94 protein-coding genes and 3 pseudogenes are annotated in these 106,541 nt (G+C 74.5%); 44 read left to right on the top strand and 53 right to left on the bottom strand.

Annotated features, from left to right (window positions below):
- Positions 1–407 (top strand): superoxide dismutase (locus tag B086_RS0121385; RefSeq protein ID WP_018568468.1); only part of this gene is annotated, 407 nt, incomplete at its 5' end.
- A 119-nt stretch (positions 408–526) separates the two neighbouring features.
- Positions 527–1,051: pseudogene (locus B086_RS0121390) on the top strand (GNAT family N-acetyltransferase); the annotation flags it as partial.
- A gap of 172 nt (positions 1,052–1,223) precedes the next feature.
- Here the strand turns inward: B086_RS0121390 and B086_RS0121395 are convergent.
- Positions 1,224–2,291: a YncE family protein gene (locus B086_RS0121395; RefSeq protein ID WP_018568470.1), complete on the bottom strand. Its 1,068-nt coding sequence runs from the start codon at positions 2,289–2,291 to the stop codon at positions 1,224–1,226.
- A gap of 204 nt (positions 2,292–2,495) precedes the next feature.
- On the opposite strand from B086_RS0121395, the gene fes reads away from it, so the two are divergent.
- Positions 2,496–3,755 (top strand): enterochelin esterase, encoded by a 1,260-nt coding sequence (gene fes, locus B086_RS0121400; protein ID WP_018568471.1) that lies wholly within the window; start codon positions 2,496–2,498, stop codon positions 3,753–3,755.
- A 580-nt stretch (positions 3,756–4,335) separates the two neighbouring features.
- Here the strand turns inward: fes and B086_RS40485 are convergent.
- The 8 genes from B086_RS40485 to B086_RS0121440 are packed head-to-tail and all read right to left on the bottom strand — an operon-like array spanning position 4,336 to position 14,683.
- Positions 4,336–5,127: a 4'-phosphopantetheinyl transferase family protein gene (locus B086_RS40485; protein WP_018568472.1), complete on the bottom strand. Its 792-nt coding sequence runs from the start codon at positions 5,125–5,127 to the stop codon at positions 4,336–4,338.
- Positions 5,128–5,155: 28 nt separating this feature from the next.
- Entirely contained in the window at positions 5,156–9,124 is a 3,969-nt protein-coding gene (locus tag B086_RS0121410; RefSeq protein WP_018568473.1) for a non-ribosomal peptide synthetase, read from the bottom strand.
- Positions 9,121–9,348 carry a phosphopantetheine-binding protein gene (locus B086_RS0121415; RefSeq protein ID WP_018568474.1) on the bottom strand — a complete coding sequence of 76 codons (228 nt, stop codon included), beginning with the start codon at positions 9,346–9,348 and terminating at the stop codon, positions 9,121–9,123. The genes B086_RS0121410 and B086_RS0121415 overlap by 4 nt, the downstream gene beginning before the upstream one ends.
- A gap of 5 nt (positions 9,349–9,353) precedes the next feature.
- Complete coding sequence (locus B086_RS0121420; protein WP_018568475.1) at positions 9,354–9,986, bottom strand: isochorismatase family protein; 633 nt, start codon at positions 9,984–9,986, stop codon at positions 9,354–9,356.
- A gap of 12 nt (positions 9,987–9,998) precedes the next feature.
- Positions 9,999–11,636, bottom strand: a complete 1,638-nt coding sequence (locus tag B086_RS0121425; RefSeq protein WP_018568476.1) for a (2,3-dihydroxybenzoyl)adenylate synthase — start codon at positions 11,634–11,636, stop codon at positions 9,999–10,001.
- Complete coding sequence (locus tag B086_RS0121430; RefSeq protein WP_018568477.1) at positions 11,633–12,847, bottom strand: isochorismate synthase; 1,215 nt, start codon at positions 12,845–12,847, stop codon at positions 11,633–11,635. Before B086_RS0121430 ends, B086_RS0121425 begins: the two co-directional genes overlap by 4 nt.
- Positions 12,848–12,899: 52 nt before the next feature.
- On the bottom strand, positions 12,900–13,694 hold the full coding sequence (locus tag B086_RS0121435; RefSeq protein ID WP_018568478.1) for a 2,3-dihydro-2,3-dihydroxybenzoate dehydrogenase: 795 nt from the start codon (positions 13,692–13,694) through the stop codon (positions 12,900–12,902).
- The gene (locus tag B086_RS0121440) at positions 13,691–14,683 is read right to left on the bottom strand and encodes an ABC transporter substrate-binding protein (protein ID WP_018568479.1); all 993 of its coding nucleotides are present in this window, start codon (positions 14,681–14,683) and stop codon (positions 13,691–13,693) included. Before B086_RS0121440 ends, B086_RS0121435 begins: the two co-directional genes overlap by 4 nt.
- Positions 14,684–14,941: 258 nt before the next feature.
- Between B086_RS0121440 and B086_RS0121445 the strand changes: the two genes are divergently transcribed.
- The 5 genes from B086_RS0121445 (at position 14,942) to B086_RS0121465 (ending at position 20,374) form a co-directional block, all read left to right on the top strand.
- The gene (locus tag B086_RS0121445; protein ID WP_018568480.1) at positions 14,942–15,940 is read left to right on the top strand and encodes a FecCD family ABC transporter permease; all 999 of its coding nucleotides are present in this window, start codon (positions 14,942–14,944) and stop codon (positions 15,938–15,940) included.
- A complete protein-coding gene (locus tag B086_RS0121450; protein ID WP_018568481.1) occupies positions 15,937–17,199 on the top strand; it encodes a FecCD family ABC transporter permease in 1,263 nt (420 codons plus the stop codon). The genes B086_RS0121445 and B086_RS0121450 overlap by 4 nt, the downstream gene beginning before the upstream one ends.
- Positions 17,196–17,999, top strand: a complete 804-nt coding sequence (locus tag B086_RS0121455; protein ID WP_018568482.1) for an ABC transporter ATP-binding protein — start codon at positions 17,196–17,198, stop codon at positions 17,997–17,999. Before B086_RS0121450 ends, B086_RS0121455 begins: the two co-directional genes overlap by 4 nt.
- A gap of 178 nt (positions 18,000–18,177) precedes the next feature.
- Positions 18,178–18,906, top strand: a complete 729-nt coding sequence (locus B086_RS0121460) for an FAD binding domain-containing protein (protein ID WP_018568483.1) — start codon at positions 18,178–18,180, stop codon at positions 18,904–18,906.
- Between the two features lie 388 nt (positions 18,907–19,294).
- Positions 19,295–20,374: a cytochrome c oxidase assembly protein gene (locus tag B086_RS0121465; protein ID WP_018568484.1), complete on the top strand. Its 1,080-nt coding sequence runs from the start codon at positions 19,295–19,297 to the stop codon at positions 20,372–20,374.
- Positions 20,375–20,416: 42 nt separating this feature from the next.
- Here B086_RS0121465 and B086_RS0121470 read toward each other — a convergent pair whose 3' ends face one another.
- The gene (locus B086_RS0121470; RefSeq protein ID WP_018568485.1) at positions 20,417–21,004 is read right to left on the bottom strand and encodes a TetR/AcrR family transcriptional regulator; all 588 of its coding nucleotides are present in this window, start codon (positions 21,002–21,004) and stop codon (positions 20,417–20,419) included.
- 119 nt (positions 21,005–21,123) lie between these two features.
- Positions 21,124–21,639 (bottom strand): hypothetical protein, encoded by a 516-nt coding sequence (locus B086_RS45540; RefSeq protein WP_234029342.1) that lies wholly within the window; start codon positions 21,637–21,639, stop codon positions 21,124–21,126.
- Here B086_RS45540 and B086_RS45545 point away from each other — a divergent pair.
- The 4 genes from B086_RS45545 to B086_RS0121490 all read left to right on the top strand — a co-directional run bounded on the left by B086_RS45545 (position 21,605) and on the right by B086_RS0121490 (position 24,857).
- Positions 21,605–22,297, top strand: a complete 693-nt coding sequence (locus B086_RS45545; RefSeq protein ID WP_018568486.1) for an FtsX-like permease family protein — start codon at positions 21,605–21,607, stop codon at positions 22,295–22,297. The genes B086_RS45540 and B086_RS45545 overlap by 35 nt on opposite strands.
- Positions 22,294–22,968, top strand: coding sequence for an ABC transporter ATP-binding protein (locus tag B086_RS0121480; protein ID WP_018568487.1), 675 nt, complete (start codon positions 22,294–22,296; stop codon positions 22,966–22,968). Before B086_RS45545 ends, B086_RS0121480 begins: the two co-directional genes overlap by 4 nt.
- Positions 22,969–23,854: 886 nt before the next feature.
- On the top strand, positions 23,855–24,112 hold the full coding sequence (locus tag B086_RS40495) for a hypothetical protein (RefSeq protein WP_018568488.1): 258 nt from the start codon (positions 23,855–23,857) through the stop codon (positions 24,110–24,112).
- Between the two features lie 175 nt (positions 24,113–24,287).
- On the top strand, positions 24,288–24,857 hold the full coding sequence (locus B086_RS0121490) for a MarR family winged helix-turn-helix transcriptional regulator (protein WP_018568489.1): 570 nt from the start codon (positions 24,288–24,290) through the stop codon (positions 24,855–24,857).
- Between the two features lie 100 nt (positions 24,858–24,957).
- Here the strand turns inward: B086_RS0121490 and B086_RS0121495 are convergent, their stop codons facing one another.
- The gene (locus B086_RS0121495; protein ID WP_026252637.1) at positions 24,958–26,274 is read right to left on the bottom strand and encodes an FtsX-like permease family protein; all 1,317 of its coding nucleotides are present in this window, start codon (positions 26,272–26,274) and stop codon (positions 24,958–24,960) included.
- A 2-nt stretch (positions 26,275–26,276) separates the two neighbouring features.
- Positions 26,277–27,068, bottom strand: coding sequence for an ABC transporter ATP-binding protein (locus tag B086_RS0121500; protein WP_018568491.1), 792 nt, complete (start codon positions 27,066–27,068; stop codon positions 26,277–26,279).
- 160 nt (positions 27,069–27,228) lie between these two features.
- On the opposite strand from B086_RS0121500, the gene B086_RS0121505 reads away from it, so the two are divergent.
- Genes B086_RS0121505 through B086_RS0121515 form a run of 3 tightly spaced genes read left to right on the top strand, consistent with a single transcriptional unit; the run spans position 27,229 to position 29,559 of the window.
- Positions 27,229–27,909: an ABC transporter permease gene (locus B086_RS0121505; protein WP_018568492.1), complete on the top strand. Its 681-nt coding sequence runs from the start codon at positions 27,229–27,231 to the stop codon at positions 27,907–27,909.
- Between the two features lie 28 nt (positions 27,910–27,937).
- Positions 27,938–28,612, top strand: coding sequence for an ABC transporter permease (locus tag B086_RS0121510; protein WP_018568493.1), 675 nt, complete (start codon positions 27,938–27,940; stop codon positions 28,610–28,612).
- Complete coding sequence (locus tag B086_RS0121515) at positions 28,609–29,559, top strand: ABC transporter substrate-binding protein (protein ID WP_018568494.1); 951 nt, start codon at positions 28,609–28,611, stop codon at positions 29,557–29,559. Before B086_RS0121510 ends, B086_RS0121515 begins: the two co-directional genes overlap by 4 nt.
- 30 nt (positions 29,560–29,589) lie before the next feature.
- Here the strand turns inward: B086_RS0121515 and B086_RS0121520 are convergent, their stop codons facing one another.
- From B086_RS0121520 to B086_RS0121535, 4 genes are read right to left on the bottom strand one after another with little or no spacing between them, the layout of a single operon-like run.
- A complete protein-coding gene (locus B086_RS0121520; protein WP_018568495.1) occupies positions 29,590–30,744 on the bottom strand; it encodes a betaine/proline/choline family ABC transporter ATP-binding protein in 1,155 nt (384 codons plus the stop codon).
- A 4-nt stretch (positions 30,745–30,748) separates the two neighbouring features.
- Complete coding sequence (locus B086_RS0121525; RefSeq protein WP_018568496.1) at positions 30,749–31,414, bottom strand: LutC/YkgG family protein; 666 nt, start codon at positions 31,412–31,414, stop codon at positions 30,749–30,751.
- A complete protein-coding gene (locus tag B086_RS0121530) occupies positions 31,411–32,895 on the bottom strand; it encodes a lactate utilization protein B (RefSeq protein ID WP_018568497.1) in 1,485 nt (494 codons plus the stop codon). Before B086_RS0121530 ends, B086_RS0121525 begins: the two co-directional genes overlap by 4 nt.
- On the bottom strand, positions 32,892–33,647 hold the full coding sequence (locus B086_RS0121535; RefSeq protein ID WP_018568498.1) for a (Fe-S)-binding protein: 756 nt from the start codon (positions 33,645–33,647) through the stop codon (positions 32,892–32,894). Before B086_RS0121535 ends, B086_RS0121530 begins: the two co-directional genes overlap by 4 nt.
- 228 nt (positions 33,648–33,875) lie before the next feature.
- On the opposite strand from B086_RS0121535, the gene B086_RS0121540 reads away from it, so the two are divergent.
- The 4 genes and pseudogenes from B086_RS0121540 to B086_RS0121550 all read left to right on the top strand — a co-directional run bounded on the left by B086_RS0121540 (position 33,876) and on the right by B086_RS0121550 (position 37,814).
- Complete coding sequence (locus tag B086_RS0121540) at positions 33,876–35,177, top strand: alpha/beta fold hydrolase (RefSeq protein WP_018568499.1); 1,302 nt, start codon at positions 33,876–33,878, stop codon at positions 35,175–35,177.
- A gap of 116 nt (positions 35,178–35,293) precedes the next feature.
- Positions 35,294–36,241, top strand: coding sequence for an RNA polymerase sigma factor SigJ (gene sigJ, locus B086_RS0121545; protein WP_018568500.1), 948 nt, complete (start codon positions 35,294–35,296; stop codon positions 36,239–36,241).
- A 53-nt stretch (positions 36,242–36,294) separates the two neighbouring features.
- A pseudogene (locus B086_RS45550) lies at positions 36,295–36,531 on the top strand (hypothetical protein); the annotation flags it as partial.
- Between the two features lie 434 nt (positions 36,532–36,965).
- Positions 36,966–37,814: a pentapeptide repeat-containing protein gene (locus B086_RS0121550; RefSeq protein ID WP_018568501.1), complete on the top strand. Its 849-nt coding sequence runs from the start codon at positions 36,966–36,968 to the stop codon at positions 37,812–37,814.
- Here B086_RS0121550 and B086_RS0121555 read toward each other — a convergent pair.
- Positions 37,776–39,320, bottom strand: a complete 1,545-nt coding sequence (locus B086_RS0121555) for a cytochrome P450 (protein ID WP_018568502.1) — start codon at positions 39,318–39,320, stop codon at positions 37,776–37,778. The genes B086_RS0121550 and B086_RS0121555 overlap by 39 nt on opposite strands.
- Positions 39,321–39,461: 141 nt before the next feature.
- On the opposite strand from B086_RS0121555, the gene B086_RS0121560 reads away from it, so the two are divergent.
- On the top strand, positions 39,462–40,073 hold the full coding sequence (locus B086_RS0121560) for a TetR/AcrR family transcriptional regulator (RefSeq protein ID WP_018568503.1): 612 nt from the start codon (positions 39,462–39,464) through the stop codon (positions 40,071–40,073).
- A gap of 187 nt (positions 40,074–40,260) precedes the next feature.
- On the top strand, positions 40,261–40,986 hold the full coding sequence (locus B086_RS0121565; protein WP_018568504.1) for a DUF2470 domain-containing protein: 726 nt from the start codon (positions 40,261–40,263) through the stop codon (positions 40,984–40,986).
- On the opposite strand, the gene B086_RS0121570 is transcribed toward B086_RS0121565, so the two are convergent.
- From B086_RS0121570 to B086_RS0121585, 4 genes are all read right to left on the bottom strand, one after another.
- Positions 40,954–42,108, bottom strand: coding sequence for a lactonase family protein (locus B086_RS0121570; RefSeq protein ID WP_018568505.1), 1,155 nt, complete (start codon positions 42,106–42,108; stop codon positions 40,954–40,956). The two genes, B086_RS0121565 and B086_RS0121570, sit on opposite strands and share 33 nt — an antisense overlap.
- Before the next feature lie 159 nt (positions 42,109–42,267).
- Positions 42,268–43,290 carry a hypothetical protein gene (locus B086_RS0121575; RefSeq protein ID WP_018568506.1) on the bottom strand — a complete coding sequence of 341 codons (1,023 nt, stop codon included), beginning with the start codon at positions 43,288–43,290 and terminating at the stop codon, positions 42,268–42,270.
- A 55-nt stretch (positions 43,291–43,345) separates the two neighbouring features.
- Entirely contained in the window at positions 43,346–44,599 is a 1,254-nt protein-coding gene (locus B086_RS0121580) for an FUSC family protein (protein ID WP_018568507.1), read from the bottom strand.
- A 110-nt stretch (positions 44,600–44,709) separates the two neighbouring features.
- Entirely contained in the window at positions 44,710–45,204 is a 495-nt protein-coding gene (locus tag B086_RS0121585) for an FBP domain-containing protein (RefSeq protein WP_018568508.1), read from the bottom strand.
- Between the two features lie 110 nt (positions 45,205–45,314).
- Between B086_RS0121585 and B086_RS0121590 the strand changes: the two genes are divergently transcribed.
- Both B086_RS0121590 and B086_RS0121595 read left to right on the top strand, forming a co-directional pair.
- Positions 45,315–46,244 carry a DUF3626 domain-containing protein gene (locus B086_RS0121590; protein WP_018568509.1) on the top strand — a complete coding sequence of 310 codons (930 nt, stop codon included), beginning with the start codon at positions 45,315–45,317 and terminating at the stop codon, positions 46,242–46,244.
- A gap of 111 nt (positions 46,245–46,355) precedes the next feature.
- Complete coding sequence (locus tag B086_RS0121595; protein ID WP_018568510.1) at positions 46,356–47,645, top strand: ROK family transcriptional regulator; 1,290 nt, start codon at positions 46,356–46,358, stop codon at positions 47,643–47,645.
- A 34-nt stretch (positions 47,646–47,679) separates the two neighbouring features.
- Here B086_RS0121595 and B086_RS0121600 read toward each other — a convergent pair whose 3' ends face one another.
- From B086_RS0121600 to B086_RS0121610, 3 genes are all read right to left on the bottom strand, one after another.
- Positions 47,680–48,489, bottom strand: a complete 810-nt coding sequence (locus B086_RS0121600; RefSeq protein WP_018568511.1) for an SAM-dependent methyltransferase — start codon at positions 48,487–48,489, stop codon at positions 47,680–47,682.
- Positions 48,490–48,899: 410 nt separating this feature from the next.
- On the bottom strand, positions 48,900–49,163 hold the full coding sequence (locus B086_RS0121605; RefSeq protein ID WP_018568512.1) for a DUF397 domain-containing protein: 264 nt from the start codon (positions 49,161–49,163) through the stop codon (positions 48,900–48,902).
- A 4-nt stretch (positions 49,164–49,167) separates the two neighbouring features.
- Positions 49,168–50,034 carry a helix-turn-helix domain-containing protein gene (locus tag B086_RS0121610; RefSeq protein WP_018568513.1) on the bottom strand — a complete coding sequence of 289 codons (867 nt, stop codon included), beginning with the start codon at positions 50,032–50,034 and terminating at the stop codon, positions 49,168–49,170.
- A 376-nt stretch (positions 50,035–50,410) separates the two neighbouring features.
- Between B086_RS0121610 and B086_RS0121615 the strand changes: the two genes are divergently transcribed.
- The 3 genes from B086_RS0121615 (at position 50,411) to B086_RS40505 (ending at position 52,299) form a co-directional block, all read left to right on the top strand.
- Positions 50,411–50,920: an ATP-binding protein gene (locus tag B086_RS0121615; protein WP_018568514.1), complete on the top strand. Its 510-nt coding sequence runs from the start codon at positions 50,411–50,413 to the stop codon at positions 50,918–50,920.
- Positions 50,917–51,894: a DUF6624 domain-containing protein gene (locus B086_RS46115; RefSeq protein ID WP_018568515.1), complete on the top strand. Its 978-nt coding sequence runs from the start codon at positions 50,917–50,919 to the stop codon at positions 51,892–51,894. The genes B086_RS0121615 and B086_RS46115 overlap by 4 nt, the downstream gene beginning before the upstream one ends.
- Before the next feature lie 222 nt (positions 51,895–52,116).
- Positions 52,117–52,299, top strand: a complete 183-nt coding sequence (locus B086_RS40505; protein ID WP_018568516.1) for a hypothetical protein — start codon at positions 52,117–52,119, stop codon at positions 52,297–52,299.
- 49 nt (positions 52,300–52,348) lie between these two features.
- Here B086_RS40505 and B086_RS0121630 read toward each other — a convergent pair whose 3' ends face one another.
- On the bottom strand, positions 52,349–53,377 hold the full coding sequence (locus B086_RS0121630) for an SDR family oxidoreductase (RefSeq protein WP_018568517.1): 1,029 nt from the start codon (positions 53,375–53,377) through the stop codon (positions 52,349–52,351).
- Between the two features lie 223 nt (positions 53,378–53,600).
- Between B086_RS0121630 and B086_RS0121635 the strand changes: the two genes are divergently transcribed.
- Positions 53,601–54,434 (top strand): alpha/beta fold hydrolase, encoded by an 834-nt coding sequence (locus B086_RS0121635; protein ID WP_018568518.1) that lies wholly within the window; start codon positions 53,601–53,603, stop codon positions 54,432–54,434.
- Positions 54,435–54,524: 90 nt separating this feature from the next.
- On the opposite strand, the gene B086_RS0121640 is transcribed toward B086_RS0121635, so the two are convergent.
- The 4 genes from B086_RS0121640 to B086_RS0121655 all read right to left on the bottom strand — a co-directional run bounded on the left by B086_RS0121640 (position 54,525) and on the right by B086_RS0121655 (position 59,027).
- On the bottom strand, positions 54,525–55,499 hold the full coding sequence (locus tag B086_RS0121640) for an SDR family NAD(P)-dependent oxidoreductase (protein WP_018568519.1): 975 nt from the start codon (positions 55,497–55,499) through the stop codon (positions 54,525–54,527).
- Positions 55,500–55,837: 338 nt separating this feature from the next.
- Positions 55,838–57,148, bottom strand: a complete 1,311-nt coding sequence (locus tag B086_RS0121645) for an aromatic acid exporter family protein (RefSeq protein ID WP_018568520.1) — start codon at positions 57,146–57,148, stop codon at positions 55,838–55,840.
- A gap of 120 nt (positions 57,149–57,268) precedes the next feature.
- Entirely contained in the window at positions 57,269–57,925 is a 657-nt protein-coding gene (locus B086_RS0121650; RefSeq protein WP_018568521.1) for an HAD family hydrolase, read from the bottom strand.
- A 64-nt stretch (positions 57,926–57,989) separates the two neighbouring features.
- Positions 57,990–59,027 carry a PHP domain-containing protein gene (locus tag B086_RS0121655; RefSeq protein WP_018568522.1) on the bottom strand — a complete coding sequence of 346 codons (1,038 nt, stop codon included), beginning with the start codon at positions 59,025–59,027 and terminating at the stop codon, positions 57,990–57,992.
- Between the two features lie 119 nt (positions 59,028–59,146).
- Here B086_RS0121655 and B086_RS0121660 point away from each other — a divergent pair, with 119 nt between their 5' ends.
- The 4 genes from B086_RS0121660 to B086_RS0121675 all read left to right on the top strand — a co-directional run bounded on the left by B086_RS0121660 (position 59,147) and on the right by B086_RS0121675 (position 62,667).
- Entirely contained in the window at positions 59,147–59,377 is a 231-nt protein-coding gene (locus B086_RS0121660; protein ID WP_018568523.1) for a hypothetical protein, read from the top strand.
- A gap of 238 nt (positions 59,378–59,615) precedes the next feature.
- Positions 59,616–60,308 carry a ribonuclease H family protein gene (locus tag B086_RS0121665; protein WP_026252638.1) on the top strand — a complete coding sequence of 231 codons (693 nt, stop codon included), beginning with the start codon at positions 59,616–59,618 and terminating at the stop codon, positions 60,306–60,308.
- 99 nt (positions 60,309–60,407) lie between these two features.
- Complete coding sequence (locus B086_RS0121670; RefSeq protein WP_026252639.1) at positions 60,408–61,619, top strand: FAD-dependent monooxygenase; 1,212 nt, start codon at positions 60,408–60,410, stop codon at positions 61,617–61,619.
- A gap of 64 nt (positions 61,620–61,683) precedes the next feature.
- Complete coding sequence (locus B086_RS0121675) at positions 61,684–62,667, top strand: aldo/keto reductase (protein WP_018568526.1); 984 nt, start codon at positions 61,684–61,686, stop codon at positions 62,665–62,667.
- Between the two features lie 120 nt (positions 62,668–62,787).
- Here B086_RS0121675 and B086_RS0121680 read toward each other — a convergent pair whose 3' ends face one another.
- The 4 genes from B086_RS0121680 to B086_RS0121695 all read right to left on the bottom strand — a co-directional run bounded on the left by B086_RS0121680 (position 62,788) and on the right by B086_RS0121695 (position 66,839).
- Positions 62,788–63,759: an LLM class F420-dependent oxidoreductase gene (locus B086_RS0121680; protein WP_018568527.1), complete on the bottom strand. Its 972-nt coding sequence runs from the start codon at positions 63,757–63,759 to the stop codon at positions 62,788–62,790.
- A 61-nt stretch (positions 63,760–63,820) separates the two neighbouring features.
- Entirely contained in the window at positions 63,821–64,780 is a 960-nt protein-coding gene (locus B086_RS0121685) for a threonine/serine dehydratase (protein WP_018568528.1), read from the bottom strand.
- 112 nt (positions 64,781–64,892) lie between these two features.
- A complete protein-coding gene (locus B086_RS0121690) occupies positions 64,893–65,570 on the bottom strand; it encodes an AIM24 family protein (RefSeq protein ID WP_026252640.1) in 678 nt (225 codons plus the stop codon).
- Positions 65,571–65,624: 54 nt separating this feature from the next.
- A complete protein-coding gene (locus tag B086_RS0121695; protein ID WP_018568530.1) occupies positions 65,625–66,839 on the bottom strand; it encodes a serine hydrolase domain-containing protein in 1,215 nt (404 codons plus the stop codon).
- A gap of 359 nt (positions 66,840–67,198) precedes the next feature.
- Between B086_RS0121695 and B086_RS0121700 the strand changes: the two genes are divergently transcribed.
- Complete coding sequence (locus tag B086_RS0121700) at positions 67,199–68,995, top strand: M4 family metallopeptidase (RefSeq protein ID WP_026252641.1); 1,797 nt, start codon at positions 67,199–67,201, stop codon at positions 68,993–68,995.
- Between the two features lie 68 nt (positions 68,996–69,063).
- Here B086_RS0121700 and B086_RS0121705 read toward each other — a convergent pair whose 3' ends face one another.
- The 3 genes from B086_RS0121705 to B086_RS0121715 are packed head-to-tail and all read right to left on the bottom strand — an operon-like array spanning position 69,064 to position 72,589.
- Positions 69,064–69,426: a UBP-type zinc finger domain-containing protein gene (locus B086_RS0121705; protein WP_018568532.1), complete on the bottom strand. Its 363-nt coding sequence runs from the start codon at positions 69,424–69,426 to the stop codon at positions 69,064–69,066.
- Complete coding sequence (locus tag B086_RS0121710) at positions 69,423–70,916, bottom strand: ATP-binding protein (RefSeq protein WP_018568533.1); 1,494 nt, start codon at positions 70,914–70,916, stop codon at positions 69,423–69,425. Before B086_RS0121710 ends, B086_RS0121705 begins: the two co-directional genes overlap by 4 nt.
- On the bottom strand, positions 70,913–72,589 hold the full coding sequence (locus B086_RS0121715; protein WP_018568534.1) for an FAD-dependent oxidoreductase: 1,677 nt from the start codon (positions 72,587–72,589) through the stop codon (positions 70,913–70,915). The genes B086_RS0121710 and B086_RS0121715 overlap by 4 nt, the downstream gene beginning before the upstream one ends.
- Positions 72,590–72,872: 283 nt before the next feature.
- On the opposite strand from B086_RS0121715, the gene B086_RS0121720 reads away from it, so the two are divergent.
- On the top strand, positions 72,873–73,745 hold the full coding sequence (locus B086_RS0121720) for a universal stress protein (RefSeq protein WP_018568535.1): 873 nt from the start codon (positions 72,873–72,875) through the stop codon (positions 73,743–73,745).
- 21 nt (positions 73,746–73,766) lie between these two features.
- Here the strand turns inward: B086_RS0121720 and B086_RS0121725 are convergent, their stop codons facing one another.
- The 5 genes and pseudogenes from B086_RS0121725 to B086_RS45560 form a co-directional block, all read right to left on the bottom strand.
- Positions 73,767–75,023: a DUF4032 domain-containing protein gene (locus tag B086_RS0121725; protein ID WP_026252642.1), complete on the bottom strand. Its 1,257-nt coding sequence runs from the start codon at positions 75,021–75,023 to the stop codon at positions 73,767–73,769.
- A gap of 74 nt (positions 75,024–75,097) precedes the next feature.
- On the bottom strand, positions 75,098–75,844 hold the full coding sequence (locus B086_RS0121730) for an MBL fold metallo-hydrolase (RefSeq protein WP_018568537.1): 747 nt from the start codon (positions 75,842–75,844) through the stop codon (positions 75,098–75,100).
- A 195-nt stretch (positions 75,845–76,039) separates the two neighbouring features.
- Positions 76,040–76,549 (bottom strand): hypothetical protein, encoded by a 510-nt coding sequence (locus B086_RS0121735; protein ID WP_018568538.1) that lies wholly within the window; start codon positions 76,547–76,549, stop codon positions 76,040–76,042.
- Between the two features lie 2 nt (positions 76,550–76,551).
- Complete coding sequence (locus B086_RS46120; RefSeq protein ID WP_324604695.1) at positions 76,552–78,738, bottom strand: amidase domain-containing protein; 2,187 nt, start codon at positions 78,736–78,738, stop codon at positions 76,552–76,554.
- A 9-nt stretch (positions 78,739–78,747) separates the two neighbouring features.
- A pseudogene (locus B086_RS45560) lies at positions 78,748–80,595 on the bottom strand (DNRLRE domain-containing protein); the annotation flags it as partial.
- 272 nt (positions 80,596–80,867) lie between these two features.
- On the opposite strand from B086_RS45560, the gene B086_RS0121745 reads away from it, so the two are divergent.
- The 5 genes from B086_RS0121745 to B086_RS0121765 all read left to right on the top strand — a co-directional run bounded on the left by B086_RS0121745 (position 80,868) and on the right by B086_RS0121765 (position 87,608).
- The gene (locus B086_RS0121745; protein WP_018568539.1) at positions 80,868–81,515 is read left to right on the top strand and encodes a TetR/AcrR family transcriptional regulator; all 648 of its coding nucleotides are present in this window, start codon (positions 80,868–80,870) and stop codon (positions 81,513–81,515) included.
- Between the two features lie 16 nt (positions 81,516–81,531).
- Positions 81,532–83,205 (top strand): FAD-binding dehydrogenase, encoded by a 1,674-nt coding sequence (locus B086_RS0121750; protein WP_018568540.1) that lies wholly within the window; start codon positions 81,532–81,534, stop codon positions 83,203–83,205.
- A gap of 149 nt (positions 83,206–83,354) precedes the next feature.
- Positions 83,355–84,794 (top strand): M1 family metallopeptidase, encoded by a 1,440-nt coding sequence (locus B086_RS0121755; RefSeq protein WP_051115888.1) that lies wholly within the window; start codon positions 83,355–83,357, stop codon positions 84,792–84,794.
- Between the two features lie 130 nt (positions 84,795–84,924).
- On the top strand, positions 84,925–85,620 hold the full coding sequence (locus B086_RS0121760; protein WP_026252644.1) for a response regulator transcription factor: 696 nt from the start codon (positions 84,925–84,927) through the stop codon (positions 85,618–85,620).
- Between the two features lie 23 nt (positions 85,621–85,643).
- Positions 85,644–87,608 (top strand): sensor histidine kinase, encoded by a 1,965-nt coding sequence (locus tag B086_RS0121765; protein WP_018568543.1) that lies wholly within the window; start codon positions 85,644–85,646, stop codon positions 87,606–87,608.
- Positions 87,609–87,626: 18 nt separating this feature from the next.
- Here the strand turns inward: B086_RS0121765 and B086_RS0121770 are convergent, their stop codons facing one another.
- Complete coding sequence (locus B086_RS0121770) at positions 87,627–87,881, bottom strand: WhiB family transcriptional regulator (RefSeq protein WP_018568544.1); 255 nt, start codon at positions 87,879–87,881, stop codon at positions 87,627–87,629.
- A gap of 255 nt (positions 87,882–88,136) precedes the next feature.
- Between B086_RS0121770 and B086_RS0121775 the strand changes: the two genes are divergently transcribed.
- Entirely contained in the window at positions 88,137–89,447 is a 1,311-nt protein-coding gene (locus tag B086_RS0121775; RefSeq protein WP_018568545.1) for an MFS transporter, read from the top strand.
- Between the two features lie 18 nt (positions 89,448–89,465).
- On the opposite strand, the gene B086_RS0121780 is transcribed toward B086_RS0121775, so the two are convergent.
- Positions 89,466–89,918: a cyclic nucleotide-binding domain-containing protein gene (locus B086_RS0121780; RefSeq protein ID WP_026252645.1), complete on the bottom strand. Its 453-nt coding sequence runs from the start codon at positions 89,916–89,918 to the stop codon at positions 89,466–89,468.
- A 574-nt stretch (positions 89,919–90,492) separates the two neighbouring features.
- On the opposite strand from B086_RS0121780, the gene B086_RS0121785 reads away from it, so the two are divergent.
- From B086_RS0121785 to B086_RS0121795, 3 genes are all read left to right on the top strand, one after another.
- The gene (locus tag B086_RS0121785; RefSeq protein WP_018568547.1) at positions 90,493–90,930 is read left to right on the top strand and encodes an ATP-binding protein; all 438 of its coding nucleotides are present in this window, start codon (positions 90,493–90,495) and stop codon (positions 90,928–90,930) included.
- A 265-nt stretch (positions 90,931–91,195) separates the two neighbouring features.
- On the top strand, positions 91,196–92,059 hold the full coding sequence (locus tag B086_RS0121790; RefSeq protein ID WP_018568548.1) for a SigB/SigF/SigG family RNA polymerase sigma factor: 864 nt from the start codon (positions 91,196–91,198) through the stop codon (positions 92,057–92,059).
- Positions 92,060–92,210: 151 nt separating this feature from the next.
- Positions 92,211–92,651, top strand: coding sequence for a hypothetical protein (locus tag B086_RS0121795; protein WP_018568549.1), 441 nt, complete (start codon positions 92,211–92,213; stop codon positions 92,649–92,651).
- 16 nt (positions 92,652–92,667) lie between these two features.
- Here the strand turns inward: B086_RS0121795 and B086_RS0121800 are convergent, their stop codons facing one another.
- The 3 genes from B086_RS0121800 to B086_RS0121810 form a co-directional block, all read right to left on the bottom strand.
- A complete protein-coding gene (locus B086_RS0121800; protein WP_026252646.1) occupies positions 92,668–94,923 on the bottom strand; it encodes an FUSC family protein in 2,256 nt (751 codons plus the stop codon).
- Between the two features lie 138 nt (positions 94,924–95,061).
- Entirely contained in the window at positions 95,062–96,405 is a 1,344-nt protein-coding gene (locus B086_RS0121805) for an FAD-dependent oxidoreductase (protein WP_018568551.1), read from the bottom strand.
- 259 nt (positions 96,406–96,664) lie between these two features.
- Positions 96,665–97,045 (bottom strand): STAS domain-containing protein, encoded by a 381-nt coding sequence (locus B086_RS0121810; RefSeq protein WP_018568552.1) that lies wholly within the window; start codon positions 97,043–97,045, stop codon positions 96,665–96,667.
- A gap of 151 nt (positions 97,046–97,196) precedes the next feature.
- On the opposite strand from B086_RS0121810, the gene B086_RS0121815 reads away from it, so the two are divergent.
- Complete coding sequence (locus B086_RS0121815) at positions 97,197–97,568, top strand: hypothetical protein (protein ID WP_018568553.1); 372 nt, start codon at positions 97,197–97,199, stop codon at positions 97,566–97,568.
- 45 nt (positions 97,569–97,613) lie between these two features.
- Here the strand turns inward: B086_RS0121815 and B086_RS0121820 are convergent, their stop codons facing one another.
- Entirely contained in the window at positions 97,614–98,048 is a 435-nt protein-coding gene (locus B086_RS0121820) for an ATP-binding protein (protein ID WP_018568554.1), read from the bottom strand.
- 157 nt (positions 98,049–98,205) lie between these two features.
- On the opposite strand from B086_RS0121820, the gene B086_RS0121825 reads away from it, so the two are divergent.
- Positions 98,206–98,439, top strand: coding sequence for a DUF6480 family protein (locus B086_RS0121825; protein ID WP_018568555.1), 234 nt, complete (start codon positions 98,206–98,208; stop codon positions 98,437–98,439).
- 18 nt (positions 98,440–98,457) lie between these two features.
- On the opposite strand, the gene B086_RS0121830 is transcribed toward B086_RS0121825, so the two are convergent.
- From B086_RS0121830 to B086_RS0121850, 5 genes are all read right to left on the bottom strand, one after another.
- A complete protein-coding gene (locus B086_RS0121830) occupies positions 98,458–99,552 on the bottom strand; it encodes a glutamate--cysteine ligase (protein ID WP_026252647.1) in 1,095 nt (364 codons plus the stop codon).
- A 117-nt stretch (positions 99,553–99,669) separates the two neighbouring features.
- Positions 99,670–101,892: a 1,4-alpha-glucan branching enzyme gene (gene glgB / locus B086_RS0121835; protein ID WP_018568557.1), complete on the bottom strand. Its 2,223-nt coding sequence runs from the start codon at positions 101,890–101,892 to the stop codon at positions 99,670–99,672.
- A gap of 4 nt (positions 101,893–101,896) precedes the next feature.
- On the bottom strand, positions 101,897–103,285 hold the full coding sequence (locus tag B086_RS0121840; protein WP_018568558.1) for a maltokinase N-terminal cap-like domain-containing protein: 1,389 nt from the start codon (positions 103,283–103,285) through the stop codon (positions 101,897–101,899).
- A gap of 29 nt (positions 103,286–103,314) precedes the next feature.
- The gene (gene treS, locus B086_RS0121845; protein ID WP_018568559.1) at positions 103,315–105,033 is read right to left on the bottom strand and encodes a maltose alpha-D-glucosyltransferase; all 1,719 of its coding nucleotides are present in this window, start codon (positions 105,031–105,033) and stop codon (positions 103,315–103,317) included.
- A partial coding sequence (locus tag B086_RS0121850) for an alpha-1,4-glucan--maltose-1-phosphate maltosyltransferase (protein WP_018568560.1) occupies positions 105,030–106,541 on the bottom strand: 1,512 nt, incomplete at its 5' end. The genes B086_RS0121850 and treS, both read right to left, overlap by 4 nt.

The following is a 106,541-nucleotide window of genomic DNA, read 5'->3' on the forward strand; positions in this document are numbered from 1 at the left end:
ACTGGCAGAACATGACGGGCGACGGCGGCGGCGAGCCGCTGGCCCAGGACGGCGTGGGCGAGCTGGCCGACGCGATCACCGAGTCCTTCGGCTCCTTCGCCGGGTTCAAGGCCCAGCTCACCAAGGCCGCGGCCACCACCCAGGGCTCCGGCTGGGGCNTCCTGGCCTACGAACCCCTCAGCGGCCGCCTCGTCGTCGAACAGGTCTACGACCACCAGGGCAACGTCGGACAGGGCTCCACCCCCGTCCTCGTCTTCGACGCCTGGGAGCACGCCTTCTACCTCCAGTACAAGAACCAGAAGGTCGACTTCATCGACGCCATGTGGGCCGTCGTCAACTGGCAGGACGTCGCCAGGCGCTACGCCGCCGCCAAGGAACGCACCAACGTCCTGCTCCTCGCGCCCTGACCGCACACCCCCCGATCGTCCCCCCTCTCGCCCGGCCGGACCCTACGATGTGAGCCGGGCGGCGCCGGTGGAGGCGCGGTCGCGCGGGCGGGGACGGGCGTACGGGGGCGGGGTACGGAATGCGGGGGCAGATCGTGTTGCCGGGCGGGCTGGTGCTGCGGCCCTGGGAGTTCGCCGACGCCCCGGCGGTGCTGCGGGCCTTCGCCGAGCCGCTGATGGAACGGCAGGCCGACGCGCCCGTCGGCACGCTCGCCCAGGCCGGGCAGTGGATCGCGCGGCGGCGTGAGCAGGGGGAGCGGGGCACCGCCCACGCCTTCGCCGTCGCAGGCCGCGACGGCATGGCGCTGGGCGGGGTCGCGGTCGGCCGTGTCGACGAAGGGCACCGCACCGGCTGGATCTCCTACTGGACCACCTCGGCGGCGCGCGGCCGGGGGGTGGCGACCGGCGGCTGCCGGGCGCTGGCCGACTGGTGCTTCGGCGAACTCGGCCTGTTCCGCCTGGAGTTGGGGCACCGCGTCGACAACCCGGCCTCCTGCCGGGTGGCGCGCGCCGCGGGCTTCGCCGCCGAGGGCGTCCAGCGGCAGAAGCTCGCCTGGGACGGCGTCCGGCACGACGTGGAGACACACGCCCGGCTGGCGACGGACCCGGACCCGGCCGCGCCGGAGGACGTGACGGTGCGGACGGAAGGCCCGGCCCGCACGGCGCTGTCGGCGCCCACGGCGCAGGTGACACGGCCGGCCCGCCGACCGGTGTGACCGGTCGGCGGGCCGTGCAGGCGACCGTGGCGGCGGCCGGCACGGGGCCGCGCCGGGCGCGTCAGCGGCCGATGCGGATGCGGTGCACCTGGTCCTGGCCCTCCGGACCGGCGCCGGACTTGTCGACCACGTAGGCCGTCCCGCGGTCCACGGTCACGTGGTTGGGGTTCGCGCCGGTGGCCAGGGTCTCCACGACGGTGCCCCGGCGGGGGTCGACGACCGTGACGTCGCCGTCCGTGCGGTTGGCCACGAGCACCCGGCCGGTGCGTGCGTCGGCCGCGACGGACAGCGCGCCCGCGCCGGTCGGGATGCTCCTGGTGACGGTCTTCCCGCGCAGGTCGACCACCGAGACGCCGCCCGCGGTCTGGTCGGCCGCGTAGGCGGTGCGGCCGTCGGCGGACAGGGCCACGGAGATCGGGCCGTCACCGGCCGGTATGAAGGAGGGGTCCTTCGCGTAGGGGGAGACGGCGATGAGCCGGTCGCCGTTCAGATCGGCGGCGTACACCGTGCCCGTGCGCTCGTTGACCGCGAGGCCGGTCGGGGCGGCGCCCTCCACCGTGACGCGCTTCTTCTCCTTGAAGGTGCGGGTGTCGAACGCGACCACGCTGCCGTCGCCGAAGCCGCTCGCCCAGGCGAGGTCGTGGCGCTCGTCCACGACGATCTCGCGGGCGTGCGCCACGTTCGGGAGGGTGGCCAGGTGCCTGCCGGTGCGCTGGCTGTAGACGGCGACGGAGTTGTCGCGCGTGTTGGTGGTCCAGACGGTGTTGTGCTCGTCGTCCACGGCGACGCCGTAGACCGCCTCGACCGCGCCGGTGGCCGCGTCGGTCACGGGCGGCGTGTACGTGGCCCGCACGGACAGGGTGCGCGGGTCGACCTTCAGCAGCGCCGAGGAGGTGACCGGCGGGCGGCCGACGGCGGTGGTGGCCCACAGGACGTGGTTCCGCTCGGAGTACGCCGACTGGTACAGGCCCTTGGCGAGCGCGGCCGAGGCGACGGTCGAGCCGTGTCCGGCGTGCGTCGCGTCACCGGTGTGGGCGGAGGCCGTACCGGCCAGGAGCGGCGCGCTGCCCGCGGCGAGCGCCACGGCGATCGCGGCGGTGCGGCGGATCCGGCGGGTGACTGAGGACATCTTTTCCCACTTCCGTGTGCGGTCGTGTACGGCACCGCAGGGACCGGTGCCGGAAACAAAGGTTAGCCTAACCTAAGTTGATCGGGGGTCAAGGTGGCCCCGGGCCCGGCGCCGACCGACCGGTTCCCTGGGCGGGAGACAGCGGTAAGGTGAACCTAAGTCGATCAGCCGATCCCTCGTGTCCCCGCACCGGAGCCGCATCGCATGACTGTGACCGCACCGCCCAAGGGCGCCCCGCAGCACCCGCCGCGCCTGGCCCGCCCGAGCGCGCTCCCGCTGCTCGCCGAACCCGCCTGCGCGCTGCCCGGACCGGCCGGCCTGACGCGGTTCTGGGCGGACGTGAGCCGCCGCGGCACCCCGCTGACCGGCCCCGATCCGCTCGGCAGCCCCGACCACCGCGCCGTCACCTTCCTGTGGCGCGGCGGGCCCGGCACCCGCGCGGTCCAGGTCATGCCCAACAAGCTCGGCGACCCGCGCGCCCCCGAGGGCAACGTGATGCGCCGCGCGCCCGGCACCGACGTATGGCACTGGACCGTCCGGCTGCGCACCGACTGGCGCGGCACCTACGACTTCTTCGTCGACGAGGGCGACGGGCCCGCGCCCGGCCACCCGGAGTACTGGCAGTGGCTGCGCCGCAACCGCCGCGCCGACCCGTACAACACCCGTCGGCTGCCCCGGCGCTGGGGCGGTGAGCCGATCGCCTGCGCGGAACTCCCGCACGCGCCGCGCGCGGCCGACTGGCGGCCCCGGCCGGAGGCGCCGCGCGGCACGGTGAGCGAGCACCGGGTGCCGAGCCGCCACCTCGGCGACCACCGGCGGGTGTGGCTCTACACCCCGCCGCCCACGGCCGCCGCACCGGCCGAACTCCCCGTCCTGGTCCTGCTGGACGGCGAGCACTGGCACCCGGGCCTCGGCGTCGCCCACCTCCTGGACAACCTGATCGCCGACGGCCGCATCCCACCCGTCGCCGCGCTGCTGCCGGACTCCGTGGACGCCGGCACCCGGTGGGCCGAACTCACCTGCCGCCCGGAGTTCGTGGCCTTCCTGGAGGAGGAGCTGCTGCCCTGGGCCGGGACCCGGCTGCCGCTCACCGCGGACCCCGCGCGCACCGTCGTCGCCGGGCAGAGCCTCGGCGGCCTCACCGCCGCCTACGCGGCCTTCCGCAGCCCGCACCGGTTCGGCAACGTGCTCGCCCAGTCGGGCTCGTTCTGGTGGCCGGACGGCCCCGGTGCCGAGTGGCTGACCGGACAACTCGCCTCCAGCGCACGGCTGCCCGTCCGGTTCTGGCTCTCCTTCGGCGAACAGGAGTGGGTGGCGCTGCCCGCCGCCCGGCGGCTGCGCGAGACCCTGGCCGCCGCGGGCTACGACGACGCCGTCTACCGCGAGTTCAACGGCGGCCACGACTACCTGTGCTGGCGCACCGAACTCTCCGACGGCCTGACGAACCTGCTCACCGACCGCTGACCCGCCGACCACCGACCGGGCACGCCGCCCGGAAACCGGAACTCCGGTTCGGGGGCGCGCGGTTCGCGCGGCGGCGGCCGGAGCCGGACCACTGCCGTGCGCTTCCCGGCCGCCCGTCCGCCCAACCGCCGTGCGGCGGCCGGGAGGTGGGGCGGCTGGGCGGCCACGGTCCAGCCGTGTGCCGGTCGGCCGTCCACCGGAGCGCGGTCGCGTGCCCGGCGGCCGGGGCCGCAGTGCCGGGCGGCGGCCAGCCGACCGGGGCCCGGTCGGGGACCGTCGCCCTGTCGTGCCATCGGTCGGGCGCCCGTCGAACTGCTCTGCTCCGGCCGAGCGTTCGCGGCCCCGGACGGGCTCCGGGCAGCCGTCCTCGGCGGCCCGGCCGGAGCGCGCCGCTGCTGTGCGCCGGCCGTCCGACCGTCCGGCCACCCCTCCGTCCCGCCGCCGAATCGCCGCGCGGCGGCGGGACGGCGGGGCGACGGGGCGTTCATGGTCCCGCCGTGCGCCGGACTGTCGCCACCGGGTCACCGCCACCGGATCACCGCCGGGCCACCGAACGACCGGCCGAACCACCGGCCGTGTCTCACCGTGCCCGTGTCGACGGCCGCTCCTGATCCGCTCCCGTACCCTCCGCACGGCTGACCGGCAGCGCACACGCCGCAGCGTGGCCGGGCGGTGCCGCCACGTCCAGGAGCCGCCACCCGGCCACGCGCGCGGGCCGCTCGGCGGTGCCTCGGCGGAACGCCGTGAGGCCGGGGCCGGAGAGGCCCTCTCCGGTGGCCTTCACCATCGCTTCCGTACGGGTCCAGCAGCGGGCGAAGGCAGCCGGCCGGGCCTCGGGAGGCAGGGCGGCCAGCTCCGCGCGGTCGGCGGGGTGCAGTGCCGCCGCCGCGTCGGCCGCGAGCCGCGCCGCGGGCACCCGCTCCACGTCGACGCCGACCGGAGCACCGGCCACCGCCAGCATCGCGACCGGTCCGGTGTGCGACAGCGAGAAGTGCAGCCAGGCGCCGTCCGGACCGGCGAGCGCGGGACGCCCGTGCGGCTCCCCGCAGCCGGGGCACGGCAGCCGGACCAGCGGCACCCGTGCCCCCGGGACGCCCAGATAGACACCGAGCAGCCGCCGCAGCGCGGCATGGGCGGTCACGTACGCCGCCCGTGCGCCGGGGCGGCGCAGGGCCGCAGCCCTGCGCCGTTCCCCGGCGTCCAGCACGGACAGGGCCGAGGGGGGCGTCTCCCGGACGGGGGAGACGCCGGTCGTGGGGGCCCGCACCAGCCAGGCGTGCGGGCCGTCGGCCGGGTCGGGCAGCGGCATCCGGGGCGGCCAGGTCCAGGTGCGCGGCCGCAGCCGCGACTCCGCCGCGGGGACCCCGCTCATGATCCGTCCGCTGATCCGTCCGCGGCGCTCACGCGGTGATCTCCTTCAGCCGGGCCGCCAGCACGGACGCCACCGTGTCGAGGTGGTGCTCGCGCAGCAGCTGCGGATGCGTGCAGTCCAGGTCGTGGTTGTCGAGGGCGCCGCCGATGTGCGGGCGCCACGCCTCCCGGGTCAGCCAGTCCTCGGCGCGCGGCGCCGCCGCGGTGAAGAACAGCAGGTCGCCGTCGAAGTGCCGGTGCCGGTGCTCGCGCATCATGCGCGCGTGGTTGGGCACGATGTCGACGATCCTGGACAGGGTGTGCCCGCTCAGCCCGGCGAGCGGGCTGCCGGCCCGGCGCAGGGTGGCCAGCACGTCCTCGCGGGTCCGCTCGCCCGCCCGCTCGAAGCCCGCCATGCGCAGGACGGCGGTGAGCGCGTCGCCCTCCTCGGGCGCGGGCCGCTCCCGCCACTGCTCGGCGGGGAAGGCGTCGAGCAGCGCCAGCAGGTCCACCCGCTCACCGGCCTCCCGCAGTCGTACGGCCACGGTGTGCGCGAGGACCCCGCCCACCGACCAGCCCAGCAGCCGGTAGGGGCCGTGCGGCTGGACCTCGCGGATCCGGTCGGCGTAGTCCGCCGCCTGCTCCTCCAGGGTGCGCGGCAGCGGGCTGTCGTCGCCGAGCCCCCGCGCCTGGATGCCGTACAGCGGCTGGTCGGGGCCGAGCCGGGCCGCGAGACCCGCGTAGCACCAGGCGAGGCCGCCGGCCGGGTGCACCGCGAACAGCGGGGGCCGCCCGCCGCGGGCGCGCAGCGGCAGGACGACGCCGAGCGCGTCGCGGGCGGCCGGTGCGGCACCGTCCAGCCGGGCGGCGAGCGCCGCCGGGGTCGGGGCCTCGAACAGCGAGCCGATGGTCAGCTCGGTGCCGAACTCCTCCCGGACCCGGGCCACCAGGCGCACCGCGAGCAGCGAGGTGCCGCCCAGGTCGAAGAACGTGTCGTCGGGCCCGAGCCGCTCCACGCCGAGCACCTCGGCGAAGAGCAGGGTGAGCGCCGCCTCCCGCGCGTCGGCCGGTGCCCGGTCCCGGGACGTCCCGGCGAACACCGGGGCGGGCAGCTCGCGCCGGTCCAGCTTGCCACTGGGGCCCAGCGGGAAGGCGTCGAGCACGACGACCGCGTTCGGCACCATGTGCTCGGGCAGCGCGCGCGCCACCCCGGTGCGCACCGCCACCGGATCGGCGTCCCCGGTGACATAGCCGACGAGCAGTTGCTCGCCGGGCCGGTCCTCGCGCACCAGCGCGCACGCCCCGTCCACGCCGTCCTGGGCGGTGAGCGCCGCCTCGATCTCGCCGAGTTCGATGCGCTGGCCGCGCAGCTTGACCTGGTGGTCGGTGCGGCCCAGGTACTCGACCTCGCCCCGGTCCGTCCAGCGGGCCAGGTCGCCGGTGCGGTACATGCGGCTGCCGGGCGGCCCGAACGGGTCGGCGACGAAACGGGCCGCCGTCAGCCCCGGGCGGCCCAGATAGCCGTCGGCCAACTGCCGTCCGGCCAGGAACAGTTCACCGGGCACGCCGGGCGGGCAGGGCCGCAGGGCCGCGTCCAGGACGTGCAGGCGGGTGTTCCACACCGGCCGGCCGATCGGCACCGGGCCCTCGTCCGCCGGATCGCAGGCGTGGTGGGTGACGTCGACGGCGGCCTCGGTGGGCCCGTACAGATTGTGCAGTTCCACGCCCGGCAGGGCGCGCGCGAAGGCGTGCGCGGTCTCCCGGGGCAGCGCCTCGCCGCTACAGAACACCCGCCGCAGCGCGGTCGCGCAGTCCCCGGCGCGCGGTCCGGCCAGGAAGACCTGGAGCATGGAGGGCACGAAGTGGCAGGTGGTGACGGCCTGTTCGCCGATCAGCCGGGCCAGCTCCACCGGGTCCTTGTGCACACCGGGACCGGCGACGACCAGGGTGGCGCCCTCGCGCAGCGGCCAGAAGAACTCCCACACCGACACGTCGAACGACGACGGTGTCTTCTGGAGCACCCGGTCGGCCGGGGTCAGTCCGTAGGTGTGCTGCATCCAGCGCAGCCGGTTGTCGATCGCTCCGTGCGGCACCACCACGCCCTTGGGCCGGCCCGTCGAACCGGAGGTGTAGATGACGTACGCCGGATGCGCGGGCGTCAGCGCCCGCGCCGGGGTCACCCACGGCGAGTCCGGCAGGTCGAGCCCGTCCAGGACCACCAGCGGCACGTCCGCCGCGCGCGGCAGCCGCCCCGCGCGGTCGGTGACGGCGCACACCGGCGCCGCGTCGCCGAGCATGTACGCCAGCCGCTGCTCCGGGTAGTCCGGGTCCAGCGGCAGATAGGCGGCGCCCGCCTTGGCCACCGCGAGCAGGGCGACGACCAGCTCCACCGAACGCGGCACCGACACGGCCACCACGGCGCCCGGCCCGGCGCCCAGACCCTGGAGGTGGTGCGCCAGCCGGTTGGCCCGCACGTCCAGTTCGGCGTACGTCAGCGAGAGCGTGCCGTCGGTGAGGGCGACGGCGTCCGGGGTGCGGGCGGCCTGCGCCTCGATCGGGCCGACCAGCGTGGTCGGCGGGACGGCACGAGAGGTGCGGTTGAACTCCTCCAGCACGAGCGGGAGTTCGGCGGTTCCGGCGATGCCGAGGGCGGCCGTGGGCGCGTGCGGGTCGCACTCCGCGACCTGTTCGAGCAGATGCAGCAGGCGCTCCTGGTGCGTGGCCAGCGCCTCGTCGTCGTACAGGGCCGGGTTGCCGTCGTGGTCGATGGCCAGGCCGCGCCCGTCGGCGCGGTCGTAGACGTTGACGGTGAGGTCCTCGACCGGTCCGGCGGACAGGTTGCGGGCGCGGACCGGGGCGCCCGCGAAGTCCACGCCGTAGTCGAACGGCATGACGTTGACCAGCGGACCCACCAGGGCGCGCTGCTCGCCGAGCAGTCCGAGGTCGCGCCGGATGTCCTCGTAGCGGTAGTGCTGGTGCCTGCGCACCTCGCGGACGCCGAGCACGACCTGCCGCACCAGCGCGGCGAAGGTGGCGCCCGGTGTGACGGCAAGGCGCAGCGGCAGCACGTTCATCACCATGCCGGGCACGCGCAGCGCGGCCGAGCCCATCCGGCCCATCATCGGCAGACCGAGCACCACGTCGGGCCGTCCGGTCGCCCGCGAGACGTACAGCGCCTGCGCGGCGATCAGCACGTCCGGCCAGGTGGCCCGCAGCCCGGCGGCCTGCTCGCGCAGCCGCTCGGTGGCGGCGGGCGAGAGCCGGGCCCGGCGGCGCCGGAAGGTCCGCGCGGGCAGCGCGCCGCGGCCCGCGAGCCGCGGCACCTCCGGACGGTCCGCGAACGCGGCCGCCCAGTACGCGCGGTCCGCGGCGAACGCCTCGGAGGCCCGGTAGGCGGCGTCGTCCCGGACCAGGTCGGCCAGGCGCCCGAACCGCCCCGGCGGCACCTCCTCGCCGCGGGCGAGCGCCGAGTACACCTCGGCGGTGCGGCGCACCAGCAGCGAGTAGCCGAAGCCGTCCATGGCCAGGTGGTGGATGCGCTGGTACCACAGCCAGCGGTGCTCGCCGAGCCGGAACAGGGCGTGCCCGAACAGCTCTCCGGCGGCCAGGTCGCAGGGCTCGGCCAGATCGGCGCGCATCCATGCCTCGGCCTGCCGCGCGGCCTCCTCCATGTCACCGGCGGCGCGCAGGTCCCTTACGGTGAGCGGGAGTCCGACCGAGGCGCGGACGTACTGGCGCGGACCGTGCGGGCCGTCCTCGACCCGGATGCGCAGCGCGTCGCTCTCCGCGACGACCTGCCGCAGCGCCGCCGCGAACAGCTCCGCGTCCAGCGGGCCGTCGATCTCCAGGCACTCCGCGGTGTTCTGGGCGGGGCTGAGCGGATCCAGCGCCTGCGCGAACCACATGCCCGACTGCGCGGCGGTCAGCGGCAGCACCGGTTCCCCCGTCCCGGTGCCGTCCCCGGCGCCGGGCTCCCGGTCTGTCCCGGCGCCGGGGCCGCCGGTGAGCGCGGTGGTCATGCGACCCCCAGCAGGTCCGCCCAGGCCGTGACGGCGGGCCGCTCGGCGAGGTCGGTGAAGTCGGCCGTGACGGCGTGTTCGCGGCGCCAGCGCTCCAGCAGCGCCATGATGCGCACCGAGTCGAGGCCGTGGTCGAGGAGGTCCTCGTCGACGGGGATGTCCGCCGGGTCCTCGCCGAGGCTGTCGGCGATGTCGTTGCGGATCTGGTCCAGGGTGAGGGTCATGCCGCTCACACCTCCTCGAAGAGCGCGTCGGTGGTGGTCACGACCGCGCAGCGGCCGGCGGCCCAGCGCAGGGCCATCTCGTGGTCCGCGCGGGAGAAGTCGGCGACCGCGTCGGCGACGACGAACGCCTGGATGTCGCGCATCCACGCGTCGCACGCCGTCATCAGCACGCCGATGTGCGCGTACACCCCGACGATCAGCAGCTGGTCGCGCCCCCACCCGCGCATGCGGGCCTCCAGGTCGGTGCGGGCGAACGCGCTGTACTTCCACTTGGTGAGCAGTGTGTCGGCGGGCTCGGGCGCCACGGCGGCGGGCACCGCGAGCGCCTCGGCGTCGTCGGCGACCCCGGGGCCCCAGAAGTCCAGCTGGAGCCCGCGCTCCTCGGCGCTCTGCCCGCCGCGCTGGACCGAGTAGACCACCGGCACACCGAGCCCGCGGGCCCGCTTCAGCACCCGGGCGCTGTTGTCCAGCATGCCCGTCAGCGGCTGCGCACCGGCCGGGAACGCGGACAGGAAGTGCTGCTGGAGGTCGTGCACCAGCAGGACGGCGCGCGCCGGGTCCGCGGACCAGGACACCCGGCCCTCGGGCAGCTCGTCCGCGGTGGGCAGGGGATAGGAGGGGATGGAGGGAAGTGCCATGGGTGGGGCCTCTCAGCGCTGCTCGGCGGTCGACCGCTGGTGCTTCTTGCTGACCTTGCCGATGCCGGTCTGCGGGAAGGTGTCGACGAACTCGACGAGGTCGGGGACCTTGTAGGCGGCGACACCGCGTTCGCGGACGAACCGTTTGACGGCGGCGGGCCGCAGCGGCTCGGCGCCCTCGCGCAGGATCACATAGGCCAGGGTGCGTTCCCCCAGGAACTCGTCGGGCACGGCGACCAGGGACACGTCGTGCACGGAGGGGTGGCCGAGGATGATGTTCTCGATCTCCTCGGCGGCGACCTTCTCGCCGCCCCGGTTGATCTGGTCCTTGGCCCGGCCCTCCACGACGAGGTGCCCGCTCGGTGTGCGGCGCACGATGTCACCGGTGCGGTAGAAGCCGTCCTCGGTGAACGCGGTGCGGTTGTGGTCGGGCGCCCGCCAGTAGCCGCGGATCGTGTAGGGGCCGCGGGTGAGCAGATGCCCGAAGGCGCCCTCGGGCACCTCGCGTCCCTCGTCGTCGGCGATCCGGATCTCGTCGTCGGGGCAGATGGGCCGCCCCTGCGTGGTGACGACCGTCTCCGGGTCGTCGTCCAGCCGGGTGTAGTTGACCAGGCCCTCGGCCATGCCGAAGACCTGCATCAGCCGGCAGCCGAGCGCGGGTTCCAGCCGGCGTGCCGCCTGCTCGCTGTACTTGGCGCCGCCGACCAGGACCAGTTCCAGGCTCGACAGGTCGTACGCGCTCGCGGGCGCGGCGTCGGTCCACACCAGGGCCAGCGGCGGCACCAGGCCGGTCATGGTGATCCGCTCCCGCTCGATCAGAGGGAAGGCGGTGCCCGGGTCGGGCGCCGGGCACAGCACGGCCGTGCCGCCCGCGTACAGCACGCCGAGCCAGCCCGGCGAACTCATCGGGAAGTTGTGGGCGGCGGGCAGCACCACGAGGAAGCGGGTGTCCGCGCCGACGCCGCAGATCTCGTTGGAGCCGCGCAGCGAGTAGAGGTAGTCGTCGTGGGTGCGCGGGATCAGCTTGGACACCCCGGTCGTCCCGCCGGACAGCTGGAGGAAGGCGAGTTCGTGCGGGCGCGGGCCCTCGGGTTCGCCGGCCGGTTCGCACGGCACCTCGGCCAGCGGGGTGTGCGGGCCCGGCTCACCGGCCACGAACACGTGCCTCAGGCCCGGCGTGCGCTCCTGGATCCGGGTCGCCAGCTCCCGGTGGTCGAAGCCGCCGTGCACGTCCGGGATCACATAGGCGACGGCCTCGGCGAACGAGCAGAAGTGCGCGATCTCCGTCTCCCGGTGCGCGGGCAGCGCGTACACCGGCAGCGCGCCGAGCCGGAACAGCGCGAAGACGACCTCCACGAACTCGCCCCGGTTGGGCAGTTGGACCACCACGCGGTCGCCGCGGCCGATGCCGCGCGCCGCGAACCCGGCGGCCAGCCGGTCGGCGGCCCGGTCCAGTTCGCGGTAGGTCCAGGTGCGGCGCTCGGGCGCCGGGTCGACGAGGGCGACCCGGTCGGGGTGGGCGGCGGCCCGCTCGCGCAGCATGCCGCCGAAGGTCTCGCCGCGCCAGTACCCGGCCGCCCGGTAGCGCGCGGCGAACTCCTCGGGCCAGGTGGGCGCGTCGAGCCCCGGGGTGAGGGCGGAGCCGGTCACAGCGCGGCCCCCACGGCGTCCAGGAAGGTGCGGAACTTCGCGGCGGTCTCCGCCGTCTCGGCCTGCGGCGAGGAGTCCGCGACCACGCCCGCGCCCGCGAACAGCCGCAGCGTACGGCCCTCGGCCTCGGCGCAGCGGATGGTCACGACCCACTCGCCGTCGCCGTCCGCGTCCTGCCAGCCGACCATGCCGGTGTACGCGCCCCGGTCGAAGGGCTCCGATGCGGCGATGACCGCGCGGGCCGCGTCGGTGGGCGTCCCGCACACCGCCGGGGTCGGGTGCAGCGCGCAGGCCAGGTCGAGCGCGGTGACGGCCGGGTCGGTGACCTCGCCGGTGACCGTGGTCGACAGGTGCCACATGGCCGCCGTCCGTACCAGCGTGGGCCGTTCGGGCACCTGGAGCCGCCCGCACAGCGGTTCCAGGGCGCGCCGGACGGCGTCCACGACGACGGCGTGCTCGTGCAGGTCCTTCGGCGACTCCAGCAGCGCCACCGCCCGGCGTACGTCCTCGGCGAGGTCGGCGCTGCGCGGCGCGGAGCCGGCCAGCGGGTTGGCGGTCAGCAGGGCGCCCCGGCGGGCGACGAGGAGTTCCGGGCTGGCCCCGACCAGGGTGCGGCCGCCGCCGCTGGGCAGCGCGAAGGTGTAGCCGCCGGGGTCGCGGCGGGCCAGCCGGCTGAGCATGGCGGGCAGGTCCGGTTCGTCGGGCGCGGTGAGTTCCAGGGTGCGGGCGAGGACGACCTTGTCGAACTCGCCGTCCCGCATCCGCCGTACGGCCGCGGCCACGGCCGCCGCGTACTCCTCGGGCGCGGGCCGCTCGCGCACCTGCCAGCCGGTGCCGTCGGCGGGCTCGGGCGCGGGCAGCGCGACGAGCGGGTCGCGGCGCAGCGCGGGCGCGCGGCGCACCGACTCGGGCACGGCCAGCGCGAGCGGGCCGTCCGGGGCGAACGGCACCGAGCCGAGGACCAGCGGGGCGCTCTCGCCCGGCCGCCGCAGGGAGTGCAGGAGTTCGCCCACCCGGCCGGGCAACGGATCGTCGCCGTCCGGTACTTCGGCGGCCGTGCCGGTGCCGAGGAGGGTGCGGTGCGGAGTGGCGAGGAAGCGGTCGGATCCGGCCCGGTAGGCGTCGAGCAGGGCGACCGCCGCCCCGGGAGCGGGGTCGGCGGGCGCGGACTCCACGGCGCCGAGGCCGGGTTCGCGCAGGGAGGCAGTCATGGGGTCTCCAGGCAGTGGGGGCACCACGGAGGATGCGGGCGGTGCCGGTGCGTCAGGCGACGAGGGTGGCGCCGCCGTCGACGTAGAGGTCGTGCAGGGTGATGTGGCGGGCGCGGTCGGAGACGAGGAAGGCCACGGCGTCGGCCACGTCGGACGGTTCGGCGACGCGGCCGAGCGGGATGCCGGTGCGGTACGTGGCGAGGTCGCCCTCGATGACGGCGCGCCGGCCGCGTTCGGCGCCCTCGGGGGAGTCGGCCCACATGGCGCGCTGCATGTCGGTGAGGGTGGAGCCGGGGGAGACGGTGTTGCAGCGCACCCCGCGGCCCGCGACCTCCAGGCCCAGGCACTTGGTGAACATCACCGCCGCCGCCTTGGAGGCGGCGTAGGCGGCCATGCCGCTGCGCGGGACACCGGCCGCGTTGGAGGCGACGGTGACGATGCTGCCCCGGCCGCGGGCGGTCATCCGGCGGGCGACGGCCCGTGAGACATGCATCACGCCATGGGTGTTGACGGCGAACACGGCCGCCCAGTCGGCGTCGTCGAGGTCCACCACGGGGGCGCCCCGCAGGATCCCGGCGACGTTGACCGCGATGTCCAGCGGACCGAGCGTGTCCTCGGTCTCGGCGACGAGCCGGTCCACGGCGGCGGCGTCGGTGACGTCCAGGGCGCGGGCGGTCACCCGCTCCGGCGCGGCGGCGGCCGTGGCCCGTACCGCGTCGGCGTCCACGTCGGTGGCGACCACGCGGGCGCCCTGCTCGGCGAGCACGCCGACCACGGCCGCGCCGATGCCCCGGCCCGCCCCCGTCACGAGGGCGAGCCGGCCCGCCAGTTCCGGTCCGGCGCTCACTTGACCATGGCCTTGCGGATGTCGCCGAGCACGGAGTCGGCGGCCTCGGCGCCGCCCAGGCTGGTCCACTTGGAGCCGTCGATCAGCGTGGCGTGGCCCTGGCGCACGGAGTTCAGCTCGCGGTAGGCGGGCTTCTTCTGCAACTGGTCCAGCAGGCCATTGTCCGGGCCGGCCGACGACAGCGTGCCGATGAACAGCCAGTCGCCGTCGATCTCCTTGAGGTTCTCGTCGCTCAGCGGCGTCGAGTGGCCCTGGCCCTTCTCGTTCTGGATGCCGGGGCGCTTGAAGCCGAGGTCGCCCAGGACATCGCTGATGAAGACGCCCTGCTGCATGACGGCGGTGCCCTTGGCGGAGTAGCGGGCCACCGAGACGGTGGCTCCGGCCTTGGCGCCGAGGTCCTTCTTCAGCGCGGCGGCCTTGGCGTCGTAGTCGGCCAGGAACTTCTTGGCCGCGTCGGCCTTGCCGAGCACCTGGCCGGTTAGCTCCAGCGACTTCTTCCAGCTCTTGGTGTTGTCGATGGTGACCACCGTGGGGGCGATCTTGCGCAGTTGGGCGAGCACCTGCGCGTCGGCGGTCTGCCCGGCGAGGATCACGTCGGGCTTGGCCTGGACGACCTTCTCGATGTCCGGGCCGGTGACCGCGCCGACCACCGGGATGCCCTGGGCCTGCTGGCTCAGGTACTCGGGTGCGCCCTTCTGGCCGCGGCCCGCGCTCAGGCCGACCGGCTTGACGCCGAGGGCCAGCGCGGAGTCGAGGTCCATCTCGCTGAGCGCCACGACCCGTTCGGGCGTCCTCGGGATCTCGACCTTGGTGCCGGACGCGTCCGTGACCGAGGTCCGCCCCCCGCCACTTGTGCCGGCGGCACCGCTCTTGGGAGAGTCGTCGTCCGAGGAACCACAGGCACTGAGGACGACCCCACAGGCGATGGCGAGGGCCACCGCCGCGGTACGGCGGGAGAGGCGGGAAGGGGTACGGGTCGACGGCATCATGGCCTGAAATCTCCGTTGTTCGACTGTCGTGTGCCCGGGGACGGGAGTCGCACTCCGGCGTGCGGTACGTCGTGAAGGCGTCGTGAAGGCGTGCGGAACGGGGCACATCCGGACATACGGATGCACGAGCGCCCCGCCACCTGGGCGGATACCTGCTTAGGTTAGGCTAACCATATGTTGATGCGGAGAGGGTGGTCCATACGGTTCGGATCCGGCCACCGGAACGAACACCCGGCCGGAGAACGTCCCGTCGCCCCCGTGGCCGCCGTCCTTCTCGTCCTGCTGCTGGCCCTGTGCGTGGCGTCGCTGCTCATCGGCACCGGTTCCACTTCGCCGGGCCGCGCCTGGGACTACCTCCTCGGTGAGCACACCGCCCGCGCCGACCCCCAACTCCGCCTGGCCGTCGTGGACGTACGGCTGCCGCGCACCCTCGCGGCCGTTCTCGTCGGCGTCTGTCTCGGCACCGCGGGCTGCCTGCTCCAGGCCGCCACCCGCAATCCGCTCGCCGAGACCGGGCTGCTCGGCGTCAACTCCGGCGCCGCCTTCGCCGTCGTCGTCGGACTCACCTTCTTCGGCGCCTCCTCGGCGACCGCCCTGCTGGTGTGGGCGCTGCTCGGCGGCATGGCCGCCAGCGCCGTGGTCCTGCTGCTGGCGGCGGGCGGACGCGCGGCGGGCTCCCCGCTGCGCCTGGTCCTGGCCGGCTCCGCGCTCGGCGCCACCTTTCACGGCCTCACCTCCTACGTCCTGCTGGGCACGCAGTCCACCTTCGACGTCTACCGCTACTGGACGATCGGCTCGCTCGCCGGGGTGCGCACCGCCGATCTGCTGCCGCTGCTGCCCCTGGCGGCCGCCGGGGTGCTGGTCGCCTTCGGCTGCGCCCGGCCGCTGGCCGCGCTCGGCCTCGGCGACGACAGCGCCCGCTCGCTCGGCCACCACCCCGGCCGGATCCGCCTGGTGGTCGCGGCGGCTGTCTCCCTGCTGGCCGGCTGCGCGGTCGCCGTCGCCGGTCCGATCGCCTTCCTCGGCCTGCTCGCCCCCTACGCCGCCCGCGCCCTGGCCGGGGCCCGCATGGCCGCCCAGCTCCTGCTGTCGGCACTCGTCGCCGCCGATGTGATGATCGTCGCCGACCTGCTCGCCCGGGTCGTCATCCGCCCCTGGGAGACCCCGGTGAGCGTCCTGCTCGCCTTCGTCGGCGGCCCCCTGCTCGTCTGGATCGCCCGCTCCTCCCGCCTCTCCACCGCCGGAGCCGCCTCATGACCGCCTCGCCCGCCCTCCCACCGGACCGCGCGGCGGGGGGCGGTGAGGCGCCGGAGGCTCCGCAGGGCGCGGGGGCCGCCGGGTCCGCCGGGTCCGCGACGGCGGTGCACGGCGGAGCGAAGCCCTCCGCCCGGGGGAGCGGTTCCGCACCCGCGGACGGCGACGCGAACGGCGACGCGAACGGCGACGCGGGCGCGCCCGGCCCGCTCGCCGCCCGCATCGCGCCGCCGGACAGCGTCGTGCTGCGCGCGGGCACGCTCTCCTGGCTCTTCCCGCGCCGCAGCGCCCTCGCCGCCGCGCTGCTCCTCCCGCTTCTCGCCCTGCTCATCGCGCTGGCGGTGATGGCCAGTTCGACCGGGATGAGCCTGCACGACACCGTGTCCGGACTGCTCGGGAACGGCGACCCCGGCACGGTCATGATCGTGCGGGACTTCCGGCTGCCGCGGGTCTTCGTCGGCCTCATGGTCGGCGCCGCCCTCGGCGTCGCCGGCTGCCTCACCCAGACCCTCGCCGGGAACCGGCTGGCCACCCCCGACCTGATCGGCGTCAACGAGGGCGCCACCGCCGCGGTGGTGGCCTCCGCCGCCGGATCCTCCACCGGCATGGTCGGCGACTGGTGGCTCGGCCCGGTCGGCGCTGTCGCCGCCGCCGTCCTCGTCGTGCTGTGCGCGGGCGGCGCGGGCAGCGCCGGGTACCGCCTCCTCGTCGTCGGGATCGGCGTGTCCACCGTGGTCGGCGCGGTCGGCGACCTCGTCATGTCCCGGGAGAACGACAACACGGCGGGCGGCGTGTTCCTCTGGGCCGTCGGCAGCCTCAACGGCCGTGACTGGCACGTGGGGACACCGCTGCTGATCGCGCTGCTGTTCCTGCTGCCGCTCGCGCTCGCCGCGGGACACCGGCTCCAACTGCTGCGCTTCGACGACGACACGGCCGCCTGCCTCGGCGTCGACCTGCGCCGGCTGCGCGCCGCCGCGCTCGCGCTCGCCGTCGCCCTGGCCGGACTCGCCGTCGGCGTCGGCGGCCCCATCGCCTTCGTCGCGCTCGCCTCCCCGATCCTCGCCGGACGCCTGAGCGGCCCCACCCGGGTGCCGGTGCTGGGCTCCGCGCTGGTCGGCGCGGCCCTGATCACCGCGGCCGACGCCCTGGGCCGCGTCATCGCCCCCGTCGAACTGCCCGTCGGCGTCGTCACCAGCGTCCTCGGCGGCCCCTTCCTCCTGTGGGCCCTCTTCCGTACGGACTCGACCACCGGAAAGGCATGACCACCCCCATGACCGACGCCCACCCCGGCCTGCGCGTGTCCGGCCTGCACGCCGGATACCCCGGCCGTCCCGTCGTCCGGGACGTCGAACTGATCGTCCCCGCCGGGCAGGTGGCCGCGATCGTCGGCCCCAACGGCTGCGGCAAGTCCACCCTGCTGCGCACCGTCGCCCGGCTGCACCGGCCCACCGCGGGCAGCGTGCACGCCGACGGCGCCGACATCTGGCGGCTGACCCAGCGCCAGGCCGCACACCGGGTGGCCCTGCTGCCCCAGTCGCCGCGCGCCCCGGAGGCCGTCACCGTCGCCGGGCTCGTCCGCTACGGCCGCCACCCGCACCAGGGGCTGCTGCGCCAGTGGTCCCGGGACGACGAACGGGCCGTACGCGAGGCGCTGGAGGCCACCGGCACCACGGAGCTGGCGGGCGAACGGCTGGACCGCCTCTCCGGCGGCCAGCGCCAGCGCTGCTGGCTCGCCATGGTGCTCGCCCAGCACACCCCGGTCGTGCTGCTCGACGAACCCACCAGCGCCCTCGACCTCGGCCATGTCGTCGACGTCCTCGAACTGGTCCGCGAGGTGGCGGCGGCCGGCCGGACCGTCGTCATGGTCCAGCACGACCTGGCCTCCGCCGCGCGCTACGCCGACACCCTGATCGCCCTGCGCGACGGCCGGGTCGTCGCCCAGGGCCCGCCCCACGAGACGGTGGACGAGGCGCTGGTCAAGGAGCTGTACCAGGTGGAGGCCGATATCCTGCGCGCACCCGGCGACGCCGCGCCCGTCGTCGTCCCCCGTGCCCGCCCCTGACGTCCCGGAGCACCCGGAACGAGCCGTGGAGCGGGGGCGGACGACGGCTCGCACGATGTCCGTGTGAGCCCTGTACGCGCCCCCTTCCGTACGGCGAGAATGCGCCGTGCCGGACGGGTGGACGGCCGAAACCCGACCACCTGCCGCCCGTCCCCGACAGGAAAGCAGGTCTGCCGCTGTGCTGTTGCGTCTGCCCACCTCCGTGTCCGAAGCGCGGGACTGCGTGGCCGAAGGGATCGTCCCGATAGGCGGTGCCACCCTGCTGTGGGCCACCTGGCAGCGGGACGGCTTCCCCGAACAGGCCATGTCCCTGCGCGAGTTGCCCGAGGCCAACGTCATCGGCCGGGAGACGCTCGGCGCCGCGGTGGTGCTGCACCGCATAGACGACCGCGTACCGGAGGTGCTGCGCGCGGCCGCCGCCACGATAGGCACCGGGGCCGTGCGCCGGACGGCGTCGGTCGGCGGCAACCTCGTGGGCAGCAGCCTGCGGTGCCTGCTGCCCGCCGCCCTGGTCCTGCGGTCCCGCGCGACGGTCCTGGACGCCGACGGGGTCCAGGAGACCGGCTTGACGGAGGCGATGGAGGCCAAGGGGTCCGTCCTGCTCTCCCTGCGCTGGAACGCGCCCGCCGCCAGCGCCTACCGCAAGCTGCCCGGCGACGCGGGCGGCCCGCCGCCCCTGGTCGTCGCCTCCGCGCTGCACACCGACGGCGCCGGACACCACCAGCTCCATGTCGCCGTCCGCGACGGCTACGACGTACGCGACGCCGACGCCGACTGCGGCGCCCGTGCCGCGACCACCCTGGACGCGCTGCGCGCCGCGGCCGCCTTCGGCGATCTGCCCGCCGAGGCGTGGGACCTCGTCCACGAGCAGACCACCCGCCTGCTCGGCGACGCCGGCCTCGCGTAGCCGGGACCCGATCGCACGGCGCGCACGGCGGTGACGGGCCGCCTCGCCCCGCCCGATCGCGTCCTGGCCGGGTCGCGTCCCCGCCGAGGCCACGGCTCGGACCGCCGCGAGCCGCCCCGCGTCACCGCGCGCACGATCACGGGCGGTCCGAGCTGCCCCTCGGCGGCCGGGAGCCCGTGGGTTCTCCGCCACGCCCCGGCCGGCTCCCCGTCCGGCATCCGACCGGTTCCCTGATCTGCCACCCCGCCGCCGGCCTCGCGTCCGCCGGGCGCTACCGTCCCGCAGGGGAGCTGTACCGAAACGTCCCGCGCTGGGCGGAGAAGACCGGTGGGTGACGCAAACCGATGGACCCGATGGACCGGAGGGGGCCGATGGGCGAGGAGAGCCGATGGGTGTGAGTGCCGACGCGATGACCGGCCCGGCACTGGCCGCGGGCGGCCCCGCCGCACCGACCGTGCACCGGCTGCTGACCTCGTGGCAGCCGGACGTCCCCGCGCTGGTGCTGGTGGCCGTCCTGGGCGGCCTGTACGGCTGGGGCGTGCTGCGGCTGCGCCGCGACGGCCGGTCCTGGCCGGTGGCCCGCCTCGCCGCGTTCGTGGTGCTCGGGCTGGGCGCGCTGGTGGTGGCCACGATGTCGTCGCTGGCCGTCTACGACCACGTCCTGTTCTGGCCGGCCGCGGTGCAGAACGTCCTGCTCGACCTGCTCGCGCCGCTCGGCCTCGCCCTCGGCGACCCGCTGCGGCTGGCCGTCGAGGCGCTGCCCGGCGAGCGGGCGGCGCGGCTCCGGCGGGCGGTCACCGGCCCGGTGGTGCGCGTGCTGACCTTCCCGCTGGTCAGCACGGTGCTGGTGCTGACCACGGAACTGGTCGTCTACTTCACGCCGTACTTCGCCACCGCCCTGCGCGTGGGCTGGCTGCACGAGCTGATGTATCTGCACCTGCTGGCGGCCGGGTGCCTGTTCGTGGTGCCGGTGCTCACCCGCGAACAGGCGCTGCCCGCCTGGTGCTCGCACCCGGTGCGCGCGGCGCTGGTCTTCCTGGACGGGCTGGTGGACGCGGTACCGGGCGTCGTGGTGATGACCCACGGCACCCTGATCGCGGGCGCCTGGTATCTGCACCACGCGCCCGCCTGGGCTCCGGACGTCCACCGCGACCAGCAGATCGGCGGCGGTGCCATGCTCAGCATCGCCGAACTGGTCGCCCTGCCCTTCCTGCTGGCCGTCCTCGCGCAGTGGGCCCGCGCCGAGCGCCTGCGCAACGCGGTGCTCGACCGGCGGCTCGACGCGGCAGCGGCGGGTGCGGCGGGTGCGGCGGGTGTGACGGGTGCGGCGGCAGGCGCCACGGGGGCCCCGGCCGGGCCGCCGTCCGGGACGGCCGCCCCGCAGGACGCCGAGCGCGTACGCCCCTGGTGGGAGACCGAGGACAACGAGGTCGCCGCCCGGCTCCGCCGCCAGCACGGCACACCCTGAGCCCCTGCCCCCTGAACCCCTGCCCCCTGAACCGGCCGCCGGTCACCCGCCGGACAGCGACCCCACCGCGGCCGTGGCCAGGCGCACCGCCCGTTCGGTGACCGCCTCGAAGTCGTCGCCCGCCTCGACGGCCGTGGTCGCCGCGTTGACGAACCCCTGCAACAGGCGCGCGGTGACGCGCGGGGCGTCGTCGCCGAGCGCGGTGAGCGCGGCGACCAGCGGCTGGAGGATCTCCGCGTGCGCCTCGGCGGCGCCCTCCCGGAGCACCGTGGCGTCCCGGTCGGCGGCCAGGGCCTGGGCGATCCGGTGCTCGCCGTCCCGTACCAGCGTCAGCTGCGCCCGCACATAGGCCGCCACCTGTTCCTCGGGCGTGCGCGCGTGCGCCATCTCCGCCCGGATCCGCGCCGTCCAGCGGGGCGCCGTCTCGCGCACCACCGCGGCCAGCAGCTCGCGGCGGTCGGCGAAGTACTTGTAGACGCTGTTGCGGGCCAGGCCCGTGCGCGCGGCCACCGCCGCGAACGTCACGGCGGCCGCGTCGCCCTCCTGGAGCAGTTCGCGCGCGGCGGCGACCAGGGCCGAGCGCTGCTGGGCCCGGTGGTCGGCGACGGAGGCGGCACGGATCTTGGGCACGGACGCCAGTGTAGGAGCCCGCACCCGGCCGCCCCCCATCCGCACCCCCACTCGCCCTCCCCGCTCGCCCGCCCCCACGGGCCCACCCCCCCCACTTAGGGACGCCATGTCCCCATCTTCTATCTTGGGGACACCGTGTCCCTAAGACAGAAGAACGCTGGAAGGCACCTCCCGTGTACCTGGCCCTGCTCGAACTGAAGGCGGCCCGCGGCCGCTTCCTCCTCATGGGGAGCGTGGTGGTCCTCGTCGCCGCGCTCGTCGGCATCGTCGGCGGATTCACCACCGGACTCGGCGACGACACCGTCTCCGCGCTGCGCGCCCTGCCCGCCACCCACCTCGCCTTCGCGCGCGGCGCCGACTCCGACCAGTTCGCCCGCAGCCTGGTCGGCGCGCCGGAACTGGACGGCTGGCGCGCCCGCCGGGGCGTCGAGGCCACCGGTCTCGGCGTCTCCATCGCGCGCGGCACCACCGACCGGAAGGCGGAGGTGGACTTCGCCGCGTTCGGCGTGGAACCCCGCTCCTTCCTCGACCCCGGCAGCACCACCGGGCGCCCCGCTGTCGGACGCCGAACCGGCCGGCATCGTCGTCTCGCAGCGCCTGGTGAAGGACGGCGTACGCGTCGGCGACACGCTCACCGTGGACCGCCTCGGCATCACCCTGAAGGTCCGGGGGACCACCGGCCGCGCCTCCTACGGCCATGTGGCCGTCGCCTACCTGCCCGTCGCCACCTGGCAGCGGATCCGCTTCGCCGCCCCGGGAACGGGCCCCGCCACCGCGCGCCCGCCCCGGCAGTACAGCGCCGTCGCCCTGCGGGCCGGGCCCGGAGCGGACCTCGCCGCCGGGGACGCGGCACTGGGCACCCGCACCCTGACCATCACCGGCGCCTACGCCGCCGCGCCCGGCTACACCGGCGAACGCGTGACCATGACCTCCATCCAGGTCTTCCTGTACGCCATCGCCCCGCTCGTCGTCGGCGCCTTCTTCGCGGTGTGGACCGTGCAGCGGCTGCCCGAACTGGCCCTGCTGCGCGCGCTGGGCGCCTCCCGGCCCCGGCTGCTGGCGCACACCCTGGCGCAGGCCGCGCTGGTCGTCGTCGCCGGGACCGCGGCCGGTGCCGCGCTCGCCGCGGGCGTCGGACTGCTCGTGGGCTCCGAGGTGCCGTTCAGCCTGCCCGCCGCCGGCCTCGCCCTGACCATGGCCACCGTCGTGCTGGTCGGGCTCGCCGGCGTTGCCGTCACCCTGCGCAAAGTGACCACCGTGGACCCGATGACCCTGCTGGGAGCCGGCCGATGAGCCTGGAACTGAGGAACGTCACCGTGACCCTGGGCCGCGGCGACTCCCGTACCACCGCGCTGCGCGACCTCAGCGCCGCCTTCGCGCCCGCCGCGCTGACCGCCCTGGTCGGACCGTCCGGCTCGGGCAAGTCCACCCTGCTCGCCGTCGCGGGCGCGCTGCTGCGGCCCGACTCCGGCCAGGTCCTGCTGGGCGGCACCGACCTCGCCCGGCTGACCCCGGCCGGACAGGCGCGCCTGCGCCGCGAGCGCGTCGGCTACGTCTTCCAGAGCGGCAACCTGCTCAGCGGCCTCACCGCCCTCGAACAGCTCCTCGCCGCCGCCTCCGTCACCGGCCGCGCCCCGCGCACCGTACGCGCCCGCGCCGCGGAACTGCTCGCCGAGGTCGGCCTCGCCCACCGCCTGCGCCACCGCGCCGACCAGCTCTCCGGCGGCGAGCGACAGCGCATCGCGCTCGCCCGTGCCCTGCTGCTCGAACCCGAACTGCTCCTGGTCGACGAGCCCACCGCCGCCGTCGACCGGGAGCGCGCCGCCGCCCTCGCCGCGCTGATCGCCGAAGCGACGGCCCGGTACGGCTGCGTCACCGTGGTCGCCACGCACGACCCCGTCGTCCGGACAGCAGCCGACCACACCGTCGACATGGCCGCCCTCCACCCGACCGGCCCCGCCTGACCACCCCGTACGCGCCGCCGCGCCCGCCGCCGCTCACCCGATCGGCTCAACACCCCCGGGCGTGCCGCGCCTCCGGCTCGCCCCGCGGGCGCCCCCCCCGCGCCCGCCCGCGACCGGCACCGGCACGCCCCCCGGCGCGTCCCCGTCCCCGGCCGCGGGCCGGGCGGCGGCCCGCGGCCGGGGGTGCGCCACGGGCGGCGGACACGGCGCCCTCGCACACTGCAAGGGCGAGGAACCGGGGGAGCGGCGGCGGCACACGGCCGCCACCCGGGCGGAGACCGGCGCCGGACCCTGGGCGGCCCGGCGCGCACCGCCCGGACGCCGAGCCCCGCACGGTCCAGGAAGGCGGTCGCCCCCGATGAGTCGCTGCCGAACACACGCCGCCCCGGACACCCCCGAGGGAGACGCGGCCACCCTCGCGGCGGCGCTGCGCGCGTCCGGGACACCGGGGTCCGCTTCGACGCCGCGCCGCCGCTGCTCCCGCCGCTGCTCCCGCCGCTGCTCCCGCCGCTGCTCCCGCCGCTGCTCCCGCCGCGCGGCGCCCTGCCCGCCGCCGACCCGCGCCCCCGCCGACATACCGCGGTGCCAAGCACGTCATCCGACGGCTTCACCTGCTCGTTGCGCACCGGACTCCTGCACTGCGGCAGCAGGGTGCGCGCGACCACGGCGCGGATGCGGGCGGCCGACACCTCGCGGTTCTGCCGGGTGCTGTCCCGGCACCCCCGGCGGTGCCGCCGATCCACCAGCCCGGGGCCGCCGCCCGGAGGGTCGCCCGCCACCCCGCTCTCGTCGCCGCCGCGGTCGCCCTGAGTGCCGCGGGGGCCGTCACCGCTCGGGTCGCGCCGCACCGGCGCGGCCGCCCCAACGCCGCGTGAGGAGAACCGAGATGACCGTGACCGACCGTGCGCAGGCCCGCCTCGACGAGGCGACCGACATCGTGGCCATCGTCGGCGGGGTGACCCGGGAACGGGCCCGCGCGGTGCTGCGCGCGATGGCCGCGCACACCCGCATCAAGGAGCAGCACGTCGCCGAACTCGTCGTCGAATGGGCGGTGTCGGGACGGCTTCCGGCCGAACTGCGCCGCGAACTCGGACACCAGCTCGACACCGGACAGGGCGCCCCGGCCGCGGAACCGGCCGGGTGAGACGGCCGCGGGCGACTTCCCCCACCGGCGGACCGCGGTGCGCGGGCGGTGCGGGACGGCGTGCGACGGCGCCTTCCTGTCCGCGCGGTCCGCGCCGGGCGCCGCCGTCCTCTGCGATGATGCTCCGCGCCTGATCGTCTCCGCCCGTCCGGGCGGAGCGGCGGAAGGGGGACACATGGCACAGCGCGAGACCGACCGGGGCCGGGGCCGCTCGGCCACCCGGCACGGGCAGGCCGCGCTCGACCGGGAGGCCGAGGAGCTGAGCATCGCCCTGATGGCCGCCTCCCGGCTCTTCGTGGCGATCTCCGCCCGCGCGCTGGCCTCCACCGCCGACTCGCTGACGCTGCCGCAACTGCGGGCCCTGGTGGTGCTGGACACCTGCGGGCCGGTCAAACTCGTCGTGCTCGCCGCGACCCTCGGCGTCAACCCGTCCACCGCGCTGCGCATGGTGGAACGGCTGGAGGCGCTCGGCCTCGTCGACCGCAGGACCAACCCCGCCAACCGGCGCGAGGTCGTGCTCAGCCTGACCACCGGCGGCCACGAACTGGTCTCCCGTGTGCTCACCCGGCGCCACGCCGAGATCCGCAGGGTGGTCCAGCGCCTGTCCGCCCCGCAGCGGGCCGCCCTGCTGCCCGCCCTGAACGCCCTCACCGACGCGGCTGCCGAGACGGCCGTCCACCCCCGCGAGAGCGCGCGGGCGGACCGCGGCATCAGCGACACCCCGGCCGACCCGTCCGGCGTGTGAGCCCTGCCGGTGGCCCCCGGCCACGGGCCCGGCCCCTGCCCGCGCGCCCGTTCCACCCCTCCGCGCGCCCGTTCCGCCCCTCCCCACGCCCGGGGCGCGGTCACACCGGCGCCGCGACCGCGTCCACCGCCGGGGTGCGCAGCATCCGGCGGGCGGTCAGCAGGCAGGTGCCGAGCACCACCGCCGCCGCGACCGCGGCCACCGCCTGCCAGACGCCGAGCACCTGGTGCGGCCAGAGGACGTCCGCGCGGACGAGGGTGAAGGGGACCGTCCCGGCCAGCGCGGTCACCGTGCCGCACAGCACCCCGGCCACCGTGACGACCAGACCCTCCACGAAGACCGTCCGCAGCACCTGGCCCGGCGTCGCCCCCGCCAGCCGCTGCTGCCCGAACTCCCGGCGGCGGTACGCGGTCGCCGCGTACAGGGAGTTGACGAGCATCACGCAGACGAAGACCACGACGATCCCCACCACCGTCAGGTTCAGCGTCTGAAGGTTCTTCGCGTCGGCCGGCCTGACCAGACCGGAGGCCCGGACCTCAGCGCTCTCCACGGCCTGCATCGACAGCGTCGCCGTGGCCATGCCCGTGAACAGGGTCAGCGACATCAGCGTCCCGGCCAGCTCGTCCACCCGCTGCCGCAGATTGCGCACCGCGAGCCAGCCGCTCGCCCCGCCCGCGGGCAGCCGCTCCAGCAGCGCCGTCAGCAGCCGCGGCGCCAGCAGGGCGCAGCCCACCGACAGCAGGATCGCGCCGTAGGCGGGTGCCGCCATCAGCGCCGGGTCGGTCGCCGAGAAGGCGAACGTCGACAGCACCGAGGCCGCGCCGAGCCCGAGCGCCCCGCAGGCGAGGACCGTACGGCCCCGGCCCCGGCCCCGCCGCTCGCGCGGCCGGGTCGCCCGCCGCACCGCGAGGAAGGCCGCTCCGACCGCCGCGGCCAGCGTGATCCCGGCGCCCGAGGCCAGCGCGAGCGGACCGAAGGAGTAGCCGACCGAGCGGGCCACCTGACCGCTGTCGTGGAAGACGCCGAGCAGTACCCGCCCGCCCAGCACCGCCGGGCCGACGGCCAGCACCACCGCGAGCACGGCCACCGCCACCGACTCGCCCACCACCATCCGCCGCAGCTGCGCCGGGGTCGCCCCCGAGCAGCGCAGCAGCTCCAGCTCGCCCGAGCGCTGCCGTACGCTCACCGTCAGCGCGGAGGCGATCGCGAAGAACACCAGCAGCGCGCCGTAGCCGCCCACCACGCTCGCCGAGGTGGTCAGGGTCTCGGCGCTGACGTCGTCGACGCCGGGTGCGCCGGCCGTGTCGCGCAGCGAGGCGAAGGCCATCACGATCGCCGCGCCGAGGAACGCGGACAGCAGCGTCGCGGCGAAGCGGCCCGGCCGGTGCCGGACCGAGCGCAGGGCGAGGAACAGCATCGTCACACCCCCGCCGTCACATCGTCGCCCAGGTGGGCGAGGCGTTCGGCGACCGCGTCGGCCGTCGGCGCGTGCAGCGTCCCGGCCAGCCGTCCGTCCGCCAGGAACAGCACCGAGTCGGCCCAGGAGGCGGCCACCGGATCGTGCGTCACCATCACCACGGTCCGCCCGTGCACCCGCACCGCGTCCCCCAGCAGCCGCAGCACGTCCCGCGCGCTGCGTGTGTCCAGCGCCCCGGTCGGCTCGTCGGCGAAGACCACCCGCGGCTCGGTGACCAGCGCCCGCGCGATCGCGACCCGCTGGCGCTGCCCGCCCGACAACTGCTCCGGGCGGTGGCCGAGACGGTCGCCGAGGCCCACCGAGTCCAGCACCTCCCGCACCCGGCGCCGGTCCACGCGCCGCCCGGCCAGCCGCAGCGGCAGCACCGTGTTCTGCGCGACGGTCAGCGTCTCCAGCAGGTTGTACTGCTGGAAGACGAACCCGATCCGCTCGCGCCGGAATCTGGTCAGCGCCGCCTCGTCACCGCCGCTCAGCTCCTCCCCGTCCACCATCACGATCCCGGCGTCCGGCCGCTCCAGACCGGCCGCGCACCGCAGCAGCGTCGACTTGCCCGAACCCGAGGGACCCATCACCGCGGTGAACGTGCCGCGCTCCAGGCCCAGCGTCACCCCGTCCAGCGCCCGCACGGCACCGCCGTCGCTGCCGTGCGTCTTGGTCACCTTGACCAGCCGCAGCGCCTGGGCGGCCGGCCCCGCCCCCCGCGCACGCCGTGCGCCCACGCCCGTCATCGTCATCACCCTCCGTCCGGCACGCCCTGTGCCCCGGAAGAAAAACTACGGAGCGTACGGGCCCGCGACACGGGGTGCAGCACCCGTATCGGCCGGTGTACCCGGCGACACCTCCAACGGGTCACCCCAACGCGCCGACCCCGCCCGCCACCGCTGCAATGGACAGGTGACCGCGCCCCCGGACGACTGCCTCGCGCGCAACGAGTGGATCTGCGGCGCCTATCTGAGCACCCGTCGCGGCGTCCTGCTCGACGCGGTGCTCCAGCATCTGCGCCTGACCGCCCTGGCCGTGCTGATCGCCCTGGCCGTCGCCGTCCCGCTGGCCGTGCTCGCCCGCCGCCTGCGCTGGACGGCGGGACCCGTCCTGGCCCTCACGACCGTCCTCTACACCATCCCGTCCCTGGCCATGTTCTCCCTGCTCCTGCCGCTGTACGGGCTGTCGGCCACCCTCGTCGTCGCCGGTCTCGTGCTGTACTCGCTGACCCTGCTGGTCCGCAACATCCTCGCGGGCCTGCGCGCGGTCCCCGAGGAGACCCGGCAGGCCGCCCGCGGCATGGGCTACGGCCCCGTACGGCTGCTGCTGGCCGTCGAACTGCCGCTCGCGCTGCCCGCCGCGATGGCCGGACTGCGCATCGCGACGGTCTCGGCGGTGTCCCTGGTGACGGTGGGCGCGATCGTCGGCTTCGGGGGCCTGGGCAACCTCATCTACGCGGGCATGAACACCTACTTCAAGGCGCAGGTGCTCACCGCGTCCGTGCTGTGCGTGGTGATCGCCGTCGCCGCCGACCTGCTCCTGCTGGGCGTGCAGCGGCTGCTCACCCCCTGGACCCGGGCGGCCCGCGCGTGAGCGCCGCGGCGGACGGGACCCGGCGGCCATGAGCACCCTCGCCGACGCCTGGAGCTGGCTCACCGACCCCGCGCACTGGCCGGGCGACGACGGCATCGCGCACCGCCTCCTCCAGCACCTGCTGCTCACCGTGGTCTGCCTGGCCGTCAGCTGCCTGATCGCGCTGCCCGTCGCCCTGGTCCTCGGCCACCTCGGCCGGGGCGGCGCCCTCGCCGTCAACCTCTCCAACATCGGCCGCGCCGTGCCCACCTTCGCCGTCCTCGTCCTGCTGCTGCTCACCCCGGTCGGCCGGTGGGGCGAGGGCCCCACGGTCGTGGCGCTCGTCCTGTTCGCGGTGCCGCCGCTGCTCACCAACGCCTACGTCGGGATGCGCGAGGTCGACCGCGACGTCGTACGGGCCGCGCGCGGCATGGGGATGACCGGCGCGCAGACCCTGTTCCGCGTCGAACTGCCCCTCGCGGCGCCGATGGTGCTGAACGGGGTGCGCGTCGCCGCCGTCCAGCTCGTCGCCACCGCCACCATCGCCGCGCTGGCGGGCGGCGGCGGACTCGGCCGGATCATCACGGCCGGATTCAACCTGGCCAGCACCCCGCAGGTGGTCGCGGGCGCCGTCCTCGTCGCCGCGTTCGCGCTCGTCGTCGAGGCCGTCTTCGAGACGGTGGAGCGGCTGGCGCCCGGCCGGGGCAGGAGCGGCCGCCGATGAGGGCACCGGCTCTGTTCCTGCTGCGCCTGCTGCTGGTGCTCGGCCCGCTCACCGCCTGCACCGCCGGACCCTCCCTGGAGCAGCGCGGCGAGGTCACCGCCCCGCCCGGCGACAGCCACCGTCTGACGATCGGCTCCGCCGGATTCACCGAGAGCGACCTGCTCGCACAGATGTACGCGCTGCTGCTGGACCGGGCCGGGTACCGGACGTCCCTGATCACCGTCGCCAACCGCGAACTGTACGAACCCGCCCTGGAGTCCGGCCAGATCGACGTCGTCCCCGAGTACGCGGCGACCTTCGCCGACTGGCTGGCCGCCAAGACGCACGGCGCGGACGCGCCCCCGGCCGGTTCGCCCGACCTCACCGCCACCCTGCGCGCCCTGCGCGCGCTCGCCGTCCCGCGCGGCCTGACCGTCCTCGACCCCGGCCGGGCCGTCGACCAGAACGCCTTCGCCGTCACCCGCGCCTACGCCCGTGAGCACCGGCTGAAGACCCTCGGCGACCTCGGCGCCTCGGGCCTGAAGGTGCGCCTGGCCGCCGGGGACGAGTGCGTGTCGCGGCCGTACTGCGCGCCGGGCCTGCGCAAGGTGTACGGCATCGACATCACCGGCGTCGACCCCAAGGGCGTCGGCACCACGCAGGCGAAGCAGGCCGTGCGCGACGGCCGCGACCAGATGGTGCTGACCACCACCACGGACGCCACCCTCGACTCCTTCGGTCTGGTCCTGCTCGCCGACGACAAGCACCTCCAGAACGCCGACTACATCGTCCCCGTCGTCAACCGCGCCCGCGCCGGGAGCGCGCGGGTGACCGGCGTGCTGGACCGGCTCAACGCCGTCCTCACCACCGCCGACCTGGCCGCCCTGAACCAGCGCGTCGACAGCTGGCGCCGACTGCCCTCGGACGTGGCCCGCGCCTATCTGGAGGAGAAGGGCCTGCTCAAGTGATGCGTGGCGGCAGGGGCGCGACCCTCGGTGTCAGGCGTCGGCCACCGAGTCGAACCCGACCTGTCCGCGCGGCACCCCGCGCGCGTCCGCGTCCACCGAGCGGCGCAGCGCCTCGTGCAGCTTCGCCGGGGTCAGCACCCCGAGGAACCGCGCACCGTCCAGCACCGCGACCCAGCCCGCGTCGTGCTGGAGCATCACCCCGAACGCCTGCTTGAGCGGGGCGCCCACCGGCACCCACGCGTTCATCCGGTGCGCCAGGTCACCGACCCGGCCGCCCGCGCCCAGCGCGTCGAGTCCCACCCAGCCGTGCAGATCGCCCGAGGCGTCCAGCACCACCGCCCAGCGGGCGCCCCGGGCGCGCAGCCGGCCGGCGGCCCGCCCGGCGGACTCGTCGGGCCGGGCCACGGGCGGCTGCTCCAGGTCGCCCGGTTCCACCGCTGTCACCGACAGCCTCTTCAGACCGCGGTCGGCGCCCACGAACGCGGCCACGTACTCGGTCGCCGGGCCGCCCAGCACCGCGCCGGGCGTGTCGAACTGCTCGATGCGCCCCTGCCCGTACACGGCCATCCGGTCCCCGAGCCGCACCGCCTCCTCGATGTCATGGGTGACCAGCAGCACCGTCTTGCGCACGGCGGCCTGCATCCGCAGGAACTCGTCCTGCAACTGCTCGCGCACCACCGGGTCCACGGCCCCGAACGGCTCGTCCATCAGCAGCACCGGCGGATCGGCGGCCAGCGCCCGTGCCACCCCGACCCGCTGCCGCTGCCCGCCCGACAACTGCTCCGGATAGCGCGGCCCGTACGTCGCCGGGTCGAGTCCGACCAGGTCGAGCAGTTCGGCCGCGCGCGCCCGCGCCCTGGCCCGCCTCCAGCCGAGCAGCGCGGGCACGGTCGCCGTGTTGTCCAGGACGGTGCGGTGCGGGAACAGGCCGACCTGCTGGATCACGTAGCCGATGCGGCGGCGCAGCCGCACCGGGTCGAGCGCGGCGATGTCCTCGCCGCCGACGAGGATGCGGCCCGAGGTCGGTTCGATCAGCCGGTTGACCATCATCATGGTGGTGGTCTTGCCGCAGCCGGACGGGCCCACGAGGGTGACGAGTTCGCCCTCGGACACCTCGAAGCTGAGGCCGTCCACGGCCGTGGTCCCGTCCGGGTACCGCTTGGTGACCTGTTCGAACCGGATCATTCCCTCACGCTAGCGGCGTCGCGGCCTCCTCGCTCATCAGCACCACCTCCAGGGTGCGCGGCCCGTGCACGCCCTCCACCCGGTCCAGTTCGATGTAACTGGTCGCGGACGGCCCGGAGATCCAGGTCAGCGGGCGGCGCGGATCGAGCCGGGGCAGCGCCTCGGGCACCGAGGAGACCACCTGGTCCGGGACGCGCACCACGCAGATGTGGTGGTCGGGCACGAGCGTGATCCGGCGGCGGCCCTGGTCGGGCGAGCCGTCCAGGACGAGCGTGCCGGTCTCGGCGACGGCGACGGCGCAGCCGGTGACCACGCTGTCGACGCGGTCCAGTTCGCCGGGCGTACTGTCCGCCCGGTCCGCGACCCGCCGCGCCCCGCACTCCGCCAGCCACCCCTCGTCCAGGCCCGGCGGGACCAGGACGCTCACCGCGCCCCGGGCGTCGAGCAGCCGGGCGATCAGGGCGGGCAGCCCGGCCCGCTCGCAGCGGTGCACCAGCGCCCGGTAGTCCGCGAGGTTCTCGGCGAGCAGCGCGACCGTCGCGGCGGTGTCCGGGCCGCCGTGGCGGCGCAGGTAGTGGCGCGCCACCGCCCGCTCGTAGGGGGTGTCGTCGGCCGGTACGTCCGCGAGCGCGCGCCGCACCCGGCCCAGGATCCGTTCCCTGCTGCTCACTTCGCCTCCTCCGGGCCGCCGTGCGTGCGCTGCCACCAGTCCCGGAACGGCTCCGCGGGCAGCGCGGGCAGGTCCCGGGTGCCCGTCCAGGCCCGGCCGGGTCCGGGCAGGGTGCGCGGGTGCAGGCGCCGGGTGCGCGAGGCGAGCCGCTGCCCGCCGCGCAGCAGCGCGGGGTGCGAGAAGGCGAGGCGGGCCGCGCGCATCGCCGCCCGCTCGGCGCCGTGCCCCTTCGCGGGCTTCAGCACCACCTTGTTGCCCCCGCGCACCGCCTCGCCGCCCTGGACGACCCGTTCGCGCAGGTGCACCAGCACCTCGGGGATGTCGATGGCGACCGGGCACACCTCGTAGCAGGCGCCGCACAGCGAGGACGCGTACGGCAGCGAGGCGTCGATCGCGCTGCCGGTACCGCGCAGCTGGGGACTGAGGATCGCCCCGATGGGCCCGGGGTAGACGGAGCCGTACGCGTGGCCGCCGGCCCGCTCGTAGACCGGGCACACGTTCAGGCAGGCCGAGCAGCGGATGCAGCGCAGCGCCTGGCGGCCGACCTCGTCGGCGAGGGTGTCGGTGCGGCCGTTGTCGAGCAGCACCAGATGGAAGGTCCGCGGCCCGTCGCCGTCGGTGGTCCCCGTCCAGGTGGAGGTGTACGGGTTCATCCGCTCGGCGGTGGAGGAGCGGGGCAGGGTCTGGAGGAAGACCTCCAGGTCCTGCCAGGTCGGCACCAGCTTCTCGATGCCGACGACCGAGATCAGCGTCTCGGGCAGGGTCAGGCACATCCGGCCGTTGCCCTCGGACTCCACGACCACCAGGGTGCCGGTCTCGGCGACCATGAAGTTGGCGCCGGAGACACCGACCTTGGCGCGCAGGAACTTCTCCCGCAGGTGCAGCCGGGCCGCCTCGGCGAGCTCGGCCGGTGTGTCGGTCAGGCCCTCGGGCGCCGGGCGGCCCCAGGAGGCCATCTCGGAGCGGAAGATGTCCCGGATCTCGCCGCGGTTGCGGTGGATGGCGGGGACGAGGATGTGGGACGGCCGGTCCCGGCCCAACTGCACGATCAGCTCGGCGAGATCGGTCTCGTAGGCGCGGATGCCCTCGGCCTCCAGCGCCTCGTTCAGACCGATCTCCTGGGTGGCCATCGACTTGACCTTGACGACCTCCGTCTCGCCGGTCTCCTTGACCAGCCGGGCGACGATCGCGTTGGCCTCGGCCGCGTCGGCGGCCCAGTGGACGGTGCCTCCGGCCGCCGTGACCGCCTCCTCCAACTGCACCAGAAAGCGGTCCAGGTGGCGCAGCGTGTGGTCCTTGATCTGCCGGCCCGCCGCGCGCAGCGCGGCCCAGTCCGGCAGTTCCGCGACCGCGCGGGCGCGCTTGTCGCGGATGGTGTGCGTGGCGTGCCGCAGATTGCCGCGCAGCGTCCGGTCGCGCACCGCCTCGTGCGCGGCCACGGGGAACGCCGGCATCCCGACGAACGCACTGCTGCCGCTCATGCCGCGGGTTCCTCCTCGGTGCTCGCCAGGATCTCCGCGATGTGCACCGGCCGCATCCGGGAGCGCAGCCGGGACATCGTGCCGCCGAGGTGCATCAGGCAGGAGTTGTCGCCCGCGCACAGCACCTCGGCGCCGGTCGACTCGGCGTTGCGCACCTTGTCGGTGCCCATCGCGGCCGACACGTCCGCGTTCTTCACCGCGAAGGTGCCGCCGAAACCGCAGCACTCCTCGGCTCCGGGCAGCGCCACCAGCTCCAGCCCCTTCACCGCCCGCAGCAGCCGCAGCGGCCGGTCCCCGAGCCCCAGCGAGCGCAGCCCGTGGCACGTCGGGTGGTAGGTGACCTCGTGCGGGTAGTACGCCCCGACGTCCGTCACCTCCAGCACGTCCACCAGGAACTCGGTCAGCTCGTACGTCCGCGGCACCACCGGCGCCAGGGTGCGGGCCAGCGTGTCGCCCCGGCCCTCGGCCCGCGCCCGCTCGCCCATGCGCGGATACAGCTCCCGCACCATCGCGCCGCAGGAACCCGACGGTGTGACGATCGCCTCGTAGTCCCGGAAGACATCGGAGAACTTCCGGGCCAGCGGCTCGGCCTCATGCCGGTACCCGGTGTTGTAGTGCGCCTGTCCGCAACACGTCTGAGCCGACGGGAAGTCCACCTCGACGCCCAGTCTGGTCAGCAGTTTCACCACGGCGCGGCCGGTGTCCGGATAGAGCGTGTCATTGACGCAGGTCAAGAACAGGGCCACACGCATCGCGGCTCCTCGTTGTCGGTCATCGGACGGGTGAAGCCTAGTCAGGCCGGGTGCGCGGCGGGAGTCCCCGGCTCGTCCACGGCGTGGCGATGCGCCGGCGCACACCGGCGGCGGCCGGTCACCCGCTGACCGGCGGTTCAGTACCTTTTCATGATCCCGGGTCTCGGACCGCGGAGCGCGATGTGCTCAACTGGGACGCGGCCGTGCCACTCCGTCCCGGGAGAACCGTTGACCCTCAGCTACCGCCAGCCCGGCGTCGTCCTCACCGACCGCTCCTTCACCGTGCCGCTCGACCACGACGATCCGGCGGGGGAGACGATCGAGCTGTACGCCCGCGCCGCGGTCGCCCGGGACAAGGCGGACCAGGACCTGCCGTGGCTGCTGTACCTCCAGGGCGGTCCCGGCTTCGGGGCGAACCGTTTCATCGGGAAGCAGGCGTGGCTCGGCCGGGCCCTGGAGGAGTACCGCGTGCTCCTGCTCGACCAGCGCGGCACCGGCCACTCCACGCCCGCCAACCGCCAGACCCTCCCGCTGCGCGGCGGCCCCGAGGCCCAGGCCGACTACCTCGCGCACTTCCGCGCCGACTCCATCGTCCGCGACTGCGAGGCGATCCGCGCCGAGGTCACCGGCGGCGCGCCCTGGACCGTCCTCGGCCAGAGCTTCGGCGGCTTCTGCACCGTCCACTACCTCTCCACCCGCCCCGAGGGCCTGTCCACCGCCCTGATCACCGGCGGCCTGCCCTCGCTGGACGCGCACGCCGACGACGTCTACCGGGCCGCCTACCCGCGCATCGAACGCAAGGTCGCCGCCCACTACGCCCGCTACCCCCAGGACGTCGCCCGCGCCCGCGAGATCGCCGAGCACCTGCTCACCCATGACGTGGTCCTGCCCGGCGGCTACCGGCTGACCGCGGAGGCGTTCCAGTCCCTCGGCATCCTGCTCGGCGGCACGGACGGCAGCCACCGGCTGCACTTCCTCCTCGAAGGCGCCTTCGTCCGCACCCCCGCGGGCCCGGCCCTCTCCGACGCCTTCCAGGAGGAGGTCCAGGGCCTGCTGTCCTACGCGGCCCACCCGCTCTACGCCCTGCTGCACGAGCCGATCTACGGCCAGGACGCCCGCCCCACCGCCTGGTCGGCCGAGCGGGTGCGCGCCGAGTTCCCGCAGTTCGACGCGGCCAAGACGCTCGCGGACGACGGCCCGCTGCTGTTCACCGGCGAGTCCGTGCACCCCTGGATGTTCGAGTGCGACCCCGCGCTGCGCCCGCTGCGCGAGTGCGCGGACCTGCTCGCCGCCCGCACCGACTGGCAGCCCCTCTACGACCCGGCCCGGCTCGCCGCCAACGAGGTCCCGGTCGCCGCGGCCGTCTACCACGACGACATGTACGTCGACACCGCGCACGCCCTGGCCACCGCCCGCACCGTCCGCGGCCTGCGCACCTATGTCACCGACGAGTTCGAGCACGACGGGGTGCGGGCCGGCGGCCCCCGCGTCCTGGACCGGCTGCTCGCCCTCGCCCGCGACGACGCCTGACACCTGCGCGGTCCCGGACACCCCGGCGCAGCGCCCGTGCCCGTGCCCGTGCCCGTGCCTAGGATGATCCACGGGCGCGGGCGCGCTCGGGGGCACGACGGTGACGGGGGCGGCACATGGCGGACGGCACGGGCGGCGGGACGGCGGGCACGGCAGGGACGGCGGGCACGGCGGACGAAGAGCGGCTGGCGCGGCGGTTCGAGGAGCACCGCGGGCATCTGCGGGCGGTGGCCTACCGGATGCTCGGCTCGCTGACGGAGGCCGAGGACGCCGTCCAGGAGACCTGGCTGAAGCTCACCCGCGCCGACAGCGGCGCCGTCGGCAACCTGGCCGGGTGGCTGACGACGGTGACCGGCCGGGTCTGCCTCGACCTGCTGCGCAGCCGCACGGCCCGCCGCGAGGATCCCCTCGACGAGACCTTCGTGCCCGACCCCGTCGTCCGGCCGCTGGCCTCGGCCGACCCGGAGCAGGAGGCGCTGCGCGGCGACTCGGTGGGGCTCGCCCTGCTCGTCGTGCTGGAGACCCTGGAACCGGACGAGCGGCTGGCGTTCGTGCTGCACGACCTGTTCGCCGTGCCGTTCGACGACATCGCGCCGGTCGTCGAACGCACCGCGGCCGCGACCCGGCAACTGGCCAGCCGCGCCCGCCGCCGCGTGCAGGGCGCCACCCCGTCGGCGGAGACCGGCCTCGCCCGGCAGAAGGAGGTGCTGGAGGCATTCCTCGCGGCCTCCCGCGGCGGCGACTTCGAGGCCCTGGTCGCCGTCCTGCACCCCGACGTGGTGCTGCGGGTCGACGCCGGCGCCCTGGCCCGCGGCGCCGCCGCCTCGAAGGTGATGCGCGGGGCGCGGACCGTGGCGTCGCAGGCGCTCACCTTCTCCCGCTACGCCCCGACCGCACGGCTGGTCCTGGTCAACGGCACGGTGGGCGTGGCCAACACCCCGCAGGCGGGCCCGCACTCGGTCATGGCCGTCACCGTCGCCGACGGCCGGATCACCCACCTCTACATCCTGTCCGACCCCGACCGGCTGGCCCCCCTGGACCTGCCCGCCGCCGTGACCGGCTGAACCGCCCCCGAACCGCCGCCGCGGACAGACCCGTTGCCGCCCCGGGGCGGGCACTGCCAGGGTCGACGCCCTGCCGACGTTGCCCGCCCGGGACGGAACCCGCCTCGCCCCGGCCTGCCTCGGGGACCTCGGCGGGCCCTCCGCGCACCGGCGCCTCGCAGACGCCCCGCGATTCCGCCACGTACCGCTGCGACCGGCTCGTCGACGACGTCGAGGCGCTGCGCGAGCACCTGGGTCTGGACCGGATGGACGTGCCGGCGCACTGCGCGGGCGCCGACCCGGCGGTGCTGTGGGCGGCCCGCCATCCGCAGCGGGTGGGGCGGCGGGTGCTGGTCACCCCGAGCCCGGTGGCGGTCGGCATCGAGGTCACCGCGGACGTACGGCTCGCCACCGCGCGGCTGCGGGCGTGCGAGCCGTGGTACCCGGCGGCGTACGCGGCCCTCGGAGAAGTCGTGGCGGGCCGGGCGGCGCGGGTGCCGTGGGAGGCGATCGCCCCGTTCCTGCGCGGCCGCTGGGGCGAGGCGGCACGGGTCACGGAAGCCGCCGAAGCCGAGGAGAGGAACCGGGCGGCGGCCGCGGTCCACGGCTCCGCGGGCGCGTACGACCCGGCGGCCACCCGGACCGCGCCCGGCACGCTGCCCGCGCCCGGTTCGCCGCCGCCGTCGCCCCCTTCCCCGGCCGAACGGTGGTCCAGGGGCCCGCAGCGGATCAGTAGGGTGGGGGCATGGCAGATCAGACAGAGGAGCGGCGCGACGGCGCTGCGCGGTCCGGGCTGCGCGGCGACTGCGCGAACTGCTTCGGACTGTGCTGCGTCGCCCTGCCCTTCGCCGCCTCCGCGGACTTCGCGCGCGACAAGCCCGCCGGGAAGCCCTGCCCGAACCTCCTGGCCGATCACCGCTGCGGCATCCACACCCGGCTCCGCCAGGAGGGCTACCCGGGCTGCACCGTGTACGACTGCTTCGGCGCGGGCCAGAAGGTCTCCCAGGTCACCTTCGGCGGCCGGGACTGGCGTACGGAACCCGCGGGCGCGCTCGGCGAGATGGCCGCGGCCTTCCCGGTCGTACGGCATCTGCACGAACTGCTGTGGTACCTGACCGAGGCACTCTCCCTGGCCCCGGCCCGGCCGGTCCACGCCGGTCTGCGCGACCTGCTGGAGCGCACCGAGGAACTCACCCTGCTGCCACCGGCCGAACTGGCCGCACTCGACGTGGACGCCCACCGGCAGGAGGTCAACGCACTGCTGCTGCGCACCAGCGAACTGATGCGGGCCGGGGTGCGCGGGCGGAAGAAGGACCGGCGGGGCGCCGACCTGATGGGAGCCCGGCTGAGGGGCGCCGATCTGCGCGGGGCCAGCCTGCGCGGCGCCTTGCTGATCGCCGCCGACCTCACCGGCGCCGATCTGCGCGGCGCCGACCTGATCGGTGCCGATCTGCGTGACACGAACCTCACGGACGCCGACCTGACCGGCGCGTTCTTCCTGACCCAGCCGCAGCTGAACGCGGCCCGCGGCGGCGCGGGCACCCGGCTGCCCGGGTCAGTCACCCGCCCCGTGCACTGGACAGCGCGGCCCTGATCCGCCGCCCTCCGCCACCGCCCCCGACGGCGCCTCCGGCTCCTGTGCGGCGGGCGGTGTGCGCCGCTCCAGGCGCAGCCGCAGTCCTTCCGGCATCAGGGTGAGACGTTCGGTGACCTTGAGCCGGTAGGCGGGGTCGGCGCGCAGTTCGTAGCGGCGCAGCAGCAGACCGAGCACCAGCGTGGCCTCGTGCAGCGCGAACTGGCGGCCGATGCACGCCCGCGCGCCGGTCCCGAACGGCTTGAAGACGTGCGGCGGACGGGCGCGCACCGCCGCCGCGTCGAAGCGGTCCGGGTCGAAGCGCTCCGCGTCCGCGCCCCAGGCGTCGGGGTCGCGGTGCAGCATCGGGGTCAGCACCAGTGTCCACGCGCCGCGCCGCATCGGATGCTCGTCGGCGAGCACCGTGTCCTGACGGGCCTCGCGGGCGAAGGCGGGCGCGGTCGGCCACAGCCGCAGCGACTCGTCCAGCACCCGGCGCAGATAGCGCAGCTTGGCGACCTGCTCGTAGCCGGGCGCCGCCGTGTCGCCCCATATCCGGTCCACCTCGGCGCGGGCGCGGGCGGCGATCTCCGGGTGCCGGGAGAGGTAGTACAGCGCGAAGGACAGCGCGCCGGAGGTCGTCTCGTGCCCGGCGACCAGGAAGGTGATCACCTGGCGGCGGACGTTCTCGTCGGACAGCCGCTCCCCGGTCTCCGGATGCGCCGTCTCCAGCATCCGGTCCAGCAGATCCCCGCTGTCGCTGCCGCTCCCGCTGTCCGTGCGGCGGGCGCGCACGAGGTCGTCCACGGTGCGGTTGAGGTACGCGATGTCGTCGGCGTTGCGGCGGGTCGCCCCGCGCAGCAGCAGCGGAGCGAGCGGCGCGGGCACGGAGTTGAGGCGCTGCGCGTAGCTGAGGGTGCCGACCATCGCGGTGACGAAGGGGTGCGGGCGGGCGCGTTCGAAGGAGCCGAAGTCATGGCCGAAACCGGTGCGCGCGATCGTCTCCAGGGTCAGCTTCGTCATGTCCCCGGGCACGTCCACGGCGCTCCCCGCGGCCTCGGCGCGGTCCCAGTGGCCGGTGAGCCGGGCGGCCACGTCCAGCATCATCCGGTGGTAGCCGGCCATCGCCTCGCGGCTGAAGCCGGGCGCGAGCACGTCGTGCGCGAGCTGCCAGTTGGGCTCGTGGTTGTACGCGGTGAACAGACCGTCCCCGGCGACCGGGCGCAGATTGGCGACGCCCAGCCCCACGTGCTTGGCGAACCGGCTCTCGTCCGCGAGGTCGGCCGCCAGCCGCGCACCCCAGACGAAGACGAACTCCTTGCCGAACACCTTGCGGCGGAAGATCGGGCCGAGCGCACGGGCGTGGCGCATCGAGTCCTGTAGGGGCGTGCTGCGGTCGACCCCCAGCACATCGCCGAGGAAGGGGATCCGGTGCGCCGGGTGCGGCAGCCGCTCCAACTGCGGCCAGCCCGTCCCCGCGTCGCGGAATCCTTTCGGCAGTCCGGTCCCGGTCGTGGTCTCCGCCATGCCGTGCGCTCCCCGTTCTCCCCGGGCCCGCCGGAGTCCCGGCCGGGCGCCGTGCCGGTCCCTCGGCACGTGTTGGATGTCGGTTCAATAGCGGTTCCAGTCTGGTCCCGTTGTTGAACTCGCGTCAAGTAGAGTGCGGGGATGGCCGCGAACCAGGGGGAGCAGCGCACGCGCCGCCGGCTGAGCACGGGGGAGCGCAAGGAGCAACTGCTGTCCGTCGGGGCGCGGCTGTTCTCCGAGAGCCCCTACGACGACGTGTGGATCGAGCAGGTCGCCGAGATCGCCGGGGTCTCCCGCGGTCTGCTCTACCACTACTTCCCGACCAAGCGGGACTTCTTCGCGGCGGTCGTGGAGCGGGAGAGCGGGCGGATGCTGCGGATGACCGCGGCCGTCCCCGGGGTGCCCGTGCGCGAGCAGCTGACGGCGGGCCTGGACGCCTATCTGGAGTACGTCAGCGCCCACGCGCACGGCTACCGCGCCTTCCACCGGGCGGACGCGGCGGGCGACCAGGCCGTGCGCCGGGTCTACCGGCGCGCCCTGGCCGCGCAGGAGCGGCAGATCCTGGCCGCGCTGGACGCCGACCCCGAGTTCGGCCCGTCCGCCGCCCGCCGCCCCGATCTGCGCCTCGCCGTCCGCGGCTGGCTGGCCTTCACCACCGCCGTCTGTCTGGAGTGGCTGCGCGGCTCCGAGCTGACCCGGGCGCAGGTCAGGGACCTGTGCGCACGGGCCCTGCTGGGCGTCCTGGCGCCCTGACCGACGGGCCGGGCCGCCGTCCCGCCGCCTCGTGACACGCTCGGACGCCGTCCCCGTCTGGGCCGTAGCGCGCCTCCGTGCGCCCCCTCCCGGACGCCCGGGTCGGGCCGACATGGTTGGCGTGCGCCCCGATCTTCGATAAGTTAGGCAAGCCTTACCTTATGGATGGCTAGCGAGGAGGTTCCGGATGGGCGACAGCCACACATGGACGGCGGTGCCCGGAGCGGCACAGCGGGCGCGCTCGGTGCTCGCCGCCGCCTGGTCCTGCGCGGTGACCGCGGAGGGCGGCCGGGAGGAGTTCACCGGCGCGCACACCGTCACCGAGGACGGCCGGGTCCTGCTGCGGCTGCCCGAGGACAGCCCCCTGGCCGCAGCCGCGTTCTGCGCGCCGCGCGGTGAACTGCCCGGCGTCCTGGAGTTCGCCGACGTGGCACCCGTCCCGGTGCGCGACCGGATCCGCGCCCGGCTGTGGCTGGCCGGCCGGTTCACCCGGGCCGACGGCCACCTGGACTTCGGGCCCCGGCGCGTGCTGCTGCGCCGCCCCGGCGACGCCGTCGCCGTGGACCCGGGCGAGTTCGCCGCCGCGGCCCCCGACCCGCTGGCCGTCGCCGAGGCCCAGCTGCTCACCCACCTCGCCGACGCGCACTCCGACGCGGTGGACCACCTCACCCGGCTGGTCGCCGCCGACAGCCTCCAGGGTGCCGTACGGGTCCGCCCGCTCGCCGTGGACCGGCACGGCCTCACCCTGCGCATCGAACGGGTGCGCGGCCAGGGCGACGTACGGCTGGCCTTCCACACCCCGGCCGACGACGTCACCCAGCTCGCCGAGCGGATGCACGTCCTGCTCGCCCAGGCCAGCGCGGCCGCCTGCCCGCGTCCGCTACAGCGGCAGCGCGCAGACGGCGACGGGTGAGGCGAACGGCTCGCCCGCCAGGCGCAGCGAGCCGTCCCGGCCGCCGACGCGGAAGACACTGACGGTGCCCGACCTCTGGTTCGCCGCGAACAGCAGCGCGCCGTCCGGGGAGAACGCGATCTGCCGGGGGAAGTCACCCGCCACCGGCACCGTGTCCAGCAGGCGCAGCCGGGCGCCGCTCGCCTCCACGGCGTAGCGCGCCAGGGTGTTGTCGCCCCGGTTGGCGAGATAGGCGAACCGGCCGTCCGCCGTGACGAGGAACTGCGCCGGATAGTTGGTGCCCGCCCCGGAGCCCGAGGACTGCGGCTCACCGACGGTCAGCCGCCCGCTCGGCGGATCGTAGGCGCAGACCGCGACCGTGTCGTCGACCTCGTTGGCCAGGTACGCGTACCGCCCGCCCGGGTGGAAGGTCAGATGGCGCGGTCCGGCCCCGGGCCGCGTCCCGGCCCGGGAGACCTCGTCCAGCCGGCCCGTGCGCTCGTCCAGGCGGTAGGAGTACACCGTGTCCGTGCCGAGGTCGACGGCGAGGACATGGCCGCCGTCCGGTGAGGTGGTGAACTGGTGCGCGTGCGGGCCCTGCTGGCCGGGTCCGGGCGGCGGGCTGGAGTGCGTCACCAGCGCGGTGCGCTCGCCCGGTGCCCCGGAGCCGTCGATCGGATGCACGGCCACGCTGCCGGACGTGTAGTTGGCGCTCAGCAGCCAGCGCCCGCCCGGATGCACGGACAGATGACAGGGCCCGGCCCCGCCGGTGCTCCGGGTGCCCAGCACCGCGCGGTCGGCGAGCCGGACCGCCGTCACACCCCCGTCGGCGCGCTCGTCGACCGCGTACAGGGTGCGGCCGTCCGGGTGCACGGTCAGATACGACGGGTCGGGCACGCCGGTCAGCACGCCCTGCCCGGTCACGGCGCCCGAGACCGGGTCGTACGCCGCCAGGCCGATGCCCGTGCCGCCGTTCGCGCCGGAGGTGTAGGTGCCGAGGTACAGCGGCCGGGTCCCGGACGGCCGCCTCGCCGCGCGGGCGCCTTCCCCGGCCGCCGCCGGCGCCGCGGACCCCGGTGGCTCCGGCGTGCGCGCCGGAGCGGGGACCACCGCCATCGCGGCGGCGCCCGTCACGGCGCTCATCAGCCGCCGCCTGCTCCACCGGCCGCCCGGCGCTCCCGCACCACTGCCCATGCCGCACCCCAGGTCTCGTAGGAGGTCGTCACCGCCACCTTGGACCGGACCACCCCGGGTGGGCAAGAGTGGCAACGTGCGTTGCATGTCATGCAACGCGCGGGCGGGTCACCAGTCGCCGTCCTGCACCGCGCCGCCCGGGGCGTCCTTGAGCGGGGTGACCTGCCCCGGCGAGGGCTGCTGCCAGGGCTCGTGGTCCTCGCCCAGCCAGTCGCCGACCGGCCGCACCGCCGCCAGCGCGTCGGTGGGGGAGAGATCGTCGGCGTCCTCGTCGAAGTAGTCGTACCAGGGCAGGCCGGCCGCGGTGTACGCGGCGCGGTCCACCGGCGAGGGCGGGGGAGCCTCGCCGGTGATGTGCCGCCACTGCGGCGGCGTCACCAGGTGCACGAACACCCGCCCGGCCGGCTGCGGCGCCCAGTCGCTCAGCGGACGCGGGTCCCGGTACACCTCCTGGCGCATCGAACCGCCCGCGCCCAGGCCCATCGCGGCGCCCCGCGGAGCCGGTGCCGAGGGCGCCGGCGGCGGCGCGCCCGCCGCGAGGGCCCCCGGAGCCGCGAGCGGCCCCGCCGCCGTGCGCCGCAGCACCGCCCGCCGCTCCTCCTCGCGCCACCGCTCCAGCGCCGCCGCGCCCAGCGGGAACGACTGCAACTGCACCCCGCCCCAGACCTCCTCGCCGGTGACCTGGCCCTCCACGGTCGCCCCCAGGCCCAGCGGCACCGCGACGAACTGCCGGACCGTGCCCGCCCCCGAGTTGACGCCGTCCAGCCAGGGCTGGCGCGGCACCACCACGTAGTTCTGCGGATCCCCGGCGAGCCGGCCGCTCCAGGGCTCGCCCGAGACCGCGCACACCTTGCCCGCCCCGACCTGCACGGCGACCGGCCGCGTGCCCAGGAACCGCAGCCACATCGCCTCGCGCAGATACACCGGCAGCAGCACACCGCCGCGCCGCCGCATCTCCTCGGGCACCCGGTCCGCGTGGTCGGCGACCCGCCGCAGCGGGAAGGTGCCGAGCCCCGGCGGCAACGGATGCGTGCCCGTCTCCGGCAGCCGCAGCGTGCGCATGAACCGCACGCCCACACCGCCGGGCAGCTGCAAGGTGTCCTCGTCGATCCGAACCGCCGCGCCGCTCATCCGCGCCCTCCCCGTCCGTCCCCGCCGTCCGCCGCTCGTCCGGAACGGCCGTCCTTCAGCCAGAACGCCGGGCGGGCTCCTCCTGGTTCCGGCGGTTGCGCACCGGCGCCCCCAGCCGGTCCGCGATCCGGGTCAGCCGCGACCGGCGCTCGCGCTGCTCGCGGGTGTGCCGGTCCAGTTCCTCCAGCAGCCGCTGGGTGCGGTGCTCGGTGTCCATCTCGTCGATGATGCGGTTGACCTCGGTCAGCACCGCGCCCTGCAACTGCCACTGGCTCGCGTCGTGCTGCACCTCGTCCAGCAACTGCCCCGCCAGCTTGTCGCGGGTGGCCGCGGCCTGCCGCAGCTCGGCCGCGAGCCGGGACTCGGCGGACTCGGCGCTCACACTCACATCGGTGGTCACCAGCACCGCGTAGCTCACCACCGCGTCGGAGATCTCGGACAGCAACTGCTGCACCAGAGCACCGGCCGGGGCCGAGAACAGCGGCCTGGGCTCGCGCGCCTTGGCCAGGTCGGTGAAGGTGCGCGCCAGGACCCGCAGCACCACCGTGCAGATCTCCAGCGTGTCCAGGCCGGTGCGCAGCACCACCCGGTGCAGCAGCCCCTCGCGGACCCGCGGGTTCAGCCGCAGGCTGTCCTCGGCCTGCCGCAGCGCCGCGTCCACGTCGGCGATGTCGTGGTCGAGCCGACGGGCCTCGTGCAGCCGGGCGGCGGCCTGCTCCACCGGGGTGCCGCCCGCCACCTCCTCGCCCATGTGCAGCATCAGCCGCCGCATCCGGCGGGCCAGCCCGTCGATCGACTCGCCCGCGTGCTCCGTCCACAAGGGGGGAGCGAGCAGCAGATTGCAGCCCATGCCGACCACCGCGCCGATCAGCGTCTCCACGATCCGCGCCCAGGCCGTGCTGCCGACGGTGGTGACGCCGAGGACCAGCATCGCGCTGATCGCCACCTCGGCGACGAACTCGTCCACCCGCACGAGGTGCCCCACCCCGAGACCCGCCAGGATCACCAGGGCGAGGCTCCACCAGGTCAGGCCCACCAGCAGGGAGAAGAGGATGGCGACGACCACACCGGCCACCACCGCGTTCACCCGGCGGACGCTGGTCTGGAGCGTCGCGAACAGGGTGACCTGGACCACCAGCAGGGCCGTCAGGGGCGCGGTCAGCGGTGCCGGCTCCGGGCTCAGCCACTTCGCGATCACATACGCGATCGTGGCCGCGACCGTCGAGCGCAGCGCCTGGACGACCACCGGGTCCCGGTGCCGCTTCACCAGCCGGACGAGGGACGACATCGACTCGCTCACATCGTGCATCCCTTGCGCTGTTCCCCGTTCGCGGACACGTCGAACGTCACGTCCGCCGAGTACGGCCGTCCGCGCGGCGGGCGGGCGCGGCGGCCCGGCGGAGCGGCCGGGCGCGGCCGTCAGGCGTACAGCTTGTCGAGGTAGGCGGCCAGATTGCCGCTGGTCCGGGCGATCTGTTCCTGCACCGTCAGGCTCTCCTCGAACCGGGTGCCGTTCTGCGGCACCTTCTTCCCCCGCACATACAGCGAGCAGGCCAGGTCGGTGCACATGTACAGACCGACCGAGTTGCCCTCGCGGCCCGCGGTGCCCGCCTTGCGGGCGGTCATCAGGGAGACCCCGCCGCCCGGGTGCGTGGTCAGGCACAGCGAGCACATGCTGCGGTGCAGGAAGCCGCGCTGCGAGGCCGGGAAGCGCAGCGCCACGCCCACCGCGCGGCCCTCGCGCTCGGTGACCAGATAGCTGCGGTCGGGTGCGCCCGGATCGCGCCAGCCCAGGAAGTCGAGGTCGTCCCAGGGGCGTTCCGCCAGGTCGCGGGGGACGGCCAGCCGCTTGGCCTCGCCCTTGGAGCAGTTGACGAAGCAGGCGCGGATGTCCTGCTCGGACAGAGGTCTCATGAAAGGCTCCGGGTGGCTGGGTGGATCGGGCACCGGGACGGACCACGGCTCCGATGCCTAAGGCTTTTAGGTTCACAGCTAGGATAAGCAGGTTGCAGGAGGGGGATCCAATGAATATCCGCAGCGGTGCCGGGCCGGCGCTGCCACCGGCGGCCCGCGCGGCGATCGCGCACGTCGCGGAACGCTCCGCGGGCCCGGCGCTCGCACCGGACCTGCGGATCACGCTCAACTTCCACCCCGACCGGCTCTCGGGCGGCCTGCCCCTGCTGCGGGCGCTCGCCCGGGACGGCGCGTACCACTCGCAGTTCGTCACCGGCACCAGCAACGGCGGACTCACCGCCCATCCCGGCGGGGACCGCTGGCGCTGGGAGCACCGCATCTTCGGCGGCGCCTACGACACCGCGCCCGCGGCCGCCCGGCCCGTCTACGGCGCGCTGGACTTCCGCCGCCAAGTGGTCGGCGCCGCGCCCCGGTTCGGGTCCTCGTACGTCCGGCTCACGGCGGCGGCCCTGCACCGCGCCACCTTCTGCTACCCCGACAGCGCCGCCGAACCCGCCGACTTCGGCACCGCCGCCGCCCTGGCCCTGACCGCGCTGGCCGAGGCCGACGAGCGGGACGCCCTGGACGACTATGTCGAGGCCCAGGTGCACGGCGGCGTCGACCTCGCCCGGGACGTGGAGGTCCTGGTCCTGGACGCGAGCTACCGCGGCACCCCCGTCGAGGCCGACGCGCGGGACCTGCCCTGCCCGCTCGCCTGGCACCCCGGCTACCGGCTGTCCGTGCGGGAACTGCGCCGCCACGGCGACTACCGGGGCGCCGAGTACACCGCGCTCGGGGCGCGGATCGCCCGGGACGGGCACCTCGACCCGTGGATCATCGGCGAGGCCGCCCGCTCCGGCCGCCACGCGGCACAGGACCTGAAGAAGGTGTGGCATCTGCTCGCCCGGCACGGAGCGCCCGAGGGAGCGGGCACCGCCTGCCTGCCCCGCGCGGGCGCCGTGGCCGGGCCGGACCCCGCCACAGAACCGGCCACGCCTTAATTTATTGCCTGACCTAAGGGGGACGGGAAGTCGCGCCGGACCGGCCCCCGGCGGTATGTTGCAGGTCGGACAGGGCGGGACAGGGCACGCGTGCAAGGACGAGGGAGCCACATGGCGGCGGGGCGGAACGGGCGCACGGTGCGCGATCTCAGACGGGCCAACCGCACGGCCGTCCTGCAACGGCTGTACTTCGACGGCCCCCTCAGCCGCTTCGAACTGGGCCCCGCCACCGGCCTCAGCTCGGGTTCGATCAGCAATGTCGTCGCCGACCTGGTCGCCGACGGACTGGTCGAGGAGGCCGGCAGCGTCGACTCCGACGGCGGGCGCCCGCGCACCCTGCTGCGGGTGGTCCCGGGCAGCGGCCACATGATCGGCGTCGATGTCGGCGAGACCCGGGTCCGTGTCGAGCTGTTCGACCTGACCCTCACCGAACTGGCGCGCACCGAACGGCCGCTGACCGGGCAGCGCTACGACGTCGACGTGATCACCGGCCACATCGGGGACGGTGTCGCCGAGGTCCTGCGCGCGGCCGGGCTCGCCCCCGAGCGCCTGCTCGGCGTCGGCATCGGCGTCCCCGGCATCGTCGAGCGCACCGAGGACCGGGGCGCCGTCGTGCACGGGCAGACCATCGGCTGGGACGCGGTGCCCCTGGAGAGGCTGCTGCGCTCCGGCGGGCAACTCCCGGACGGCGTGCCCTGCTTCATCGACAACGGCGCCAAGACGCTCGGCCAGGCCGAGATGTGGTTCGGTGCCGGACGCGGCGCGGGCAACGCGGTCGTGGTGCTCTTCGGCTCCGGCGTCGGCGCCTGCCTGGTCACGCCCGAGGTGGAGCGCGGCCGGGCCGTGGAGTGGGGCCATCTGACGGTACGGGTGCGCGGGCGCCGCTGCCGGTGCGGCGCGCTCGGCTGTCTGGAGGCCTACGCGGGCGCCGAGTCGCTGCTGGCCCGCTGGCGCGAGGAGGGCGGCCGGCCGCCGGGCGGCACCGACGAGGAGACCGCACTGACCGCCATGCTGGCCGCCGCCTACCCGCCCGAGGGCACCGCGGCCGACCCGGTCGCGCTGGCCGTGCTGGAGGAGACCGCCGAGTACCTCGGCGCGGGCCTGTCCGACCTCATCAACCTCTTCCAGCCCGAGCGCATCCTCATCGGCGGCTGGGCGGGCCTCCAACTCGGCGCCCGCTTCCTTCCGGCCGTACGCCGCCACGCCACGGCCTACGCCCTGCGCCACCCCGCCGAGCGGGTCACCGTGGAACTGGGGCGGCTCGGCCCGGACGCGGTCACCGTGGGCGCGGCGATCCTGCCGCTGGCCGACTTCTTCGCCCGCGGCGGGCGCCCCGCCGCACCGGTGCCCGAGGCCCGCCCCCCGGCCTGGCAGACGGCCCTGGAGGAGCGCAGGCCGTAGCAGCCCGCACTCCCGGCATCGTCCGACCCCGCCGTCAGGGCTTGCGGGCCACCCCGCCGTGGATGTCGGTGGGCTTCGGCGCCGTGCCGGGCGCGGGGCGCCACAGCGGGCAGGAGACGATGCCCGGCTCCAGCAGCTCCAGGCCCTCGTAGTAGGCGGCGACCTGCTCCGGGCTGCGCAGCACGTAGGGGACGGCGCCGGTGTCGTCGTAGCCCTGCTGGGCCTCCTTGAGCGCCTGGTCGGTGTCCGTGCTGTCGTAGTGGACGAAGTAGCTGCCGGAGGGCAGGGCGGCCTGGAGGCGGCGGACGATCGACTTCGCCTCCTCGTAGTCCTGGATGTGGCCGAGGATGCCCATGAGCATCAGGGCGACGGGCTGCTCGAAGTCCAGGATCCGCCCGGCGCGTTCGACGATCGTCGCGGGGTCGCGCAGATCGGCGTCGATGTACTCGGTGACGCCCTCGGGCGTGCTGGTGAGCAGCGCCTGGGCGTGGCGGAGCACCAGCGGGTCGTTGTCGACGTAGACGACGCGCGCCTCGGGGGCTATGCGCTGGGCGACCTGGTGGGTGTTGTCGTACGTGGGCAGGCCGGTGCCGATGTCGAGAAACTGGCGCACGCCGAGTTCACCGGCCACATGGGTCACGGCGCGAATCAGGTACTCCCGCGAGGCGCGGGCCATCGTCTCGATGGCGGGGGCGTGTTCGCGGTAGGCGTCGCCCGCGATCCGGTCCACCTCGTAGTTGTCCTTGCCGCCCATCCAGTAGTTCCAGATGCGGGCCGAGTGGGGCACCGAAGTGTCGATCTTGGACAGCGCGTCCTGGTCGGGGGTGGGGCGGCCGTGGGTCATGGGGGTCTCCTGCCGTACGTCACGCGGGGATCCAAAATACCGTCGACGTCCTTGCGCAGAACGGTGGTTCGTGAGGCGCGGGATGCGAAGCGGGGCACGGGGGGCGCGAGGGGCACCGAGGGGGTGGCGCCCGGGGCGCACCAGGGGGTCGGCGGGACCGGACCGGCGCGGGGCCGCGCGCCGGGCGGCGTCCGCCGCCGGGGGCGGGGCCACCCGCACGGCGGGAGGTGGCGTGCGGGTGGCCCCGCGGGGCGGGCCGGGGCGGGGCGGGCCGGGTTCGGCCGCGGCCCGGGGACGCCCTCGGCCCGGGTCCTGCGGGATCGCGGGACTGCGGGATCCGGAGTGCGCGGCGCCGGGCTGCGGGGACGGGGGAGTGGGCAGTCCCCGGCGGCGGCCGCCGTGCGCTCCGGTCAGTCGACCAGGAAGTCCGCGAGCCCCGCCTTGGCGCCCGCCAGGAAGGTGACCATCTCGTCCCGGGTGTAGATCAGCGCGGGTCCCGTGGGGTCCGTGGACTGGCGCACGGCGATCCTGCCGTCCGGCAGGCGCTTGGCCTCGACGCAGGAGCCGCCGTTGGTGCCGCTCCAGGGCTTGTGCCAGCCCTCGGTGCCCAGTTCGCCCGCGGGCATGCCGTTGCGGACCGAAGGGGCGGGCGTCCGGGGTGCGGTGGATGCCATGGGATCACAACTCCTTACGCAGTTCGGCCAGGATGTGCTTGGTCCGCGCGACCGGTTCGGCCTGCACGGACATCCGGTCCAGTACCTCTAGATAGGTGACGACGTCCTCCGGCCGGTCGTAGTAGACCGAGCCCGCGAGGTTCTCGGTGTAGACCACGTCGGGCAGTTCGGAGAAGCCGAAGCGGAAGTGGTGGAAGGGGCCGTAGGCGCCCGGGTGGGCCCCCACGGCGTAACGCATGATCTGGATCCGTACCTTCGGGGTCTCCAGGGCCTCCAGGATCCGGTCCACCTGGGCGCGCATCACCGCGGCGCCGCCCACGGGACGGCGCAGCACCGTTTCGTCCAGGATGGCCCAGACGGCGGGGGCGCCCGGTCTGTCCAGCAGATCCTGCCGCTTGAGGCGCAGGTCCACCCGGCGGGCGAGCTCCTCCTTCGACTCGTTGGGGAAACCGACGCGCATCAGCGCGACGGCGTAGTCGAACGTCTGCAACAGCCCCGGCACGTAGTGCGGTTCGTAGAGGCGGATGACGCTCGCCTCGCTCTCCAGGCTCACATACGCCTTGAACCACTCCGGCAGCACATCGCGGTACTTGTACCACCAGCCGGGCTTGTTGGCCTCGCGCGCCAGGGCGGCGAAGTCGTCGATCTCGGCGTCCGGGACACCGTAGGCGCGCAGCAGCTCCCGCACATACGGGATACGCAGGCCGACCTCGGCCTTCTCTATGCGGCGCACCGTCAGCGGCGTCACCTCGATGGTGCGCGCCGCCTCCTCGAAGGACACACCCGCGCGTTCGCGCAGCTGCCGCAGGCGCTTGCCGAGAACCATCCGCAGAACGGTGGGTGCGCTGCCGCCGGAGCGGTTCTCACTCACCTCTGACCTCCCGGAGCGGCTGTCACAGCGTGCAGTGTGTCACGCGCCGGACGACTCGAACAGAGTGATGCGAGGCTGTCTGAAATTATCAGAACGCAGGTTGCGGGCCGAGTGTGTGCCACATCATAGTGATCCGGGAAGCCGGCATCCGGGTCGCCGTATGGTGATCAACTCGCGTTGCTGGTATGGGAACTGACGTTCCAACAGGTGCGGTGCGGTCCTCGGGCCGCACGGGACTGCGAGGCGAGAGCTGGATGACCACCGTGACCGACGGACAGCCCACGAGCCGCGAGGAGGGCCCGGCCGGGGCCGGTGGCGCGCGCCGGACCGGCGACGGTGGCGCGCGCCGCGCCACGACGGGGTGCCGGGAGGCCCGATGACCGGATCCAGGGCACAGCACGGCGGTCCCCCGCACGCACCGGCGCAGGCGCGGGACGAGTTCCCGGCCGCCGCACGCGTTGCGGACCGGGCGGCCGGACCGCCCCGGCTGCGCTCCACCGTGCCCGCCGACCCGTCCTGGGCCTCGGCGGTACGGCGCCTGGTCACCCAGCACCTCGCCCGGCTGCGGCTCACCGCCGACCAGTGCGACAGCGCGGTCCTCGCCACGGACGAGCTGTTCGCCAACGCGGTCAGCCACGCGAGCAGCGGCCCGCGCGACACCGTCACCCTCACCATCGAACGCACCGCCCGCACCCTGCGGGTGACGGTGGCCGACCGGTCGCCCCTGCTGCCCCGGCGCCGCGCGGCCGACGCCGCCGACGAGTCGGGGCGCGGGCTGGCCATCGTGGCCGCCCTCGCCGACGACTGGGGACTGGCGCCCCCCGAACCCGGCAACCGCGGCAAGCGGGTCTGGTTCACGCTGTGCCTGCGGGGTGCCGCGTCATGACGGACCACCCGGCACAGGCGCACGCGGGCACGGACACCGTGGCCCGCGCCGCCGTCCCCGCGCCGGGCGACGGCCGGGCGTACGCACCCCCGGCACCCCGCGCACCGGAGCCCGGCACCGCCGCCCCGGACGGATCGGCGGCCGGCACGGCGGCCGGGGAGACGGCGCCCGGGACGGCGCAGGCGGCCCCGGAAGGGCGCCTGTGGCAGGCGCTGACGGCGATGTACGTGTCGGACACCGCGTCGGACACCGTGTCCCGAACCCCCCGCACCGGCACGGGCGCGGGCACGGCCACCGGTGATACCGACGACGACGGCCACCCCCGCGACGGACGCACCGCAGCACCGCCGGACGGGCGGCTGCGCCGCGCCCTGTCGGCGCTGTACACGGCGGGTCCCGCATCGGCCGACGTCCCGGCCGCCGTCCTCGGCGCTGAAGGTACCCGCGGCGCCGGGGAGCCCGGCGAGGCCGCCACCGCGCCCTTCACCGCGGCGGTGGTCCAGGACCTGCTGTGCCGGGCCGAACGCGACCGGCGGCTGACGCGTGAGGCGGGCGCCGCGCCCACACCGCAGCGCAGGCGCGGCGTCGCCGAGTGCCACCGGGACAACGCCGACGCCCTCGCGGGGATCGTCGGCCGGCACGGCTGGCCGGCCGCCGCCGCCGTGGGCGCCGAGGCGTCGACCGCGGCGCTGATGATCCTGCTGCACGCGCCCCGGCTGGACCTGCGGCTGCGCTGCCGGGACCTCATCGCGCAGGCCACGGCCGACGGCCGCACCCCGGCCGTCCACCTCGCGTACATCGCCGACCACTGCGCCGTGGAACTGGGCGAACCGCAGTTCTACGGGACGCGGATCAATCCGGTGACCCTGCGCCCGTACCCGGTCCGGCTGCCCCGGACGCTCGACGAGCGCCGCCAGGACGTCGGCCTCGGCCCGATGGAGGAGCAGATGCGGGCGCTGCGGCTGCGCGGCTGACCCGGCGCCGCGCCCGGGGGGCCGGGCGGCCCGACCGGACCGCGGGCAAGCGGCCGGTGCCCGGTCGGGGCCGACGGGACTTCCGCAGGTCGGCGGGGTTTCGCGGACCCGTACGGAGGTACCCGCGCCTCGGCCCGGCGGCGGACGGAGACCGGCAGACCGAAGAGGTCCGCGGCCGCCGGGCGACGCGCGGACCGGAGAAGCCGGAGAAGGGAGCACACCGTGACCGCACACCGCCCGCCCGTCCCCCGGGACATGCCGGACCAGCAGGCCCAGGCGGACGAGGACCCCTGGGAGACGGCGCACACCGCGGCGGGCCCCGGGCAGCCCCGGCGCGAGCCCCCGGCGGACGACGTGCCCACGTCGGACGAGGAGCACCCCGGCCCGGACGAGCCGCCCGCCTGACCCGCGACCACGCATCCGGCTCGTCCAGCGCACCCGGCCGCGTCCGGACTCATCCGGCCCTGCGCCCCCGCAGGGGTTCGGTGTCCGCGCCCTCGCCGCGCTGCAACCCGCGCAGGAACTCCTGGATCACCTCGATCGCCGTGTACCGGGGGCGCCAGTCCAGTTCGGTGTGCGCCCGGGTGCAGTCCATCAGGGGCAGCCGCAGCACCGCGTCGAACAGGTGCGGGGACGCGGGCAGCAGATGCAGCCCCCAGGCCGCCGCGATGGCCGAACGGGCGGCGGTGCGCGGCAGCCGCACCGGGCGCAGGCCCAGCATCTCGGCGAGCACCTTCGCGTCCAGCGGCGGATCGGCGGCCAGATTGAAGGCGCCGCTCACCTCGCGGTGCAGCGCCGACCGGTAGGCGCGGGCCGCGTCGTCGGTGTGCAGGGCCTGCACCCGCAGTCCGGGGACGTCGGGCAGGAACGGCAGCAGCTCGGGCCGCGCCACGGGACCCGGCAGGAACCGTCCGCCGAAGATCCGCCGCTGCTCGCTCGCGGACTCGGCCTTGAACAGGAACCCGGGGCGCATCCGCACCACCCGCACATCGGGATGGTCCCGTTCGAAGGTGTCGAGGGCCCGTTCCAGATACGCCTTCTCCCGGGTGTACGCGGCGTCCGGCCAGCCGTGGGTCGGCCAGGACTCGTCCACGGCGCGGTCCTTGGGGCCCGGCGAGTACGCGCCGACCGAGGAGGCGTGCACCAGCACCGGCACCCGGGCGGCGGCCACCGCCTCCTGGACCCGGATCCCGCCGAGGACGTTGGTGCGCCAGGTCGTCGCCGGATCGTGCGTCGGCTGGAACGCCCAGGCGAGGTGGATCACGGCGTCGGCGCCCTCGAACTGCTCGGCCAGCGGCGCCTGCTCGGAGGAGATGTCCACCCGCGCCCACTCCGTCCTCGGCGGCGACCACCGCGGGATCCGGCGGGCCAGGCCCCGAACGGAGGCGACCTCCGGATCCTCGGAGAGCAGACGGACCACGCTGGTACCGGCATTGCCGGTGGCGCCCGTGACGACGACCCTGCTGCCCGACACGCTGCTCACGTTCGGCTCCCTTCGGAAGACGGCCGAGTGCGGGGCACGGGTACCCGGTCCCCGGCCGTCGACCCGCGCGCCCGCGCCCGCCCCCGCGGGGCCCCTGCCGTCCCGCTCCCGACCGGCATGACCTCCGACGTCATCGACCCGCGCCCGCCCCACCGCGACCATGGACAGCGGACGGACGACATCACGTCACCGCTCAGCCCGCACCGGACTCCGGGAGGTCCCCATGCCGTACGTCACGAGCCCCGCCGACGGCACCCGCCTGCACTACGCCGACCACGGTCCGGTGGACGGACCCGTGGTGGTCTTCGTCAACGGCGCCTACTTCGGGACCGGTATGTGGGAGTTCCAGACGCTGCCGCTGGCGGGGGAGGGCGTGCGCTGCGTCGGCCTGGACCGGCGGGGCCACGGCCGTTCGGACGACGTGTGGGACGGCTACGACCTGGACACCCTCGCCGACGACCTGTACGGGCTGCTCGACCACCTGGATCTGCGCGAGGTCACCTTCGTGGGGCACTCGCTGGGCAGCGCGGAGATCGTGCGCTGTCTGACCCGGCACGGCACGGACCGCGTCGCACGGGTCGCCTTCGTCGCGGGCATCGCGCCGGGCGTGGTCCGCACCGCCGATCACCCGGAGGGCTGGGACCCGGAGGTGATGCGCGCCGGCCGCGCGGTGTTCCGCAAGGACCGGGCGGCCTTCTACGAGGACGGGGCCGCCCCCTACTTCGCCCTCGACGTGCCCGGCAACGAGGTGTCGCCGCACTACGTCCGGCACGTCGTCGACCAGGCCCTGGCCTGCACGCCCCGCGCGGCGGACGCCGTCAACCGACTGGTCGCCACCGTGGACCTCGCCCAGGAACTGCCGAAGCTCGGCCTGCCGCTGCTCGTCGTGCACGGCACCCACGACACGTCGGCCCCGCTGGAGGCGACCGGCCGCCGGAGCGCCGCCCTGGTGCCGGGCAGTGTGCTCAAGGAGTACGAGGGCGGCGGCCACGGGCTGTACGTCACCCACGCGGACCGGCTCAACACGGACCTGCGGGCGTTCCTCGCGACGTCCTGAGCGGGCCGGGCCGGGCCGGGCCAGGCCGGGCGGGGCGGGCCGGGGCGTCGGCGGGTACGGGGCCTTCGCCCGGCCCGCCGACGTTCGGCCTCAGGCGCGGTCCGCGAACGCGTCCACCCCCGTCAGCTCCGCCGACAGCGCCCACAGCCGGGCCGCCTGGCCGGGGTCGGTGGCCCAGGACTTGACCCCACTGCTGTGCATGCCCTCGTCGGGCACCGGTTCGGCGATGTCGCAGTCCTCCAGATAGACACCGCCGAGTCCGTCGAGCCGGGGCGAGGCCGCGGCCCAGACCTGGGTCGCCGCGCCCTGCTGCGGGGTCTTGAAGCCCCGGGGGTTCAGCGGGACGCCGTTCTCGTCGACCCAGCCGCGCTCGACCATCTCCTCGCGGGTCAGATGGCGCTGGAGCGGGGTCATGATGGCGCCCGGGTGCAGGGCGAAGGCGCGGACGCCGCGGCGGCGGGCCAGCCGGTCCAGATGCACGGCGAACAGGACGTTGGCGGTCTTGGCCTGGCCGTAGGCCGCCCACTTGTCGTAGCCCTCGCGCCAGTGGACGTCGTCCCAGCGGATCGGGGAGAAGTGGTGGCCGCGCGAGGAGACCGAGACGATCCGGGCGCCGCCCGGCTCGATGGCCGGCCAGAGGCGGTTGACCAGGGCGAAGTGGCCGAGGTGGTTGGTCGCGAACTGCGCCTCCCAGCCGGGTCCGACCCGGGTCTCGGGGCAGGCCATGACACCGGCGCTGTCGATGACGAGGTCGACGGTGCGGCCGGAGGCCAGGAAGCGTCCGGCGAAGTCCCGGACGCTGTCCAGGTCGGCGAGGTCGAGCGTGTCGGTCTCGGTGCCCTCGATGCCGTGCAGCGCCTCGCGGGCGGTCGCGGGACGGCGGGCGGGGACGACCACGCGGGCGCCCGCCGCGGCCAGTGCCCGGGTGGTCTCCAGACCGATACCGGAGTATCCGCCGGTGACGATCGCCAGCTTCCCGGTGAGGTCGATGCCGCTGAGGACGTCGGCGGCGGTGTCGGCCGCCCCGAAGCCCGAACCGATCTTGTGCTGTGGCGTGGTGGTCATGCCCGGAACGCTACGGATTGGAGCGCTCTCGAAGTCAAGCGCGCGCCGGGCACACCGACCGGCACCGCGAGCCGGGAGCAGGAAAGACGGAACGGGCGGAGGAAAGAAGAAAAAAGGAGCCCCGGCCGGACGGGGGAATCACGGCCGGGGCGGTCCTGGTGTGGGCACGCATGGCGGTCGCCTCTCGGCGAGACGCTCCACAGGGCTTCAGCCGGACGATCGTCCCTGTGGGCAATAGGTGAGGCCCGGGGACACTGTCCCATCCGCACCCACGCCTGGTTCAACGGGCGAGGGGGGTCCGGTGTTCCGGGATCTGCCTCGTTTTGCGGTGATCCGGGTCACTCCGCAGGGGTACGCGGCGCTGTACCCGGTACCGGGGCGCCGGAGGCGGCGCCGGGCACGGTCTCCGCCCACAGGCTCTCCGCCTGGAGCAGCAGCGACCCCAGCACCGTGACCGGGGCCGCCGCCCGCCCCGCGTGCTCGCGCAGCCCGTCCTGCAACCTCCGGTGCAGAGCGCGCCGGTCCTCCTCGGCCCGCGCGCTGTCCGTGCCCGTGCCCGTGTCGGCGGGACGCTCACCGCGCAGCCGGGCGCCCTCCGCGAGGCACGCCCCGGCGATCAGCTCCAGCAGATCGGCGTACGTCCGCAGCACCCCCGGCTCCGGGGCCGCGGGCGCGCGGTTCTCGTCGGCCGCGACCGCGAGCGTCCGGGTGAGGGCCCGTACGTGCCCGGTGACCCTGCTCCAGCGGTCGTCCTCCGTCTCGGGCGGCACCGGCGCGGGCGGCCTGCGCAGCACGCGCAGCGGACCGGCGGTCAGCCGCAGGCTCTCCCGGCTCCAGCGGCGGGCCGAGTACAGGGTCTCCAGCCGGTGTTCGAGCCGGGCGGAGCCCCGGGACCACTCGGCGGCGGTGCCCTCGTCCCAGTCGTCGTCGCGCAGCCCGCCGGCCACCGCGCACAGCAGGTCGCCCGCCTCCCGCGCGACCGCGGCGAGGTTCTCCCGCACGTCGCGCAGATGGATCGGCGGGAGGACGAAGGCGTTGACGGCGAGACCGATCACCGCGCCGAGCACCGTCTGCCCCAGCCGGTGCCCGACCGAGGCGGCCGACACACTGCCCGTGGCCAGGGTGAACACGGCCGTGGTGGCGCCGTAGACCCCCTGGTCGCCGAAGCGCGACCAGTTCGCCAGGAGCATCAGTACCGGCAGCGACAGCGCGAGCGCGGTCAGCGTGTCCCCGGTGAGCGCCTGCGCGGCGGAGGCGAGCAGGGTCCCCGCGAAGATCGCTGTGCACTGCTGTCCCGCCCGCAGCAGCGAGCTGAACACCGTGGCCTGCACCATGACCAGCGCCACCCACGGCGCCATCAGCGCCATCGGGTCGCCCAGCCAGATCTTCGCCACCACCCAGGCCAGCAGCGCCGCCCCGGCCGCCTTGAGGGACTGCACGACCAGGTCCCGTTCCCGTCCCGGGCCGCGCGCCACGGCGCGCAGCGCGCGCCCCGCCCGGCACGCCTCCTCCCGCGCGGCGTGCCAGGCCCGGCCGCCGAGCAGCCGGCCGACGGCGCGCGCCCGGCGCAGGACGCCGCCGCGCGGGGCGGGGGAGTCCGGTGGGGACACGGGGTCCGGGGTCTGCGGAGTCTGCGGTGCGCCCGTCATGGTGCCCGGGTATCCGCTCCAGCCGGTGCCTTGATCAGGGAACATGTCACGTTTGCGCCCGCCGGACGGGTGCCCCGGGCGGGTGCCGTCCGCCGTTCGCCGACGCGCTGTGCGGGCATCTCAGGCCAGCGGGCTGTCCGCCAGGGACGCCAGCAGGTGCGCGGGATCGTCGTAGACCGTGTCCGCGCCGGCCTCCTGGAGGTCGGCGCGCGAGATGCCCCCGCTCAGCACGCCCACGCACCGCACCCCGGCCCGGCGGCCCGCCCGCATGTCCCAGACGGTGTCGCCGACGAACACCGCGCGTCCGGCGGGCACCCCGGCCAGCTCCAGGGCGTGCTCGACCGGCTCGGGAGCGGGTTTGCCCGCCGACACGTCGTCGGCGCTCGCGGTGCCGGCGATGGCGTCGTCGGCGTCGATGGCCCGGCGCAGCGCGCCCAGCTCGGGGCCGCTCGCCGAGGTGGCGAGGACCACCGTCCAGCCGTCCCCGTGCAGCCGGCGCAGCAGCCGCCCGGCGTCGGCGAAGGCGGGCAGCCGGTCGAAGTACTGCCCGTAGAGCGCGCTGTGCGCGGCGGCGAGCGTGTCGTCCTCGTCCTTGTCGCGGTCGTCGCCGAGGAGATGGGCGATCAGGTCGGTGGAGCCGAGGCCCACCGAGCGGTGGACGGCGTGCATGGGGACCCGGTGGCCCGCCTGCCGGAACGCCTCCCACCAGGTGACGACATGGAGGTGGTTGGTGTCGACGAGCGTTCCGTCGACGTCGAACAGGGCGGCACGGTCCATCCGGGATCCCTCTCTTCGCTGCGCGCTCTCCTCGCGGGCGCGCGGGGCCCGTCCGGGTACCACGTCAGGGGCCCGCCACTCCGGACGGCGTGCGCCGCTCGCGGGTCCACTCCAGCAGCTCGTCGGCCGACCAGGTGGTCACGACGCGTTCCGGCGCCACCCCGCACTCCTCGGCCCGCGCGCAGCCGTGGATCTGCCAGTCGAGCTGTCCGGGCGCGTGCGCGTCGGTGTCGACGGAGAACAGCGTGCCCGCCGCCACGGCTCGGCGCAGCAGTCCGAGCGGCGGGTCCAGCCGCTCCGGACGGCTGTTGATCTCCACGGCGGTCCCGGTCTCGGCGCAGGCGGCGAACACGGCGTCCGCGTCGAACTCCGACTCGGGCCGCCCCCGCCCGGTCAGCAGCCGTCCCGTGCAGTGCCCGAGGATGTCGGAGTGCGGATCGCGGACGGCGGCCACCATGCGGCGGGTCATCGAACGGGCGTCCATCCGCAGCTTGGAGTGCACCGACACGACCACCACGTCGAGCGCCGCCAGCAGCTCCGGTTCCTGGTCCAGGCGGCCGTCGTCGAGGATGTCGCACTCGATGCCGGTCAGCAGCCGGAACGGCGCCCAGCCCCGGTTCAGCTCCGCCACCACCTCCAGCTGCTCACGCAGCCGCGCGGGCGACAGGCCCCGCGCCACCGTCAGCCGCGGCGAGTGGTCGGTGAGCACCGCCCACGCGTGGCCGAGGTCCGCCGCGGCCCGGCCCATCTCCTCGATCGGGCTGCCGCCGTCGGACCAGTCGGAGTGCAGATGGCAGTCGCCGCGCAGCAGCGCCCGCAGCCGCTCGCCGCCGCGGGCCAGGGGCTCGCGCGCCTCCTCCTCCAGCGCGCGCAGATAGCCGGGCACCTGTCCGGCCAGCGCCTCCCGGACCACCTGCGCGGTCTTCGGCCCGATCCCCTTGAGCGACTCCAGCGTCCCGTCACCGGCCCGCCGGGTCACCTCCTCGGCGGCGAGCGCGGACAGCACACCGGAGGCCGTGCGGAAGGCGCGTACGCGGTAGGTGGGGGCCCCGGACCGCTCCAGCAGGAAGGCGATCCGGTCCAGCGCCTCGACAGGGTCCATCGCCACCTCCACCCCCAGGGTTGCCCGGCCGCCCCGCGACCGCACCTCCACCCCGTGGACCGGCCCGGCCGGAGCACCGGGCGCGCACGGTCCGCGATCGTCGTCCTAGGCTGGACGACATGACCGAGAGCGCGAGTCCCTATATCTCCCAGCCGCGGATCATGGTGCTCGGAGTCCAGCCGGGCGACCCGCCGTTCCGCATCGTGGAGATCGACGGCGAGGTGGTCGGCGAGGCGAAGACCGTCACCGATGTGCTCCAGGCCGCCGCGGCGTTCGGGATCACGGTCCACGACCTGGACGACCCGGACACCGTGCGCTGGGTGGGCGGTGACAAGTTCACCTGGCACTAGGGCCTGTCCGGCCGATCATGGCGAAGACGCGGGGTGGGGCACGCACATCCGCCGCGTTGTCGTCGGTTGCCGACGCTCCGCGTCGACGCCCTCCTCCGCCTTGCGGCTGCACGCACCCCACCCCGCTCACCCGTGCCCACAAGGCACTGTTGCCTCCCTCCACCATGATCGGCCGGACAGGCCCTCGGTCCACGGGCGACGGCACGGGGCCGGTCCGGACCGTGGCATCATCGAGCCCATGCGTGAACGAGTGGTGGCCGCGTGCGACGGGGCCTCGAAGGGCAATCCGGGACCGGCGGGCTGGGCGTGGGTCGTCTCCGACGACGCCGGGACCGCGGCCCGCTGGGAGGCCGGTGCGCTCGGCACCGCCACCAACAACGTCGCCGAACTGACCGCGCTGGAGCGGCTGCTCGCGGCCACCGACCCGGCCGTGCCGCTGGAAGTGCGCATGGACTCGCAGTACGCGATGAAGGCCGTCACCACCTGGCTGCCCGGCTGGAAGCGCAACGGGTGGAAGACGGCCGCGGGCAAGCCCGTCGCCAACCAGGAGCTGGTCGTGCGCATCGACGCCCTGCTGGAGGGGCGCCCGGTCGAGTTCCGTTACGTGCCCGCCCACCAGGTCGACGGTGACCCGCTCAACGACTTCGCCGACCGCGCCGCCAGCCAGGCCGCCCGCGTGCAGGAACCGGCCGGCAGCGCCCTCGGCTCCCCGGAGCCCCCGGCCTCGCCGGACACCCCCAAGGCCGCGCCCCGCCGGAAGGCACCCGCCCGCCGCACCGCGGGCGGCGGCGCCTCCTCCGGCTCCGCCCGCACCATCAAGGCGAAGTTCCCCGGCCGCTGCCTGTGCGGACGCTCCTACGCCGCCGGTGAGTCCATCGCCAAGAACGACCAGGGCTGGGGCCACCCGGAGTGCCGCACCGTGCAGGTGTGAGCGGCGCGGGCCACGAGAGGACCTGTGACGGTGCGTGATCGCACGCACCGTCTCTGTTACCTTTCGTTGCCCATCGACCGCTCTCGGTAGTCCTCAGGGGTGTGTGTGAAGGTCGCCTGCGTCGGCGGCGGGCCCGCCGGCCTGTATCTGTCCGTCCTGCTCAAGCGGCAGGACCCGTCCCACGACATCACCGTCCACGAACGCGGCCCCGAGGGCTCCACCTACGGCTGGGGCGTCACCTACTGGCAGGGTCTGCTCGACCTGATGCGGGCGCACGACCCCGAGTCGGCCCGCGCCGTCGAGGCGCACTCCGTCCGCTGGCGCGACGGCGTCGCGCACATCGGGGACTCCACCACCCGGCACCGCGGCGACCAGGGCTTCGGCATCGGCCGGCACCGGCTCCTGGAGATCCTCACCGACCGGGCCCGCGCCCTCGGCGTACGGGTCGAGTTCGAGAGCCGGGTGACCGCCGCCGACCCGCCCGCCGCCGATCTGGTGGTCGCCGCCGACGGCGTGCACAGCGCGCTGCGCGACCGGCACGCCGACCACTTCGGCACCCGCCTCCACCTCGGCCGCAACCGCTACCTCTGGCTCGGCACCACCAAGGTCTTCGATGCCTTCACCTTCGCCTTCGTCCCGAGCGCGCACGGCTGGATCTGGTGCTACGGCTACGGGTACGGCGCCACGCACAGCACCTGCGTCGTCGAGTGCGCACCGGAGACCTTCACCGGTCTCGGCCTCGACCGGCTCGCCGAGGCCGACGCGCTCGCCCTGCTGGAGGGGCTGTTCGCCGGGGTGCTCGACGGGCACCGGCTGAGCGGCCGCGGCACGGACGGCGGCGGCAGCCCCTGGCTCACCTTCCGCACCCTCACCAACCGCACCTGGTACCGGGACAACCTCGTCCTGCTCGGCGACGCCGCCCACACCACCCACTACTCCGTCGGCGCGGGCACCACCCTCGCCCTGGAGGACGCGATCTGCTTGGCCGGGGCGCTGCGCACCCACCCCGGTCTCCCGCAGGCTCTCGCCGCCTACCAGCGCGAACGGCAGTCGGCCCTGCTGCCCGTGCAGAGCGCGGCCCGGCACAGCGCCCAGTGGTACGAGAACCTGCCCCGCTACATCCACCTGCCCCCGCACCGGATGTTCGCGCTGCTCGGCCAGCGCCACTCGCCCCTGCTGCCGTACGTCCCGCCGCAGCTCTACTACGGCCTCGACAGGGCGGCCGGACGGCTGACGGCGCTGCGCCGCCTCAAGCGGTGGCTCGGGCCCCGGCTCGCGCGGACGGTGCAGGCGCGTTCCCTGAGCCGCTGAACCGCCGGTCCGCCGGGCCGGGCGGGAGCCGCCGGTCCGCCGGGCCGGGTGACAGACTGACGCCATGAACGAACGTGAATTCGGCAGGTCGCACCAGCACGCCTCGGTCGTCGGGCTGGGCACCTGGCAACTGGGCGCCGACTGGGGCGACGTCGACGACAAGGAAGCCCTCGCCGTACTGGAGGCGGCGGCCGAGTCGGGGGTGACCTTCTTCGACACGGCCGACGTCTACGGCGACGGACGCAGCGAGCAGACCATCGCCACCTTCCTCGGCTCCCGCCCCGATCTGCACGTCCTGGTCGCGACCAAGATGGGCCGACGCGTCGAGCAGATCCCCGAGAACTACGTCCTGGACAACTTCCGCGCCTGGAACGACCGTTCGCGCCGCAACCTCGGCGTGGACCGGATCGACCTGGTGCAGCTGCACTGCCCGCCGACGCCCGTGTACTCCCGCGACGAGGTGTTCGACGCGCTCGACACGCTCGTCGAGGAGGAGCGCGTCGCCGCGTACGGCGTCAGCGTGGAGACCTGTGCCGAGGCGCTGACGGCGATCGCCCGGCCGAACGTGGCCAGTGTGCAGATCATCCTCAACCCGTTCCGCATGAAGCCGCTGAACGAGGTGCTGCCCGCCGCGCGGGAGGCGGGCGTCGGTGTCATCGCGCGCGTCCCGCTCGCCTCCGGCCTGCTGTCGGGCAAGTACACCAAGGACACCGTCTTCCCCGCCAACGACCACCGCACCTTCAACCGGCACGGCGAGTCGTTCGACCAGGGCGAGACCTTCTCCGGCGTGGACTGGGCCACCGGCGTGGAGGCCGCCGCCGAGTTCGCCGCGCTGGCCCCCGAGGGCTGCACCCCCGCCCAGCTCGCCCTGCGCTGGATCGTCCAGCAGCCCGGCGTCACCACCGTCATCCCCGGCGCCCGCTCCCCGGAGCAGGCCCGCGCCAACGCCGCCGCCGGCAAGCTCCCGCCGCTGCCGCAGGAGACCCTGACGGCGATCCGCGACCTGTACGAGCACCGGATCAAGGACCAGGTCGAAGGCCGCTGGTAGCCACTGGTGCCGTACGCGCCGGGTCCGCCCGGCGCGTACGGCGGCTCCGGCACGGCGGCGCCGGGGACGCGACGAGGCCGAGGAGGAACGGGCCGACCGCCTCCCCGGAGCGCCGGCCCGTCAGCCGAAGGCGTCCCGCAGCGCGGGCAGCAGCGTCTTCGCCGACCAGCCGAGGAACGGCTCCTGGCTCGCCCCGCCGATCTGCACCAGCGCCACCTCGGTGAACCCGGCCTCCGCGTAGGGCCGTACGGCCTCCACGAACGCCTCCGGGTCGTCGCCGCACGGGATCGCCGCGGCCACGTCGTCCGGGGTGACGAACCGGGTGGCCTGCTCGAAGGAGTCCGGGTGCGGCAGCTCGGAGTTGACCTTCCAGCCGCTGCCGAACCAGCGGAACTGGTCGTGCGCCCGCTCGACGGCCGCGTCCCGGTCGGTGTCGTAGCAGACCGGGAGCTGTCCGAGGCGCGGCTTGCCCTGCCCGCCGTGCCGGTCGAACGCCTCCAGCAGCCCGGCCTTCGGCTCGGTGGCGATCACCAGGTCGGCGAGGTGCCCGGCCAGCTCGCAGGACTGCTCGCCGGAGACGGCGACACCGATGGGCGGCGGCTCGTCCGGCAGGTCCCACAGCCGGGCCGACTCCACGTCGAAGTGCGCCCCGTGCCGGGTCACATGACCGCCCTCGAACAGCGCCCGGATGATCCCGACGGCCTCCTCCAGACGCTCGTGCCGTACGTCCACGGTGGGCCAGCCGCCGCCGACCACGTGCTCGTTGAGGTTCTCGCCCGCGCCGAGCCCCAGCCGGAACCTGCCCTGTGCCAGCAACTGCACCGTGGCCGCCTTCTGCGCCACCACCGCCGGGTGGTAGCGGAAGGTCGGACAGGTCACGTACGTCATCAGCGGGATCCGCGAGGTCGCCTGGGCGGCCGCGCCCAGCACGCTCCACGCGTACGGTGCGTGACCCTGGGAACGCAGCCACGGAAAGTAGTGGTCCGAGATCACCGAGAAGTCGAAGCCCGCCTCCTCGGCGCCCACCACGTGCTCCACCAGTTCCCGGGGGCCGGCCTGCTCGGTCATCATCGTGTATCCGATCTGCACCATGTCGCCCGAGTCCCCGGCCCGCGCCCCCGGAAACGGCCCGCTGGGTCCGCTCCGCCCCCGCTCAGCGCAGCCCGAAGCGGTCGGCCCAGGCCATGATGTCGCCGGTCGTCGCGTTGCCGCCGCAGACCACGAGGCCGAGCCGGGCGTCGGCGCCGACCCGCTCGCGCACCTGCCGGGCGGCCGGCAGCAGACAGCCGGCCGCGGGCTCCGCCCACACCTTGGCGTGCTCGGCGAGTTCGAGGCAGCCCCGCACGGCCTCCGCGTCCGGCACCACGAGCACCTCCTCGACCAGGGCCGCCGCGTGCTCGTACGTCAGCTCCGACACGGCCGGGGCGCTCAGCGTCGTGACGACCGAGGACAGCGCGACCGGCACCGGACCGCCCGCCGCCAGCGCCCGCGACAGGGCCTCGGCGCCCTCGGTCTCCACGCCCCACACCCGCACCCCGGGCCGCAGCGCCCGCAGCGCGGTCGCCACACCGGCGATCAGGCCGCCGCCGCCCACGCTGACCAGCACGTCCGTGAGCGGACCGGCGTCCTGGGCGAACTCCAGGCCCACGGTGCCCTGCCCGGCGATCACCACCGGATCGTCGAAGGGGTGCACGAGCGTCAGGCCCTCGTCCCGCAGCCGCGCGGCCGTCGCGAACGCCTCGTCCATGCCGTCGGTCAGCCGCAGCGACGCGCCGCTCTCCTCCGCGATGCGCAGCGAGCGGGCCGGGGCCGAGCGGGGCATGACCACCGTGGCCTTCACCTCCAGCGCGGCGGCCATCACCGCGAGCGCGATGCCGTGGTTGCCGCCGCTGACGGCCACCACGCCCGCCGCGCGCTCCGCCGCGCTCAGCGAGAGCAGCTTCGCCGTCGCGCCGCGCGCCTTGAACGAGCCGGTGCGCTGCAACAGCTCCAGCTTCGCGCTCACCGGGGCACCGAGCAGCGCGGACAGACCCGGGCTCGGCACGGTCGGGGTGCGCACCACATGAGCGGCGATCCGCTCGGCCGCGCTGTCGATCTCCGAGATGCCGATCACGGCGGTCCACCTTCCGGCGCGGGGGAGGGCCGGGGTCCGCGCCACCCCGACCCTCACCCGGCGGGGCCCCGCAGGTCAACCGGCGTCCACCGCCGCCCGCGCCCGGGGCGGCTCAGTGCTGCTGCGCCTTCTGCGGGGTCGCCTCGCTGGGCCGCACGATGACATGGCCTTCGCCCTGGAGCATCAGCTGCACGGCCTCGCCGGAGCCGCCGCGCAGCATCGAGCCGATGGACTGCGAGCGGTGCAGCGACGTCTGGAGGCGGGCGGTCCAGCCGACGACCGCGTCGGTGTCGACGTACACCGGCAGCTCGGGCGTGACCGGTATGACGAGCGGGTTGCCCTCGCAGGCGAGACCGAGCGTGCCCTGACCGGTGAAGACGGTGTTGAACAGCCCGCCGCCCGCGATGCCCGAGCCCTTGACCGTCTTGATCTGGTACGCCAGCGACGCGTCGAAGCACAGGACGTTGCGCCCGTTGACGGTGAACTCGTCACCGCCGTCGAGGTGGATGAGGAAGCAGTTCTGCGCCTCGTGCGCGAACCAGGCCTCGCCCTGCCCGCGCACCGACATCAGCGGCAGGCCCTCCCCGGTGACCGCGCGCTTGAGCATGCCGCCCACGCCCTGGCCCTTGCGCTCGAACTGGAGGCTGCCGCGCCAGGCCACCATGGCGCCCTGGCGGGCCAGCATCTCCCCGTTCACCACATAGCGGATGCACTTGGCGTTCTCGACGGACATGCCCGGCGCGGTCGCGGGCCGCACCACGTGCTCTTGCGAAAAAAGGTCACCTTGCATGGGGGCATCCTGGCCCGGAACAGGTGCCTCCGCCAAGATCGACGGGAATCGGGTTCACCGCACCCGGGCCCGCTTGCCGCAGAACACCGGCTCCAGCGTGCGCAGCATGGTCGCCTGCACCGCGCCGTTGTTCGAGGTGTTGACGACCGCCGTGTAACTGCGCAGCCCGTTCTCGCCGGTGAAGGCATAGGTGTAGAAACCCTGGACCGCGCCGGTGTGCCCGTACACGGAGATCCCGCAGGACAGGTCGCGGCGGCGCAGCCCGAGCCCGTAGCCCTGACCGGTGCCGGCCGGGAACCAGCGCCGCATCTCGGCCAGTTGCGCGGCGGGCAGCAGCCGGCCGCCGAGCAGCGCCGAGAGGAAGGTGTTCAGATCGCGGGCGGAGGAGATGAGCGCGCCCGCGCTCTGGGCCCACGACACCGTCTGCTCGGTGGCGTCCACCAGGGCGCCCCCCGGCTCGTCCGGGGTGAGGTAGCCGTGCGCGTGGCGACCGGGGATCGCGGTGCCGGGGTGCACGTAGAACGTGTCGGCCAGCTTCAGCGGTCCGATGATCCGGTCCTCGTACGCGGTGCGCACCGGCTCGCCCGTCAGCTTCTCGATGAGCAGCCCGGCGACGACGTAGTTGGTGTTGGAGTAGGAGTAGGCGGCGCCGGGCGTGCCGGTGAGCGGGTGCCGCAGCGACCGCGCGACCAGCTCGCGCAGGGTGAAGACCTTGGTGCGCACCGCCTCGAAGCCGGGCACGGTACGGGCGAACAGGTCCTCGGTGTAGTCGTACAGACCGCTGCGGTGGCCGAGCACGTGCCGCACGGTGATCCGCGCGTCGGGCAGCAGGCCGGGCAGGTAGTGGTCGACGGACGTGTCGAGCCGCAGCCTGCCCTCGGCGACGAGCTGGAGCAGGACGACGGCCGAGAAGGTCTTGGTGACACTGCCGATGCGGAACCGGTCCGCGGTGTCCATGGCCTCGGCGTCCGCGCGGTCGGCGACGCCCTCGGCGAGCCGGTGCACGGTGGCCGGGCCGTCGTAGGACGTGCGGTGGTCGTCGATCCGTGCCGCGGCGCCGGGCGCGCCCTGACCGAGCGCGGTGCGCAGGAGCGCGTCCAGTCCGGCGGTGTCGGGTGCGGGTGCGGGGGTGGGTGCGGTGCCGCGGACGTGGGTCGGGGCCGGGGCGGGCGGCGGCGCGGGCCGGGCCTCCGGCGGGCCGCCCGCCGCCCGCGCCGGTCCCGCGAGCAGGCTCAGTGCCAGCGACCCGAGCACCGCGCCCGTGCACATCGTCCTCCGTGCGGCCATACGATCCGGCTCCCGTCGTCGTCGGTGCGCGGGCCGCGGGACGCGAGCGTCGGTGCGCGGCCCGTGCGAGGTTGATCACATTCAGGCAGCGCAACCATCTCGCACCGTGTCACATCTCTACCGACGACACACAGTTGGTCACTCGTCGATCACCGTGTGGGACGGAATTGGCAAAGGATTGCCATGAACGGCGTGGAATGGATCATTCGCGCTTTACATGTGCATGGCTTGCCCACAAGGGTTTCTTTCCGGGGCCCGACCAGCCCTCATGGCGCAACCGCGCCATGCGTCGGGGCGGTTGGCGATCCCGGCCGCCTTCACCCACGAAGGATCCCTCAAGAGTGCACAGACCCCACATACGCAGCGTGGCGGTCGCCGTCGCCGCGACGACGGCCGTCACGTGCCTGGCCGGCCCGGCACTGGCCGCCCCCGTCAAGGGGCCGGACCGTACGGTGTCGGCCGCCCGCACCTCCACCGCGGCGGTGGTGGCCGCGGCCCGCGCCGCCGCCTTCGCCCACGCGTCGGCGACCGGTGTCGTCCCGGGGGACGAACTGCGCGCCCAGGACGTACTGGCCGACCCCGAGGGTGCCCGCCACGTCCGCTTCGTCCGCACCCACCAGGGCCTGCCGGTGCTCGGCGGCGACCTCGTCGTCCACCTGGCCCGCACCCTGGCGTACACCGGGGTCACCCGGGCCGCCGACCGGGCCGTCAGGCCCGCCACCACCAAGGCCGCGGTGACGCCCGGCCAGGCCGCGGCGAAGGCGGCCGCCGTCGCCGAGGGCGACGCGGGCACCGCACAGCTCGTGGTGGACGCCCGCGGCGGTGCCACGGCACTCGCCTACCAGGTGCGGGTCACCCACAGCGCCACCACCCAGGGCGCCCGCTCGCGCACCGTCGTCATCGACGCCGCCACCGGCGCCGTGCGCAGCAACACGCCCGACAGCGACGAGTTCGTGTCGCCCGCGCTGCGCGCCACCCTGAGCCGCCAGGGTCAGCTCCCGGCGACGGGCAGCCTCCCGCCGTCCGGCTCGCTCGGCAGCCTCAGCCGCACCTCGGCCTCCTCCGGGCGCTTTCCGCGCACCTCGACGGGCAGCGGCGCCTCCCTGTTCGTCGGGCCGGTCGCGCTGACCACCACCCAGACCTCCCGGACCGGCTTCGTCCTGGCCGACCCCAGCCGCTACGGCACGGAGACCCGGGACGCCAAGAACCAGCTCCAGGAGAACTTCGCGCGCGGCACGAAGATCACCAGCACCACCAACCGGTGGGGCAACGGGGCGGTGTCCAACCGCACCACCGCCGCCGTCGACGCCCAGTACGGCATCACCAAGACGCTGGACTTCTACCAGAAGACGTTCGGGCGCAAGGGCATCGAGAACAACTCCAAGGGCGCCAAGGCCATGGTGCACTTCGGCAGCCGCATCGGCAACGCCTTCTGGGACCCGACGTGCGACTGCATGCTCTACGGTGACGGCGACGGCCAGACGTTCAAGCAGCCGCTCGTCGCCCTCGACGTCACCGGTCACGAGCTGACGCACGGCGTGGTGGACTCCACCGCCCGGCTGGAGCCCACCCGCGTGGACGCGGCGGGCAACCAGTACGGCGAACCGGGTTCGCTCAACGAGTCGCTCGCCGACATCTTCGGCTCCAACGTCGAGTTCTTCGCCAACAACGCCAAGAACCCGCCGAACTATCTGCTGGGCGAGAAGCTGGGCCTGGCGCAGAAGTTCCTGCGCCGCCTCGACCACCCGTCCCTGGACAAGCTCGAGGGCGCCATCGACTACTGGTCGCCCGAGGTGTACTACACCGAGGTGCACGCCGGTTCCGGTGTCTCCTCGCACGCGTACTACCTGCTCGCCGAGGGCAGCGGCCGCAAGACGATCGGTGGCGTCGCCTACGACTCGCCGACCTACGGCGGTCTGTCGGTCAGCGGCATCGGCCGGGCCAAGGCCACCGCCGTCTACTACCGGGCGCTGACCCGCTACATGGTCTCCACGACCGACTTCCACGACGCGCGGCTCGCCACGCTCCAGGCGGCCAAGGACCTGTACGGCGCGAACAGCACCGAGTACCGGACGGTCGACCAGTCCTGGGCGGCGGTCAACGTCACCGCCGCCAACACCCCGGCGGCCCGTCCCTGACACGGACCCGCACGCAGAACCGGATGCCCCGCCCCCGGCGGGGCATCCGCGTCCCCGGCCCCAGAGGCTCAGCGCAGGATCCGCGCCCAGTCCTGCGGCACCCGCCCGGCCGGTCCCGGCACGGGCTGGTCCGCCGGATGCGCCAGCGGCGGCGCCAGTTCGGTGCCCGGCTCGTACAGTTCGTCCGCCGCGTAGTCCCAGAACCAGTCCTCGCCCGGCTCGTAGCTGCGGATCACCGGATGCCCGGTGGCCCGGTAGTGGGCGGTGGCGTGGCGTGCGGGGGAGTCGTCGCAGCAGCCGACGTGCCCGCAGCGCGCACAGCGCCGCAGATGGAACCACCAGCCGCCCGCCGCCTCGCACTCCGCGCAGCCCGGACCGCTCGGCGGTACCTCCGGGTCGACCCGGAGGTCCGGACCGGCGCCTTCGCTCATTCCGTCCCCTCTGGCGCGTCCGGGGCCTCCCGCGCCGGGCGCAGCGCCCTGCCGTCGCCGTCCGTCGCGTTCAGCGGCAGCAGCACCGCGAACCGGGTGTCGCCCGGCGCCGACTCCACCGCGAGGCTCCCGTGGTGCTTGTTGACCACGATCCGCCAGGAGATGTCGAGACCGAGCCCGGTGCCCTGACCGACCGGCTTGGTGGTGAAGAACGGGTCGAAGATGCGGTCCCGGATCTCCGCGGGCACCCCGGGACCGGTGTCCCGGAACTCCACGAGCAACTGCTCGCCCTGGCGTGCCGTCCGCACGGTCAGCGTGCCCTCGCCGCCCGCGCCGCCCATGGCCGAGACGGCGTTGTCGATCAGATTGGTCCACACCTGGTTCAACTCGGCCGGATAGGCGGGGATCCGCGGCAGCGTCCGGTCGTACTCCTTGACCACCCTGATCCGCGGACCCGTCTTGCCCGACAGCATCAGCAACGTGCTGTCCAGCAGTTCGTGCACGTCGGCGACCTGGTAGGGGGCCCGGTCGAGCTGGGAGTACTGCTTGGCGGCGTCCACGAGCCGGGAGACCCGCGTGGTGGAGTCCGCTATCTCGTCCATCAGCAGCTCGGTCTCCACCGTGTACGACAGCCACCCCACCGCGCCGGGCAGGATGTCCTCGCCGACCGCCGCCACCACCTGTTCCAGCCAGTCCACGTCGAGCCCGGCCTGCACGAACACCGGCGCGAGCTGCCAGCCGTAGTCGATGCCGTGCTCCTCCAGCCAGTCGGTGAGCAGGTCCTCCCGGTCGGTGGTCTCCAGCGGACTGAGCACCGGCGCCTTGGCGACCCGCTCCGCCGTGCGCTCCTGGATCTCGATCAGATGCGTCAACTGCTCGGGGGTGAAGGGGCCTTCGGCGATCACCCCCAGCTTGTGCCGCATCTTCGCGACCCGCTCGCGCAGCGCCGCCGTGGCCCGCACCGCCGCGGCGGCCGGATTGTTCAGCTCGTGCGTGAGCCCCGCGGACAGCGAGCCCAGCGCCAGCAGCCTCTCGCGCTGCCCCACCGCCGCCTGGGTGTTCTTCGAACCGAAGAACAGCCCCTCCAGCAGATGCACCGACATCGGGAACCACTCGCGCATGATGCTCGCGAACGTGTCGGCGGGCAGCACGAAGAACCGCGTCGGCTCGGTCACCCGCATCGAGTTCTGGTACACCTGCCGCACCCGGTCCCCGATGTACGCCTGCACCGCGCCCGAGTACACCCCGCGCTGCGAGGTCCGGGCGATCTCCACGTCGTCGTCGCCGACCCGCCGGGAGTGCACCACCGTCCCCTCGATCATCACGAAGAAACAGGTGGCCGGATCACCCTCGCGGTACACCGGGCCCGGCTGGAACAGCTCCACCCGCCCGTCGCTGCACAGCCGCCCCAACTGCTCGGCCGACAGCTCCTCGAACAGGAACAGCGAACCGATCTCCTTGGGGCTGCACGGCACCACCCGCCCGCTCATGACTGCTCCAGGTAACGGTGCACCAGCATCACGGCCATCGCTCCCTCTCCGACCGCGGACGCGACCCGCTTGGCCGACTCGGCGCGGGCGTCGCCCGCCACGAACACCCCGGGCACATTGGTCTCCAGGTGGTACGGCGCCCGGTCCGGCTCCCACCCCGCCGGCGGCCGCCCGTCCCCGGTCAGGTCGGGACCGGCCAGGATGAACCCGCGCTCGTCCCGCAGCACCGTCCCCTCCAGCCAGTCGGTGAGCGGCGCGGCGCCGATGAACACGAACACCCACTGCGCGTCGACCCGTTCGCGTTCCCCGCTGACCACGTCGCGCAGCGTCAGCTGCTCCAGATGGTCCGCGCCGTGCACGGCCTCCACGACCGTGCCGGTGCGCACCGAGATGTTCGGCGCCTCCTCCAGCTGCTGGATCAGGTAGTACGACATCGACGCCGACAGCGAGGCGCCGCGCACCAGCAGCGTCACCGACTTCGCGCCCCGGGACAGGTACATCGCCGCCTGCCCCGCCGAGTTGGCGCCGCCCACGATGTACACGTCCTGACCGTGGCAGGACGGCGCCTCGGTCAGCGCCGAACCGTAGAACACCCCGCAGCCGGTGAGGCCGTCGGCGCCGGCCGCCGGGAGCTGCCGGTAGGACACCCCGGTCGCCAGGATCACGCTGTGCGCGGCGACGGCCGACCCGTCGGAGAACCGCACGGTGCGCGCCGCGCCGTTGACCTCCAGGGCGGTCACCTCGCGCGCGGTGAGGATCTCCGCGCCGAACCGCGCCGCCTGCCGCCGCGCCCGGTCGGTCAGCTGGGCGCCGGACACCCCGTCCGGGAAGCCGAGGTAGTTCTCGATCCGTGAACTCTGCCCGGCCTGCCCGCCGGTGGCCGAGCGCTCCACCAGGACGGTGCGCAGCCCCTCGGACGCCCCGTACACGGCCGCGCCGAGACCGGCCGGGCCGCCGCCGATGACGACCAGGTCGTAGAAGTCGGCCGCCGGGGTCGTCGCCAGACCGACCCGGGCGGCCAGATCCGGGGCCTCCGGCTCGACCAGCGGCGTGCCGTCCGGGGTGACCACCAGCGGCAGCCGCTGCCCGTCCTGGCCCGCCGCGCCCAGCAGCCGCCGCCCCTCCGGCTCGTCGGAGGAGTACCAGCGGTAGGGGACCTGGTTGCGGGCCAGGAACTCGCGCACCTCGGAGGAGCGCGCCGACCAGCGGTGCCCCACCACCTTGGTGCTCGGCACCGGCCGGTGGTCGCTGCGCCGCCACGCCTGGAGCAGGTCGTCCAGGACCGGGTACAGCTTCTCCTCGGGCGGGTCCCAGGGCTTGAGCAGGTAGTGGTCCAGGTCGACCACGTTGATGGCGTCGATCGCCGCGTTGGTGTCCGCGTACGCGGTCAGCAGCACCCGGCGGGCGCCCGGGTACACGTCCAGGGCCTGTTCGAGGAACTCGATGCCGTTCATGTGCGGCATGCGGTAGTCGGCCAGGATCACCGCGACCAGGTCGCCGCGCAGCTTCAGTTCGCGCAGCGCGCCCAGCGCGGACTCGCCCGACTCCGCCCGCACGATCCGGTACGACTCGCCGTAGCGCCGCCGCAGATCACGGGCGACGGCCCGGGACACCCCTGGATCGTCGTCCACGGTCAGGATGACGGTCCGCACGGCCTCGGCGGCCTGAGTCATAGGTCTCCCACCCCGAGCGGTCGCGACGGGCGGCCCGGTGCCTCCCGTCTTCGAGCCCACGTGCGCCATCGTAGGTGGGCTGCCCCGGCTTCGCCCGAGCGAGCCGGGGACACCGGCACACTCTGGTGTGTCCGGGCCCGCGTCCGTGCCCGTACCCCTTGACCGCGGACCGGCGGGCGCGGCATGGCAGGATCGTCCGGGGGAGTCCGGGTGGATCCCGGGCAAGCGCAGACGCGTGAGGGCGGGCCCGCCCCCGGGCCCACGGCGCAGGGAGGCGGACGGCATGACACGGCCGATCACGGCAGGCGTGGACGGATCGGAGGAGAGCCGCGCCGCACTGGCGTGGGCCGGACGGGAGGCCGAGCGCCGCGGACTGCCGCTGCGCGTCGTGCACGCCTGGCACTTCGAGGTGCACGACGCCTTCGACCTGGGCGACCGCGACGCGCAGCGGCAGCGGGTGCGCGAGATGGCCGACGAGACGGTCCGCGACCTCGCCGCCCGCCATCCCGGCCTCGCCGTGACCACCGACCTGGTGGAGGACGAGGCCGCCCCGGCGCTGACCGCCGCGGCGGCCGACGCCGAGGCCCTGGTGCTCGGCTCGCGCGGACAGGGCGCCCTCGTCGGGTTCCTGGTCGGCTCCGTGGGACAGCAGGTGATCGCCGGGGCCCGCCGGCCGGTCGTCCTGGTCCGGGCCGGTGACGAGCCCGCCGCCGAGGCCGCCGGACGCGAGGTCGTCGTCGGCCAGCACGGCACCGCCGAGGACAGCGCCGAGACGCTGCGCTTCGCCTTCGAGACGGCCGCCGCCCGCGGCGCCACCGTCCGGGCGGTGCGCGCCTGGACGCTGCCGCCGGTCTTCGCCTACAGCCCCGGCTCGCTCAAGCTCCTGGACGAGGCCGGCGGCCTGGAGCCGTACGAGCGCAAGGCGCTCACCGAGGCGCTGCGGCCCTGGCGGGAGCGGTTCCCGGACGTCCCCGTCGTCGAGCACGTGGAGATGGGCAGCGCCGGGCAGGTGCTGCTGGCGACGGCCGGACACGCCCAGCTCGTCGTCGTGGGCCGCCGCGCCCGCCGTACCGCGGTGGGCGCGCGGATCGGCTCCGTCGCCCACGGCGTGCTGCACCACGCCGGATGCCCGGTGGCGGTCGTCCCGCACGAGTAGAGCGGGCGGCCCCGGCGCCGCTCAGGGAGCCGGCGCCGGGTTCGTCTCCGGCTCCGTCGGCTCCAGCGTGGCGCGCGCCTTGGGCAGTACATGGCGCACATAGTCCTCGACCACGGTGTCCAGGCCGATGTCGTGCTGCGCGCGCTCGGACAGGTACCAGCGGTGCTCCAGCAGCTCGTGGTAGATCTCGGCCGGGTCCATGGAGCCGCGCAGCTCGGGCGGCACCTCGCGCACGGTGGGCCGGAACACCTCGCGCACCCAGCGGTGGGCCAGCACCTCGGGGCGGGCGGAGAGGGGGTCGCCCGGGGCGTAGTCGTCCTGGGTGGCCATCCAGCTCTCCAGGTCGGTCAGCAGCCGCCGCGCCTGGTTCTCCTCGGTGTCCAGGCCGGTCAGCCGCAGCAACTGGCGCTGGTGGTGACCGGCGTCGACGACCTTGGGCACGAAGGTGACCGTGTCGCCGCCCGAGGAGTGCTCGATCTGCATCTCGGCGACGTCGAAGCCCATGTCGTTGAGCCGGCGTATCCGGCGCTCGATGTAGTGGTACTTGCCCGCCGGATAGACGGAGGTGCGGGTCAGCTCCGCCCACAGCTTCTCGTAGCGCGCGCAGATCTCGGTGCCGAAGTCCACCGGGTCCACCGAGGGGTGCAGGGCGCCGGAGGCCTCCAGGTCGAGCAGTTCGCCGCTGATGTTCACCCGGGCCAGGTCGAGGTCGTAGTCCCGCTGCCCGTCGCTCAGCCGCGGATGCAGCTCGCCGGTCTCCGCGTCGACGAGATAGGCGGCGTACGCGCCCGCGTCGCGCCGGAAGAGCGTGTTGGACAGCGAGCAGTCGCCCCAGGCGAACCCGGCCAGGTGCAGCCGCACCAGCAGCACCGCGAGAGCGTCCATCAGCCGGTGCATGGTGGCGGGCCGCAGGGTCGTCTCGAACATCGACCGGTACGGCATCGAGCCGCCCAGGTGCCGGGTGATCAGCACCGGTTCCAGCGGTGCGCCGGTGCGGTCGGTGCGCCCGGTGACCACGGCGAGCGGGTCGACGGCGGGGATGGCGAGCCGGTCCAGGTCGCGCAGCAGCTCGTACTCGCGCAGCGCCGGCCGCTCGGCCAGCTCCTTGACGGCGATCACCTCCTCGCCCGCGCGGGCATAGCGCACGACGTGCCGGGAGATGCCGCGCGGCAGCGGCACGAGGTACTCCTCGGGCCACTCCTCCAGCGGCGTCTCCCAGGGCAGTGCGAGCAGGAGCGCGGGATGCTCCGGGTTGGTGGCGCTGATCTGCAAAGCCATGACGGAGACTCTAGGGCCTCTCGTCCGGCTTGCGCCGAACGAGAGGCCCTGGTGCGGCAGACTCCGTTGCAGTACTAGAGCGCGTGGTCCCGTGCCCGGCGGGCGGCCGCCTCGACCGGGCCGCGGTGGACCGGGCCGTGGCCGGGAAGCAGGACGTCGGCGTCGAGGCTTTCGAGTATCTCCAGCGAGGCCAGTGCCTGGGCGCGCTCGTGGTGGAACATGTCGGGCAGCAGCTGTGGTCCGCTGATCCGCGAGGTGGGGTGGCCGCTGACCAGGGCATCGCCGGAGACCAGCACGCCCGCTCCGGGCAGGTGGAACACCGTGTGGCCGCGGGTGTGCCCGGGGGTGTGCACGGGCACCGGGCGGCCCGGCAGGTCCAGCGGGCCCGCCGCCGGGAACGGCTCGGGCGCGGCGACGGGCAGGTGCGCGGTGCCGCCGGCCCGCAGCGAGTGCACCGCCCAGGGCAGCACCCCGGGCCGCCAGCCGTTGCGCAGCACCGTGCCGACGCTCACCTGGTGCAGGAACTCCCGCCGTGCGTGCGGCACTTCGGCCTCGTGCAACTGGACGGGGGTGCCGTACGTCGTGCGCAGGTACTCGGCGGAACCGAGGTGGTCGTTGTGCGCGTGGGTGATCAGCACCGCCGCCACCGCCTGCGGCGAACTGCCCACCGCTGCCAGCGAGTCGAGCACCAGTTGCCGGTCGCCCGGGTAGCCGGTGTCGATGAGGGTGGCCGCGTCGCCCTCGGTGAGGATCACCCAGTTGGTGTTGGTGCCGTGCACCAGATAGGTGCCGTCGGCCACTTCCCGCACGTCCGCCCGCATCGGTCTCCCCAAGTCGTGGATGGCTGGTGCCGGGGGACAGCAAAGCAGACGCGGTCGCCGCCCCGGCGGGCGGAGCCCCCGGCCGGGCGGCGGGTGTGCCGGAGCGGGTGTGCCGGAGCGGGCGTGCCGGAGCGCCCGTGTCCGGCGGCCGTACGGGCCGGGGACACGGGCGCTCCGCCCGGGGCGGCGGGCGGGTCAGGAGGCGGTGGAGCGGGAGTGCGTGCCGCCGGGGGCCGCCGGGGCCCAGCCGGGTGCCCGTGCCGCCTCGGCCGGGTCCGTCTCGTCGAGGGTGACGCCCCAGGTGTCGTCCTCGCCGATGCGCACCTCGACCTCCTTCTTCCGGCCGCCGGTGAAGTACAGCACCACGACCTGGCGGGTGGACCCCTCGTCGTAGAAGTCCGCCGTCACCTCGCCGCCCGCGGCCTCGCCGAACGCGTCGACCCAGTTGCGGGCCGTGGTGTCGGCGGCCGTGCCGCCGGTGACGGCCAGGCCGGCGAGCCCTTCCGGGTCACGGTCGGCCAGCCGCCACACCGTCCGCTGCACCGTCTCCAGGCTGCCCCGGGAGGGATAGCCCACGACGTGCAGCGGCTTGTGGCGGGAGTAGTCGCCCTGGTAGTCGTCCGTCCCGTCGGCGCCGCACGCGGTCACGGACAGGCCGGTGCCCACCAGCAGGGCCAGGGCCAGGCATTTCTTCGCACTGTGCATGATCAGCCGCGGGACCTCGGTCGAAGGATGATGACGCGCTCGATGTAGTTGCTGCTCTTGCGGTAGCGGGCGATGGCCGCCGCCAGGCTGGTGCGGCCCACTCCGCCGTGCTGGAGGAGCTGGACGCCGTGCCGGTTGGCCGAGACCACCGCGACATGGTTGTACGCCCGCTCCTTCTTCCACTTGAAGAGCACGATGTCACCGGCGCGCGCGGTGTGCGCGTGCACGAACTGCGCCTTGCGGTAGTTGATCATGTGGCGGCGGAAGTTCTCCGCGCCGGACCAGGTGTAGCTCTTGTTCTTCACGGTGCCGAAGAAGTAGTACTGCTGCCACCAGGCGCGATCGTGCTTGCGGCCGCCGGCCCGGGTCTTCATCTTCCCGCCGTGGTAGAGGGCCTTGGAGACGAAGTTCGTGCAGTCCTGGCCGTACTCCCACTTGGTGCCCAGGTTGCGCGAGGCCCAGTTCGCCGTGCCCGAACCGCTGACCTGGGCGGCGCGCAGCATCGCGCCCGCGGCCTGCGGGGCCTGGACGGGGAAGCCCTCCGCGTCCAGCTCGACGGGCTCCTCGGGCGTCTCCTCGAGGGGGCCCTCGGGCTCACCGGCCACGTCGAGACCGTCCTCGACCGCCGCCGACCGCGACAGGACCTTCTCCGCCGCGGGCGCGTCCGCCTCCAGATGGAGCAGCGGCGCACCGCTGTTGGTGCTGAAGACGAACCGCTGCTCCCTGCGCCCCTCCTCGGGTTCGGCCGCGGCGCCGTCCCCGCCGAGGACGGCGCGGTCCTCGACGGCCGCGCGCAGGAAGACCGCACCGCTGTCGTCGACGCCCGCGAGGACCTCGGAGAGTGTGCTGGTCATCTCCGTGTACCGGGTGCCGTGCCGGGCCAGCGACTCGCGGGTCTCCACCAGGTCGGCGGCCTGGCCGTTCAGCAGGTCCTGGAAGGCGGCACCGGCGGGCGCGGCGGCCAGCGCGGCGGCGGCCGTCGGCCGGGTGCCCCGCAGGATCGCGGCGCGCGCGTCCAGGTACTGCTGCACGATGTCCCGGTACGTCGCCGTGCCGCCCGGTACCGTTGTGGGCGTCCTGGGCTCCGCGGTGACCGCGGCGCCCGAGCCGTGGGCGGTGCGGGCGGTGACGGCGACGCGGTAGGCGATGCCGTTGGCCAGCGCGCCGACCACGGCGTGCGGCTCCCGGGTGGTGGTCCGCGCGGCCACGGTGCCGTCGGCGCGGGTGACGACGACGTCGTACTCCGCGCCGTCCGTCGCCGAGCCGGGGTCGGCCGGCGGGTTCCAGGTGGCCAGCAGGCCGCCGTCGCCCGGGGTGACCCGCAGATCCTCCGGGGCGCCCGGCGCCTTCGGAGCCACGTACTCGATCACCAGCCGGGGCCGCTTCGCCGCGTCGGCGGTCCGGCTGGAGTGGTACGAGAGCGTCCGGCCGCGGTCCTTGGCGGGCAGCCGCAGGACGAAGCCCTCGACGGGGCCCTGCTCCAGCCAGGACTGCACCATCGGGCCCAGGTCCTGCTCCTCGGGCAGCGCGGCCTCACCGAACGGGGTGTCCTCCAGCAGGTCCGGCAGTGCCGCGCCGTCCTGCGGAGCGGCCCATGCCTCGGCGAGCTGGGTGATCTCGACCGGCCGGGCGGCGCAGACGGCCGTCCCGCACTCGGCGGGGGTCAGCTGGAGCCGGGCCCGGGTGACCCGGGCGCCCGCGGGCACCTGGCCGAGGCCGGGCCTGAACCAGACGGCGCGCTCGGCGTCCGCGGCGCCGCCCAGAGTGAGGCGGGCGTCCTCGACCGCCGGGCAGCCGCCGGCGCAGACCCCGGCGCCGATCGGCGCGGTGGCGTCCTCCAGGGCGGCGCCGGTGAGGGTCACGGTCGTGGTCTTCGGAGCGGGCGGTGCCGTCGCCGAGACGGTCAGCTCCTCCTCGTAGGACCAGGCCGAACAGCCCGTCCCGGTGCACGAGCGCATCGCCCAGAGGTAGGTGGTGCCGTCCTTCAGGGCGCCCTCGGGGACACGGGCCGCCGCCCGCTGCCCGCTGTCCACCCACGCCTCGGGCACCGTCACACCGGGCAGTTGCCTGCCGTTCTCGTCCCGCAGCACGAACTCGGCGCGCACCCTGCCCTGTTCGGGGCTGGCGACCAGACCGGACAGCAGCGGGGTGAGGGTGTCGGTGCCGCCGGCCTCCAGCGACCGCGGCATGCCGGGCAGCGCGGCGGGGGCGCGCCCGGTGTCGACCGTGAAGGCCGCCCAGTCGGACCAGGCCAGGTTGTAGTGCGTGCCGTCGTACGGGCTGGTGCGGAAGCGGTAGGTGCGGCCGTCCTTGAGCAGCCCGTCGGGCACGGTCACCGCGGCGGCCCGCCCGGACTCCACATAGGGGGAGACGAGCCGCTCGCCCACCTGCTTGCCGGTGGCGGCGTCGACGATCTCGAAGGTGCCGTCGACCCGGTCGCCGTCCTTGTCGGAGAAGGTGTCCCGCAGGGTCGGCGTGGTGGTGTCGACCTGCCAGGTGCCCGAGGCGTCCTTGGCGAACGGCGGACCCGCCTGGCGGTTGTTCCCGGACCGGGGCCGGAAGTTGTAGGTGACCGTGAGCCTGGGCGGATTGCTGGTGGCGTTGGCGGAGTTGACCCGCTTCCACTGCGCGACGGACGACTCGTCGGCCGCGGTGAGGCCCATGGTCGAGCGCGGCGCCCCGGCCGAGGCCCAGGACTGCACGAGCGAGGTGACGTCGGCGTTGATCCAGCCGTCCGCGCCGCAGGCGGGGTTGCCCTTGGTCTCGGTCGACGTGGCGTACCGCGTACGCATCTTGGGCCGGTTGGTCCAGCGGCTCGCGGTGGTGGCCTCGTCGGCGGCCCACACCTGCCAGGGCTGGGCCTTGCAGTCGGTGTTGGCCGAGTGGAAGTTCCACAGGCTCAGCCGGGCGCTGCTCACCAGGGCGTCCGCGACGGGCGCGGTGCCCCAGGTGAGGTACGACTGCGCGGTGCGCGGGGTGCCGTTGGCGTTCTTGGTGCCCGGGTTGCCGAAGTCGAGTTCGGTGTCGGTGGACCAGTCGCGGGTCTCGCCCTGCTGCACATAGGTGTCGAAGACGTTGCTCAGCGCGGACGTCGACGGGTCGACGGTCACCGGGTAGCGCGTCGACGGGTCGGCGAGGAAGGCCGGGTCCGGGGTGACGACGAGGTCGACCGAGGAGCCCTTCTGCTCGACCCGCATGGCGACCGGCACCCGGCGGGTGTGCTCGCCCGAACGCGCGTCGACGGTCGCGTCCCACATGACGGGCGCGGGCATGACGGCGCGCTCCTGGCCCGTCCTGCGGTCGGTGAACAGCACACTGCCGTCGGGCTGCTGGGCGGCCCGCAGCCCCTTGGTGCGCAGCGGCAGGGTGTAGCTGTAGTCGGCGGTGGCCGGGCGCCGCTTGATCTCGACGTACTGCTCGAAGCCGGTGCGGGTCGCCTCCACGATCACGTCGGCGCCCGGTACGGCCTCGGCGTAGGTGGCGCGGTTGCCCTCCAGCGCGGGGGCGGGCAGGCCGCCCTTCCACTGGAGGGTGATCTGCCGGTCGCCCTCGCCGAGGGTGACGAGGTCGCGGGCCGGTGCGGTGCGGGCGGCGCTCAGCGACCGGGCGCGGCCGCCGGATCCGCCCGCGAGGGTGAGCGCGGCGGGGTGCGCCTTGGCGCCGACACTGCCGTCGGCGCGCTCGGTCAGGTCGGTGTCGACCGCCACCCAGGTGCCGTCGCGGTCGAAACGGACGGGTCCTGCGGTGAGTTCGGTGGTCAGGGAGCCGTCCGGGTTGACCCAGGTCGTGGCGGCGGTGCCGCGTTCGGACAGCGCCTCCACCCGGGTACCGGAGCGCCGGGCCGCGGCGAGCGCGGCGGGGACGTCGGCGGCGGGGCCCGGCGCGGCGGCCGGGCGGGACGGCACGTCCGGGGCCGGCGCCAGGGGAGCGGCCGCGGCGGAGGTGCCGAGCAGAGCGAGGGACAGGGCGAGGACCGCGGCGCGCGGCAGCGTGCCGGTGGTCCCGCGTGCTCGTCGGGCCGAACGGCCCGGCGGAGCTATGTTCATGAAAACGTCATTCCTTGGTCAAGGGAACGTGAAGGAAGATCAAAGATTAGTCGGAAGCCGACGGTCCGTTGACGCGCTTATCGTCGCTCGGCGCCCATTTCCGACTTCTCGTCACATGTGAGGCCCGCCACAGCGGATGGGCCCCGGCCGCGCGGGAGGCGGGCGCCGGTGAACCGGTCGCGGGAGCGGATCCGGCACCGATCCGCCCGCACCCCTGTGGATACATCGCCGTATCGGATACATTCATGTATCCACGAGGGGGTGGCAGAGCCATGACACAGGAGCCGCCGCGGGAGCCCGCGCCGCCGCCGGGCCTGAGCAGGCGCCGGGCGCGCACCCGGGCCGATCTGCTCGGCGCCGCGTTCCGGGTCTTCGCGGCCAAGGGCTTCGGCCGGGTCTCGATCGAGGAGGTCTGCGAGGCCGCCGGGTACAGCAGGGGCGCCTTCTACTCCAACTTCACCACCCTGGACGAGCTGTTCTTCGCCCTCTACCGCGAGCGCGCCGAACTCATCGCCGACCAGGTCGCGGGGGCCCTCGCCCTCGACGGACCGGACCTGGACGTGCCTGCCGCCGTCGACCGGGTCACCGACGTCCTCCTGCTGGACGTGGACTGGCTGCTGGTCAAGACGGACTTCCTGGTGCACGCCGCCCGCGACGGCGCCGTGGCCGAGACCCTGCGCCGGCACCGGGCCCGGCTGCGCGGCGCGATCGCCGAACGGCTGGAGCGCGCGCACGGCCGCACCCCGCTGCCCGCGGTCCTCGGCGGCGCGGACGGCGCCGCCCGCGCGGTCGTCGCCGCCTACGACGGAGTCACCGTCCAGCTCCTGCTGGACAAGGACGTCGAGGGCGCCCGCGCCTGGCTGCGGCACCTGCTCACCGCACTGCTCACCGACGGCGGCACCGCCGCACCGACGCACTGAGAAGGGAACCCCCGCCATGGACGCGGATGTCATCGTCGTCGGAGCCGGCCTCGCCGGCCTGGTCGCGGCGCACGAACTCACCAGCCGGGGCCGCAAGGTCGCCCTCGTCGACCAGGAGAACGCCGCCAACCTCGGCGGCCAGGCGTACTGGTCCTTCGGCGGGCTGTTCCTCGTGGACTCCCCGGAGCAACGGCGCCTCGGCGTCAAGGACTCCTTCGACCTCGCCTGGAACGACTGGCAGGGCAGCGCCCGCTTCGACCGGCCCGACGACGAGGACAGCTGGGGCATGCGCTGGGCCCGCGCCTACGTCGAGTTCGCGGCCGGGGAGAAGCGCTCCTGGCTGGCCGGACACGGCATCACCCTGCTGCCCACGGTCGGCTGGGCCGAGCGCGGCGACCTGCGGGCCGACGGCCACGGCAACTCCGTACCGCGCTTCCACATCGCCTGGGGCACCGGCACCGGCGTGGTCGCCCCCTTCGCCGCGTACGCGCACCGGGCCGCCCAGGACGGGCTGCTCACCTTCCACCACCGGCACCGGGTGGACGAACTCGTCATGGAGAACGGCGCGGCGCGCGGCGTACGCGGCACCCTCCTCGCCCCCGACGACGCGCCCCGGGGCGTCGCCTCCAGCCGCGAGGAGCGCGGCGCCTTCGCACTGACCGCCCAGGCCGTGATCGTCACCAGCGGCGGCATCGGCGCCGACCACGACATCGTCCGCCGCCACTGGCCCGAGCGCCTGGGCACCCCGCCCGCCCGCATGGTCACCGGCGTACCGGCCTACGTCGACGGCCGGATGCTCGACATCAGCGCCGCCGCCGGTGCCCGGCTGGTCAACCGCGACCGGATGTGGCACTACACCGAGGGGATCCGCAACTGGGACCCGATCTGGCCGGGACACGGCATCCGCATCCTGCCCGGCCCCTCCTCGGTCTGGCTCGACGCCCTCGGCCGCCGGCTGCCCGACCCCTGCCTGCCCGGCTACGACACCCTGAGCACCCTGCGGCACCTGCGCACCACCGAGGACCTCGCCGTCCACGACCACTCCTGGTTCGTGCTGACCCGCAGGATCGTCGAGAAGGAGTTCGCCCTCTCGGGCTCCGAGCAGAACCCCGACATCACCGCCAAGGACCGCAAGGCGGTGCTGCGCGACCGGCTGCTGGGCAAGGGCGCGCCGGGACCGGTCCAGGACTTCCTGCGGCACGGCGCCGACTTCGTGGTCGCCGCCACCCTCGAAGAACTCGTCGAGAAGATGAACAGGCTCACCGACCGGCCCCTGCTCGACGCCGCCCGGGTGCGCCGCCAGATCACCGCCCGCGACCTCCAGCTGGACAACCCGTACAGCAAGGACGCCCAGGTGCAGGGCATCCGCAACGCCCGCCGCTACATCGGCGACCGGCTCGGCCGGGTCGCCGCCCCGCACCGCATCCTCGACCCCGAGGCCGGCCCGCTGATCGGCGTCAAACTGCACGTCCTGACCCGCAAGACCCTCGGCGGCATCCAGACCGACCTCGACTCCCGCGCGCTCGGCCCGGACGGCACACCCGTCGACGGCCTGTACGCGGCGGGCGAGGTGGCCGGGTTCGGCGGCGGCGGGGTGCACGGCTACAACGCCCTGGAGGGCACCTTCCTCGGCGGCTGCCTCTTCTCCGGCCGCGCGGCCGGCCGCGCCGCGGCCGCACAGACCGCCTGAAGGGCCCGGCGGGCCCGCCCCCTTCGCCCGGCGGGGGACGGGCGGGCCCGGCCCGCGGGCGACTTGACCCGCGGCAGGGCGAACCGGCGCCGTACCGGCTCTACCCTGAGGGCGTTTGATCATGCGCCGCCCATCCTCCGAGGAGAACCGTGACGCCCCCCAGGAAGCAGCCCGTCCCCCGCGCCGTGACCGCCACCGTCCCCGTCGCCGTCGCGGCCCTGCTGGCGGCCGCCGGACCCGCGGCCGCCGGACCCGTCACCCACGGCACCGCACCCGCCCGCCCCGCCGCGGCCGGCGCGCCCGGCGCCGGCGACCCGTACTTCCCGCTCGCCGGCAACGGCGGCTACGACGTCTCCCACTACGACCTGACGCTGCGCTACGACCCGGCCGCCCGCCACCTCGACGCCACCGCCGTCCTCACCGCCCGCGCCACCGCCCGGCTGACCCGCTTCGACCTCGACCTCAAGGGCCTGAAGGTCACCGGGGTCAGCGTCGACCACGTCAAGGCGTCCTACCGGCGCGACGGCCAGGAACTCGTCGTCACCCCGCGCACCGCCCTGCGCCCCGGCCACCGCTTCCAGGTCGCCGTCACCTACAGCGGCACCCCCGGCCCGGTCACCGACCCCGACGGCTCGCCGGACGGCTGGATCCCCACCGACGACGGCGCCTTCGTCGCCGGTGAACCCCAGGGCGCCATGACCTGGTTCCCGGCGAACAACCACCCGCTGGACAAGGCGTCGTACGACTTCACCCTCACCGTCCCGCAGGGGCACACCGCCGTCGCCAACGGCGTCCTCCTGGGCAGCCGCACCGCCCACGGCCGCACCACCTACCGCTGGCGCCAGAGCGAGCCCATGGCCGCCTACCTGGCCACCGCCACCATCGGGAAGTTCCGCGTCGAGCAGTTCACCACCCGCGGCGGGATCAGGGTCTACAACGCCGTCGACCCGCGCGAGGCGAAGGCCGCCGCGCCCGTGGTGAGGCAACTGCCCGCCGTCCTGGACTGGGAGAGCGGACTCTTCGGGCCCTACCCGTTCAGGGCCGCCGGAGCCATCGTCGACCACGCCCCGGACGTCGGCTACGCCCTGGAGACCCAGACCCGCCCCCTGTACGACTCCGCGCCCGACCTCTCCACCCTCGTCCACGAGAGTGCCCACCAGTGGTTCGGGGACTCCGTCTCGCTGACCCGCTGGCAGGACATCTGGCTCAACGAGGGCTTCGCCACCTACGCCGAGTGGCTCTACACCGAGCAGCACGGCGGCGACAGCGCCCAGCAGGAGTTCGACGCGCTGTACGCCCGCCCGGCCGGCGACCGGCTGTGGGCCTTCCCGCCCGGCGACCCGGGCAGCGGCGAGAACATCTTCGACACGCCCGTCTACGCCCGCGGCGCCATGACCCTGCACGAACTGCGCCGGACCGTCGGCGACCGGGCCTTCTTCCGGATCCTGCGCGCCTGGGCGACGGACCACCGCGGCGGGCACGGCACCACGGCCCAGTTCACCGCGCTCGCCGAGCGGATCTCCGGCAAGGACCTGGGCACGCTCATGCGCACCTGGCTGGAGACCGCGGGGAAGCCGGCCGCCCCCTGACGGTGGCGGGTCCGAGGACGCCGGACGGCCGGACCTGACGGCTTCCTCACATGTGTCGGCCATGGTCGACACATGATCACCCGCCACCGCCGTGCCGTCCCCGGCCCGCCGACCGCTTAGGATCCGCCAGGTGTGCGCACATGTGCTGGTCGCCGAGGACGACGAGATGCAGGCCGAACTCATCCGCCGGTCCCTGCTGCTGGAGGGCCACACCGCGACCGTGGTCCACGACGGCCGGGCCGCCCTGGAGGCGGCCCGGCTGCACCGGCCCGACCTGGTCGTCCTGGACCTCATGCTGCCGGTGCTCGACGGCTTCGGGGTCTGCCGGGAACTGCGCCGGGACGACGACGTCCCGGTGCTGATGCTGACCGCCCGCAACACCGAGGACGACGTGCTGCTCGGCCTGGAACTGGGCGCGGACGACTACATGACCAAGCCGTACAGCCCCCGCGAGCTGATGGCGCGGATCCGGACCGTGCTGCGCCGCAGCGGGCGGGCCCCCGAGCGGCGCGAGGACCCCGTGCTGCGCGCCGCCGGGCTCGCCGTCGACCCGGTGCGGCACGAGGTGCGGTGCGAGGGGCGGCCGGTGGTGTGCACCCCGGCCGAGTTCGAGATCCTGCTCGCCATGGCCGGCGAACCCGACCGGGTCTTCACCCGGCACCAACTGCTGCGCCACACCCGCGGCCTGGACCGCGCCTCCACCGAACGGGCCATAGACGTGCACATCATGAACCTGCGCAAGAAGCTGGAGGACGACCCGCGCCGCCCGGTACGGCTGCTGACCGTCTTCGGCGTCGGCTACAAGCTGAACAGCGCGGCGGCGTGAGGAGGGCTGAACGGCGCGGTGGCGTGCGGAAGAAGGCCGGGCCGGGCGGCGGCATACCGCTGCGCAAACGGCTGCTGGTGCGGCTGCTGGTCGCCTCCGTCCTGATCGCCGGCTGCTCGGTGGCGGCGACCGCCTGGCTGGCGGTGCAGACCACCACCAGCGCCCTGCGGCAGGAGCAGGGCCAGGACCTCGCCGACGACGTCGCCATCCTGGCCCGGCTGAGCGGCTACGCGGCCACCCACCGCGACTGGAGCGGCGTCGCGGCCACCGTCCGCGGGCTCGCCGCGCAGACCGGCCGCCGGGTCGCCCTCACCACCGCCGACCGCACCCTGGTCGCCGACTCCGCGCCGCCCGGCAGCCCGCTGCCGCCCAGCCCCGCCGCCACCGTCGACCCCCTGCACACCGACACCTACACCCAGCGCGGCGCCCAGCTCAGCGGGATCGACCCGCGGGCGGTCGGCCCCTACGCGCTGCCGGCCGGTGAACGCCGGCAGCTCGACCAGGTGGCGGTCAAGCGCCGGAGCTGCTTCGCGGCCAACGGCGTGCCCACCACGGTCCGGTACACCCCGGGCGGACGCCCCTACCTGGTCTCCGACGACGGGACCCGCGGTGTGGCCGAGGTGCCGGAGGAGTGCGCCGACGGAGCCCTCAACACCCCCACGGCCACCGAGCGCAGGGCCCTGGACGACGTGACCCGGCGGGCCCGCGCCTGCGTCGGGCGGGCCGGCCTGGACCCGGACCTCGGCGCCCTGGAGTTCGATCCCGGGCCCGTCGGCCGCTACCTCGTCCCGAGGACCGCCGTCCGCTACTTCTACAAGGGCGCCCTGGGAGCGGGCGGCGATGCCACCGCGAAGGAGCGGCGGGAGAGCCGGCAGAAGGCCCAGCAGAAGGCTCAGCAGTGCGCCGACGACGCCTACCGGGACCAGCTCGACCCCTATGTCGCCCCCGCCGCCCAGCTCTTCCTGGGCGGCGGGGACCGGGCCGCCACCCGCTTCGTCATGTCGCCCGCCAACAAGGCGAAGATCATCGGTGCCGCCGGTCTGGTGCTGGCCGTCACGGTCGCCGTCACCGCCGTGGTCGCCGGCCGGCTCGTACGCCCGCTGCGCGCCCTGACCGAGGCCGCCCGCCAGCCCCCGGACCAGCATGTACGGGTACCCGTCACCACCCGGGACGAGACCGGGCTGCTCGCCCAGGCGTTCAACGCGCTGACCGAACGCCGCGAACGCCTGGAGGCCCAGCGCAAGGCGATGGTCAGCGACATCGCGCACGAACTGCGCAGCCCGCTCACCAACATCCGCGGCTGGCTGGAGGTGGCCCGGGACGGCCTCGTCGACCCCGACCCCGCCCTGCTGTCCTCCCTGCACGACGAGGCGCTGGTGCTCCAGCGGGTCATCGACGACCTCCAGGACCTGGCCGCCGCCGACGCCGGCACCCTGCGCCTGCACCGGGAGCCGCTCGGCGCCCGCGACCTGCTCGACCAGGTCGCGGCGGCCCACCGGGTCGCCGCCCGCGCCGCCGGGGTCACGCTGCGCACCGACCGCGCGGACGGCCCCTGCCTGGACGCCGATCCGGTCCGCATGCGGCAGGTGCTCGGCAACCTGGTCTCCAACGCGCTGCGCCACACCCCCGCGGACGGCACCGTCACCCTGGCCGCGCACCGCGACGGCGGCACGGTGGTCCTCACGGTGGCCGACACCGGCACCGGTATCGCGCCGGACGACCTGCCGCACGTCTTCGACCGGTTCTGGCGGGCGGAGAAGTCCCGCAGCCGCCGCACCGGCGGCAGCGGTCTCGGGCTGGCCATCGTCCGTCAGCTGGTCGAGGCCCACGGCGGGACCGCCGCCGCGGCCAGCGAGCCGGGCGCGGGCAGCGTCTTCACCCTCCGCCTGCCCGCGGCCCCCGACGAGGCGGCGCCCGGAGCACGGGACGGCGTACGGACCGGGGAGGCCAGGGATCCGTGGTCCCCGGCCTCCCCGGCGGGGGAGTAGCCGTACCGGGCCGGGCGGTCAGCCCTGCCGGCGGCGGGCCACGGCACGGCGCCGCCGCAGCGCGCGCCGCTCGTCCTCGCCCGTCCCGCCCCACACGCCGATGGTCTGGTCCGTGTCCAGCGCCCAGCGCAGACACTCCTCACGGACGGGACATCGGCCGCACACCGCCTTGGCCTGCTCGGTCTGCACCAGTGCCGGACCGGTGGTGCCGATCGGGAAGAACAGGTCGGGGTCCTCGTGGCGGCACGCGGCGTGTTCTCGCCAGTTCTCCATGAAGAAAAGTCACCTGCGATCGAAAGTAGTCCGTGTCTCGGGCCGTATGTGCTCGCCGTCGGGTCACCTGCCGCCGCCACGCCAAACGGCGCTCCCCGGCACCCGCCGGACCTTCGCACAATCCGCACATGGCCGGATCGGCCCGTCGGGGCGGTGCCCGCGGCCCCCGCCGTACCGCGGACGGGTGCGAACGGGACGGTCTGTGCTGCGATAGTGAACCCGGACAGAAAGATGTAACGAGCAACCAGGAACCCCGTGGACACCAGCGAGAGCACCGACAGCAGCAGCCCGGCCCGCGACGGCGGCACCCCCGGCCCGGCCGGGCAGGCCCGGCGGGGCTGGCGCCGCTGGGCCATGGACACCCGTCCGCTGCGCATCCCCGCCTACCGCAGGCTGTGGTCCTCCACCATCGTCACCGCGGTCGGCAGCCAGCTCACGGCGGTCGCCGTGCCCAAGCAGATCTACGACATCACCGGCTCCTCGGCCTGGGTCGGCTATGCGAGCCTGGCCGGTCTGGTGCCGATGGTGGTCTTCGCGCTGTGGGGCGGCGCCGTCGCCGACACCGTGGACCGCCGCAAGCTGCTGCTGGTGACCAACTGCGGGATCGCCGTCACCTCGCTGCTGTTCTGGGCGCAGGCCCTGACCGGGCTGGACTCGGTGGTGGTGCTGATGGTGCTGCTCGCCGCGCAGCAGGCGTTCTTCGGGCTGAACTCCCCGGCGCGCAACGCCTCCATCGCCCGGCTGGTCCCCGAGGAGGAGCTGCCCGCCGCCAACGCGCTGAGCTCCACGGTCATGCAGACCGGCCTGGTCGCCGGACCGCTGCTGGCCGGCGCGCTGATACCCGTGATCGGGCTGCCTGAGCTGTATCTGATCGACGCGGTGGCGCTGTGCGCCACGGTGTGGGCGGTGTGGCGGCTGCCGGCGCTGCCGCCCCTTTCGGCCCCGGCCGAGCGCCGCGCCGGGGTGCGGGAGATAGCCGCCGGTTTCCGCTACATCTCCGGGCACAAGGTGCTGCTGCTGTCCTTCCTCGCGGACATCATCGCCATGGTCTTCGGCATGCCCCGCGCCCTGTTCCCGCAGCTCGCCGCCGAGACCTACGCCCCCTACGGCGAGGGCCTCGCGCTGGGCCTGCTGTTCGCGGCCATTCCCCTGGGCGCGGTGGCCGGCGGCCTGTTCTCCGGCACCTTCTCCCGGGCGCGCCGCCACGGCTGGATGGTCATCGGCGCGGTCACCGCCTGGGGCCTGGCCGTCGCCGGGGTGGGGGTGAGCCGCAATCTCTGGGTCGCGGTGGTGTTCCTGGCCGTGGCGGGCGTCGCCGACATGGTGTCCATGGTCTTCCGCGGCGCGATCCTGCTGTCCGCCGCCACCGACGAGATGCGCGGCCGGATGCAGGGCGTCTTCACGGTCGTGGTGGCGGGCGGACCGCGCCTGGCCGACGTGCTGCACGGCACGGCCGGCTCGCTCTTCGGGCCGCGCGCGGCCGTCGCCGGGGGCGGGCTCCTGGTCGTCGTCCTGATGCTGGCCCTGGCGGCGGCCGTACCGGCGCTGCGCCGCTACCGGATCTGAGGCGCGCGGCGCGCCGCCCTACAGGCCCCGCCGGGGGATCGTGTACTGCTCCAGCAGTTTGCCCCGGGTCAGTTCCAGACGGTGGGCGAGGATCTCCGCGACGGTGCGCACCAGGGACAGGCCGAGCAGCGGGTCCTCCACGGACAGGGCCAGCACCGCCGAGGCGTCGAACTCGTAGGCCCGCACCCGGCTGAAGGCCTCGGCGCCGAAGTCCCACTCGTACGGCGGGAAGAGCCAGGACCAGCCCAGCAGATCGCCCGCGCCGAGGCTGGCCACGGTGACCCGGCGGGTGGGGGTGACCTGCTGGTCGAGGTGGACGGCGCCGGACCTGATCACCCAGAAGCGGTCGGCGGTGCCGCCCGGCTCGAAGATCCGGGTGTCCTCCGGGAAGGAGACCTCCCGCGCGACTTCCATGAGGCGTTCGCGCTGCTTGTGGGGGAGCGCGGTGAGGAGTTTTATCGCTTTGGTCATGGCCCCTGGCCCTTCGCCGTGGTGTCCGGATCGGCGCGTGTGCCTGGGTCCTGTCGCCGCCTTCGCGCCATCCGCCCGGGGGCGGGGCGCGCGGCGCCGGGTGCGTGCTCCCGGTGTCCCGGTGGCCCGGCCCGCGTACCGGAGGTACCCGGGTCCGGGGCCGGTGCGGCGGGCGGGGTTCCCCCTGCTCGGAGAGCCCGGGGGAGCCCGCGTGGCGTCGCGTGGCGGGCGGGGAGGTGACGACAGGGCCTCAGCCCATTGTCGGCGGCTGCGCGCGCAACGGGCACCTCGGCGGGCGAGGAGATGAAAAAGCCCTGGCTGGACGGGGGAGACCAGCCAGGGCCGTATGCGGCGATGGACGGGGGACTTCAGCCGGGTCGACCCCGTCACCGCTTATGGATGAACCTTAAACCACCGCGGACCGTGCTCCCGCGCCCGAAGCGGGTCGAGTGACCGGTTTCACTCGGTTTCACCCGGCGTACGCCGTCCCGCACGGATGTTTGACCGGGCACACAGCGGCTAGCCGGATCAGAGAGGCCGTGAGCCTCCGCCGTCAGCCACAGGGAGCGAGGAGATGTGCGAGAAGCACCGGACCACCCCCGTCGCGGAGCCCGCCTCCGCCCCGGACCACCTCGGACCGTGCCGCCCGGCCGACGCCCGGCGGGAAGTGGCGCACGTGATCACCGAATGCTGCCGGGCGGGCCATCCGCCGTGCGACGCGCACGCCGTGTCCGACGCCCAGCTCGTCGCCTCCGAACTGACGACCAACGCCATCCTGCACGGCGGCGGGGTGACCGACTTCCATGTCGATGTCGTCGGACCCGACGTGCGCGTCTGCGTCAGCGACCGCAGTGACCGGCTCCCGGTGTCCCGCACCCCGCTGGACCGGCAGGGCCGCTACCGCAGCGGCGGGCGCGGCTGGCCCATCGTGTGCAGGCTGGCCCGGGACGTGCAGGTGTCCGACCTGCCCTCGGGCGGCAAGTGCATCAGTGCCATGGTCTCCCTGACCTGACCTGACCTGACCTGACCTGACCTGACCTGACCCGCCCGGACGGGCCGGTCCGGGCTGCGCCACGGCGGTGCGGACCGCCCCGCCGCGAAGAATCCGGAGAAGCGGAGTTTGTTCCTCCCGCCCCCGGGCAGACGGAACCCCGTGCTTCGGACCGGAGGCGCGCCAGCGGGAGCGGCAGGACTGCTCCGAGGCCCTCCAGGTCGGCTCGGCAGTTCCCCGCCTCCCGCGGTACATCCCTGAAACCACCGTTCAGGAGCGAATCCGCATGCTCATCGACACATCGGCAAGCCGTTCCCGCACTCTTGAGGAACAGGCCGCTCCCGCCCGGCGGCCGCATGACGACGCACCCGAGACCGAGGCCCTCTTCCGGCGCCTGACCGCGCTGCCGGACGGGCCCGAACGCGACGCGGTGCGCGACGAACTCGCCACCGCGTGGCTCCCCATGGCACACCGCATCGCGGGCCGCTTCCGCGACCGCGGCGAATCCATCGAGGACCTCCGCCAGGTGGCGGCACTGGGGCTGGTCAAGGCCATCGACCGCTTCGACCCGGACCGCGGGGCCTTCGAGAGCTACGCCGTCCCCACCATCACCGGCGAGGTGAAGCGGCACTTCCGGGACCGCATGTGGGCGCTGCGCGTGCCCCGCCGGGTCCAGGAACTGCGCAACAAGGTGCGCGTGGCGCGCCGTGAACTCACCCAGAACCCCGGCAGCCCCGAGCCCACCCTCGCCGCCGTCGCCGCCCACACCGGGCTCACGGAGGAGGAGGTCAGCACCGGCATGGAGGCGCTGGAGAGCTTCAGCACGCTGTCCCTGGACGCCGAGATGTCCTCCGGCGCCGACGGCTACAGCCTCGCCGACACGCTGGGCGCCGCGGACTCCTCCTACGACGTCGTCGTCGACCGGGAGTCGGCCAAGGAGGGACTGCGCCGCCTTCCCGAGCGCGAACGCGCCATTCTCTATATGCGCTTCTTCGAGGACATGACACAGAGCCGGATCGCCGACCGCCTCGGCATATCGCAGATGCACGTCTCCCGGCTGATCAGCCGCAGCTGCGCCCGCGTCCGCGACGAGGTGCTCACCGAGCGGACCGGCCGCCGCCCCACCCGGCCCCGCCCCGAGGCGTACTGACCGGCCGGCCCCGCCCGGCGCACTCCCGCCACCGCCCGGCGCACCCCCGCGCCCGGCGGTGGCGCGAGTGCGCCCGGCGCGCCTGCACGGGCACCGGCCGCCGATCGCGGGTGCCGGGTCTGAGAGACGCCGGGCGGGGAACACGGAGCAAATGAGCGAAGACGAGTTTCCGCCCGACGACCGGGCCGTGGAGGTGTACCTCGACCTCCTGCGGATCCGGATGCCAGAGGACGACTACGAACTCCTGCTCACCGTGGTGGACCCGGTGCTGCGCGCCATCCACGAACAGGGGGAGCAGGGCGTGCCCACCGCGGACTTCCCGCTGGACGGGCCGCAGACGCAGGGCCTGCCCCAGCAGATACGCGACGAGGCCGCCCTGGTCATCGCCACCGCGGTCACCGGCCGGCTGGACAACGAGCTGGTCGTCCTGGAGATAGAGGAGACCGGCCCGGTCCGGGTGGTGACCGACGCGACCACCGCCGCCGACCCGGCCCGCCTCACGGAGATCGCCGACTACATCCGCGACCGGCACCGCGAGACCGAAGAACTGCGCGGCATCGCCGCCGCCAGCGACCTGCCCACGGACTTCTGACCCGCCCGGACCCGCCTCACCGCTTGGGCGTCGGCACCCGGACGCCCAGCGGACGGGCCAGGCCCACCACTCCCTCGTCCAGCCGTTGCAGATGCCGCAGCACCCGGTCGGTGATCCGGCCGTAGCGGGGCGTGCCCGGCGTGCCGCCCGACTCCAGCAGCGACGCGATGCTCGGACCCGTCTCGATCTCGGGGGCGTCCGGCTCGTCGGCCACGTGCGCGGTGAGCGCCGCGATGTTGTGCGTGATCCGGCGGCACGCCTGCCGCAGCCGCGGATCGGCGGCTATCGACGGATGCGTCGGCAGCAGCTCGGCCGTCGCGGCCAGCGACCGCGCGTGGTACGCGCATGTCTCCAGCAGCGCCAGCAGGTACTGCGCGGTGTCGCGCCGGGCCCGCAGGGGCGTGATCGGGTGCGTGAGCGGCTGCACCGCGCCGCGCAGATCGCTCAGCGCCTGGTCGAGATCGCGCGCCTGGTCCAGCAGATCCGCCTGCGGACCGCCGCTGAGCTGGTCCACGGCGGTGCCCGTGACGTCGTAGAGCCGCTCCAGCACCGTGCCCAGCAGTTCGTCGGTCCGGCGGTCGGTGCGCACCGGCAGCACCACGGCCGCCGCGATGATCCCGCAGGCGGCGCCCAGCGCCGTCTCCTCGATGCGCAGCACCAGCACCGACAGGCTGTAGGTGTGCAGCAGCGTGTAGAGCAGCCCCAGCGCGGCCGTGACGAAGAACGACATCAGGGTGTACGACAGCGGCGCCGTGTAGAACATCGCGAACACCAGCAGCAGCACCAGCGCCAGGGCCGGCCAGGTGTGCGGTCCGACCAGCCCGGCCAGCACGATGCCCGCGACCACTCCGAGCACGGTGCCCAGCAGCCTGCGGTAGCCCTTGACCAGGATCTCGCCCGTGGACGAGGTGTTGATGAAGACGATCCAGCAGGTCAGCACCGCCCAGTACCAGCGCTGGCTGGAGAGGAACTCACCGCCCACGATGGCCAGCGCGGACCCCAGGGCCACCTGCACCGCGGCCCGGGTGGTGGGCCGGCGCAGCCCGGCCGCGGGCTCCTCCAGCTCCTGTTCGCCCGCCTCGGCGCCCTCGATGGCGGCGTCCTCGGCGTCCAGCTCCTCCCGGGAGCGGGTGGTGGCCGGGGAGTCGTCGGACTCGTCCTGCGGCCCGCCGAGCGCCACCCGCAGCCCCAGCACCGCGCGGGCGGCCTCCCCGATACCGCGGAAGACGTCCTGCACCGCCGCCGAGGCGGCCGGCAGGTTCTCCTCGTCGCGGTAGCCGAGCAGCCGGTTGCGCACATGCGTCATGGCGGTGCCGCCGCCCTCGCCGACCGGCCGCAGCACCAGCATGCGCAGCGCCCGCAGATCCCGGCGCAGCGTGTCGGTGGCCTCCTCCCGCACCGGCTCGCGGCCGCCCGAGGGGACGGGCGCGCCGGGCAGATGGAGGGTGAGCGTGTCGGTCCGCTCGCTGCTGCGGGCGGTCAGCAGCAGTAGCCCCAGCCGCTCGGCGGAGATCTCGGCACCCGCGATGCGCCGCTGCACCAGCCGGGCCACGGACTCGTCGGAGGTGCCCTGCTCCAGACGGCCCTGGATCATCAGGGCCGTCTCGTGCAGCCGGGCGGTGCCCTCGCGCACCGCCTCCAGGGCCTTGTCGGCGTCCTCGGGCCCGGCGTCCAGCAGCTCCAGCTGGGCCGAGACCAACTGGGCCAGCCGCACCCGGAACGCCTCGCGCAGCCGCAGCAGGACGCCCGCCGGAGTCTCGTAGACGATCACGAAGCGCACCAGCGCGCTGGCCGCGAACGCGATCGTGACGACACCGAACAGCGCGGGCAGCGTGTGCCCGGTGGCGCCGACGAACAGCGACATGAAGTAGATCTGGAAGCCGATCAGGCCCAGCGCGTTGCCCCGGTCGCCGAAGCGGCGGCTGTAGACCGCGCAGAAGATCAGGACGACGAAGAAGAGGTCACCGGCGATCACCCGTGAGTTCAGCAGGGCGCCCAGGGTGACCGAGGCCAGCGCCACGGGCAGACCCAGCGCCAGGGTCAGCGCCTGCTGGGAGCGCTGCTTCTCCCGGATGGCGAAGGTGGCCGCCATCGAGGCGATCGCACCGGCCACCAGATGCGGGACCGGCACCCGCAGCGCGGTCAGCACCGCCAGGGTCAGCGCTATCGATCCCGCCGTCCGCGACCCCGCGGCCAGTCTCAGCAGCCCGGGATCGGACGCCGTGACGCGATCCCAGAGCCGTGTCCCGAGCGACCCCTCCGCTGCACTCACGCCGCCGTACTCTCTCCCGATCCCCGTGGACCTTGCCGTGGATCTTCGCGATGATCCGTTTCTCCAGCATCGCACGCCACGGCCGGACCGCCCGGAGCGGCCCGGCCGTGCGCGGCGCCGATGTCCGCCCGCGCGGCGTCACAGCGCCCGCGGACGCGCCTTCTCGACGTACTCCTGCACCTGCTGCGCCGTCATGTACGCGTCGGTGTACTCGAAGTCCTTCAGCTTGGCCGGCTTGCGGGCCTGGAAGCCGGTACGGACGAAGTCGTCGCCCGCGACCGCGTTGAGCAGCCAGTTCGTCGCGACCCTGACCTTGGCGACATTGGTGCGCAGCGCCCCCAGGTGGTAGCCGCGGGCCACCGCCTGGGCGGGCACCCCGTGCAGTTCGACGCCCAGCGGCTTGGCGACCGCGTCCGCCCCGCCCAGGTCCACGACGAGACCCAGGTCCTTGTGCTCGTAGCGGCGCATCGGCCCGCCGCGCAGGGCCGCGACGACGTTCTCCGCGACCCGCCTGCCCTGGCGCATCGCGTGCTGCGCGGTCGGCGGGCAGACCGCGCCGTCGCCCTTGGCGAGGTCGGGCACGGCCGCGGCGTCACCGAGCGCGAACACCCCGTCGTACCCGGGCAGGCACATCTCGTCGGTCACCGCGAGCCGCCCGCGGACCGTGTCCGCGCCCAGGGTGGCGATGAGCGGGCTGGCGACCACGCCCGCCGTCCAGATCAGGGTGTGGGTGGGCACCACCCGCCCGTCGGTGAAGGTGACCTCCTCCGGACCCGCCTTGGCGATGGACACCCCGAGCGAGATCTCGATGCCCCGCCTGCGCAGGTCCTCCTGGGCGGCACGGCCCAGCTTGTCGCCCAGCTCGGGCATCAGCCGGGGCGCGATGTCGATCAGATGCCACTTGATCAGCGTCGGGTCCAGCCGCGGGTAGCGCTTGACGGCGGCGTGCGTCAGCCGCTGGAGGCAGGCCGCGGTCTCGGTCCCGGCGTACCCGCCGCCGACGACCACGAACTGGAGCCGCGCGGCCCGCTCGGCCGCATCGTCGCTGGCGTCGGCCAGGTCGAGCTGGGTGATGACGTGGTCCCGGACGTACGCGGCCTCGGCGAGCGTCTTCATGCCGAACGCGTGATCGGTCAGGCCCGGGATGTCGAAGGTACGGGTGATGCTGCCGGGGGCCAGCACGATGTAGTCGTAGGACTCGTCGACGATCCGGTCGGTGATGGTGCGGATGACGCAGACCTTGGCCTTCAGATCCACGCCGACGGCGCCGCCCGGGATGATCCGGGTGCGGTACTTCTTGCTGCGGCGCAGGGAGACGGCGATCGACTGCGGCGTCAGCACGCCGGAGGCGACCTGGGGCAGCAGCGGCAGATACAGCTGGTAGGCGAACGGCGTCACCAGGGTGACGTCGGCCTCGCCGGGGGAGAGGGTGCGTTCCAGACGGCGGACGCACTCCACTCCGGCGAAACCTGCGCCGACCACCAGGATCCTGGGTCGTGTCACGGTGTCTCTTCCCTTCTGCGGCTCCGGCGGCGTGCCGCGGCGTCGAGCGCCTGCCCCCGGATCGCTGCTTTCGCACCTCGTCGCTCCCGCCGTGCCGCCGGGCCTCCTCCCACCGGCCGGGCACGGCGCCCGCACACACGTGTCGATCACCACCATGCCCGCACCGGGCCGTCCGCGCACCAGTAACGACAGCACCGGCCGCACCGGACGCCCCGGCGGGGCCCGCCCCCCGCGGGTCTCAGGCCGACCGTTCCACCGGTGCGTCGACCAGCGCCAGCGCCTCCTCGGCGGTCCGCGAGACCGGCACCGTGAGACTCACTCCGGTGAGGTCGAAGATCCGCTGGACGGCCGGTGCGGGCGCGATGACGTGCACGCTGCCCGGCAGCCGCCGGACCTCCTGGTAGACGCGCAGGACGATGTTCATGCCGGAGGAGTCCATGAAGGGCACCCCGCTCAGGTCGAGCAGGAAGTGCCGGCGGCCGTGGTGGAGCTGGTTGGCCAGATGGGCCTGGAGCTCGGTCGCGGTGTCGACGTCCAGGTAGCCCTCGACCGTGAGCAGGGCGACATCCTCCCGGACGAGGGTGACCTCGACGGTCAGCGGGTTCTGGGCATGGGACACGGGTACCTCCATCGAAGGGCGACTGCGCACCCGCGCCTACCCCCGAACCGGGCGGCCATACGTGCCGGTCCCGGACCCGGGTCGTCGAATGCCGCCGTCGGCGCAGGGTAGTTGCTGCTGTGGAGGCACCGAGCGAGAGGGGCAGGACAGCGTGACCATCGAGGGAATCTGGGCGTACCCGGCGGAGGCCGGCCGCACCGGCGGGACGGACCTGACCGGATTCACCGTCGTCGCCGCCGACGGCACCGTGGGCCATGTGGACCGGGAGGCGGAGCACTTCGGGATGCGGCACCTGGTCGTGGACACCGGCGTGTGGGTGTTCGGCCGCAGCGCGCTGGTCCCCGCGGGCGTGGTGAGCCGCGTCGACCCGGCCCTGCGCAGGGTCGAAGTGGCCTGCTCCCGGGCGGAGATCAAGGACGCGCCGCGGTTCCGCACCGACAGCGAGACCCTCGACCGGGACTATCTGACCCGGGTGGGGGAGTACTACCACGGCCTGCCGCCACGGGAGCCCGACCCGGCCTGAGGACCCCCGGCGGGGTCGGGGCGGATCCGGGCCGGGACGACCGGTTCACCAGGGCAGGAAGACGTGGACGTCCTTGCCCTGGCTGGTCACCACGACACTGACCTGGTCGCTCAGCGTGTGGATCAGATGCCAGCCGATCCCGCCGCCGCCCCGGCTCGGATGGAACGGGCGCGGCGCCGGCGGCGTGGTGCTGGTGTCGCTCAGCGTCACATGCACCCCGTCGAAGGTCCGCCGCAGACACAGCACGAACGGCCCCGGCGCGTACTGCACGGCGTTCGCGGCGAGTTCGGTGACCACCAGCAGGATGTCGTCCCAGTGCTCGGGGGCCGCCGGCAGGGCGCGGCGCGCCAGATCGTCCAGGAACTCCTCCGCGGCGAGGCGCGCACCCGTCACATGGTGCAGCTCGCCCGCGAAGCGGGCGGTTCGGCTCGGTATCCCCTCGGTGGCCAGTGTGTCGTCCCCATGCGGCTCGGTTGGCATCTCGCCTTCCCTGCCCGGCGTGCGCAGGGCGTCGTCGTACGGTCCTTCCCTTCATCCACCTGTCTAGTTCCCGTGGGTGCCGGGGCTACGCGTGGGCATCCCGTGGCGCCCGTCTCAGCCGCGCGTCCGGGCGGGCGGAAGTGGGGACCCGGAGGTCATGAGCTACGTCAATCCAGATCCCGACCCGGACCGGACGACCGGGCTCGAACCGGGCGGCGGAGTGCCGCCCGGCGAGACACCGCCCGCCGAGAGCAGCATGCCCGAGGCCGGGCCGCGGGAGCCGGGGGCCACCTCCCGGGGCTGGGCGGCGACCCCGCTCACCCTGATCCTGCTGCTCGTCCTGCTGATCGCGGCGGGCCTGCTGGGCTACGCCCTGGTCCTGATCCGCTGAGCGTCCCGCGCGGCCGTCTCACTCCTGGGTGAGGCGCACGCACGCGGCGACGACCTTCCGCAGGCTCCCCGTGCGCTCCAGCAGCTCACGCTGTGTCCGCGCGCCGTTGCCCTGCGCGAACAGCGTGTCCAGCCCCTCCCGCGCCGCGTCCAGGTCACCGGCGTCGGCGAGCGCGTCGGCGACATGGCCGAGCAGATCGCGCAGCACCGACCCGGCGGGCAGCCGCCGCATGGTCAGCGGATGCAGCAGCTCCTGCCGGGGCCCGGTCCGCGCCGCCTGCCAGGCGGCCAGCCGCAGCAGGCTCACCCCGTGGTCCGGCGGTGCACCGCCCGCCCGCCACTCCCGGGCGGCGGTCTCCACCAGCGCGCGGGCGAGCGTGGCGACGAGCCGGGCCGTGCCCGCGCGCAGGCACACGTCCGCGACCCGGATCTCCACCGTGGGATACCGCTCGGAGAGCCGCGCGTCGAAGTAGGCCATCTTCTCGTCGAGGATCACCCCGGTGGCCACCATGTCCGCGACCAGCCGGTGGTAGCGCTCCGCCGACCCGAACAGCTCGGTCGGACCCGCCGAGGGCCAGCGGTCCCAGACCCGGCTGCGGTAGCTGTCGTAGCAGGAGTCGTCCCCCTGCCAGAAGGGCGAGTTGCCGCTGATCGCCAGCAGCGCGGGCAGCCACGGGCGGACGCGGTCCAGGACGGCGACGCCCTCCTCGTCCGAGTGCACCGCCACATGCACGTGCATGCCGCAGACCAGCTGGTCCCGGGTGGCGATGCCGTACTGGTCGGCCAGCCACCGGTAGCGGCGGTTCATGGTGATGGTCGGGCTGACCGGCAGCGGCGAGGTGGCGAGCGCGGCCACCGCGCAGCCGATCTCCCCGGCGTGCCGGGCCGCCTCCTCGCGGCAGCGCACGATCTCCGCGCCGAGCGCCGCCATGTCCGTCTGCGGATGCGTGGCGAACTCCAGCATCTGCCCGAACAGCTCTTTCTCGAACACGTCCTTGTCGGTGTCCGCGCCGTCCGCCTCGACCCGGGCGAGCACCGCGCCGGACAGCGCCCGCGGCTCGCCGCTGTCCGGGTCGACCAGGAGGAGTTCCTCCTCCACTCCCACCGTCCGCACCTCGCGCCGCCCTTCTCTCGCGGCGACACCGGCGGGGCGCCGGGTCGTACGCTTCCCGGTGCCCTCGGACGGCGGCCGGACACCCCCGCGGCACCGCCGGGTGTCCGGCCGGACGGCTCAGCCGGGGTGCGGCGCCAGCCAGAGCGTGGCCAGCGGCGGCAGGGTGAGACGGATGTGTCCGTCCTCGGTCCCGACCGGCTCCGGTGCGGTGACGCCGCTGCCGCCGTAGCGCACCGCGTCCGTGTTCAGCACCTCCGACCAGGCGGTGACGTCACCGCCCACGTGCAGGCGGTACCCCTCGCGGACCACGGGCGAGAAGTTCGACACCGCCAGCAGCGGAGTGCCCGCCGCGTCCAGGCGCAGGAACGCGAAGACGTTGTCGTCGGCGGCGTCCACGGCGACCCAGCGGAACCCCTCGGGGCGGGTGTCGCACTGCCACAGCGCCGGGGTGTCCCGGTACACCGTGTTGAGGTCCCGCACCAGGTCCCGCACCCCGCGGTGGTCGCCCGCCGAGCAGTTGCCCTCCTCCAGCAGCCACCACTCGGGCCCGTGCTCCTCGGAGAACTCCCCGCCCTGCGCGAACTCCTGGCCCATGAAAAGCAGTTGCTTGCCGGGGTGGGCCCACATGAAGCCGAGGTACGCCCGGTGGTCCGCCCGGCGCCGCCACCAGTCGCCCGGCATCTTCGACACCAGGGCCCGCTTGCCGTGCACCACCTCGTCGTGCGAGATGGGCAGCACGTAGTTCTCGCTGTAGGCGTACACCATCGAGAACGTCATCTCGTGGTGGTGGTACTTGCGGTGCACCGGCTCCTTGCTCATGTACTGGAGCGAGTCGTGCATCCAGCCCATGTTCCACTTCAGCCCGAACCCGAGCCCGCCGCGGTCGGTCGGCGCGGTCACCCCGCCCCAGGCGGTGGACTCCTCGGCGATGGTCACCACACCCGGCGCCCGCCGGTACACCGTGGCGTTCATCTCCTGGAGGAACGCCATCGCGTCCAGATCCTCGCGCCCGCCGTACTGGTTGGGCGTCCACTGCCCGGAGTCGCGCGAGTAGTCGAGGTAGAGCATCGAGGCGACCGCGTCCACCCGCAGCCCGTCGATGTGGAACTCCTCGCACCAGTAGACGGCGTTCGCCACCAGGAAGTTGCGCACCTCGGTACGGGCGAAGTCGAACTCGTAGGTGCCCCAGTCCGGATGCTCGGCGCGCTGCGCGTTCCCCGGCTCGTACAGCGGGTCCCCGTCGAAGCGGGCCAGCGCCCAGTCGTCCTTCGGGAAGTGCGCCGGCACCCAGTCCATGATCACGCCGACCCCGGCCCGGTGGCAGGCGTCGACGAAGTACCGGAAGTCGTCCGGTGAGCCCAGCCGCGAGGTCGGCGCGTAGTACGACGTCACCTGGTAGCCCCAGGAGCCGCCGAAGGGATGCTCGGCGACCGGCATCAGCTCCACATGGGTGAAGCCCAGGTCCTTGACGTACGCGGGCAGTTCCTCGGCCAGCTCGCGGTAGGTCAGGCCCTTGCGCCAGGACGGCAGGTGCACCTCGTACACGGACAGCGGCGCCTCGTGCACGGGCGTGTCCCCGCGGTGCGCCATCCACCCGGCGTCGCCCCACTCGTAGTGCGCGGCCGTCACGACCGAGGCGGTGTCCGGCGGGACCTCGGTGCGCCGTGCCATCGGGTCGGCCTTCAGGAACCGGCCGCCGTACTGCGAGGTGATCTCGAACTTGTACCGCGCGCCCTCGCCGACACCCGGCAGGAACAGCTCCCACACGCCCGCCGCGCCCAGCGAGCGCATCGGGAACGCGGTGCCGTCCCAGTGCGTGAAGTCCCCGGCGACCCGCACCCCGCGCGCGTTGGGCGCCCACACCGTGAACCGGGTGCCCTCGACGCCCTGGTGGGTCATCGGCTCGGCGCCGAGCGCCCGCCACAGCTGCTCGTGCCGCCCCTCCCGGATCAGATGCAGGTCCAGCTCGCCGAGCGCGGGCAGGAAGCGGTACGGGTCGTGGACCTCGTGCTCCCCCTGCTCGTACTCGACGAGCAGCGTGTACTCGGGGACCCGGGCGCCCGGCAGGACGGCCGAGAACAGCCCGTCCCCCTCGGAGAAGAGCGGGACGCGTTCTCCTCCGGTCAGTACGCTCACCGCGCGGGCGAACGGGCGCAGCGCCCGGACGGCGGTCCCGCCCGGTACCGGATGCGCGCCGAGCAGCGCGTGCGGATCGTGGTGCGCCCCGGACAGCAGGCGCTCACGCTCGCCCGGGTCCAGGGGCGGCGCCGCCGCGGTCCGTTCCGCCGGGGGCGGGACGGGACCGGACGGCTCGGGCAGTGACGTGTCGCGCAGTGCCACCGGTTCAGCCTCCTCTCACGGCGAGACGTTCGATCGCCGCCATCGGTACCGCGAGCCAGTCGGGACGGTGCCGGGCCTCGTACAGCACTTCGTACACGGCACGGTCCGTCTCGTAGGCCCGCAGCAGGGCGTGTTTCTTGCGGGGGTCCCAGCCGGCCCGGGAGGCGTAGCCGGCGCAGTACGCCTCCCGGCAGCGGCGCGCCCACTCCGGGCGCCAGGGGCGGCGCTGGCGGGCGGCGTAGTCGAAGGAGCGCAGCATGCCCGCCACGTCCCGCACCGGGGACTCGGGGACACGGCGCTCGGCGAGCGGACGGGACGGCTCGCCCTCGAAGTCGATCACGAACCATTCGCGTCCGGCCCGCAGCACCTGGCCCAGATGCAGATCGCCGTGCACCCGCTGGGCGGGCGGGCCCGCGTCGCAACTGGCCAGCGCGGCGAACGCGGTGCGCAGCCGGGCGGCGTACGGCCGGAGCGCGGGCACGCTGTGCGCCGCCGCGTCCAGCCGCTCGGTCATCGCCACCGCCGTGCGGGCGACCTCCCGGTGGCCGCCGGTCGGGAAGGCGTCGGCCAGCGCCAGGTGCACCTCGGCCGTGGCCTGCCCCAACTGGTGCGCCTGGGGGGTGAAGTCGTCGCCGGCGGCGAGCGCCCGCAGGGCCAGGGTCCAGCCGTCGGCCGCGTCGGGCAGGAACGGCTGGAGCACCCCGAGCGTGGCCTCCTCCGGCTGGTTGGTGCGCAGCCAGGCCACGGGTGCGGGCACCCGGCCGCACCCCTGCCGGGCCAGCGCCCACGGCACCTCCAGGTCCGGGTTGACCCCGGCCTGGATCCGGCGGAAGACCTTCAGGATGAACTCGTCGCCGTACACGATGGAGGAGTTGGACTGCTCCGCGTCCAGCAGCCGGGGGGCGAGACCGCCCGGGATGAGCGCGGACGGATCGGCCTCGAAGCGCAGCGGGCCCGCGCTGCCCGGGTGGCGCAGCCGCTCCAGGAGCAGTTGCGCGGAGCGCGGGTCGCACAGGGCGTCGTAGACCGCGAGTCCGGCCAGCGGCCCCTGCGCGGGCCGGCCGATGAAGGCGCGGTGCAGCCGCGGGGACAGCTCCCGCCGTACGCCGAGCAGCAGTTGGTAGCAGTCGGCGGGCGGCGGTGCGGTGATGCCGGCCGGGGCGGGGACGCCTCCGCTCCCGGCGCCGACGCCCGCGTGTTCGGCGTGGACCAGCAGATGCAGACATCCCGGGAACAGCTCCGTCATCGACAGCAGCCTGAGGTCGGTGACGGGCCGGTCCTTGCCCGCGAACCAGCGCTGGCCGGGCAGCCATTCGCGCAGCAGCGACCCGAGCGAGGCCATGGGGTCGGCGACGCCCGCGCTGCTCGGCTGGAGGGATGCGGTCTTCGTCATGGTCACGCCTCCTTTCGTCTCGGCCACGGTCAGACTCGTCGGCCGATCCGGGATGCGGCTCTGCTGAGCCGGAACCAGTAGAAGCCGTGTCCCGCCAGGGTCAGCAGATAGGGGAGTTCACCGATGGCGGGGAAGCGGACCCCGCCGATCAGTTCCACCGGGTGCCGTCCGTCGTAGGCGCTGAGATCCAGTTCGGTGGGCTGGGCGAAGCGGGAGAAGTTGTGCACGCACAGCACGAGGTCGTCGTCATATTCGCGGAGGAAGGCGAGGACGGCGGGGTTGGAGGAGGTGAGTTCGGTGTAGGTGCCGAGTCCGAAGGCGGGGTTCTGCTTGCGGATCTCGATCATGCGGCGGGTCCAGTGCAGCAGCGAGGAGGGGGAGGACATGGATGCCTCGACGTTGGTGACCTGGTAGCCGTAGACGGGGTCCATGATCGTGGGGAGGTAGAGGCGGCCGGGGTCGCTGGAGGAGAAGCCGGCGTTGCGGTCGGGGGTCCATTGCATGGGGGTGCGTACGGCGTCGCGGTCGCCGAGCCAGATGTTGTCGCCCATGCCGATCTCGTCGCCGTAGTAGAGGATCGGGCTGCCGGGCAGGGACAGGAGCAGGGCGGTGAAGAGTTCGATCTGGTTGCGGTCGTTGTCCAGGAGGGGGGCGAGGCGGCGGCGGATGCCGATGTTGGCGCGCATGCGGGGGTCCTTGGCGTACTCGGCCCACATGTAGTCGCGTTCCTCGTCGGTGACCATCTCCAGGGTCAGTTCGTCGTGGTTGCGCAGGAAGATGCCCCACTGGCAGTGCGCGGGGATCGCCGGGGTCTTCGCCAGGATCTCCGAGACCGGGTAGCGGCTCTCGCGCCGCACCGCCATGAAGATCCTCGGCATCACGGGGAAGTGGAACGCCATGTGGCACTCGTCGCCGCCCGCGCTGTAGTCACCGAAGTAGTCGACGACGTCCTCCGGCCACTGGTTCGCCTCGGCCAGCAGCACCGTGTCCGGGTACTGGCTGTCGATCTCCTTGCGCACCCGCTTGAGGAAGGCGTGCGTGGCCGGGAGGTTCTCGCAGTTGGTGCCCTCCCGCTGGTACAGGTACGGCACCGCGTCGAGGCGGAACCCGTCGATGCCGAGATCCAGCCAGAACTTCAGCGCCGAGATCATCTCCTCCTGCACGGCCGGGTTCTCGTAGTTCAGATCCGGCTGATGCGAGAAGAAGCGGTGCCAGTAGTACTGCTTGCGTACCGGGTCGTACGTCCAGTTGGACGCCTCGGTGTCCACGAAGATGATGCGGGCGCCCTGGTACTGCTTGTCGTCGTCGGCCCAGACGTAGTAGTCGCCGTACGGTCCGTCGGGATCCCTTCTGGACTCCTGGAACCAGGGGTGCTGGTCGCTGGTGTGGTTCATGACGAAGTCGATGATGACGCGCATGCCGCGCTGGTGGGCGGCGTCGACGAACTCGACGAAGTCGGCGAGGTCGCCGAAGTCGGGGAGGACGGCGGTGTAGTCGGAGACGTCGTAACCGCCGTCTCTGAGCGGTGACTTGAAGAACGGCGGGAGCCAGAGGCAGTCCACGCCGAGCCACTGGAGATAGTCCAGTTTGGCGGTCAGGCCCTTCAGGTCGCCGATGCCGTCACCGTTGCTGTCCTGGAAGGAGCGGACCAGGACCTCGTAGAAGACGGCACGCTTGAACCACTCCGGGTCGCGGTCCTGGGCAGGAGTGTCCTCGAAGGTGTCCGGAACGGGCTCGTTGACGATCATGTTGTGGGTGACCCTCCGATCTGCGGGGTGGACGGTCGCAGGACGGTGAGGACGTGCGCGGGCCGATGCCCCGGCTCCAGTCGCACATAGTTGGCCCTGCCCCAGTGATAGGTCTCGCCGGTCAGCTCGTCGCGCACCGGCACCGACTCGTGCCATTCCAGGCCGAGTTGCGGCATGTCCAACGAGACCGTGGCCTCCTGGGTGTGGTGCGGATCGAGGTTGGCGACGACCAGAACCGTGTTCGATCCGCTCCGCTTGGAGTAGGCGATCACCTCGTCCTTGTCCGCGTGGTGGAAGTGCAGGTCGCGCAGCTGGTGCAGGGCCGGACTGCGGCGCCGGATGTCGTTGAGGCGGGTGATGAGGGGGGTGATGGTGCGGCCCTCGCGTTCGGCGGTGGCCCAGTCGCGTGGTCTGAGCTGGTATTTCTCGGAGTGGAGGTATTCCTCGCCGCCCTCTGTGAGGGGGGTGTTCTCGCAGAGTTCGTAGCCGCTGTAGATGCCCCAGGAGGGGGAGAGGGTGGCGGCGAGGACGGCGCGGACCTCGAAGGCGGGGCGGCCGCCGTGCTGGAGGTAGGCGTGGAGGATGTCGGGGGTGTTGGGGAAGAGGTTGGGCCGCATGTAGGCGGCCGCCTCGCCCGACAGTTCCGTCATGTAGTCGGTGAGTTCCTGTTTCGTGGTGCGCCAGGTGAAGTAGGTGTAGGACTGCTGGAAGCCGGTCTGGGCGAGGGTGTGCATCATCGCGGGGCGGGTGAAGGCCTCGGCGAGGAAGATGACGTCGGGGTCGGTGGTGTTGATGCCGGTGATGACGCGTTCCCAGAAGACGACGGGTTTGGTGTGGGGGTTGTCGACGCGGAAGATGCGGACGCCGTGGTGCATCCAGTGGCGGATGATGCGGAGGGTCTCGGTGACGAGGCCGTCCATGTCGGTGTCGAAGGCCAGGGGGTGGATGTCCTGGTATTTCTTGGGGGGGTTCTCGGCGTGGGCGATGGTGCCGTCGGGGCGGTGGTGGAACCACTGGGGGTGTTTGTGGATCCAGGGGTGGTCGGGGGAGCACTGGAGGGCGAGGTCGAGGGCGATTTCGAGGCCGAGTTCGTGGGCTCGGGCGGTGAAGTGGTCGAAGTCGTCGAGGGTGCCCAGGCGGGGGTGGACGGTGTCGTGGCCGCCTTCGGGTGAGCCGATGGCCCAGGGGACGCCGACGTCGTCGGGTGCGGCGGTGAGGGTGTTGTCGGGGCCTTTGCGGTGGGTGGTGCCGATGGGGTGGATGGGGGGGAGGTAGACGACGTCGAAGCCCATGGCGGCGATGGCGGGCAGGCGGCGTTCGGCGGTGCGCAGGGTGCCGTGGGGCTGGTCGGGGGTGCCTTCGGAGCGGGGGAAGAACTCGTACCAGGCGCTGTAGAGGGCGCGTTCGCGTTCGACCTGGAGCGGGAGGGGTGCGGAGGCGGTGACCAGGTCGCGCAGGGGATGGCGGGCCAGGACCGCGTCCACCTCCGGCGTCAACGCCGCCGACAG

It is taken from the genome of Streptomyces sp. PsTaAH-124 (assembly GCF_000373685.1).
GTDB classification, from domain to species: Bacteria; Actinomycetota; Actinomycetes; order Streptomycetales; family Streptomycetaceae; genus Streptomyces; species Streptomyces andamanensis.

What these genes read in the sequence shown, in the direction of transcription:
- B086_RS0121520 (WP_018568495.1), bottom strand. Translation starts at nt 30,744, where the DNA reads ATGATCCGGTTCGAACAGGTCACCAAGCGGTACCCGGACGGGACCACG.
- B086_RS0121590 (WP_018568509.1), top strand. Translation starts at nt 45,315, where the DNA reads ATGAATATCCGCAGCGGTGCCGGGCCGGCGCTGCCACCGGCGGCCCGC.
- B086_RS0121735 (WP_018568538.1), bottom strand. Translation starts at nt 76,549, where the DNA reads ATGCACAGTGCGAAGAAATGCCTGGCCCTGGCCCTGCTGGTGGGCACC.
- B086_RS0121695 (WP_018568530.1), bottom strand. Translation starts at nt 66,839, where the DNA reads ATGTGCACGGGCGCGGTGCTCGGGTCGCTGGCACTGAGCCTGCTCGCG.
- B086_RS0121675 (WP_018568526.1), top strand. Translation starts at nt 61,684, where the DNA reads ATGAACGAACGTGAATTCGGCAGGTCGCACCAGCACGCCTCGGTCGTC.
- B086_RS0121430 (WP_018568477.1), bottom strand. Translation starts at nt 12,847, where the DNA reads ATGACTGCCTCCCTGCGCGAACCCGGCCTCGGCGCCGTGGAGTCCGCG.
- B086_RS40495 (WP_018568488.1), top strand. Translation starts at nt 23,855, where the DNA reads ATGACCGTGACCGACCGTGCGCAGGCCCGCCTCGACGAGGCGACCGAC.
- B086_RS0121440 (WP_018568479.1), bottom strand. Translation starts at nt 14,683, where the DNA reads ATGATGCCGTCGACCCGTACCCCTTCCCGCCTCTCCCGCCGTACCGCG.
- B086_RS0121595 (WP_018568510.1), top strand. Translation starts at nt 46,356, where the DNA reads ATGGCGGCGGGGCGGAACGGGCGCACGGTGCGCGATCTCAGACGGGCC.
- B086_RS0121550 (WP_018568501.1), top strand. Translation starts at nt 36,966, where the DNA reads ATGGCAGATCAGACAGAGGAGCGGCGCGACGGCGCTGCGCGGTCCGGG.
- B086_RS0121580 (WP_018568507.1), bottom strand. Translation starts at nt 44,599, where the DNA reads ATGCACGATGTGAGCGAGTCGATGTCGTCCCTCGTCCGGCTGGTGAAG.
- B086_RS0121690 (WP_026252640.1), bottom strand. Translation starts at nt 65,570, where the DNA reads ATGCAAGGTGACCTTTTTTCGCAAGAGCACGTGGTGCGGCCCGCGACC.
- B086_RS0121575 (WP_018568506.1), bottom strand. Translation starts at nt 43,290, where the DNA reads ATGAGCGGCGCGGCGGTTCGGATCGACGAGGACACCTTGCAGCTGCCC.
- B086_RS0121530 (WP_018568497.1), bottom strand. Translation starts at nt 32,895, where the DNA reads ATGAGCGGCAGCAGTGCGTTCGTCGGGATGCCGGCGTTCCCCGTGGCC.
- B086_RS0121770 (WP_018568544.1), bottom strand. Translation starts at nt 87,881, where the DNA reads ATGGAGAACTGGCGAGAACACGCCGCGTGCCGCCACGAGGACCCCGAC.
- B086_RS0121535 (WP_018568498.1), bottom strand. Translation starts at nt 33,647, where the DNA reads ATGCGTGTGGCCCTGTTCTTGACCTGCGTCAATGACACGCTCTATCCG.
- B086_RS0121705 (WP_018568532.1), bottom strand. Translation starts at nt 69,426, where the DNA reads ATGAGCGAAGGCGCCGGTCCGGACCTCCGGGTCGACCCGGAGGTACCG.
- B086_RS0121560 (WP_018568503.1), top strand. Translation starts at nt 39,462, where the DNA reads ATGGCCGCGAACCAGGGGGAGCAGCGCACGCGCCGCCGGCTGAGCACG.
- fes (WP_018568471.1), top strand. Translation starts at nt 2,496, where the DNA reads ATGACTGTGACCGCACCGCCCAAGGGCGCCCCGCAGCACCCGCCGCGC.
- B086_RS0121665 (WP_026252638.1), top strand. Translation starts at nt 59,616, where the DNA reads ATGCGTGAACGAGTGGTGGCCGCGTGCGACGGGGCCTCGAAGGGCAAT.
- B086_RS0121650 (WP_018568521.1), bottom strand. Translation starts at nt 57,925, where the DNA reads ATGGACCGTGCCGCCCTGTTCGACGTCGACGGAACGCTCGTCGACACC.
- B086_RS0121825 (WP_018568555.1), top strand. Translation starts at nt 98,206, where the DNA reads ATGAGCTACGTCAATCCAGATCCCGACCCGGACCGGACGACCGGGCTC.
- B086_RS0121780 (WP_026252645.1), bottom strand. Translation starts at nt 89,918, where the DNA reads ATGACCAAAGCGATAAAACTCCTCACCGCGCTCCCCCACAAGCAGCGC.
- B086_RS0121570 (WP_018568505.1), bottom strand. Translation starts at nt 42,108, where the DNA reads ATGAGCGCCGTGACGGGCGCCGCCGCGATGGCGGTGGTCCCCGCTCCG.
- B086_RS0121615 (WP_018568514.1), top strand. Translation starts at nt 50,411, where the DNA reads ATGACCGGATCCAGGGCACAGCACGGCGGTCCCCCGCACGCACCGGCG.
- sigJ (WP_018568500.1), top strand. Translation starts at nt 35,294, where the DNA reads ATGGCGGACGGCACGGGCGGCGGGACGGCGGGCACGGCAGGGACGGCG.
- B086_RS0121555 (WP_018568502.1), bottom strand. Translation starts at nt 39,320, where the DNA reads ATGGCGGAGACCACGACCGGGACCGGACTGCCGAAAGGATTCCGCGAC.
- B086_RS0121820 (WP_018568554.1), bottom strand. Translation starts at nt 98,048, where the DNA reads ATGCCAACCGAGCCGCATGGGGACGACACACTGGCCACCGAGGGGATA.
- B086_RS46120 (WP_324604695.1), bottom strand. Translation starts at nt 78,738, where the DNA reads ATGCCGCGGTCGCTGGAGGCCGGCGGCACCGACACCCTCACCCCGCTG.
- B086_RS0121730 (WP_018568537.1), bottom strand. Translation starts at nt 75,844, where the DNA reads ATGCGGGCGGACGTGCGGGAAGTGGCCGACGGCACCTATCTGGTGCAC.
- B086_RS0121720 (WP_018568535.1), top strand. Translation starts at nt 72,873, where the DNA reads ATGACACGGCCGATCACGGCAGGCGTGGACGGATCGGAGGAGAGCCGC.
- B086_RS0121565 (WP_018568504.1), top strand. Translation starts at nt 40,261, where the DNA reads ATGGGCGACAGCCACACATGGACGGCGGTGCCCGGAGCGGCACAGCGG.
- B086_RS0121710 (WP_018568533.1), bottom strand. Translation starts at nt 70,916, where the DNA reads ATGAGCGGGCGGGTGGTGCCGTGCAGCCCCAAGGAGATCGGTTCGCTG.
- B086_RS0121500 (WP_018568491.1), bottom strand. Translation starts at nt 27,068, where the DNA reads ATGACGATGACGGGCGTGGGCGCACGGCGTGCGCGGGGGGCGGGGCCG.
- B086_RS0121495 (WP_026252637.1), bottom strand. Translation starts at nt 26,274, where the DNA reads ATGCTGTTCCTCGCCCTGCGCTCGGTCCGGCACCGGCCGGGCCGCTTC.
- B086_RS0121745 (WP_018568539.1), top strand. Translation starts at nt 80,868, where the DNA reads ATGACACAGGAGCCGCCGCGGGAGCCCGCGCCGCCGCCGGGCCTGAGC.
- B086_RS0121510 (WP_018568493.1), top strand. Translation starts at nt 27,938, where the DNA reads ATGAGCACCCTCGCCGACGCCTGGAGCTGGCTCACCGACCCCGCGCAC.
- B086_RS0121585 (WP_018568508.1), bottom strand. Translation starts at nt 45,204, where the DNA reads ATGAGACCTCTGTCCGAGCAGGACATCCGCGCCTGCTTCGTCAACTGC.
- B086_RS0121420 (WP_018568475.1), bottom strand. Translation starts at nt 9,986, where the DNA reads ATGGCACTTCCCTCCATCCCCTCCTATCCCCTGCCCACCGCGGACGAG.
- B086_RS0121635 (WP_018568518.1), top strand. Translation starts at nt 53,601, where the DNA reads ATGCCGTACGTCACGAGCCCCGCCGACGGCACCCGCCTGCACTACGCC.
- B086_RS0121410 (WP_018568473.1), bottom strand. Translation starts at nt 9,124, where the DNA reads ATGACCACCGCGCTCACCGGCGGCCCCGGCGCCGGGACAGACCGGGAG.
- treS (WP_018568559.1), bottom strand. Translation starts at nt 105,033, where the DNA reads ATGATCGTCAACGAGCCCGTTCCGGACACCTTCGAGGACACTCCTGCC.
- B086_RS46115 (WP_018568515.1), top strand. Translation starts at nt 50,917, where the DNA reads ATGACGGACCACCCGGCACAGGCGCACGCGGGCACGGACACCGTGGCC.
- B086_RS0121645 (WP_018568520.1), bottom strand. Translation starts at nt 57,148, where the DNA reads ATGACGGGCGCACCGCAGACTCCGCAGACCCCGGACCCCGTGTCCCCA.
- B086_RS0121640 (WP_018568519.1), bottom strand. Translation starts at nt 55,499, where the DNA reads ATGACCACCACGCCACAGCACAAGATCGGTTCGGGCTTCGGGGCGGCC.
- B086_RS0121600 (WP_018568511.1), bottom strand. Translation starts at nt 48,489, where the DNA reads ATGACCCACGGCCGCCCCACCCCCGACCAGGACGCGCTGTCCAAGATC.
- B086_RS0121480 (WP_018568487.1), top strand. Translation starts at nt 22,294, where the DNA reads ATGAGCCTGGAACTGAGGAACGTCACCGTGACCCTGGGCCGCGGCGAC.
- B086_RS0121455 (WP_018568482.1), top strand. Translation starts at nt 17,196, where the DNA reads ATGACCACCCCCATGACCGACGCCCACCCCGGCCTGCGCGTGTCCGGC.
- B086_RS0121395 (WP_018568470.1), bottom strand. Translation starts at nt 2,291, where the DNA reads ATGTCCTCAGTCACCCGCCGGATCCGCCGCACCGCCGCGATCGCCGTG.
- B086_RS0121715 (WP_018568534.1), bottom strand. Translation starts at nt 72,589, where the DNA reads ATGACTCAGGCCGCCGAGGCCGTGCGGACCGTCATCCTGACCGTGGAC.
- B086_RS0121450 (WP_018568481.1), top strand. Translation starts at nt 15,937, where the DNA reads ATGACCGCCTCGCCCGCCCTCCCACCGGACCGCGCGGCGGGGGGCGGT.
- B086_RS0121655 (WP_018568522.1), bottom strand. Translation starts at nt 59,027, where the DNA reads ATGGACCCTGTCGAGGCGCTGGACCGGATCGCCTTCCTGCTGGAGCGG.
- B086_RS0121790 (WP_018568548.1), top strand. Translation starts at nt 91,196, where the DNA reads ATGCTCATCGACACATCGGCAAGCCGTTCCCGCACTCTTGAGGAACAG.
- B086_RS0121795 (WP_018568549.1), top strand. Translation starts at nt 92,211, where the DNA reads ATGAGCGAAGACGAGTTTCCGCCCGACGACCGGGCCGTGGAGGTGTAC.
- B086_RS0121415 (WP_018568474.1), bottom strand. Translation starts at nt 9,348, where the DNA reads ATGACCCTCACCCTGGACCAGATCCGCAACGACATCGCCGACAGCCTC.
- B086_RS0121515 (WP_018568494.1), top strand. Translation starts at nt 28,609, where the DNA reads ATGAGGGCACCGGCTCTGTTCCTGCTGCGCCTGCTGCTGGTGCTCGGC.
- B086_RS0121840 (WP_018568558.1), bottom strand. Translation starts at nt 103,285, where the DNA reads ATGACGAAGACCGCATCCCTCCAGCCGAGCAGCGCGGGCGTCGCCGAC.
- B086_RS40485 (WP_018568472.1), bottom strand. Translation starts at nt 5,127, where the DNA reads ATGAGCGGGGTCCCCGCGGCGGAGTCGCGGCTGCGGCCGCGCACCTGG.
- B086_RS0121490 (WP_018568489.1), top strand. Translation starts at nt 24,288, where the DNA reads ATGGCACAGCGCGAGACCGACCGGGGCCGGGGCCGCTCGGCCACCCGG.
- B086_RS0121605 (WP_018568512.1), bottom strand. Translation starts at nt 49,163, where the DNA reads ATGGCATCCACCGCACCCCGGACGCCCGCCCCTTCGGTCCGCAACGGC.
- B086_RS0121725 (WP_026252642.1), bottom strand. Translation starts at nt 75,023, where the DNA reads ATGGCTTTGCAGATCAGCGCCACCAACCCGGAGCATCCCGCGCTCCTG.
- B086_RS0121680 (WP_018568527.1), bottom strand. Translation starts at nt 63,759, where the DNA reads ATGGTGCAGATCGGATACACGATGATGACCGAGCAGGCCGGCCCCCGG.
- B086_RS0121785 (WP_018568547.1), top strand. Translation starts at nt 90,493, where the DNA reads ATGTGCGAGAAGCACCGGACCACCCCCGTCGCGGAGCCCGCCTCCGCC.
- B086_RS0121660 (WP_018568523.1), top strand. Translation starts at nt 59,147, where the DNA reads ATGACCGAGAGCGCGAGTCCCTATATCTCCCAGCCGCGGATCATGGTG.
- B086_RS0121750 (WP_018568540.1), top strand. Translation starts at nt 81,532, where the DNA reads ATGGACGCGGATGTCATCGTCGTCGGAGCCGGCCTCGCCGGCCTGGTC.
- B086_RS0121465 (WP_018568484.1), top strand. Translation starts at nt 19,295, where the DNA reads ATGGGTGTGAGTGCCGACGCGATGACCGGCCCGGCACTGGCCGCGGGC.